Raw genomic sequence first — 109,526 nt, 5'->3', positions numbered from 1 at the left:
TCCAGCACCACTGCCACCCATGAAAACGCACACCCTCCCCCCCCGCGAAATCCCCCACGACGACCACTGGGACGTCATTGTTGTCGGCGGAGGCCCCGCCGGTTGCGCCGCCGCCACCGCTGCCGCCCGCGACGGAGCCCGCACCCTCCTCATCGAAGCCACCGGCACCCTCGGCGGCATGGGCACCAGCGGCCTCGTCCCCTCCTGGTGCCCCTTTACCGACAAAGAAAAATTCATTTATCGCGGACTCGCCCAAAAAATCTTCGAAACCTGCAAAGCCGGCATGCCCCACATCGCGCCCGACCACAACGACTGGGTCCCCATCGACGCCGAACGCCTCAAACGCATTTACGACGACCTCATCACCACCGCCGGCGCCCGCATCCTCTTCCACACCCACCTCTCCGCAGTCGAACCCGACCCCGCCGCCCCCGGCACCATAAAAACCATCATCACCACCAACAAAACCGGCCTCACCGCCCACACCGCCCGCGTCTTTATCGATTGCACTGGCGACGCCGATCTCTGCGCCTGGGCCGGCGCACCCTTCCACAAAGGCGACGCCAACGGACAAAAACTCATGCCCGTTACCCATTGCTTTATCATCTCCAACGTCGACACCGACGCCCTCGCAGCCGGCCCCATCCTCCACGGCTCCAACCCCCACAGCCCCATGTATGCCATCGCCCGCGACACCCAAAAGTATCCACTCATTACCGACACCCACATCTGCCACTCCGTCATCGGCCCCCGCACCGTCGGCTTCAACGCCGGCCACATGTGGGACGTTGACAACACCCGTCCAGAAACCGTGTCTGCCGCCATGATACAAGGCCGCAAAATGGCCGCCCAATTCCTCGCCGCCCTCAAAGAATATTGCCCCTCCGCCTTTGCCGACGCCTACCTCGTCACCACCGCCCCCCTCATGGGCATCCGCGAAACCCGCCGCATCACCGGCGACTACACCCTCACTCTCGACGACTACCTCGCCCGCCGCACCTTTCCCGACGAAATCGCCCGCAACAACTACTATATCGACATCCACTGGGCCAAGGATGACATCCCCCGCGACGGCGACGATATCACCCGCTGGGACAAAGCCTGCCTCCACTACGGCCCCGGCGAATCACACGGCATCCCCTGGCGCTGCCTCATCCCGCAGACCCTCCAAAACACCCTCGTGGCCGGACGCTCCATCTCCTGCGAACAAGCCGTCCAGTCCAGTGTCCGCGTCATGCCCCCCTGCCTTGCCACTGGCGAAGCCGCCGGCATAGCCGCAGCCCGCGCCGCCACCGCGCACGCTGGCAACGTTCGCGCTGTGGACCCTGCCTGGCTCCGCGACCGCATCCGCCACCACGGCGGTTACCTCCCCAACCCCACCCAAGACATCCGGACATCAGCAGCTCCCAAGTGACGCCCGGCCTCCGGGCCTCTCCCATCGACAGAATTTCCCTATGGATCGCCGGCAACATGCCGCCGCTCCGAAGCAATCAGAGCATTTCCGTCAATTGAAATAGTGCACTAGGAAAAAAGTTCTTGAAAAATGATACACTAATGCTCTGTTCGTGATCGCCTCTCACCCGCCACCCAAACGCCAACCCGACAAAACCACCCATGAACATCCCATCCATCCTGCGCCGCCTCATCGCCACCTTCGCTTCCGCCGCCCTGGTCGGCATCGTCTCCGCCATCACCCTCCCCGATCCGGTCGTCCATTACACCTTTGACGAAGGCACCGGCACCACTGCCTCCAATTCCGGAACCGGAACCAATGGCGGCATCACGCTCAATCGCGGCACATCCAATGCCGCCGCATGGAGTGCGGAGGGCAACACTCCCTCCGGCAGCGGCTACGCACTCTCCATCAACGGAAACAACGCTGGCGATGGCAACACTGGCACAAACATCGCCGCCGGCGCGGACGTGGCCCAACTTAACGCAGGTTTTTCCGCATTCACTGTTTCCCTTTGGGTCAACGTCACCTCCCTGGCCAACAGCCCCACCCGTCTCATTGGCGTCAACAATGGCAGCAGCAACGGCTTTTCCTTCCGTTTGGAAAACACCACCCCCAACTCAGTGAAACTCCAACTCTGGGTGAACGGCACAGCCCTCAACACAACCGCACTCGTCAATCTGAGCAACGGCTGGGCATTCCTCGCAGTCAGTTACGATGGCACCGCTACCTCCGCCAACGTGAACTTTTACACGGGTGACACCAGCGCCTCTTCCGCCCTTTCTCTCGTTGACGACAAATCCCTTACGCTGAACAAGGGCACCGTTGCCAGTCTCACCGGTGCGGGCAGGGACTACCGCCTGCGGCTCGGCGCCGGGCAGGACTATTCCGGCGCCAACCGCACCCCCAACGCCCTATTCGACGACGTGCGCATTTACACCAGCGTTCTTGATGCCACCCAACTGGAGGCCGTGCGTCTTTCCAACCTGACCGCCGTTCCCGAACCCGCCGCCACTGCCGCCATTGCGGGGGCGATTCTCATCATCCTTGCCGTCGTAAACCGCCGCTGTCGCGCCCGCCTCTGAACCGCACGCCGGATCCCCTCCGATCTCCGCAGCCTTCAGTCCTTTCCCTGCATGACACCCGCCATCCACCGTTTCCCGCACAACCCCATCCTCACGCCTGCTGACGTGCCCCCCAGCCGCCCCGACATGGCCGTTGAACTCCTCCTCAACCCCGGAGCCTTCCGCTACCAAGGCCGTATCGGACTCCTCCTCCGCGTAGCGGAACGCCCGATACAAGAACCCGGCTGGATCAGCACCCCCCTCCTCGATCCAGCCGCTCCCGGCGGCATGACCATCCTTCGCATCCGCGCCGACGACCCCGAGCTTCGCCTTCCTCCTGGCGAGGCCCGGGGCTTCGACTACAAGGGCCGCGGCTACCTCACCACCCTCTCTCACCTCCGCCTCGCCTGGAGTGACGACGATGGTCAGCACTTCACCCCGGACGCCCACCCCGCCCTCATCGGTCAGGGCTCCTACGAAACCTTCGGCATCGAAGACTGCCGCGTCGAACACATCGACGGCCGCTACCACCTCACCTACAGCACCTCCTCCCCCGCCGGCGTCGTCGCCGGCCTCGCCACCACCACCGACTGGAGAACCTTCGAACGCCACGGCGTCATCTTCCCCCCCCACAACAAAGACGTCGCCCTCTTCCCCGAAAAAACCGGCCCCGCTCACGCCCGAGCCTGGACCGCCTTCCATCGGCCCAGCGGACTCGGCCCCGGCGGCCACTACATCTGGCTCGCCCGCTCCCCCGACATGATTCACTGGGGCCACCACGCCTGCCTGGCCACCACTCGTCCCAATCACTGGGACAGCGAACGCATCGGAGCTGGCGCCGCCCCCATCAAAACCGACCACGGCTGGCTCGCCATCTATCACGGCTCCGACCACCATTGCCGCTACTGCCTCGGCGCCCTCCTCCTCGACCTTGAGGACCCCACAAAAATTCTTGCCCGTAGCGATGCCCCACTCATGTCACCGGATTCCGAATACGAACGCCGCGGCTTTGTCGGGAACGTCGTTTTCACCAACGGTCACATCGTGGATGGCGATCGCCTCACCCTCTACTACGGCGCCGCCGACACCGTCATCTGCGCCGCCACCCTCTCCATCGCCGAAATCCTCCAACACCTCGGCGTCTGACCTCCCCCCCCCCCCCTGCTCCCCATGACACAACATCCCCGTCGCCCCGCCTCTGACCGCACCGCCTTCACGCTCATCGAACTCCTGACCGTCATAGCGATCATCGGAATTCTGGCTGCCCTGACAATAGTCGCCGTCAGCAAAGCCCGCAAAGTAGCGGCCAACGCCCGCTGCGTCGCTAACTTCCGCCAGCTCGGTACAGCGATGCTCCTCTTCGCCAGCGACCACAAAGAATCCCTGCCCGGACACCTTCAGGACGTGCAATCTTGCACCCCTGGCATCAACAGCATTAGCGAATACCGACTCCCGAACAAAGACAGACTCGGCCCCTATCTGGGTGCCGATTACAGGCTCCAATTTCCCCATCCCCTCTTAGCCTGCCCCGCGTGGCTTGCTGCCAGCCCCGCGCAATTTCCTGCCACCGATGCAATGAGGGACATCCCCATGTCCATTGTCCTGAAGTCACTCCCACCGAAAGAAGGAGAAGGCATCGAATATCCATTTGGTCCCCGTGACGGCAATGGCCCGGCACTGGGCAAGAAACTTGCCGAAGTGCAAAACCCATCCCGTGAATGGGCGATGGCGGAAACTGACCAATTGATGAACCTGCCACGCCTCAACAACGAACGTATGAAAAACTCCTCCCACAAACCCAACATCCCTCCCCAGCACGTTCACGGCAACTACTACAACGCCGTTTTCTTCGACGGCAGCGTCGGACGCCTCTCCCCCACCACCTACGAACGGATGTAAAAAACAAGCCCCTCCCCCCCCTCCCGCCACATGAGCCGCTGCCGTCTTCCCTCCCTCATTTGCCAGCTACTGCTGCCAGCCCTCGCGCTCCTCGCCTTGCTCGCGCCCCATGCGCGAGCCGAAACCTCCCCCCCTCCCAGCCCCCTGACGAACAAACCCTCGCTCGCCGCCGGGCAATCATCACCCGCGAACTCGCCGCCCCTCCCGCCAGCAAAACCCCCGAAATCAAAGTCTCCGGCAACCACCTCGTCATAGCCGACCCCACCACCCCGCCTCGTGAGATCCAACTCCAGGGCCTCTGCATCGACAGCATGGAATGGGGCCCTGGCGAACACATGCACTGGGCCCTCCTCCAGGCCATCGACGAATGGAAGGCCAACTGCATCCGCCTCCCCGTGCAACACCGCCTCTGGTTTGGCCTCCCCGCCAAAGGAGGCGCGCCCGCCACTGATGCCGCCGCCTGCGCCACCCCCGCCGCGAAAAAAGCCGCCACCACCTACCGCCGCACCGTTGACGAACTCGTCCGCCTCGCCGCCGCTCGCGGTGCATGGCTCGTGCTCGACCTCCACGCCTTCGGCCCCGTCAACCAGGAACACCTCGTCTTCTGGAAAGACGCCGCCTCCCGTTACAAAAACCACCCCGCTGTCCTCTACGAACTCTTTAACGAACCCGTCGGCGTCTCCTGGAAAATCTGGCGCGATGGCGGCTCCCTCGCCGGCCCTGACAACCGCCACGACGACAACAACCCCGTTGCCATCCCCGTAAAAACCGAATCCGACACCGCCCTCGGCATGCAAGACCTCGTCAATGCCGTCCGCTCCACCGGCGCCCGCAACCTCATCATCGCCGGCGGCATTGACTGGGGCTACGACCTCACCGGCATTCTCTCCGGTCACGCCCTCGCCGACACCTCCGACGCCAACGGCATCATGTATTCCAGCCACGTGTATCCATGGCTCAATGACTGGCAAAAACACTTCCTCGATGCCGCCGCAAAACACCCCCTTTTCATCGGCGAAGTCGGCTGCCCCCCCGACTACGAACGCTTCCCGTTCATCCCGCAACACCAACGCTACCCCCTCGGGAGCTGGGCCGAAGACATGATCGCCATCATCCAGCAAAAACGCCTTAACTGGACAGGCTTCAGCTTTCACCCCCGCTGCGGTCCCATGGCCGTTTCCGACTGGGACTACACCCCCACCCCCTACTGGGGCGCGCACGTCAAAGCCGCCCTCTCCGGCAAACAATACCAACTCAAAAACCTCCGCTAATCCCTCCCATTTTTTCCATCCCCTCGCCGAACTCCGCCACATGAACCACCTCCTCCCCCGTCGCAACTGGACGGTTCACCTCATTCACCACACGCACACCGACGTCGGCTTCACCGACTCGCAGCAAAAAATCGCGCGCTGCCACGCCGACTACCTCGACCAAGCCATCGCCCTCGCGCACCGCGCCACCGCGCCCGACGGCAACCCCGACGCCGACCCCGCCCTCCGCGGCTTCATCTGGACCAACGAATGTCACTGGTCCATAGAACAATGGCTCGCCCGCACCCCCCCCCACCGCCACCGCGAACTCATCGACGCCATTCGCACCGGCGCCATCGCCCTCTCCGGCACCTACCTCCACTTCACCGAACTCCCCGACGCCTCCCTCCACCACGCCGCCCTCGCCCGCGCCCGCGCCTTTGCCCAAAAGCACACTCTCCCCCTCGACACCGCCCTCTCCGCCGACGTCAACGGCTTCGGCTGGCACTATGCCGCCGCCCTTCTTGACACCGGTATCCAAAACCTCGTTACCTGCGTCCACGCCCACCACGGCCTCGCCCCCATCGGACGCCGCCAGCTCCCCTTCTACTGGCAAACCCACGACAACCGCGAACTCCTCGTCTGGAACGGCGAACACTACAACCTCGGCAACGCCCTCGGCCTCGCCCCCGGCGCCGTTCTCACCTATGATTTCACCGACGAACTCCGCCCCGCCACCCGCACCGACGACACCCTTCCCATTGCCCTCACTCGCCTCCCCCGCTACCTCCGCCAACTCGAAGACGACAACTACCCCTACGACTTCGTCCCCCTTCACCTCTCCGGGGCCATGACCGACAACTCCCCCCCCACCGAAGCCATCATCCGCTTCGTTCACCGCTGGAACATCGCCACCACCCCCGCCGACTCCCGAGCCCCCCGCATCATCCTCCGCATGAGTTCCCCCGCCGAACTCTGCCGCCAGGTCCGCGCCGCCGAAAAAAACATCCCCATCCCCCGCTACCGGGGCGACTGGCCCGACTGGTGGTCCGACGGCCCCGCCTCCATCCCCGCTGAAGTCCGCCTCCACCGAGCCGCCTCCCGCACCCGCCGCTGGCTGGCCAACCTCCCCCCCCCCCCCCCAACCCGCGACGACATCGCCATCAACACCACCACCGACCAAAACTCCCTCGAACAACACCTCCTCCTCTTCGCCGAACACACCTTCAACCACTCCGACTCCATCTCCGCCCCCTGGGACATCAACGTCAAAGCCATAGGAGGAGGCAAACGCGCCCTTGCCTGCGCCGCCTGGGCCGCCGCCATCGAACTCCGTGATGCCGCCCTCGCCATCCACCACGGAGCCCTCCCCCCCCTCGCTCCCCGCGAAGCCGGCCCCCGCTTCTTTTACAAAGCCCTCAACCCCCACACCCACTCCCACACCGATACCGCCCGCCTCCACCTCGAATCCAAAGACTTCGATCTCCTCCCTCTCAACCCCCAGGTCATCGACACCCGCACCGGCCAAAAACTTCCCTGCCGCGTCAGCCCCGCCCCCCGCGGCATCACCTGTGACGTCACCCTCACCCTCCCCCCCGGCGACACCGCCCGCCTCGAACTCTGCACCGGCACCGGCGCCCTCCGCTCCCTCGCCCGCAACGTCACCGAACGCGGCCTCCCCGACGACATCGCCAACGGCCGCACCCATGCTGGCTCCGCCCCCGGCCACCACCGTGTCGAGACCCCCCACCTCTGCATCGAATTTTCGGATACCGAAGGCATCACCACCTGGCACGACAAAACCACCCGCACCGAACTCCTGATACCTGCCCGCCCCCACGCTCCCTTCTCCCCCCTTTACGAAGTCACCCCGATTGCAGGATCCGAAGGTGCCGACATGACCTGGGCCCGCTCGCGCCTCGGGCGCAACCGAAAAGGTTCCGGCGTCCGCACCACCCCGGGCACCCTCATTGGCATCGAATTTCCACCCGCCACCGAAAACTGGATACCCGTCACACTCCGCTATTCCGTTGAAGGTTGCCACTGGTGGCGCGTCACCCTCGACATCTGGAAAAACCTCCCCCGTGTCGATGCTACACTCCGCCTCCACAAAACCTCCGTCTGGGAACCCGAAAACCTCCACCTCGCACTCCCCTTCGCCATCCCCGGCGGACAACTCTGGCTCGACAAACCCGGCGCCCCCATCCGTCCCTGGCACGACCAACTCCCCGACACCAACACCGACTGGTATAGCATACAAGAAGGCCTCGCCTCCTGCCACGAAAACACCGGCCTCGTCATAGCCACACCCGACGCCCCCCTCCTGCATATCGGCCCCCTTGCGCACGGCCCCCGCCGCCTCATGGGCAACCCAGCCCTCGGCAACGACTCCCCCCTCCCCTATTCATGGCTTATGACAAATTTCTGGGAGACCAACTTCGACGCCAGCCTCGCCGGATTCCACGAATATCGCTACCGTGTTGAAAGCGGCCCCCACCTTGCCACCCCCGTTGCGGCCATGGCCCACCTCCACGCCCTCGCTCTCGACGGTTTCCCCACCTTCCGCGTATCCGAATAACCGTTACCATGCACAAACGACAACACCTCCTCCGCCTCCCCATCACCTGCGCCTTGTTTCTCGCCGCAACCCTTGCCACCCTCGCCGCCGCGATCGACCTCATCCCCAACGGCAACATCGAAACCGCCGACCCCACCGACCCTGCCGGCTGGCCCGACAAATGGCCCCGCCCCGAAACCGGCGTCACCTGGGAAAAAGACCCCGAAACCGGCAACCGCTTCCTTCGCCTCGCCTCCCAAAAACCCGGCGAGATGATCATGATCTACACCCGCCACTATTTCCCGAAAAACACCCCCAAACCCCAAGCCCTCGAACTCGCCTGGCGCGAACGCCTCGCCAACTTCAAACGTGGCGCCGCCCAGTGGCACGACGCTCGCATCATGATCGAATTCCTCGACGCCACCGACCGCAAAATCACCGACGGCCCCGCCGCCAAGCCCAAGCACCCCTTCACCAACCGCGACACCAAAGGATGGGTTCAGCGCAAAACCAGTTTCCTGGTCCCCGACAACGCCGCCGCCGTCGTCCTCATGTATTCCCTCTTTGAAGTGCAAAGCGGCACCCTCGACCTCGACGACCTCCACCTCACCCCCGCCGACCCTGCCCAACTCGAAGCCGCCGCCGCCAAACGCGCCGCCGAGGAAAAAGCTCGTTACGTCCCAGACGAAGCCCCCGACAAATCCAAATGGCCCCCCGAACTCCACGTCTCCGGCAACAAAATTCTCACCCCCGACGGACGCGAAATCCTCCTGCGCGGCCTCAGCACCAGCGGCATGGAAACCCTCTACCAAGACCAGCAAGGCCCCAAAACCCTCCTCGTTGCCGTCGAACAATGGAAAGCCAACATCCTCCGACTTCCCATCCGCGATGACCACTGGTTTGGCCAGACTCCCGGCCAAAAAGACGGCGGCGAAGCCTACCGCAGGCAGGTGGACAAAATCCTCACCCTCGCCGCCAACCGCGGCGCATATCTGCTCATTGATCTCCACCGTTTCCGAGCCCCCCGCCCCGAGCACGCCGCCTTCTGGACCGACGTCGCCACTCGCTATAAAAACCACCCCGCCGCCCTCTTCGACATCTTTAACGAACCCCACGGCATGAGCTGGGAGGTCTGGCGTGATGGCGGCCAGCTCAACACCGCCAACGACAAGGAAAATCTCGACGAAGACTCCTTCCTCACCCCTGAGGAACGCGCCAAGAAAACCGCAGCCAACCACACCATTGGCATGCAAGCTCTCGTCAAAGCCGTGCGCGACACCGGTGCCAAGAACCTCGTCCTGGCCTCCGGCCTGAGTTGGTCCTACGACCTCACCGGCATTTCCAACGGATACGCTCTCGATGACCTTGGCGGCAACGGCATCGTGTATTCATGGCACGCTTACAACTGGCATCGAAACTGGATTTCCAAGCTTGCTGGCGTCCCGCAAAAACACCCCATCCTCGTCGCCGAATTCGGAGCCGACGTCAAAAAAATGGATTTCATCCCCCTCAAGGACCAGGAAGACCCTTATACGTGGGCGCCCGACATGCTCGGTTTTATCCAAAAGAACAATTTCCACTACACTGCCTGGTGTTTTCATCCGGCTGCGACGCCCGTGCTCATCAGCGACTGGAACTACACCCCTACGCCCTTCTGGGGAGCCTTCGCCAAACGCGCCCTCGCCGGAGAAAAGTTCGAGATGAAACGCGAACGCTGAATTCGCACACGAGCGATTGCGGGAGTAATCGGAAGGCAAGCGTGCAACTTGGAGATGCGATGGTCCACGCCGACAGATTCGTCAGGCGGCGAGAGACAGGAAACGCTATGTATCGTAAACTACACGCTTGGATAAATGCAGGTGCTGGATGTTGGGAATGGCGTCCTGGCCACACAGCGCCCGGCGACACTGAAACCGGCGTGAGCTCTGCGGGATTAGGGACTGTCTTCAAAGTAAAGATCCCCGGAGCAAGCTCCGGGGATCTTTACTTTGTTTTCCGTCATGTTCGCGCAACGACGCATCATGCGGGGGCCTGTGAAAAACAATTGAGTTCTCGGTATGCGCGGCTGATGCGTGCCACGTCCCCGGTGGTCGCGCACGCATAGGGCCAGCGCAGACGTGGTGTGAGACCGGGGAGCCAGCTGCCTGCCACGGCGGTGGCTTTATCGGCGGCCATGTTGGGAAGTTTTTTCTCCGTGATCAGCGGAACGACGTTCGCATCCCAAAATGCCCGGAGCTTGGCTTCGAGCGCGAGACCGGCAGGGATGTCGCGGATACAGAGTTCATACCAGCGTTGGGCGGCGGCGGGGTTGAGGCAGGCAACGTTCGAGTAGGCGCCATGCGCTCCGTGCGAGATGCCGCTGGCCAGCGTATGTCCGGGAATGAAAACCGACAGTTTCTCAAAAACGGGTTGCATTGCGCGATACCAAGCGTCGTCACCACCGGGCACTTTCATGCCGGCCACGCCGGGAAATCTTCGGGCGATTTGCAACCATTCGTCCGGGGTGAGGTGACGTTTCGCGTGCGGAGGATTGTAAATGACCAGCGGAATGGGCGCCGCCTCCTCTTGCATACGCTCAAGAAATGCAAGTATCTCCGGCCACGCGGGGACAAACCAGTCGGGCAAAATAATCTGAAACGCGGACGGACACAACGCCTTGGCACGGCGCAAGCGTTCGAGCGAGAGTTGCGGGCTCATGTGGCTGGCGCCGATTTGGAAGGGCATCCGCGCCTTCTCGCATTTTTCGGCGAGGAGCTGATTGATGTCGTCAAACTCGGTTTCGGTCTGCGTGTAGAATTCGCCCGCGCTGCCGTTGGAGTAAATGCCGTTCACGCGGGCGGCGATGTAGTGGTCGATTTCGTCGGCGAGCAAGTGGTGGTCAATCGAGTCGTCGGCGTTGATCGGGAGAAGCAGCGTGGCCCAGTTGCCACGGATTTCAGAGGAGGTTTGCGGTTTCATGTTCCGGTGTGTGTGCGGGGGGGGGGGGAGCTAGCGCGTCATGGGTTTTTCATGACAGTGTTGCGGAGAGGTTCGCCTGCTTTGAACTTTTTTAGGTTTTCGATGGCGAGGTCGGCGAGGCGTTCGTGTTCGCGCACGGAGCGTCCGCTGGCGTGGGGCGTGATGAGGCAGTTGGGCGCGGTCCAGAGGGGGCTGTCGGGGTTGAGCGGTTCTTCGGTGAAAACGTCGAGTCCGGCGAAACCGACTTGTCCGGATTTGAGGGCGGCCACGAGGTCGTCGATGACGTAGTGAGCGCCGCGGGCGAGGGCGTAGAGACCGGCTCCGGGGCGCATGGCGTCGAAGATTTTTTTATTGAATATGCCGGTGGTTTGCGGGGTGAGGGGGAGGACGATGAAAATGTGGTCGGCCTTGGCAACGGCGGCAGCGAGTTGGTCGAGCGGGAAAATTTCTTTTGCAATCGGGTGCGTTTTGATGATGTCAACGCCGATGACGTTCATGCCGAGGCCGTGGCAAAGGCGGGCGACTTGCGAGCCGATGTTGCCGAGGCCGCAGACGCAGGCGGTGGTCTCAAACACTTCGCGATAGGGCGGACGGCGTTCGAAGTGTTTTTTGGTTTGGTCAACGGCGTGTTCGCCGATGTGGCGCGTGCCGGCGAGCATGAGCGCGACGCCGTGTTCAGCGACGGGAATGGACATGGTGCCGGCGGAGTTGCACATGGTGAAACGCGGTTTGGTTTCAAGTCCTTTGCCGACGTATTTTTCAAAGCCGGTGGAGCCGCATTGGAACCAGGCGATGTTGGATGCGAGCACCCAGTCCGGTTCGGGCCAGCCGAGGACGATGTCGCTTTGGTTGATGAGCGCGCGGGCTTCGGTTTCGGGTGTGTTTTGCGGGCGCCAGGTGAGTTCGACGTCGAGTTCGGCGCAGGCTTTTTCAAAGCGGGAGCGTGGTTTGGCGTCGGCGTAAAAGGCGTCGTGGCTGCAATAGAGTTTTAGTTTTTTGGACATGATGAACCAAGTGTGCGGGGGGAGGGGGGGGGGGGGGCGGGCTGCAGGGTGTAGTGATATTTTCGTTACTTCTTCTTTTTGAGCGTTTGCAGGTTTTTTTTCGGGTAGCCGACGGTGCTGTAGAAGGAGCCAGGGCGGTAGGGGTAGCGTTTTTCGACGTCTTCGGGGAGTTTGACGCCGAGGCCGGGGGCGGTGGGCGCGGCGATGCCGCCGTTGACGAGGGTGAGGGGTTGGACGAGGAATTCTTCGCGGAGCGGGAAGGGGTTGTTGGGCAGCTCGAGGAGCGTGCAGTTGGGTGAGGCGAAGGCGGCGTGGTAGTTGCCCATGATGCCGACGCCACCGGCCCAGGTGTGCACGGCGAGTTTGATGAATTTGCGCTCGCACATCTGCGCGACGCGGCGGAAGGCGCTGATGCCGCCGATGATCGCGGCGTCGGGTTGGAAGAGGTCGAGCGCTCCGGCTTCGAGGTAGTTTTCCGCCTCAACAAGGCTCGATACGGTTTCGCCGCCGGCGATGACGCAGTCGGTCTCGGCGCGGATTTTCGCGAAGCCTTTGTAGTCGGTGACCTCGCACGGTTCCTCAACGAAAAGGAGCTTGTAGGGTTCGAGCGAGCGGACGATGCCGATGGCTTCTTTGTAGTTCCAGGCCTTGGGATTCACGCCTTGGCAGGCATCAACGCCGAGGCCGGTTTTGTCGCCGAGAACTTCGCGGGAGTAGGCGACTTTCTCGATGATTTCGTGCGGCTCAAGGTAGTTGATGCGGATTTTGACGGCGCCGAAACCGAGTTTTTTGTAGCCGAGTAATTCCTTCTTGAGTTCGGGGAAGGGCTTGTTGTTTCCGCCGCTGGCGTAGGCGGGGATATGGTCGTGGACTTTGCCGCCGAGGAGTTGGTGGACGGGGACCCCGAGCGCCTTGCCCTTGAGATCCCAGAGCGCCATTTCGATGCCGCCAGCGATGCTGGCGGACATGCCGAAACGGCCCCAGTAGTAAGTCGCAAGTTTGAGGATGTTGGCGATGCCGGCTGTATCCATCGGATCACGACCGACGAGATCAACTTCAAGTTGCCTCACGATGGCTTGTGTTGCTTCAGGCGCGAAAACGCCGATGTAGGTTTCGCCGAGGCCGTGGATGCCTTCGTCGGTTTCAACCTTGATGACGGAAATCGTGCGGTGCCCGTCGGCGAAACAAAATTCGCGTTCGAGATCGCCCGGAATCGCATAGGGACAGGAGAGCAGAATGCATTTAACTGCGGTGATTTTCATGGTGCTGGCGGTTGCCAAAATCGGTGTGTGCGTGCGGGGTGGAGGATTACTGGTCGGAATTACTGGTTTACCAAAACAGGAATGTCTTCGGCGTCGGAGGTGTTGGTGGCGGTTTCAAACGGGGAAACAGAGTCGGACGGGGACGCGCCCGGCAAAGGCTCCGGCCTGCCATCCCGTTTTTTACCGTTGGGCGAAGGTTGTGATTTTGGCTGTAGTGGATCATTCACTACGGCACCTTCGGCGATGAGTTTTTCCTGGAGCCGGGTGATGTCCACATCGGCAAACGACACGCCGCTCTTCAGGGACATCGCGGCGGCGATGCCGGCGGCATGTCCCATGGCGTAGCAGGGGCCTTGTTCGCGCAGGGGGCCGAGCACGTCGCGCTCCACGCTGATGGCGCGGCCGGGGCAGATGAGGTTCTTTATCGGGCGGGGAACGAGGCAGCGATAGGGGATCGGCGTCACGAGGCGGCGCAGTTCAGTTTTTCCCCCATGCATGGGTTGATGGCTCGGCCGCTTGGGATCAGGCAGGTCCCAGCCATAGGCCGACCAGGCGATGGTGTCGGGGAAATCGGTGGCGTTGAGAATGTCCTGCACACGGTAAACAAAGTCCGAGCGGATCCGGCGTGTCTCGCGGACGCCGAGGCTGGAGGCGACCATTTTGATCCGAGCGTCTTTGAATCCGGGGAAATATTTTCGCATCAGTGCGAAAAGCTCAATCATCTCGGAGCGTCCGCGTATCATGCCCTTGGATACCGATGCGCCATCTGTTCCATCCACGTCGCAATGACGAGTGGTATTGATCATCAAAGTGCCCTTTTCGTGCAACTGCACGCTGATGAAAATCTCATACGGGAAAGTCCATTCGCCGCTTTCGCGCAAGCGCTGGATCAGTTCGCGAAAACGATACGAATTGGTGCGATAAATTTCCGAGGCCAGCGCGTCCTGATCCACGTTGTTCACATGGAATATCAGCGATGCGGGCGCCATCAATTCGTCCCCCTCACGGCCTTTCACGTAGTCGCAACCGGCGCGCCAAGCCACGTCGGCGTCGCCCGTGGCGTCCACCACGACGCGGGTGCCGTAGGCGAGCAGTCCGCTTTTGTTGGATACAATGATTTTTTGGATACGTGAGTCCGTGATCTCGACGTCCACAAACTGGGTGAAGAAGAGCACATCGACCCCGGCCTCCAGCATCTTGCGGTCGAGCAGGGCGGACATGGCAACCGGATCAAAGGGCACGCCGTAGGTGAGGGTCGAAATCGCACCGGTCCAGCCGTGGGGCGAGTATTTTTCCGGCTTGATCGTCTCGGGATGGATGGCACCGCCGATGGCGGCCAGGTCCTCGGTGACTTCCTTGAGCAGGCCCGCCACGGCCCAGCAGGAGTTGTCCACGGCGCGACATCCGAGCAGATGGGAAACGCCCGCGGACACGCCGGCGCCGCCGAGTTGACCGGAGCTTTCGATGAGGAGGACTTTCAACCCGTTTCGCGCCGCAGCCAGGGCAGCAGGAACGCCGGAGGGTCCGCCGCCGCAGACGATGAGATCGTAGTGCCCAGCCACCGACAGGTTGCGTTGAAAGGAGTGGGTTTCGGTTTTGATGTTCATAGGATGTTCGGAGAATGGAGGATGACCGGGGGTCGGAGGACAGGTGCGGGGGCGTGTGGGCGATATTTATTTCGTGAAGGGATTTGCGGAAATCCAGTCGAGCGGGAAGCGGACGAAGACGATTTCCTTCCAGCCGTGATGGAGCGTCTCGCCCCACATGGCGGTGTCGTAGGCGCAATAAACATTGCCATTGGAATCGCTGGCCAAATCAGAGTAACCAAAACGACCGCCGTCGATCAGACGCCATTCGGACCAGGTTTTGCCATCGTCGCGCGAGAGCTTGATCACGCCGTTGGAGCGAGAACGGAAATGCAGTGCGTCCTTGTCTTCGAGATCGTGGCGGCTGTCGGGATTGCAGAAGAGTAACACCTTTTTGCCGGTTTCCGGATCAGTCGCAGAAAGGAAACTGGCCATGCAAATGGGATCGTAAAGAGCTTCGTCAAAAACGGGTTTTGTCCAGCCAGTCGTTCCGTCGGCGCTGATGGAAACGAGTCGGCGATAGCCTTTGGATTCGCTGCGAATGTTGATCATCACGCGACCGTCGGACAGTTCCGCCACGGTGCATTCGCTGGGGTTGCGGATGATGTCGGTGGTGTTGGCAATGATGTCGCCGCGTTTCCAAGTGAGACCGCCGTCGTCACTGGCGATGGTGGAAACGCAAGAGGGCCGGTGATCGCCTCCCACCAAAGCAGGCCCAGCAGGATCACAAAGCCAGACAGGCACCAGTAGGCGTCCGTTCTTCAATTCGATGGCGTGGCCGGGGCCGGGCGCGATGACCTCCCAGTCGTATTCGGCTTTGTAGTGGTCGAACACTGACGTGATGTCGCGCGGTTCGCTCCAAGTGAGGCCGTCGTCCGTGGACCGGTAATAATAGACGTCCTTGTAATTTTTCTGGCATATGAAGTGCACCGTGCCGTCCTTGCCTGCGATGGGCGTGGAATTGGACGCGGGACCACCTTCGCCGTCTAGGATGATGCGGGCGTCACTCCATGTTTCTCCGCCATCGGTGCTGTGGCGGTAAATGATGTTAATATCGGCCCAGTCGCTCTTGTCGTCACGTCCCTCGCAAAAGGCGAGCAGGACGCCGTTTTTCGTGCAGACCAGCGCCGGGATTCGCGTGAGAGCATACCCCAATGCGGGTGCAGAAAAGAGCGTGGTTTTCCAGATGTGGTTGGTGTTCGTTGTATTCATCGTGCGTTAGCGCAGGGAAATGAGGAGGGGGGAGGGGAGGGGGAATCAGACCAAGGTGTTGGCACCTGACATGCCTGTTTGTTGCCGACGCCATGCCGCCGGGGTGAGACCGTGTTGTTGGCGAAAACGTTTTATGAAATACGCGCTCAGACTGAATCCGCACGCGGCGGCCACTTCCTTGATCGAGAGCCGACTGTCTGCCAGCAATCGCTCTGCCAAACGAAAGCGTTCGGCGCGGACAAACTCTACAAAGCCGCAATGCGCATGAGTGCGAAACAAGCGCGTCAAATGATCCTCACTGACACGGAAAATAGAGGCAACAGAGTGGCGCTCCAAATCGTGTTGCAGGCGCTCGGTGATCCACGCGCAGATCTCGTCAAAAGTTCGCCTGCTCGGTGAGACTGTTCCTGAAAACCTGGCTGATTCCGCCAACTGCGCATCCGCGTGCAACTCCTGCAAACACCACGCAAGCAAAGCCTCTCCGGTCGTGTGAAGCAGTTCCTGCCGCTCCGAATCAGTCCCCAGTTTGCCAAGGCTGGCATCCAAAGTCGTTGCCTCATCGATCAAGCCGATCGCATACCGCAAGGCCACGCTGACCGGCACATGCGTATGATACCAAAGCTCCGTGTGAAACGCATTGTCCGTATCCAAACATACATTACTATTTTCCGGCTCGCGTTTGTGATGATACCAGAGAAATCGCGTGTGGTCCGGCGTGAAGCTCACGGCGAAAACCACACGCGGCGCATCGTTGCGAACGAGATTCCAGTCATTGGGCCGTATCCAATAAAGCTCTCCCGTCCGCACAACGCGGTCCGCCGACCGATCATTGATGTCATGAATAACCCGATACTCCCCCTCTAAAACGAATATGAAGCGCGGAAACATCGTGCAGGAAACACTGGTGCCATGCCGTTCCCTGCGAGCCTCCCATTCCGATAAACGCATCGGAAGCTTCTGATGGGCGGAGAGAGTCATTGATGCCCCACCCTCCCGCCATTGTTGGAGAACCGTTCCTGTAAGTCGCACAAGTGCGCCATAAGGGTCGCCACCGGCAATGGCTTGTTCCAGTGCGCGGATGCCGGAAATGTCATAATTTTTATCACTCATTGCCGTAGGAGGACCCTTGTTGTCGGCACACTTAAAACCGTGTTCCTGCCCGGCAATACAATGTCGGCAATGTCATATCCTTGTTGGAAATGTCGCATCCCGACAAACTACTCCAGCAAGGCAGCGGAATGCTCAACTGGCCTTCCTCATTCTGTATCCATTATGTCACTTGGATCGCTCGGCGAAAGCGACCAGGCGCCTCTCCCAAACGCTGACGAAACAGACGCGAAAAATAATACACATCGTCAAATCCCGCCGCCGCGGCGACCGATGCCAGCGGCTCCGAACTGGTGCGCAACAACTCGCACGCACTGCGAATTCGCAATTCCAGTTGATAGTCAATCGGGGCGCGTCCGAAACGATCCTTGAACCTCCGCGAAAAATGCGCGGGCGACAACCCGACCTCTTTTGCCAAAGCCGTAAGACAGATCTTTTCGCGATAGCGGGCGCGGATGATATCACGCGCCCGGTCGATCTTGTCCGGCGGCGGACCACCATGCTGAAACACCGTGCGAAAAAGCATGGTTAAAATCTCCGCTGCCAACCCGCCCAATTCCAAATCATCGGGTCGTGGCACGGCCTGTCCGCGATTGACCAAAGCCGCGATCCCACCGCCCAACATGCGGGCCTGAGCAGGCAACAGTTGATGACGAACAACCGGATTACACCGCCGTTTGGTCCATGTCGAAAGCATCTCCGCGAAGGCCAGGTCCAAGGCTTGCCCATCGGCCCGGACAAATTCGAAAGTCAACTCCGTGTAACGCGTCGTATCGCGACCAACATTGGTAAACTGATGCGGCTGGCCGGGCGACGTGAAAAAAACCGCGCCGGGCTTCGTCGGCAAAAGTTCGCCCGATATGTCAAACACACCCGCACCACCCGTAACGAGGACGATATGATAGTGCATGTGGTGGTAGGGCGATGGACGCCGCGGACGAGGCGGAGCCTGATAGTCAATCTTCGCCCGAATCACCCGACCAAAGTAAAGTCCATCGGGACGCGGTATCGTGAGAATGCCAGGCAACCCATCAGTGACGCTGTTCAGATTTACGAAGAACCGGTCCATGCAGCAGCAAAATCGTCCATTTAATTGCGCGTTCCGTCAATTGGCTTTTGTCCCTCCCGCTGGCATACTCAACCGCGCCATGACTACCCAGACTCCCTCCTCTCTCCGCCTGCAAACGCGCTGGAACGACGCGACGAAAATCACCGCCCCGGATGGCGACGAGCGTGCGCTCGTTTACCGCCATCATCCCTCGCTTAATCAACCGGGTTTCCATCCCTTGGTCACGCCTCGCGGTCATGTGCTGACCGGATGGCAAATGTCGGATCACGTCTGGCATCGCGGCCTGTGGTTCTCGATCCGATACGTCAACGAGGACAATTTCTGGGGCGGCACTCCGCCATTCGGAATGTTGACCACCAGCTCCGGCCCCTGCGTGGAGGCATTGGCCAACGACACCGCGCGCATGAGCCACCAACTCAATTGGGATTCCCCCACCGAAGGCACCCTGCTGCAAGAATCGCGGGAAATCACCACGCGCCTGACGCCCGACGGCATCACGATGCTGGACTGGGCCAGCGTCCTGCGGGCCGTGAAAGACGTCACGCTCGACCGCTCACCCTACACCGGCACAATGGGCGGCTACGGAGGCCTCGGCTTCCGCGCCTCTCGCGAATTGCACGAAGCGGAATTCCTCCTGCCCGACGGACGCATCCTCCCCGAAGTTGGCGGAGAAGCCTATCAACAAGCCTGCGATCCGAAAGTGAAAATCGGCCACGCCGCCGTCCAAGTCGGCGGAGAACCGCTCCCTTGGCTCGTGTTGCAAGGACGCATGGACGGAGGCGCCGACGAACGCGTTTCCATCGGCATCATCGACCACCCGGACAACCCCGGTTCTCCCGTTCCCTGGTATGCGAAACTGCACCCCGGACGCGGCTTCTCCTACCTCAACGCGGCCTTCCTCTTTCACGGTCCCAAAAGCCTGAAGGCTGGCGAGTATTTGAAATTCAACTACCGCGTGTTCTATCGCGACGGACGCTGGACCGCCGACGAATTCGCCAAACTCGCCAACGAATTCCGTCAAAGCCCCCGTGCGGAGATCCACCCATGAGCGCAGCCATCTCCCCCCTCCCCCCCCCCGTCCCTGCGGATCATCCCTACGCACCCGCCGGCGTCCTGCCCGGAAAAGTTGTGCAGGGCCGTGACTTCGTTTACGCCGCAGCGCACCTCGACCACAACCACATCAACGGACAGTGCAACGGACTCAACGACGCCGGAGCCGTCCTCAAATACGTTTACGAACCGGACGCCGCCAAACGAAACGCCTTCCTCGAAAAATACCGCACCACCGGCGTCCAGCCCGTGGACCGCCTTGAAACCATTCTCGACGACCCGGAAATCCGCCTCGTAGCCTCTGCCGCCATCCCCTCCGCTCGCGGTCCCCTCGGCTGCCGCGTGCTGCAATCCGGCAAAGACTACTTCACGGACAAAAGCCCCTTCACCACCCTCGAACAACTCGCTCAAGCCCGCCGCACGACTCAACAAACCGGCAAAAAATACATGGTTTACTACGGCGAACGGCTCAACTCCGAAGCCGCCTTGCACGCTGGTGAACTACTCGCGCAAGGAGCCATTGGCCAAGTCGTCCAAGTCATCAACCTCGCTCCCCACCGTCTCAACAAAGCAAACCGCCCTGCTTGGTTTTTTGAAAAACAAAGCTACGGCGGCATCTTGACGGACATCGGCTCACACCAATTCGAACAATTCCTCGCCTACACAGGTGCGCGGGACGCCCGGATCAACTCCGCGCACGTTGCCAATTTCAACAACCCTGACACCCCCGGTTTGGAAGACTTCGGGGAAGCCTCACTCACTGCCGACAACGGCGCCTCCTATTACTGCCGCGTTGACTGGCTCACGCCCGACGGTCTTCGCGCTTGGGGCGACGGACGTACTTTTATTTTGGGTACCGAAGGTTTTCTGGAAGTGCGAAGGCTTCTGGATATCGCCCGCGACACCGGCGGCGGACTCATCTTCATGGCCGACAAACGCGGCGAGTACATGATCAACTGCAAAGGCAAAGTCGGTTTCCCCTTCTTCGGCAGACTCATTCTTGACTGCCTCAATCGTACCGAAAATTCCATGACACAGGAGCACGCCTTCAAGGCCGCCGAACTCTCCATGCTCGCCCAACAAAAAGCCGACGAAGCCCGTGCCGCCACCCTCTGACCTGACGCCCAATTCCATGCCACCTCCAAAGCTCAAAGAAGTGCGCCTCGGCATCATCGGTGTCGGCAATATCGGCAACTCCCACACTCATAAACTCCTCAGCGGCAAAGTCCCCGGCTGTCGCCTCACCGCCCACTGCGACATAAACCCTGCCCGTCTCCCTGACATCCAAGGCATCAAGCACTACACAGGCCACCGCGCCCTCCTCCAATCCGCCGTCCTTATTGCCACGCCCCACTATTCCCACACCACCATCGGCATCGATGCCCTCAACGCCGGGCTCCACGTCCTCGTTGAAAAACCCATCTCCGTTCACAAAGCCGACTGCCAGCGCCTCATCGCCGCGCACAAAAACAAACGGCAAGTCTTCTCCGCCATGTTCAACCAGCGCACGGACCCCTATTATCAAAAAGTCCGGGAACTGGTTCGCGGCGGCGAACTCGGCACCATTCGCCGCATCAACTGGATTATCACCGGCTGGTTTCGCAGCCACGCCTACTACGCCTCCGGCGGCTGGCGCGCCACCTGGGCAGGCGAAGGCGGCGGCGTTCTCCTCAACCAATGCCCGCACAACCTCGACCTCTACCAGTGGATATTCGGCATGCCCGCCCAAGTTCGCGGCTTCTGCCAATTGGGTCGCTACCATGACATTGAGGTCGAGGACGACGTCACCGCCTACTTTCAATACCCCGACGGAGCCACCGGCGTTTTTATCACATCCACAGGCGAAGCTCCCGGCACCAACCGACTCGAAGTCACCGGCGAACAAGGCAAACTCGTCCTTGAAAACAACCGCCTCATCTACACCCGCAACGAAGTTCCCATGTCCCAGTTCAGCGCCACCACGAGCGAGAGCTTTGGCAAACCCGCCGTTTTGGACGTGCAAATTCCCTCGCCCGCCAATCACGGAGAACAGCACATCGGCATCCTCAAAAACTTTACCAACGCCATTCTTCACGGCGAGGAACTCATCGCACCCGCCGCCGAAGGCATTCACTCCGTCGAACTCGGCAACGCCATCCTCCAGTCCTCGCTGGAAGACAAAACAATAAAAATCCCCCTCTCCGCTCCGAAGTTTGAAGTCCGCTTGAAAAAGCTCATCGCCACCTCCCGCCCCTCCCACTCCACCCGCCGGTCTTCCTCTCCCCCCCCCCCCCCCCCTGCCACGGATTTCTCAAAATCTTTTTAAGCAAAAAACAAACTCTCCGACCAAACGCACCAATCACTCCGTATCCAAAAAACATTACATGAACACCACCACACCCGCTCCCCTGCTCAAAGCCCTGCAAGTTGGCGTCACCAATCACGCCCGCTGGGTGCTTGCCCATGCCAACGCCTCCACCGGCTTTGTCTTGCACGCCCTCTGCGACGTGAACCCCGCCGCCCTCGCCGCGGCACGAGAAACCACAGGCCTGCCCGAAAGCGCCTGCTACACCTCCCTCGATGAAGCGCTCGCAAAATCGAGCGCTGATTGCGTGATTATTTGCACCCCGACGCAATTCCACGTCGATATGGTTATCAGCGCCGTCAACGCCGGCCTGCCCGTGCAAGTCGCCAAAGGAATGGCTCCCGACTGGGCCTCCGCGCAACGACTGGCCGCCTACGTTCAAGAGCGCAAAGCCACCGCCATCGTGGCCCAACTCATGCGCTACCAATCCACCGAGCAAACCATCCGCCGCGCCCTGAACGACCCGTCATTCGAAGCCTACCTCGGCCCTGTTCACCAGATATCTTACAGCGAACAACGCGTCCGCCCCCTCCCCCGCACGCTCACCTATCCGTTCGCCTCGGTTTGGGACATGTCGTGTCACCACTTTGACAACCTGCTCTACTGGCTCGGTCCCATTCAGGAAATGACCGCGCATTCCTGGCGCGCCGGATGGTCGGCGTATCCGCACGACGCGAACACCTCGGCCCACATCGTTTTTGCCAACGGCACGCGCGTCCACTACCTCCACACGCACGACGCGGCTCGCGGCACTCGCGACATCGAACTGCATGGCGAACGCGGTGCGCTCTTTCTCAGCGCTGGCGTCCTGACATTCAGTGCTCGTCCCACCGAGCAATTTGGAGCCCGCCCGAAAGTCGTCATCGATCAAGGCCCCGACCAGTCGCACGACAACTTGTTGCGCGCTTTCCACGCCTACGCGACCACCGGAGTCGAACCCGGCATCAGTGTGAGAAACAATCTGGAAACCATGGCCGCCTGCGAACTCATGGTGCGTTCCATCACCGAAAACCGCACCGTGACCCGTGCCGAATTAGACAAAACTCCCGCCACTGTCTAAACGGTAGGGAGGCCTCTCCGAGGCCTCCGCAACCACGCTCCATCCACCTACGAATTTCGTTTTCTCAAACCACGCTCACGGAGGTCTCGGAGAGGCCTCCCTACCACTTAAACTCCCGCCACCTTCCGCCCTCCTCCCGCCTCCTCCCGCCGCCTCCCGCTGTCCTCCCGCTGTCCTCCCGCCTCCCATCTTATGAAATCACGCACCATCAAAAGCATTGAAGTTTTCCCTGTTCAGCTCCCGGTAAAACGCACCTTCAACTTTGCCTCAGGAAGCGCAGGAGCGCAGGGCAGCCTCGCCAAACTCGTCTTTGTCAAAGTGACAGACTCCGAAGGCTGTCACGGCTGGGGCGAAGGACGCGCCCACCCGCAATGGTCCTACGAAACCCCGGAGTCGCTCGTATCCACGCTGCGCAAGCACCTCGCGCCCGCCGTGATTGGACTCGATATTTGGGACCGACGCAACTTACACGCCCGGATGCACGCCGCCGTTGGCCGTGGACCCAGCACCGGAATGCCCGTTGCAAAAGCCGCCCTGGACATCGCCGTGCACGACCTCTGCGCCCGCGCATCGGGACTTCCCTTGCGCGCATTTCTCGGAGGCTCATCGGAAAAAACCGAAGTCGCCTTGAGCTGGACCGTGGCGGTGAAAAGCCCCGCCGAAGTTGGTGACGATGTTGCTGCCGGACGCAGCGAAGGCTTTGCGCATTTCAACTTCAAAGTCGGCGTCAGTCTCAAGCAGGACGAAGAACTCGTGCGGGCTGCGCGCACGCATGTCCCCGCGGACAGTTTTCTTTGGATGGACGCGAATCAAGGCGTGGAATTCACTCGCGCTGTGCGCCTCGCCCGCGTGCTCGAAGAACACGCCGTCAACGTGCTCGAGCAACCCTTGGCCGCCGACCAAATGCACCAGATGCGCCACCTGCGTTCGCAAACCGCGATACCGCTTGCGGTGGACGAAAGCAGTGTGAGCCCCGGCGATTATTTTGCTCACGCTGCGGAGGGATTGGTGGATTATTTCGTGCTCAAACTGACACGAACCGGAGGCATTTGGCCGACGCTTCTGCAACTGGGCACCGCCACCTCTGCCGGGCACGGCCTGCTGGTCAGCGGACTCTCCGACAGCATGGTCACCAAGCTCGCCGCCTGCCAAGTTGCCGCGGCCTTCGGGTTCACCGGACCGGCAGCGTTGAACGGTTCGCAATTCCTGGACGATTCCGTTTTATTTCCCACCAAAAGCGCAGTCGAACGACGCGGTATCGTGCATCTCGATACAAGCCCCGGCCTCGGAATCGAACCCGACGAAAACGCCCTCCGCGCCCACGCTTGGAAAACGGACTGCGTCTAAAATCAGTTCTGATTTTATCGCATCTGCATCGTGGCGCGGGCGTCTCGCCCGCGCCACTTTTTCTGCCGATCATCCGACAGCTTGTTGCCGACGCCATGTGGCGGGTGTGAGACCGTGTTGTTGACGGAAACGTTTTATGAAATACGCGCTCAAGCTAAAGCCGCACGCGCTCGCGACCTCCTTCACCGAAAGCCGATTGTCGGTCAGTAAACGCTCCGCCAAACGAAAACGCTCGGCACGGACAAACTCCACAAAACCGCAACGCGCATGAGTGCGGAACAAACGCGTCAAGTGATCCTCGCTGATACGAAAAATTGAGGCAACGGACCTGCGCTCCAAATCGTGCTGCAAACGCTCGGTGATCCACGCGCAAATTTCCTCAAACATTCGCCTTCCCGGTGAGACAGTTCCAGCAAACCGTGCTGATTTCGCCAAGCTCTCATCCCTGCGCAACTCTTGCAAACACCACGCGAGCAAAGTCTGTCCCGTCGTGTGCAACAGCTCCTGCCGCGCCTCCCCCCCTCCCGCCCCCTCCGCCGCTCCCGCGCTGACATCCAGTGCAGTCACTTCGTCGATCAAGCCGATCGTGTGTCGCAAGGCCACGCTGGCCGGTGCGTGCGTATGATACCAAAGTTCCGTGTGAAACGCCTGATCCGTATCCAAGAACACATTACTATTTTCCGTTTCTCGTTTGTGGTGATACCAAATATATCGCGTGTGATCCGGCTTGAAAATCACGGCAAAAATTGTGCGCGGCGTGTCATTGCGAATGAGATTCCAGTCATTGGGACGCACCCAGTAGAGCTCGCCCGGACGCACAACACGATCCAAGGACCGATCCTTGATGTCATGAACCAGCCGATACTCCCCGCCCAAAACGAACATGAAACGAGGAAACGGCGAACAGGAAAAACTGGTGCCATGCCGTTCCCCGCGCTCCTTCCATTCAGGCAGGCGTTCCAAGCGATTTTGATGAACGGCGATGGTCATTGCCGAACCTCCGTCCTTCCAACGCTGGAGAATTTTTTCCATCAAACGCATATGCGCTCCGTAAGCGTCGCCATCGGCAAGCGCTTGTTTTAGTGCGCGGATGCCGAAAACGGCATAATTTTTATCACTCATGGCGACACGGTGTCATTGTTGCTATCCGCCTTGATGCCGCATTGTGCGCGACTGCACAATGTCGGAAATGTCGCATCCTTGCTGGAAATGTCGCATTCTTGCGAGTTGGCAGCCTGCGCTGACCAAACACAAACTTTGGCTGTTACCTTTCTTTATGAGAACCCAGACCCATCCAGAAACCCTCATCACCGAGTCAACGGATGCCCCCTCCCCCTCTGTCAGGCAGGGCGGTTTTACACTGGTCGAATTGCTGACGGTCATCGTGATCATTGGCATCCTCGCGGCCATTTTACTCCCAGTGGTTTCAACGGCCCGACAGGTCGCGTGGTCAGCGCGCTGCACAAGCAATTTACGGCAGCTCTACACCTTGGTCACGCAATGGGCTCTGGAGAACGATGGCAAGGTGCCTCAAGCTCGCTGGTATAGGCAGAGCAGCAGCTCAGGCACCGGTGCCGATACGAAGACTTACACGACTCCCTTCACCGGACTTGTTGGCACCAAGTTATCCATGGCCTATTGCCCGCTCGAACCGTGCATCGATTTCACCGCCAACGCCAATCCCTCTTACGGTATCAACGGGCAACTCGCGAACGAAGCCACACCCGGCAAGTATAAGCTGTTTGAACTGAATCCACGTGTAATTTTCTTCACAGACACGGATATTACCAAGGTAAACGGCTATGTATCCGGTTTTTCAACCACGGCCTACCGTCACCGTGACAAGGCCAACGTGCTTTATGCGAACGGCATGGTGCGTGGGGAAACCAAGCAAACTCTCGGCACCGACAGCACCCGTTGGGCGCAATATCTTCCCACTCCGTAAACGCCCTCCCCCCCCCCCCCTCCCCTCCGCCTCCCCCGGGCGCGCACTCTCTCTCTTCTGAATTTTCCCTCAGTTCCTAATCATGACCTATCCTCACCGCTTCATCAAAAAACGTTCCCTGCTCGCGTCCTGCTTTTTAGCTTCGCTCAGTTTTCTCCATGCCTCCCCCCCCCCCCCCCCCCCTGCGGGCACTGGCTGGGAAAACCTGCCGACTGTAAATTACGAGCAACGCAACATTGACGGACAGACCTGGACCGAAGGCCTCTCCAAACTCGCCATCGGACGCTTCGCGGTAAATGCCGTCAACGGCCTCATGAACGAAACCGTCGCCGACTACTCGTTCTACAAAAGCCAATACGACATGTTTTCCTACAGCGGATTCCCGCGGGATTACTTCGATATCCACATTCCCGATACAAACGGCGTTCCCACAAAAGACAGCATGGCCGGTGACTGGAGTCACCAAATACGCACTCGCGACTACAAGGGCGGACGTAGTGTGAAATTCATTACAGGAAGCGCCGCTCCCGGGTTTTTGGTCGAAACCAACGCCTCCAACTTCACGCTCACCAAACGCGAAGGCGACAAGGACCGCGTGGACTGGCGCGGCACCATCCCCGAACACGAACGACGCGGCGTATTTCCCCTCCTCGTTCTCGTTCCCCGCGAAGGCAACAAAGTGGAACTCGTCACCCGCGAACGCGGCGACTGGAACTCGCCCATGTCGCTTGGCAAACCCGCGCAACCGTGGATCGTCGCAGTTTACCCACCCGTCTCGCGTCAATTCCTCTGGAACTTCAAACCGGGCCCCGGAAGTTTTGTCCAAAAAGGCGAACTGTGGGAATTCCCCAACTACATCGGTGACGACGCCGTGGCCGTCCTGATGACCTTCCGCGATGGACTGGAATTGCAGACGCAGTTCGGTGAATTGACTCTCGTCTCCACCGACCAAAAAGAAATCGGCACCGTCGGCCTGAGCACCGCCTTCGACGGATTGCTCAAAGACGTTCGCGCCGGCCTCAAGGAAATCAACCCGCACCCCGGCGACAGCTTCACGATTGCCGAAAGCATGGAGGTGAAGTGGCAGAGCGACAAATGGAACGTCACCCCCGTTGCCCAACGCGCCGCGGCTCTGGCAAAACTTCTCCACACCTATCCACTTTCCACACGCGAATGGTTCCGCGTCGAAGCGCAAAAAGCGGAGGTGAAAATCCGCAACGAATTCACCTATCACCGTTGGGGAAATCCTGAATGGCAGAGCGCCGACTACGCGCCCATCCCGGCGGCATTTGCCCTCTCGCACAAGGAACTCGGCTGGCCGATCCTCGCCGGTGTCACCGATCCACGGATACGCGGACGCCTCGGCCCCTTCCTCTACTTCGCGAACCAAAACGCCTGCGAATGGAACATCCCCTTGGGTCAACCCGAATACGCGCTCCAACCCGCAATGTCCGGTCAGGAAAAAGACGTGGCCCCGCGCATCGTGGCCGAATACGTCGCCGATGAAACCTTCCGCAATGTCACCAGCCCGACCATCCTCAAAGGCGAGCAAATGGTGCCCGGCACCCAGGCATATTACGACACTTGGAAGCTCCGCCTCCAGAGCCGTTACCTCGCCGGATTGATGCCCTGGGGCAGCTTCCGAATGTCCATGTTCGCGCCTTGGTCCGTCTTGGACGATGCCAGGCGCGAGGCTCTGGTGCAGCGCCTCAAAACCGTGCTTCGCTTCTCCTTTCACCACGAATCCTACTTCCGCAAAAGCGAACCTATCACCGGCCATCCCTACGCCAACAGCGCCGGAAGTATTGAAAAACCCAACTACATGGCGGGCGACGTGCCCAGTTACATGGCCCCCATTTATTACGGCTACCTTTACGCCAAGTTCAGCGGCGACTGGGAGTGGATTTCCCAATACTACCGCGAATCGTGGGACATCACTCGTTTCGCAGAAATTTACGCCGACTGGGCTTGGCCCGGCGTCTCTTTGCGCGAGCACATTTTTGTCACCCACTTTGATCCCATGATTTGCGGCGCCCTCACCTTCATGGGACTTGAGCGCATGAGCGATGTGCTCGGCACGCGTGCGGAACACGAACGCGCCCAGTATTTGTTGAGCCGCACTTCGGCCTCGCTCGTTACCCAATCGCTGTTGCCGCGCTGGGTGGACCCGGAAACCAAAAACCCCGCGCTCACTTGCGATGGTGCCAGCGAACACGGTCCCATGCTTCTCGACTTCGAACTCGTGCAAGGCCGCACTCGCATGCAGCGCTCCATGTTCGCCTATGCGTGGCTTGGAAATCAGTCCGAATTGTTCCGCTACCGCGAGCAACTGACGGGACCGACTTACTGGAAAAATTATCAACAAAACTTCGTCGGCAGCAAAAAATGGGACTGGAAACAAGACTTCGCCATCCACACCCAATACGCCATGCGCGCCTGGTTGCGCGACTGGCCGCACGCCGAACTGGTTGACTACTCCGACGACGCCACCAAGGGCCTGTCCAGCACGCTCAAGGGAGGAAAGGTCGATGTGACAGTCGGCACCAAAAGCAGAACCCAATACGCTCCCACCAACATGCTCGATGTCCACGTGCTGCTCTTGTCGCGCAAATACAATGTGCCTGCCTTCCTCGTGAATTGGGAACCCGGCAAAATCGCCGCTTTCTCGTGGGATGAATCCACTGGGCAACTTTCGCTGAAAATCGAAATGCCCAAAGCCGGCCAGATTGTCCTGCGCAGTTGGAACACCTTGCCTGCCTCCACGCTCGTCAACGGCGCATCAGTCGTTCCCGCCGCTCCCGTCATTCTACCCGAAAGCATTCCTGCCGGTCGCAAGGAAGCTCCCGGCGAGATGGGCCCGCTCTTCGCCGTGCCGCTCCCGTCCGGCACCAGCGAAGTTGTCATGAAATGGACACTACAAAAATGAGTAGAACCACCCGGACCCTCACCATTCTCATCACACTCCTGTGCGCAGGCACGGCTACTGCCACCCTGCGCGCCTCCGATCTGGACGTGCCCCTGTGGCACGGAGCCGTCTTCAACATCAGCGGAAAACCCGGATGGAAGACCGCCCCCGTGCCCGGTGTTGAAGAAGAGGTCATCGCAAAAATGGCCGACATCAAACGTCAGGGCTACCAGATGGCCCTTGCCTGGTTCCAAGTGCCCGGCCACCCGCTCGCGACGCCTGTTTTCGATTGGGCCGACGCCAATGGCCTGCCCCTGATGGTCATACTCCACTACGGCTGGGAACCCAAAATGATCTTCGACCGCTACGCCGAAAACCCGGCGCTTTGGCTTGAAACCAACGTGCAACGCGCCCGCAAGTGGGCCGAAAAAATACAAGGCCACCCAAGCGTTCGCGGCGTCATCCTTGGCAACGAAACAAGCCCACACATTGGCACCTCGCTCTTCCTCTCCCGATGGCCCGATCCCAAGTCGGAAACCGCCAAAAAAACCATCGGCGAAGACACCCATCTGATGGCGGAAGAAATCAACAGCGCCAAAGCCCACGCCGCGAAAACAAGCGTCATTCCTGCCGCAGAAACGCCCTCCGTATTCTGGAAAAAAATCATCTGCAAAGAACTCGCCACCCAGTACGGCAACGACATCGCCGCCCTCAACCGCAACTGGAAAACCCGCTTTGCCAACTTTGAGACCCTTGACATTCCAGCTCCCGATTCCGGCGGCTGGTTCGACATACGTCACATCGCCCGCAAGCACTTCGCCATCATCTTCGACACGCTCATTCGCGACGGCTTCAAACCCGTCCTCGGTGACAAAGTGTATTACAATTCCAAGCACAGCCGCCCTGATCCCTTCACCTGGCGCGAATGCAAGCAAATCACCACGGCGGGCTGGGACGACGTCGAAGCCCTCTTCCCGCTCTGGGCCATCAAAGCCGCCGCCGACACCACACCGCTCCCCATTTTCAACTCCGAACTCCACCTCTACCACGACACCTACAAGCTCCGCGGTTCGCCTGAAATCTCCCGTTACCGCTACCTCGCCAGCGCCCTCCTCGGCGAATACTGGACCGCCAGTTTCCAATACGACCGCTGGAAAACCAAACCCGACGTCCTTGCCAACCACGCGCAAACCCCCGGCGTCCTTCGCGACCTCGAAAAAACGCAGCAGTATTTCCGCGCCCTCGCCCGCGCCTACCAAAACGCCGATCTCAAGGTCCTCTTGACCGAGGAAAACTGGTTCTCCAGCCAGGAACTCGGGGACCTTTACGGTGCTGGCACCGACGAAAATTTCGACACCGCCAAACTCAATCTCAACGACGTGCGCGACATCATGCGTCGCAAAATGGGTTTTCACTCCGACGGCAACCCGCTCGCCGAAGTTTACGCCCGCATGTCCATGACCGGAAACCCCTGGCGTTACTACATCGAGAACGACCTTTCCGCGCTCAAAAAGGGAACCCTTGTAGTGTGTAGTCCACTACTCAAACCCGCCACTGCCCGCGCCCTGACCGCGTTGCCCGCTGACGTCCGGCTGATTTTTGTCGATGCTGTTCCGACCCTCGATTCTTACCGCCTCCCGCTCCCGTCTGACATCGTAAAGGCCATGACTGCGCGCGGCAAAATCGTCAAACTGGGCCGCTTGGAGACCGCCTTCAAGGCCTCGCCCATCATGCGTCCCGAGTATCAAAAACTCGGACAAGTCGCCCATTCGAAATACAAGCATCCTGCGAGCAGAGCGCTCTATGATGTCCCTTATGCCCGCTTGGAAGTGCGTTCGGCTGAAACGCCCGAAGGCCATTTGGTGGCCATTGTGAACAACAGCGCGAAAGCCACATCCGCGCCCATGCCTTGGAGCAACAGTAACTACCGCGCCACCGATTTGATTAGCGGCGAGGAATTGTCCGCAAGCGATGCTCGCAACCCACAAAATTTCACCCCGTTTGCCGTGCGTTTGTTCCGACTGACGGGCCCGCAACAAGCAACACCCACCAAATAAACCAAAAACCATAATCACGTCTAAACACTACAACATCATGAAAACCAAAATAACAACAACCTGCACCCGGTTCCTTACTATAATCGCCGCCGCAAGCCTGCTTGTATCCTCAGCCGTCCACGCCGATGTATTAGCATTCTATGATTTTGACCTCCCCAACAACGATTCAGCTATTACATTTTCGCCGACCTCCAAAGCCACAAATATTGCCAATGGAGTTGCCAGTTGGTCCGGAGTAACAGGCACTTATGGCTTTGGCGGCAGTGCAAACACTGCATTCATCCGAGGTGACAATTCTGGACCATCTTTCAATGATGCCAAATACATGACCTTTACCATCGAAGCCGCCTCTGGTTACATGCTCAACCTCACATCGCTTTCGCTCTATGTCGGTGGCAGTAATCAAAGTACAACAACTGACCGGTCTACTTCTACACAAGTCCGCACAAACGTTGGTGACGCTGCCTTTAATACGAGCTTGGCCTTAACTGGAGGAAATCCTGAAACATCTGAAAGCATCGCCACAGTAGCTGTTCTGAAGGCAAGCTCCGGCACAACATATGCGTATGAGACATACACCGTTGATCTTTCGGCTCCCAAATATCAGAGCCTGACAGCGATTACCTTTCGCATTTATGGATATGGTTCAGGCGGTGTGAATAACGCATTCTGGCGCCTCGATAATATGACACTAAATGGGACAGTCACCGAAATCCCGACCCCCAATGTGCCGGAGCCTGCGACTACGGCGCTCTTGATTGGCGGCAGCTTGCTGGCTTTCATGCTCTGGCTGCGTCGCAGCAATATCCGTCGCAAATAACACCGCTTCATTTTACTCACACAGAGATATATGACGCGGATAAATTTTTCCGTGCCGCTGTATGATAATGGCATAATATAATAGAGCATTCCAAAAGAACATAGCCATTCCTATCTGGTAGGGAGGCCTCTCCGAGGCCTCCGAAACCACGCCTCCAAACACCTTTGGGGTTCATATCCTCTCTCATGCTACGCACGGCGGAGGCCTCGGAGAGGCCTCCCTACCAGATAAGGCAACGACTACATCTCAACTAAAAATGCTCTAATTGCCCTCCCCCCCCCCCCCCCGCTGTAGGGGCGTCGCTTGCGACGCCCACGTCTGCCAAGCGAAGCACAATTATAAATTCGCGGGCTTCGCAAGCGAAGCCCCTACGATGGCGCAATGAGTATTGCATTCTTATACCATGCACAGCGGAGGCCTCCCTACCGTTAAATACACTGATTTCACTGAATACTGACCACCTAACACCAACGATCAACCACTGACTATTAACTACCAGCTACTGAGCGCTGGCTCTATATCATGCATCTTCTCGACTGGATTCTACTTATTGTTCCGATACTTTTTGTTCTTGGCATTGGCATTTATGCGCACCGCTTCATGAAAAGCGTGGCCGATTTTATGTCGGGCGGACGACTTGCGGGACGTTACCTGCTTGCTGTTGCCAAGGGGGAAATGCAGGCGGGGGCAGTGGTGTTTGTTGCGGCATTTGAAATCATTTCGCGCGCAGGCTTCACATGGACTTGGTGGAGCAAAGTAGTGACCCCGGTGGGCATCATCGTGGCCTTGAGCGGATTCGTCACCTACCGCTTCCGGCAAACCCGCGCCATGACGCTGGCGCAGTTTTTCGAACTCCGTTACAGCCGCAAATTTCGCCTGTTCGCAGGCATGCTCGGCTTTTTCGCCGGCATCATGAACTTCGGCATCATCCCGGCGGTGGGCACACGCTTCTTTGTTCACTTTCTCCATTTGCCTGAAACCGTTTCCGTAGTCGGTTTTCAGATACCAACCTTCATGCTCCTGATGGGTGGATTTTTGTCCATCAGCCTCGCGCTTACGCTCCTCGGCGGACTGATCACAATGATGATCACCGATTGCGTGGAGGGGATCATCTCGCAGTTGTTTTATCTGATCATCGTGCTCGCGCTCATATCCATGTTTAGCTGGGGAGAAATCGAAACGGTGCTGGGAAATCGCACTCCGGGCTTCTCGATGCTCAATCCGTTCGACGCGATGAAAATCCAGGATTTCAACCTCTGGTATGCGCTGATGGGGGCCTTCGTGGCGGTTTACGGAACGATGGCGTGGCAAAACACGAGCGCCTACAATTCCGCGTCACTGACGCCGCACGAATCTCGCATGGGAAGCATTTTGGGAAAGTGGCGGGAATTGGGCAAAGGCTCTGTTGTCACACTGCTGGCCATTTGCGCACTGACCTTTCTTGCGCATCCCAACTTTGCATCCGTCTCCGCGCCTGCGCACGAGGCGATTGAACAAATCAATGACCCGCAGATTCGCGGGCAAATGCGCGTGCCCGTCGCGCTTTCCTATCTGTTGCCCATCGGCATCAAGGGCATGTTTTGCGCGGTTCTGTTGCTCGGCGCCTTCGGTGGCGACTCAACGCATTTGCATTCGTGGGGCGGCATTCTGGTGCAGGATGTGATCGTGCCCTTGCGCAAGCGCGCTCCAACTCCGCGCGAGCACATCCGCCTGTTGCGCATGGGCATGGCGGGCGTGGCGGTGTTCGCGTTCCTGTTCGGCTGTTTGTTCCGACAAACGGAATACATTGTCATGTGGTTTCAGGTCACGATGGCGATTTATGTTGGCGGCGCCGGTGCCGTGATCATCGGCGGGCTTTATTGGAAACGCGGGACGACTGCAGGCGCGTGGTCGGCGATGCTGACCGGTTCCTTGCTTTCGGCGGGGGGCATTATGACGCGCCAAATCGTGACCGGTTTTCCGCTCAACGGGATGCAGATTTCGTTTTTCTCAACCTTGATCGCGATTGCGGTTTACGTGGTGGTGTCGTGGTTGACGTGTCGCGAGGCCTACAATCTGGACCGCATGTTGCATCGTGGCGCGTATGCGATACCCGAGGGGGGGGGGGACATGCCCGTGCCGGTGCTGGAACCAAAGATCAAACCGAAGCGTTTGCTGCAACGCATTGCTGGCATCGGAGGCGAGTTTACGCGTGGGGATCGTTGGATCGCAGGCGGCTTGTGCACATGGACGCTGGGCTGGTTTGGTGTTTTTATCGCGGGCGTGATTTGGAACGTTGTCGCGCCGTGGCCCGAAGCCGTGTGGTCGAAATTCTGGCATGTGGCAGGAGTTGGAATTCCCATCGTGCTTACCGTTGTTACCGGCATCTGGTTCACTTGGGGCGGGGTGCGTGACATCAAGACTTTGTTCCGCCGCTTGCGCATGGAAAAAACCAACCCACTCGACAACGGCATCGTCGTCGATGGGCGCAACCTCGACGAATCGAAAGAAAGTGAAGCGCAGTCCTCCACGACGAACCGCCTCTAGCACTACTCCGTTAAGTAAAGGCTACGATGTATCGAGGATGATCCCGGAGGCGTGTAAAGCGGGTCTGACAGTGCGGGCAGGTGCAAAGGGCCAGCGCCTCCATGAGCCAGCGGCGGACTTCAGGCAGCGAGGGTCGTTTCTTTTGACGACCGCAGTTTGGTCAGCAAACAGAACGCGGGGAAGCACAGCGTGAGATGATGGCGCAGCCCCCGCCAGGAACAGCCCTCGAAGTGGTCGACCCCGGGTTCTTCCTTTGATTGTTGATAGCCCTGTTCGATGGCCCAGCGCTGGTGCGCTAGCCGCTTCGGTTTCTGGAGAAAGTTTGTCCCGCCACCCAATCATGCAGAGCGGATGCATTACCGGATCCCGCACGATGGCCTGTTGCCGCGGCCGACCACGCCGTGCCGGATTGAGGGTGACCGCCGCTTAGGCCGGCCACGCGGCGATATTGCCAGGGACTTGAGCCACGTAGGGCTCCTGCCGTTTCGGCAGCTTGAAAGTGGCAAATTGATGATTTTCGAGCGTCACCTCTGAGCCGCCGTTCTTTTATTGGCCACATGGCCTGATGTGGTCACGGAAAATGAGTTAACCAGATTAAGAAAAAAGGGATAACACTTTTTTATCACATAAAACAGAGTAATTTTTTAACATAAAACATAGTTGATTATCGGCGTAAAACATAGTTGATTCCGAGGCCATGCCTGAACCTCAACAAGTGCTTGCTGCCGCTCTGCAACGGGTGCGAGAACTGGCGACAGGAGAAGTCGTCCGAGGCCCGGACATCCTGCCGCGGGATCGCTTGCTGCTGACCAAGCGTGGGGTTCTCGTCGAGATTATCAAGGGCTGGTATGCCTTGACGACACCTCAGATCCAGCCGGGCGACACCACCTTCTGGCACGCGCATTTCTGGGGTTTTGTCAGCGCCTATCTGCGCCACCGGTTTGGCACAGGCTACAGTCTGTCCGCCGAACATTCGCTCGATCTTTGGACGGGCAATACCCCAACGCCTGCCCAACTGATCGTCATCGCGAGCAAGGGTGGCGCCTCGACCCTGCAACTACCGAATCGCACCTCGTTGCTGATTTACGCTGACAAAAAAAGGCTCCCGTCCACAACTGCGTCGCGACAGGGCGTGCAGGTTATGCCGCTTGCCACGGCCTTGGTGCGGGTAAGTCCGGCGTTTTTTCGTCATGCTCCCACCAGCGCCGAAATCGCGCTGCGTCTGGTCCGTCCCGATGACCTGAGCCGGGTTCTGCTGAGCGAATCCGGTTCGCTCGCGGCCGCCGGCCGGCTCGTCGGCGCGTTCCGACACTGCGGTCTTGCGGACCAGGCCGACCGGCTCGCCGCTGATTTGACTGCCGCCGGTCTGGAGTTCGAGGCCGACGATCCGTTTGTGGCACCGCCACGATTGCCTCCGGGGTTGCTTTTTGCCTCGCCCCACGTCGGCCGCCTAAAGGCACTCTGGCAGCAAATGCGTCCGGTCGCACATGAACTTTTTCCCTCCGCACCCGGCAGGCCGGAGGCGAACGCCTATCTCGACCGCGTTGCCGAAATCTACATCCATGATGCCTACCATTCGCTTTCCATCGAAGGGTATCAGGTGACCCCGGAGTTGATCGCGCTCATCGCGAGTGGCGAATGGAATCTTGCGACCGACAGCGCGGCCCAGGAGCAGGTGAACGCGATGGCGGCAAAAGGCTACCACGAGGCGTTCAAGACGGTCATGACAAGCGTGCGGGAAATTCTGGCGGAACGCCCCGCGCCTGCCGTTGTGAGCCGGGATCTGCCGAACTGGTATCGCGCCTTGTTCAGCCCTTCGGTGCAGGCGGGATTGCTCCCGGCCTATTCCCTCGCGGGCTATCGCAACCGTCCGGTTTTCATCCGCGGCTCCGAACACGTGCCGCCACCCCACGAGGCCGTGCCTGAACTTTTGGATACGTTGTTCGACATGCTCGCCGCAGAGCCGGCTCCGGGAGTGCAGGCCGTGCTCGGCCATTTTCTTTTCGTTTACATCCATCCTTATTCCGATGGCAACGGCCGCATCGGACGGTTCATCCTGAACACGATGCTTGCCGCTGGCGGTTATCCTTGGACGGTGATTCGCGTGGAGCGGCGCCGCGCCTACATGAGTGCCTTGGAAAATGCCTCCGTGCGGCACGACATCAGCGATTTCGCACGCTTTGTGACCGAGGAAATGGCTGCTTCGGCTGAATTGAAGGGACCGAAGCGTTGACGTGCGGCATCGGGGGCTTCCCTTGTTCCGCGAATGTGGCGTGCGTCGCACCTCCGATATGAAGGCCCAAGCTGGTCCGTAAAGTCCGTCTCAATTGCGCGTGCGGTTCACTGGCTTTCGCATAGTGTTGCGTATCCAAGTGCCATCTCCCAAATGCATTAAGCGGTTATGGCAGACATCGACTTTACACGAATTATCGCGCACGAGGGTGCACAAACGAATGGTTTCGAAGAACTGTAATGTCAGCTCGCACGGCGCGAAGTGCCAGGCGCAACCAAGTTCGAACGCTTTCGCGGTGCCGGAGGGGATGGCGGCGTCGAATGTCTGGCGCACAACAGTGACGGAACGGTGACCGGCTGGCAGTCAAAATACGTCTACGATTTCGACGACCTCATCAAGCAACTCACAAAGTCGTTCGATACCGCACTAGCCGTCCACAAAACGCTCACGAAATACGTTGTTTGCTTTCCCTTCGATCTCAGCGGAAAGACCGGTCGGAAAGGGACCAATCAAAGTGATAAATTTGCTAGTTGGGTTGAAGACCATCGAGACCTTGAATGGGAGAAACTTTTTGGCGGCTGGCTTCCTGGAGGAGGAAAGTGGCTTCACACGTTTGCGTGCGAATATCCTTGGGGCAGGCTCTTCTGGACGATGCTCGGCAAAAAAGATCTCCTTGGTGGAAGTAGCGATGATCGTTCACCAGAGAATATTTTCTCCCAAGTTGCCTATCTGAATGCGGATGGAACTATCACTTCGCGCCCCTGCGCTTTTTTTGATGATGAGAGAAAAGATCGAGTGGTGGCCCCTCACACATGAAAATCGCGATTTACATTACGTCCGCATTAGGGGTCGCTGCCCTAACGATCCCGGCCGGTAATCCATGCCCAGCGATTACGTCGCGGGTGTGTCGGGTTTCGCAGGCACTTCCAATCCGCGTACCTTCGTTTGGATTTCGACCATCGGTGCGGCAGGCCGCGGAATCCGCTTGAGCAGGGCGGCGCGGATTTTTTCCCACGTCCGCGGCTTCATCGCCTCCAACTGCTCGCGAATCTCCTCCAACTCGATCGGCTTCGGCGCGGCCGCGCCGCCGATCACCGTCGGCAGCTTGCCGACGAGCATCCGGCGAAACTCTTCCCGGCCCGGCTGGAAATAGTGCTTCATCACGATCTCGGTGGTACGATGGTCGATGGCTGCCGATGTCCAGGAGGTCACCGGCCAGAAGGTAGAAGTGTCCTATGTCGACCAAGGATACACCGGCGAAAATGCCGAACAGTCTGCTCAGGCCCACAACATCAAACTGCACGTGGTAAAACCGCCCCAGACCAAGCGCGGCGTTGTCCTATTGCCTCGTCGATGGGTCCTCGAACGCTCATTTGGATTGGCTGCTCGTTTCCGCAGTCTGGCTCGTGATTACAAATGACTTGCTCAATCCTTCGCCGCCTTCCACTGACTCGCCTTCGCCTCCATCATGCTCGCTCAATCCTTCTCTCCCAGTTCATGGCAGCTTCTGGATCACCAAGTTTATCATTCTGAATCTGTCGCAAGAGATGCGGAAGAACCAGTCGGTAGCGCACGGCGCGTGTTTTACCTGAAGTGGTGATGAGTTTCGCGGAGCGGAGCCGTTCAAGTTTTCGGGTGACAGATATGCGTATTATCCCCAGCGCCATCTGAAAATCCTTGGGCGCGGCAGTGCCGATATTCGAGAGGTAATGCAGAATCCGCTTTTCAGATTCATCGGAGACAAGACCGACAAAATCGAACATCCCGGCTCCGTCTTGATGAGGGGAACCTGCGAACTGCGGATGATCCGCAAATTCCTCCGGATGGAGGTGGCGATACCGAATAACGGCGATGGCGATCAACTCGCCGATGCGACGGGTGCGTTCGGCTTCTGTGAGGTTTCGGTTTCGTTCAAAGGGTCGCATGGGATTCAGCCTCGGGAAGATCAGACCGCCATTCGCATCGTCGGTGGCATTTGGACGGGAGCCTCCGAAGTGTCCATCCGCACCACGGCGGCCGGCGTTTCGGACTCGTCGTTGGATTCGGTGGCGGCCGGCGTTTCGGCGGCCTCGGCCTCGGCGGACAAACCGGCGGCCTGGTTTTTGGTGATGTCGAGGGCATCGACGAGTTCGGCCTGGCGGGCGGTTAGTTCCTGCAACCGCTCCTCGTGCCCGAACGGTTTGCCGACGAGCGCGGAGAGGCCGGTGAAGTTTTTTTGAGTCTGCTCAAAATCGCTCCGGCGTGCCGCCAGCCGTTCGTCGATGGAACGGATGGCGTGCTCGACCGACGCGATGATGCCCACTGGGGACGGCGATACCTTGGCCGTGTAGCTCATCGCTCCCCGGATCGTCAGCGTATCCGGCAGCGTGTGGCGGAACTCCACGTTGAAGCCGGCGATCTGCATGATGATTTCCGAGGCCCGTTTGTCGAGGAGACGGTCCACGGTTTTGATCAACGCGGCGCCGGCTTCCGGCCGTTCCGTGAAATGATGCCGGTCCACGATCACGGAAAACTTATCGCCGCGCGTATCCGCCCGGACCGACAAGTCCTTTTCCATGCCGGCAATTTGCTTCTCCATGAGCGCCACGTCCTCGGTCATGCGGCGGATGCGGCCGCGAGCAGTGTATTGCGCCTCGGCGTGCTCGGTGCGGAGGCGCGAAAGACGCATCACCTCGGTATCGACGCGCGCCTTTTCGATCACGAGCGGGTTGCCCGACGCGATGGCCTTCACTTCGGCATAGGTGAGTGCTGGCGCATCCAGATCCTCGATACGACGAGCGGTTGTTTCGCCCTGCATGACCTGGGAGATGAATTTCGCCTTCGTTTCGAGGGTCTGCCACATGTAGGCGTCGAAACTGCCCTCGGTCACGTAACGGAAAATCTTCACAACCGGGTTCGTATTTCCCTGACGGAGGATGCGACCCTCGCGCTGTTCGATATCCGCCGGGCGCCAAGGCGCGTCGAGATGATGTTCGGCCACGAGCAGGCTTTGCACGTTGGTGCCAGCACCCATCTTTTGGGTGGAGCCGAGCAGCACGCGGACCTTGCCGGCCCGCACATCCTTGAAGAGCGAAACTTTTTCCGCGTCGGTATCGTAATCCTGGATGAATGCGACTTCGTCGGAAGGCACGCCAAGGCGCACCAGCTTTGCCTTCACGTCGTCATACACGGAGAACCCGCGCCCGTCGGCCTTCGGAGTCGAGAGGTCGCAGAAGACAAGCTGGGTGAGCCGCTGTGCGCGGGTCTCGTCCCAGATGTCAAAAATCCGGCTTACGGCCTGGTTGACCTTGCTGTCGGGATGATCCTCCGCGATGTTCATCACGAGTCGCAGGTCGAGCGCGGCCTTTCGGCCCTCACCGGTAATTTTGAGCATGTTATCCTCGGATGGATCGACATTGCCGGTTTTCAGCCGCTCCGCGCGCTTCACCAGCGTTTCCACGAACGCCTTCAGCGCAGGCGTTGACGGCGCGCGCACTACCTGCGCCTTGCCGCCTTCAAGTGCCGGCACCGGCAGTTTCAGCATTTCGGTGGTCTGCACGTCCGCCGTCTGCCGGAAAAGCTGCATCAGCTCCGGCACGTTCACGAAGCGGGCAAACCGGGTATTGAGCCGGTAGCCCGCACCATCCGGGGCCAGTTCCATCGCCGTGACGGTTTCGCCGAAGGTCGCGGCCCACGAATCGAAATGAGCCAGCCGCTGGCTCCGCAAAACGGCCATTTGCAGGAACCGTTTCAGGGTGAACATTTCCGCCATCGTGTTGGTAACCGGCGTGCCCGTGGCGAAGACGACACCGCCGCCGCTGTTCTGTTTTTGCACATGCTGCACCTTCAGAAACATATCAAACGCCCGTTCCGACGCGGACTGCGGCAGACCGGCGACGCGCGTCATCTTGGTCACGTAAAACAGGTTTTTGAACGTGTGGGCCTCGTCCACGAACAGCCTGTCCACACCGAGTTCCTCGAAAGTCAACATCGTGTCCTTGCGATCCTCGGCGGCGAGATTCTTGAGCCGGGCATCGAGCCGCTTTTTGGCGCGCTCCAGTTCTTTCACGATCCGGCTGCCGGGATTATCCCCCTTCTGCTCGCGGATGCAGGTTTCCAACTCTTCCACCTGTTCCTCGATGAACTGTTTCTGCGCGTCCTTGGAAATCGCCAGTCGCTCGAAACCGGAGTGCGTGACGATGACCGCATCCCAGTTGCCGGTGGCAACGCGCGCCATCAGTTGATGGCGGCGAGATTTTTCAAAGTCCGCCTTTCCCGCGGCAAGAATGTTGGCGTTTGGATACAAGGTCAGCAACTCGGACGAGAACTGGCCGAGCATGTGATTCGGAACGACGAACATCGGCTTTTGGGCGAGACCGATCCGCTTCGATTCCATCGCTGCCGCAACCATCGTCCAGGTTTTGCCGGCCCCTACGACATGGGCGAGCAGGGTGTTGGGGGTTTGCAGGATTCGCCACACCGCCGCCTTCTGGTGCGGGCGGAGCGTGATCGTGTGGCTGGCTCCGGGAAGCGTCAGGTGGGAGCCGTCAAAGGTCCGCAACCGATGCGAATTGAATGTGCGGTTGTAGATCCCGACGAGCCGCTCGCGCCGGGTATCGTCTTCCCAAATCCAGGTCGCAAATTTTGCCCGAATCTTGCCCTGTTTTTCTCGGGCGGCCTCCGTGGCAGTGATGTTGAGGATACGGTTTTTGTTCGCGTCCGTGTCGTAAACGGTCGGCGTGCGCAGGTTGAGCGCGTCCTCGATCAACTCGTGCGCCGGCACACGTTCGGTTCCCCACTCGGAGAGGTTGCCGACGCTGGTCCGGGCGTAATAGCCGAGCTTCACCGACCACAGGCCGAGTTGCGGAGCGTGGTGAACCGACGCCGCCGAGTTCGGATCGGTGCGGGAAACGTTGAGGAGCGCATGGACAAAATCCTCGACGTAGCGCGGCGGAATCCAGACGGCGCCGAGGCGCGCGTCGATTTCCGACGCTTTCAGATCGGCGGGCTGGACCGATCGCAACGCCTCGACGTTCGAACGGTAATCGGCATTCACTTCGGCCACACCTTCGGCGATGAAGAGTTTGTCGCGAACATTGCCGGAGAGGTATTCGTCAGCCGTTTCCCAGCGCTCGGTTTGAGGGTTGCGATAAATCATGCCGGCGAGTTCTGGCAAAAATTCGTCCGCCGGTTTGCCGAGCAGGCGACTCATGGCGTCCAGATCGACACGCCCGCGCTCGTTCAGGGTGACAAGCAACGCCTCTTTCGCTGTCTCCACCCGCTCCACGGGTTGGCGGGCCTGAATCGTGCGTTCGCGGAAGATGGCGGTCTTCGTGGCGAGGCCGGTATCCTCGTTGTAATTTTCCAGCGAGAGGAGCAACGGCAGATCGGGATCATCGATAAACGCACGCATGTTCGACGACTGAGACACCGGCCCGAACTGCCCGACAAAATGGTCGTAATCCTGATTCAGCCGGAGGCGGGCGGCGGCGATGTCGTCATCGGAGCGGTTTTCCACCTGGAGTTGCAGACAGGCGCGCACGGCGTCGCGCACGCGAATCAGTCCGCGCAACCGGCGTGACATGTTTGTGGACAGGCCGGTCAGCACGACGAGGTCGTCGCCTTCGCGGCGGGCAATCGCACCCTCTTCAGTCAGGACGTAGGAATACGGTTTGATGTTGTCAGCGACCGGCAGCGTTTGCCGCACCGTCATGGCCTGCGTCTCGGTTAAAGGCTGGTAGAGCCCAGACGGCAGTCGCGCGACGGCCGAGGCCAGCACCTCCGCGAGATTACGTCCGTCGCTGACCAGACCGACTTCTGAACGGCCATACATGCCATGCTCTTCGCGCTGCATCCGGCCTAGCAGCATGTGCGGATTGGCGTGGTAATACTCGTTGATGAGGATCGCGTCCGCTTCCGTATCCGGTGAGGCCGAGCCTTCCAGTGGACGGGTTTCCATCCATGCCGGACCGGTTGCCGCCGCCTCGCCGGGCGCGCGTTTGCGCAGGAAGACAATGTCAGTCGTTACCTCGGTGTTGGCGTTTTGTTTGAACGCATCGTTGGGGAGTCGGATCGCCCCGACGAGGTCGGCACCTTCGGCCAAAAGCTCGCGCAGGCCGGACTGGCGTTTGTCCATCGTGCCGCGCGAGGTGATGAACACAACAAACCCGCCGGGCCGAACCCGTTCCAGAGCGGCAATGAAAAAGTAGTCGTGGATTCGATACTTGCCCTTGTTCAGTTTCGGATCGAACGGAGCATAGTCGCCGAACGGCACGTTGGAGATCGCCACGTCGAAAGAATTTGTTCGCAAGGACGCTTCCTCGAACGCGGTGGCGCGAATGTCCGCCCGCGGATAAAGCTGGCTGGCGAGCCGGGCGGTCAGCGGATCGATTTCGATGCCGGTCAGTTCGGAGCGGGAGCGCATCGTTTCCGGCATCAGTCCAAAAAAATGGCCGAGACCACAGGCCGGTTCGAGCACGCGACCCCGCTCGAAGCCAAGCCGTTCGAGAGCCGCATACATGGCGCGGATCACGGTTGGCGAGGTGTAGTGAGCGTTCAAAACCGTGGCGCGGGCGGAACGGTATTCGTCCGGCAGGAGCAGGTCCTTCAAGAGCTTTTGTTCGTTGCGCCACTGCGGTGCCTCGCTCCCCTCCGCAAACACCTGCGGTAGTCCGCCCCAGCCGACGTACTTGACCAGCACGGATCGTTCGTCGTCGGAGGCGGAACGGCGTTCGTTTTCGACCCGGCGCAGCAGTTCGATGGCCGCGACGTTTTGCCGGAATTTTTGCTTGGGTGAACCTTCGCCGATCTTGTCGGCATCCGTAATGGTCCAGTTCGACGCGGTTACTCCGCTTGCAGTGGGAGAACGATGTAGTTTTCGCGCACCAGTTCCCATGCCTGGTCGCGCGCCTGCTGCGCCGTCAGGCCCTGTTTGAGCCCCTGCCGGATCAGACGTTCCATTTCGTCGATGGTCCGGTCCTGTGCTTCCTGCAACGCTGCCTAGAGTTTCCCGGCCGCTTCCAGTTCCTGCACGATCCGTGGATAATGCTGGCGCCAGTGGGCTTCCGCCATCTGTCGGTAAGCTTGGTGAGTGTTCATGATTGTCGTCGGTGGGAGTGGATGTGATGGACGCCGCTCTCGATAGCGTCTCGAACAGATCAAGCTGGAACGGATCGTTGGGCGCTTTTCTGGCCATGACCTGTCATGCCGCAACCGCGAAACGGATTTCGGAAACCGTGGTTTCGTTTTCCGCCGTCTCGCAGTCACCTGCGGCTGGTTTTATTTTCACTTCCAGCAAACGACCTGCGTTCAGCGCATCGCGGACCACTGTGAGCTTTCGGCCGAGGACCGTCACCGTTTCCTTGCCGGCAGCAATCACGAGTGAGTCGGGATTTCCTGGAGAAAACTCCCATCGTGACAATGCGGACACCGGAAACGACACCGTGTGTCCGCCGGTCGCAGTCACAAAACAGACGGCGCGAGAGAGGTCTCCGTCTTTGGCCACCCGGCCCCAGGCCGGTGTTGGCAATTTCACTACAGGTTCTTTTCCGGGAAGCGGCTTGATGCTCATGGCTGGAATGCAAATGTTCAATTTCGGCCAACGTGATGGCCGGAGCCGGTTTTTCCCGATGGCTCGAAGAATGTCTTCAGGAGGGAGCAGGCACTGGCCCGGATGCCCCGGTGCATGCCGGAAAGCAGCCCCGTATCATCCTTGTCGGGCGCAGGAGAGCGCGCACCTGCCGGCTTGCGGGCGTCCGGCGGCACGAGTTCGGAGGCAAGCAGACGGTCACCAAACCGGCCCATCGCCTCGCGGGCGGCGTCGATGTCGGTGGTGTAGATCATCTGGGTTTCCTGAAACCGGGAGTTGCTCACGTAAGCTTGTTTCAGGTTGGCGGTGGCGATGCTTTCGTCGGCCATGACGAGAATGCCCCGGTTGACGGTTTTGCCCTGCGAACCGTGCGAGGTGGATGCATAACCGTGCGTGAACTGACGAAATGATGACGGAATCAGCCGCCCGTCTTTCAGGACGATGGAACCCTCGTCATCGAAACCGGCGACCTCGACGCGGTCGCCGTTTTTCAGGCCGGCGGATTTTTCGTTGGCCTCGACCAGCAGGCTATCGCCCGCCGCCACCGAAAGTTCGCCGGCAACCTGCACATCAAATCCGCCGGTCTGCCGGGGATCGATCCATGTCCGGTTGCCGTCGTGGCGAGTCACCACGAGGCAACGGTCCTCGATACGAGAAACCGTGGCGTATTCGCCGGAGCCAAAATCACCCTCGTCACGGTGAAACCGGAGCAGATCGCCCGGCTTGTAGTTTTCGATCTGGCGGCGCCATTCGCGGGTCCAGTCCAGCGACCAGGCAACCGTGACCACACGGTCGGGACCGGACAGCAGTCCGTTGCACCGCAACTGCCGTCGCACTTCTGTTGTAAATGCGTGGATCTCGGACCAGACCGGGGAAATCACCAGACAGGTTTTCCCCGAGCGCACGGTGCTGATGTAGTCTTTGGCGGCGGCGCTGTAGAGTTGCCGGTCGTAAGGAATCTCCTTCACCGCTTCCAGTTTCCGGAAACGCGCGACCGCGCTCACAACGTTGCCGTCCGCCAAGTCGGCCACAGCCTCGCGGAACTCCGGGTCTTTCTGGCGGCGGATCTGCGTCAGCCGCGCCACCGGCACGTTCGCGAACTTTTGCAGACACCGCAAGGCATCACCGGCCTCGACCGAACCGTGTTGCTTGGTGTCGCCGACCAGCAGCAGGCGGTAGTCGTTGGCGTCAGCCAGCCGACACAAGTCGCGCATCTGTCTGACCGACATCAGTCCGGCCTCGTCCACGATGATGACACGCCCGCGCATCGCCGCTTGCAACTCCGGGTTGGCAAGAAGCTGCTGGAGAGTGTTGGCGTCGGGTGTCAGTTCCTTGCGCAACACATCCGTGGCCCCGGTGGAAGGCGCGCATCCGAAAATGCGGCCGCCGCGCCGTTCGATGGCCGCAACCACTGTTTTTAGCGAATGGGTTTTCCCGGTGCCGGCGTCGCCCTGAAAAACCGTCACCCGCGAACGCGACGCGAGGACGGTGGAGACCGCAGCCGCCTGGTCCTTGCCCAGCGACGCCTCGCGCAGACCGACAGCGTAACCGATCACACCGCAGTCCTCACGATGAGCTTCGGCCCAGGTGACAAACTCGTCCTCTGCTTCAAGACCGGAACGCGAGGCGAGGTCGCCGCCCTTTTTGATGAGTTCGCCGGAGGCAACCCGTTCGCCGATGGCGGCGCGCAGATCGTCGGGCGTGACGTGACCCCGGCCAATAATCAGGGCCTCGCGCAACAGCAGCCGTTCGTCCACCACGGACCGCCGCTCGAACACATGCTCCTCCGCCGACACCAGCGCGTCGAAGGGGCGCACTTCGGGAGCGGGCTTCGGCGTGCCGTCCGCCTGCGCGATCACCGCGCGGACGAGGTCGAGAGCCGGGCCGGCCTGCGCGATCCAGCCGGCCTGCAATTCCACGGCGGTCGCGCTGACCTTGTCCGCACGCGTCCGCACCGTCACGGCCTGCAAGCCATCCTGCGAAGTGATTCCCGAGGCTGCGGCGGCTTCCAGAATCGCCAGGCGGCGCTTACTGAAAGTCTCCCGCAATTTTTCTGGGAATCCTTTTATCGTGAAGCCGATTCCGCGCACCCGCTCCAGTTCGTAGCCCGCCGAGCGAAGCCGCACGGCCAGACGGTTGTAACAGACCTCACGAAAAAACCCCTGGTGCCGGTAAAAGGCGGAGGGTTGCACACTCTTCCAGCGGTTTTCCTCGTGATCCCGGGTCAGGTTCATGATGCAGACGTGGGTGTGAAGCTGCGGATCAAGCGCCCGGTTGGCTTCGTGCGTGACCACGGCGGCCACCATGTTTCCCGTTGTCCGGTCATGGTTCTGCCCCTCGCACCGCACGCGCGTGGCGGTGACGGCCTCGATCTCTTGCAGGGTTTCCCGAACAGCTTCGGTCCACCAGACAGCAATGCGGCTGTCTCCTCCGACGAGGCAGGCAATAGAAACGTCCTTCGGCGGCGAAATCTGCCCGAAAAAACCGACCCGCCGCCTGCTTCCCTTGTCACTGGCCAGAAGGCTTTCTCCTGTTGCCGGATGCCGACCCGAGCACAGCGTCTCGAAGTCGTTTACCCGGCACGGACCGGCCAGACTGAGCAAAGCGGCTCCCTGACCGACCCAAGTCATTTCCGACTGGTCGCCCTGTTTCAGGTAGTCAGCAAGCCGCATGTGCTCGTGGAAATACTCCACGGCACCGGCGACGCTGACACAGGGCTTGTCGAACCTGATCACTACAATCATCGAATCATTGAAACATACGAAAGTCAACCAAAAACAGGATTCCTGTAAAATCGAGTTCCTTCAGATAATCCCGAAAATCACCGATTCCAGACACCCAAAAAATCAGGTGTCCGAAAATCCCGTTAACCTGAAAAGCATCCTGCTATTCCGACATTTCACCGATTTCCGAGACAGGAAAACAGGCAGCAAAAACTCCCTGAAACCGGACAGTAAGAGCCTGCCAGAGGAAACAAGGTGCATATCGAAAATTCGCCCGAAAACATTCGATCGAGACAGAAAATTACCCATAAAAATCCACTGAAAACAGAAAGGCCCTCCCATTCCGAGGGCCTGACATGAACGACAAGTATCAACCTTAGTTTAAGGCAGCCGCTTTGACCTTCAAAACTATTACGATCAGGACGTGTCACCCCGCAGCGCTTCGCCTGCTCCGCGCCTGCGAAATCTGCGCCACCGCCCGCCGCGCCGCCATCACCGACGGCTCACGCATGATTCGTTCCACCGCCATGGCATGTCCTGTGCTCTCTTCGCTCGTCATACAAACGTGACCTACCCTGATCAGGGTTTTATTCTAAGCCAAATCCAAGACTAACCAGAAAACAGAGACCAACATGAAACTCAGCGCCCGCAACATCCTTCCCGGCAAGGTCGTATCCATCAAAAAAGGCCCCATCAGCAGCCTCGTCGTCATTGAGATCGCACCCGGCGTGCAACTCACCGCCAGCGTCACCGCCGACGCCGTCGCCGACCTCAAACTCAAAAAAGGCTCCCCAGCCTCCGCCATCATCAAAGCCTCCTCCGTCATGATCGGCGCCGACTGACCGACTGTTCTGTTCCGGCAGAAAAACACCTCCGCTTCGCCACATTTTCACGGCTTTCGCAAGCGTCCACCACACACGACGGCATCCCTCAAACGGATGCCGTCTTTTGTATCCAAAACTCAATGCACCCCTTCTCCACCTCTTCGCCTTGTATACAAACAACCCCGGCTAATCATCCGGAATAGTCCAGGTTTTACCTGCTGCCCCGCTCGTTGCTCCCTGCCTTCTGAGTCCCGGCTGGCGCACCCTGTGCTGACCGCGTGATGCCCGCTCTCTGGCCCTGTTCTTGCTAATGCAATCGTAATCACACCTGCCACACACGCACGACTCACATCGACCACCTGTCATGAAACGCATCCACACACTCACGCTCACCGCTATATTCGCGCTCGCCCTCACCGGCCTGGCGACCACCGCCGCCCGCGCCGCCGACCTCACCGTCTTCGCCGCCGCCAGCCTCTCCGACGCCTTCAAGGAAATCGCCCCCATCTACGCCCAGGCCACCGGAGACCGGCTCCGCTTCAACTTCGGAGCCTCCGGCGCGCTCACCCGCCAGATCCGCGAAGGCGCCCCCGCCGACGTGATCTTCTCCGCCGACGAACTCCGCGTCGACCAGCTCGAAAACGGCGGCCTCCTCCTCGCCGGCACCCGCCGCACCCTGCTCGCCAATACCATCGTCCTCGTCACCGCGACCGACAACACCGTCATTGCCACCCTAGCCGACCTCCCCAAGCCCGCCGTGCGCCGCGTCGTCTTCGGCGACCCCGCGACCGTCCCTGTCGGCACCTACTCGAAAGAGCACCTCGGCAAGCTCGGTCTCTGGGAGCCTATCCAGTCGAAGACCGTCTTCGTCGACAACGTCCGCGCCGTGCTCGCCGCCGTGGAAGCCGGCAACGCCGACGCCGGCATCGTCTACAAGACCGACGCCCTCATCTCCAAAAAAGTGAAGATCGCCTACGAAGTCCCCCTCGCCGAAGGCCCCTCGATCACCTACCCCGCCGCCGTCATCAAGGCCACCAAGTCCCCCGACGCCGCCAAAAAACTCGTCGAGTGGTTGGCCGGCCCCGAGTCCCAGGCCGTCTTCGCCAAATACGGCTTCCTCCCGCCGCAGTAATCCGCCCATAGGCCCTATGGGCTCCGTCCCATAGGACCTATCCTCCGCCTCTCCCCTTGCCCGAGACCCTCCACGTCACCCTCTTCACCCTCGGCGTCGCCGCGCTCAGCACCTTGCTGATCCTCCCGCCCGGCGTCGCCCTCGCCTGGCTCCTCGCCCGCCGCGCCTGGCCCGGCAAGACCCTCGTCGAAACCGTCGTCGCCCTCCCCCTCGTCATCCCCCCCGTCGCCACCGGCCTCATCCTTTTAAAACTCTTCGGACGCCGCGGCCCCCTCGGCCACTTCCTCGAAAACACCCTCGGCGTCGAGATCGTCTTCACCTGGAAAGCCGTGGTGATCGCCACCGCCGTCATGTCCTTCCCCCTCTTCGTGCGCACCGCCCGTGTCGCCTTCGAGGAGATCGATACCCGCCTCGAGCACGCCGCGCGCACCCTCGGCGCCGGCCCTTGGGACGCCTTCTTCACCGTCACGCTCCCCCTGGCCCTGCGCGGCCTCGTCGCCGGCGGCGTGCTCTCCTTTGCCCGCGCCCTCGGCGAGTTCGGCGCCACCATCATGATCGCCGGCATGATCCCCGGCGAGACCATCACCCTCGCCCTCGGCATCTACCACCACGTCCAGCTCGGCCGCGACACCGAGGCCACCGGCCTGCTCGCCATCTCCGTCGCCCTCGCCTTCGCCGCCCTCTGGCTCAGCGAACGCCTCGTCAGGAGGAGCGCCACCTGATGAGTTCAGATTCCATCCACGCCCGCCTCCGCCGCACCTACCCCGGCTTCACGCTCGACGTCGACCTCATACTGCCCGGCCGCGGCGTCACCGCCCTCTTCGGCCACTCCGGCTCGGGCAAGACCACCTGCCTGCGCCTCATCGCCGGCCTCGAACGCGCCCCCGGCATCCGCCTCGAAGTCAACGGCGAAACCTGGCAGGACGACGACCGCGGCCTCTTCGTCCCCGTGCACCGCCGCGCCCTCGGCTACGTCTTCCAGGACGCCGCCCTCTTCCCCCACCTCTCCGTGTCGCAGAACCTCGAATACGGCAAAAAGCGCCGCGCCCCCGCCCGCGCCGCCCCCGACGACCGGCACCTGATCGAGCTCCTCGGCATCGGCCACCTCCTCGACCGCCGTCCCCAGACCCTCTCCGGCGGCGAACGCCAGCGCGTCGCCATCGCCCGCGCCCTCCTCGCCGACCCGCGCCTCCTCCTCATGGACGAGCCCCTCGCCGCCCTCGACCTCGCCCGCAAACGCGAAATCCTCCCCTACCTCGAACGCCTCCACGACACCCTCGACATCCCCGTCCTCTACGTCAGCCACTCGCCCGACGAAGTCGCCCGCCTCGCCGACCACCTCGTCCTCCTCGAAGCCGGCCACGTCGTCGCCAGCGGCCCCCTCGCCGACACCCTCGCCCGCCTCGACCTGCCCGCCACCTTCACCGACGCCGTCGGCACCGTGATCGAAGGCACCGTCCGCGACTACGATCCCGCCTACCGCCTGATCACCCTCGCCTTTGCAGGCGGCATCCTCCGCGTCGTCCACGACCCCGTCCCGGCCGGCGACCGCCTGCGCGTGCAGATCAAGGCCCGCGACATCAGCCTCACCCTCCACCCGCCGGCCGACACCAGCATCCTCAACCTCCTCCCCGCCACCGTCACCGCCGAGGCCCCGGCCGACGATCCCGGTCACGTCCTCGTCGGCCTCGACTCTGGAGGAGTCGCCCTCACCGCCCGCATCACCCGCCTCTCCCGCGACCAACTCTCCCTCCGCCCCGGCCTCCCCGTCCACGCCCAGATCAAGGCCGTCGCCGTCCTCGCCTGACCCCCGCCCCCGATGCACAACTGTGTTCCGGCCGGAACACAGTTGTGCATTCACTGATTCCCTGATCCGGCCCTGTCTCTTTATATGCATAACACCCGACAAGCCTGGTGCCGCCGCTTCTGATTTACTCACTGGCCGGTCGTCCCCCTCATCCAGGACGGCCACCGCTGGCGCGCTCCCTGCTCTCCCTTCCGATACCTTGTCATGCCAGCGCCCACCCTCCACGACCGCGCCCTCCGCTCCTGATTACCCCTTCCCCCCCATAAGCCTCATCCATCCCATAGGCTCCCTCGCTCGCAGGGTATCCACTTTTAGAATACCTCTCCATCCCCCTCTCCGCATTCCTACATTTTCGTAGGATCGACCCCCTCCCTCCGACATCCGCGTAGCCTCCGGCCCCCCTGCATTCCATGAACAAGTTGAGTCAAAATTTTTAACCAGCTTATCACCATCACCTAAAGCCCCCTATCATCTGCCCCTTTCAGACCCTTGGCATACGCGACGCTAAAGAGACCGCGTCCACGAAATAGAAAAACTGAAAAACCAACCACGCACGCACATGAGAAAAGTAGCCATTTACGGGAAAGGTGGCATCGGCAAGTCCACCACCACCCAGAACACCGTCGCCGGCCTTGTCGAGATGGGCAAGAAAGTCATGGTCGTCGGCTGCGACCCCAAGGCTGACTCCACCCGCCTCCTCCTCGGCGGCCTCGCCCAGCGCTCCGTCCTCGACACCCTCCGCGAAGAAGGTGAGGACGTTGAACTCTCCGACATCCGCTCTCCCGGATTCTGCAACAGCCTCTGCGTCGAGTCCGGCGGACCCGAGCCCGGAGTCGGCTGCGCCGGCCGCGGCATCATCACCTCGATCAACATGCTCGAACAACTCGGCGCCTACGACGAGAGCGAGCAGCTCGATTACGTTTTTTACGACGTCCTCGGCGACGTCGTCTGCGGTGGATTCGCCATGCCGATCCGCGAAGGCAAGGCCGAGGAAATCTACATCGTGTGCTCCGGCGAGATGATGGCCATGTACGCCGCCAACAACATTTCCAAGGGCATCCTCAAGTTCGCCAAAACCGGCACCGTCCGCCTCGGCGGCCTCATCTGCAACAGCCGCAAGGTCGATAACGAACGCGAGATGATTGAGAAGTTCGCCGAGAAACTCGGTACCAAGATGATCCATTTCGTCCCCCGCCACAACGACGTGCAGCGCGCCGAGATCAACCGCAAGACCGTGATCGAGTGGAACAAGGACTGCGAGCAGGCGACCGAGTACCGCACCCTGGCCAACGCCATCGCGAACAACACCAACTTCGTTGTTCCCAATCCCCTGACCATCCAGGAGCTCGAAGACCTCCTCATGCAATACGGCCTCCTGAACTGAGCCGCTGCCGACCGCGCAACGGAGCGGCGGCGTCCCTGTCGTCGGACGCGCGCCAGCGCGCCATCAGCGCAAACTTAGGGACAGCCGTCCCGGCCGGCGGCGAGGACACCGCCGCTCCTCCAGACCGCCCGCTCCCGCACACATACCATCGACCGACCACCCGCCATCCCACCATTCACGTCTGACCACTCACCACCACCAACGATGAGCACCATCTCCGACCCACTCTCCGACGGCGCCGCTTCCGCCTCCCCTCCCGAGCCACCCTCCCCGCCCGGCTCCTCCGCCGCGTTCGCCGACACCATCGATCCCGCCGTCGCCCGCGACGAAATGCTGAAAATCTACCCCGACAAAACCAAGAAGAAGCGCGCGAAACAATTTCTCCTCAACGACCCGGAGAACCCGCCGCAGATCGCTGCCAACACCCGCACCATCCCCGGCATCATCACCCAGCGCGGCTGCACCTATGCCGGCTGCCGCGGCGTCGTCATCGGTCCGATGCACGACGTCCTCCACATCACGCACGGGCCCATCGGCTGCAGCTTCTACTCGTGGCAGACCCGCCGCAACCTCGCCCGTCCGCATCCCGGCCAGATCAACTACCTCCAGTATTCGATGACCACCGACATGATGGAGGACGAGATCATCTTCGGCGGGGAAAAGAAACTCGCCGCCGCCATCCGCGAAGCCTACGCCATCTTCAAGCCCAAGGCCATCGCCGTCTACGCCACCTGCCCTGTCGGCCTCATCGGCGACGACATCCACACCGTCTGCCGCCTCGCCAAGGAAGAACTCGGCATCAACATCTTCGGCTTCTCCTGCGAAGGCTACAAGGGCGTCTCACAGTCCGCCGGCCACCACATCGCCAACAACGGCGTGTTCAAGCACATGGTCGGCCTCGACGACACGCCCGACGACGCCGAGTTCCGTATCAACATGCTCGGCGAATACAACATCGGTGGCGACGCGTGGGAGATCGACACCCTCCTGCGCAAGTGCGGTATCCACATCACCGCTACGCTCTCCGGTGACATCTCCTACGAGCAGGTCACCCGCTGCCACACCGTCGATCTCAACGTCGTCCAGTGCCACCGTTCCATCAACTACATGGCCGAGATGATGGAGAAAAAATTCGGCATCCCTTGGTTCAAGGTCAACTTCATCGGTGCCGAATCCACCGCCAAGTCGCTGCGCAAGATCGCCAAGTACTTCGACTCGAAAAAGCTCACCGACCGCGTCGAGGAGGTCATCGCCCAGGAAATGGCCGTCCTCCGCCCGATCCGCGACGACGTCCGCTCGCGTTGCCAAGGCAAGACCGCCGCCCTCTTCGTCGGCGGCTCCCGCGCCCACCACTACCAGGACCTCTTCCGCGACATGGGCATGAAGGTCATCGCCGCCGGCTACGAATTCGCCCACCGCGACGACTACGAAGGCCGCGCCGTCCTCCCCACGATCAAGATCGATGCCGACTCCCGCAACATCGAGGAGATCAGCGTCGAAGCCGACGCCAAACGCTACCGCCCGCGCAAGACGGCGGAGCAGGACGCCGCCCTCGAGGCCGGCGGTTTCACCTACCGCGACTACGAAGGCATGATGAAGGAGATGGCCAAGCACACCTTGGTCATCGACGACATCTCGCACCACGAAATCGAAAAACTCATCGAGATCTACAAACCCGACGTCATCGGCTCGGGCATCAAGGAAAAGTTCATCATCGAGAAACTCGGCGTCCCCTGCAAACAGCTCCACAGCTATGATTACGGAGGACCCTATGCCGCCTTCACCGGCGCGGCCAATTTCTACAAGGAAATCGACCGCATGGTGAACACCAAGGTCTGGAAACTCGTCACCGCGCCGTGGAAGACCAATCCAGCCGTCCCCGCGCGCCCCGTGTATAAACCGAAAGACAAATCCGCCGCCATCGAAGACGAACCCAAGACATGGAAAGCCGCCGCCGGTGCCGGGGACGAAGGCTAAGCGCCAGAGCTCCTCACGGGAGGGGCGGCGCTGACGTCGCCCCTCCTCCTTCCCAATCGAAAATCCAAAATCAAAATCGAAAACCCACCACTGCCATGCTCAACGGAACCACCACCGAGATCCTCGACCGCAAAGCCCTTCGCATCAACGCCGCCAAGACCTGCCAGCCCATCGGGGCCATGTATGCCTCGCTCGGCATCCACGGCTGCATGCCGCACAGCCACGGCTCGCAGGGCTGCTGCTCCTATCACCGCTCGCACCTCACCCGCCACTTCAAGGAACCCGTCGTCGCCACGACCAGTTCCTTCACCGAAGGCGCCTCCGTCTTCGGCGGACTCGCCAACCTCACCCAGGCGCTCAAGAATATCTTCACGATCTACAATCCCGACATCGTCGCCGTCCACACCACGTGCCTCTCCGAGGTCATCGGCGACGACATTCCCACGATCGTGAAACGTGCTCGCGAGGAAGGCTCCGTCCCCGAAGGCAAGATCGTCATCCACACCAACACCCCCAGCTTCGTCGGCTCGCACATCACCGGCTTCGCCAACATGGTGTCATCGATTATCAAATACCTGGCCGAGCGCACCGGTGAGACGAAAAACCAGATCAACCTCATCCCCGGCTTCGTCGAACCCGCCGACATGCGCGAGTTCCGCCGCCTCACCACGCTCATGGGCGTGCCCGCCGTCATCCTGCCCGACACCTCCGGCGTCCTCGACGGCGGACTCGACGGCGAATACCAGATGTTCCCGAAAGGCGGCACCACCATTCCCGAAATCAAGTCCATGGGCGACAGCATCGCCACGCTCGCCCTCGGCCACTTCACCAGCAACCCGGCCGCCGTCACGCTGGAGAACAAGCACAACGTTCCCAGCCAGCTCCTCGAGCTCCCCATCGGCGTAGGCGGCACCGACGCCTTCATCCAGGCCCTGCGCGCCTTCTCGGCCGACGGCGCGGTCCACCCCGACATCGCCACCGAACGCGGCCGCCTCATCGACATGATGAGCGACATGCAGCAGTACTTCCACCAGAAGCGCGTCGCCATCGCCGGTGATCCCGACCACGTCATCGCCATGACCAGGTTCGCCCTCGAACTCGGCCTGCTGCCCGTTTACGTCATCACCGGCAGCCAGGGCAACCACTTCGAGAAGCGCATCCACGAGCTCCTCGACCCCGTCGTGCCCGACGCGAGGATCAAGCAGCAGGCCGACTTCTTCGAGCTGCACCAGTGGATCAAGAACGCGCCCGTAGACCTGATTCTTTCCAACACCTACGGCAAGTACATCGCCCGCGTGGAGGACATTCCGCTCGTCCGCTTCGGCTTTCCGATCCTCGACCGCGTCGGTCACCGGTTTTTCACTACGATGGGTTACGCCGGCGCCATCCGCCTCATCGACCAGATCACGAGCGCCCTCTTCGACAAGAAGGACCGCGCCTGCCCGGAGGAATGGTTCGAGCTTGTCATGTAAAAAACAGTGGAGCGGCGGCGTCCCCGCCGCCGGACGCGCGCCAGCGCGCCCCGATTGTGCGAGTCCGTTCGTTTTGGCGAACCTGTCGGTCCGTCGGGCGGCGGGGACGCCGCCCTTCCTACAACACCGCCATGGCGCGCTCGCTCTCCCACAACACAAACTCACCCGCCTGCAATCCGGCCTTTTTCGGATTGCTCCGGATATATCGCACGCATCGTTCAAAATGAGTTCCATTTCGCACCAGCCGGTCAAAGTAGTCTTTTTTCCATGACGGCCATTTTTCTCTCAATCGGATGGCAAGCTCGTGTGACACATAGCTCTTCCATCTTCCAATCATCGCGTCGATCTCCGCTCCGCTCAACAACCCAAACAATGCATGGACATGATTGGGCATCACCACGAAAGAAAACATCTCACACCACCTTCCTTCATAAAATCGCAACGCCTCCGCCATCACCCTGCCTGCCTCCCCTTGGCGCAGCGCGCACGAACCGCGCCCCGCATCGAGCCATTGCTCCATCACGAGGGAAAACTTCCGATGATACTCCGTCTCCTGTTCCGGCGTATGCGGCGGTGGATTTTGTTTCAGCCAAGCCTGCCGGTCCGCCGCCCATATTCTCAACAATTCATCCGGCAGCGAATCCCCCAACCGGAACGTCACGAAATAAATACCCCCTGCCTGCTGCCAATGGGGCAACCGGTTCGTCATCCTTTTTACGTCATCAATCGGATTAAAAAAATGAGGTTCAGGCATGATTCAAATTGACCAGAAGTACGCCGGAACGCGCAACCCCGGAGCGGCGGCGTCCCCGCCGTCGGACGCGCATCAGCGCGCCCCGAAACCGCTGCCGCCACCTGTTGGTTCCGCCTCTCAAACCAGCGGGGCTGCCGCCCCGTCCGGCGGCGGGGACGCCGCCGCTCCGGCCCCCGCCTGCGCCTGCGGTCACACGACCACGGCCTGCGCCCCCACCGCCTGCGCCGCCGCGGGCGCCTCCGGATGCAATTGCAACCCGGCCCTGATGGCGCGGCTATCCGCCAGGTCCGATCCGAACCGCCCTCCGCTCCAGATTCGTCCCGCCGTGCCCACGGACGTCGCGCTCCTCCATCGCATGGTTTGCGAACTGGCCTCCTAGAGCGTGTAGTCACGAGATAAGATTGACTGAGTTTTTTTGTGATGGAGAATGTCAGCATGGCGAAAGATCAACACCGTCACGACATTTCGGACCGAGTTTGGAGCGTTCTGGAGCCGCTGCTACCTGGAAGGAAAGGAGCGTGGGGAGGGGTGGCGGAGGACAACCGCAAGTTCCTCAACGCGGTTCTGTGGATTTTACGCACTGGTGCGCCTTGGAGGGATCTTCCAGAGGATTACGGAGGGTGGAGCAACACGCACAGGCGTTTTTGTCGCTGGAGAGACAAGGGGCATTGGGAGCGCCTGTTGTCGGAACTGATGAACGAGCCCGATTTTGAGTGGCTGATGATTGATGCCAGTCATGTCAAAATCCATCCGCATGCGGCGGGAGCCAGAGGTGGAAACGAGGCGATCGGTCTGACAAAAGGGGGCGAAACACCAAACTACATTTGGCCGTGGATGCGCATGGTATGCCGGTGCGAGTCATTGTTACAGCGGGTTCCACGGCTGATTGCACACAGGCTGGCAGGTTGATTGAAGGCATTGCCGCAGACCATCTGATCGCCGACAAGGGATATGACACCAACGCCATCATCGAAATGGCGCAGGCCGCAGGCATCTGCCCGCAGATTCCTCCAAAGACCAATCGCATAGAACAACGCGAATATGACCCTTATCTTTATCGGATCAGGCATCTGGTAGAAAATGCATTCCTACGACTCAAGCAATGGCGCGGCATCGCAACCCGATACGCAAAACGAGCCTCCTCTTTCCTCGCTGCCGTCCAATTCAGGTGTGCCATCCTCTGGGCTTCAATCTCGTGACTACACGCCCTACGAAAGCCTCTCGCACGAGATCGAGTCCTCCCCCGCCCTTTTCGCGCGGCACCTCTTCGGCATGCAGCGCCGCGCCAACGCCCTCCTGGCATTTTACCACGGCATCCCCGCCGGCTTCGCCATCTGGTATCCCACCTACTCCACCTTCGCCGGGACCCCCGGCGCATTTCTGGAGGACCTCTACGTCCGGCCCGGCCTTCGGCGCCAGGGCATTGGCCGCGCCCTCTTCACCGCCTCGGCCAACGCCGCGGCGGAAGACGGTTGCGCGCGCCTCGAATGGCGCGCCCTCAAGTGGAACACCCCCGCGCTCGACTTCTACAAATCCATCGGCGCCACCCCGCTCGCCGAATGGATCACCCTGCGCCGCGAACTGGCCTGAGCTCGCGTGAAAGAATTACTGAACAAACCTTGTAAGGTTCGTACGCCAGCGACAGTTCATCCTCCATCCAGCACGGCGTTTCATCTTTATCACCAAAAATCGGATACCCCAGCACCGTTTCGCAAGCGCTCCAGCCAGGCATCAGCCTTACCATGGCCACGCCACGACGCCCCAGCGTTTCATGCAGGCGCAACAACCACCGCCCATCGGCCAACGGCTCGGCCCAGGCCGGCACCAGTGAAGGTGCGCCATCCACACCCAATAGCCCTGTGCCTTTCGGACTGCCCGCATAAGCAACGCACGGAGTGAACAACGTATCGGCCAACACAGCAGGTTGCGATTCCGCTGGAAGATCGGAGGCGAAACGTCCTACCGCCAGGCGGATCGATTGCCGTTCAAGGTCGGAGTAGCGCGGACGATTCGGCTCATCCCGCAGCGCCGGATGCAGGTCAGCCTCCGTAACCAATGCGCTGCGCAACAAGCTCACACCAACCGCTCCATCTCGCACGGTGAATCCATATTTTGCCTCGGTCACCAATGCGAAACCCTCACTCTGCGAATCATCGGAGAGAATCAACCAACGGCTTCCCGGAACCTCCCACTGGGCTTCCTCGCGATTATAGCCCGGCCATTGCCCGCGGCAGACACTGCCATAGGGAGCGCCAAACCGGGCCATTTGCCCGAGGTAGCGTGTGTTGAAAATCGCCTTGAGGCACATGGCCGGATCACGCCAGTCGACATCGTATTCGATACGCAATACAGGCTCGTCGGCGACCACGCGATATCGCACCGTAATCCGGCTTTCTTTCGCGATGCGCATCGGAAATGCCACCGAAGCCGTCACCCCGTTCCCTTCGATCACGGGGGCTCCGTCCGGCGTGGCATCCACGCCGACAACGAGCGAGTTGCGATCAATGTCCCATGCGTCAAACGCCGCCGGCTGGTCGCGATAAGCCCGCAGCACATGTCCTCCTCCGCCGGCCAAGGCCACTTCATAGCCATCCACGAGAAGCCGCGAAAGCCCGCCGGAAAGGGAAAACTCGGCTTGAACACGTGTTCCCGCCAACGATGACGCCGTGGCAACAGGAGGCGGCGCGTCAACGGTCGCAAGCGAGGCGACAGGCCCTCCCGACAGCGGAGGCAGTCTCAGGCATCGTTCGCCATCCGTCCATGAGCGCGCCACCGGCAACGGATTAAACCATCCCCGCTCGGAACCATTTTTCTGATACGCCCCTGTTTTTGCTTCAGCATCCGATCCTTCGCAAACGACTTCGCCATTCGCCACAATCAATGCCTCACGCGCCCGGGCCTTCCGCATACTTGCTTTCTGGGAGGCTCCATGATCCTGGCGGCTCAAGACAGCCTTGGTTTCCGACAACGCCTTCTCCGCCAGGCGCTCCAGTTCGACAATGCCCTCGGAGTAAACCTCCCATATGGAGCTGCCCGGGATGTAGTCGTGAAATTGGGAAAAAACCAGGCGTCGCCAGGCCTGCGCATCCACCGGACCTTCCCCGACCGCCGCATGGGCGGCCTCCTGAATCTGCAACGCCCGTTCGAGCCCTCTGAACGCAGCCTTCAGCCTGCCGTGCGTCGTGAAAACACCACGGTGCATTTCCAGCATCAGCTCGCCGGTCACGGCCGGCAGTTGCTCCCGCACACGGCTCAGACGCTCAAAGAAACCCTCGATGCTCCCCCACTCCGTGCGAGGCACTCCAGCCAGGTCCGACATGCGCCGGGCTCGCTCGCACATCTCTTCGGTCGTGCCGCCGCCTCCGTCGCCATAGCCAGCCGGAACCAAAAACTCCGGATGCACGGCGGCTTGCTGATGATGCAGCGCACTCTCGCGAAGGCGCTTCGCATCGAGCGTCTCGTTGTATCCGTTAATCAATTCAATTTGCGCGACCACCTCCGCGCCACCATCCGGTCCGCGCCAGCGGAAACTCGAATGCGGGAACCTGTTCACCACACTCCATGCCAGTTTCGTGGTAAAAAAACCCCGCACCCCCAAACCGGAGAGCAATTGAGGCAGACAGCCACTGTAACCAAAAACATCGGGCAACCAAAACACCGACGCCGGCGTTCCCCTCAGCCTGATGAAAGCCTCCTGCCCCAGGCGCAGGCTGCGGAGCAACGCTTCGCCGCAAGGCATCTGCGTGTCGCTCTCCACATAGCTCGCCCCGGTCGCCTCCCAACGTCCCGCGGCGATCAATTCCTTCACCCGCGCGTGCAACACGGGCGCGCGACGTTCCACGGCCTCGTAACTTGCCGGCTGGGAATAGCCGAAACGAAATTCCGGATACGCCTCCAGCAGCCGGGCCTGCGTCGCCCACGTGTGCACGGCCTTGAATTCGCCCACCCGCTCCGGCCACAGCCACACGAGATCAATATGGGCGTGGCCGGTCAGCACCGCCCTGAGCGATTCCCGCTCCGCCGGGTGAGCCGCGTAGAGCGCGCGCAATTCCGTTGCGAACGCCTCCAGTCCGTGCTGGTCAAACACATCGATTGCCTCATCGAGACGGGCGCACCAACGCCGGAAGAGCGGTGACGCGCGAAATGCCGGAGGCGTGAACCGCACCGGATCGGTCATGGCCTTCGGAGTGGGGCCGGGCTGCGGCGGTTGCCAGTCACGATGTTCCGCGTCGAGCACATCGAGCAGCACTTTGAGATCGTGGTACACACCCCACGCCACATCGTCGCGTGTCCACAACCTGGGCGGCGAATAGCGACTTCCCTCCTCGTCGAGCGCCGGTCCCGAATCCGGAATCCAAATACCCGTCCGCACGCAGGCGCACTCCACCAGCACCTCGGCGATTCCAGCGGGCAGCGGGCAACGCCGATGCGCCACATCCAGACCGCTGTAAGGAACGCCCTCCACATACACGGTCGCCTCGGCTTGATCCTCCCACGACAGGTACCACGTCCTGTCGCCCGCCATCGACTCCGGCAGTCGCAGCTTGAACCAGCGTTGCGCATATTTCGGCCCCCAGTGAAACGACTCCGACGGCACGGGAGAGAAGTCTGCGGCAGACAACTCCGATGCCCGGCGATGTTTGCGGAAGCTTTGTGTCTGAGTGACAGAGATCGTAACGGATACCGGCTGCCAGATTTGGTTCTGCACCCGGCGAAGGGCTTCAGCAATGCGAGCCGGGAGCAAATGCGTCAGGAACGTTTTCGTTAACATAAGGTTATGAATTAATAAAAATCGAAACTACTGATCTAGGACCTAAAATTGGGAAAATCAGGATTGACAACCTCCATGCTCCTTAACTTCTTTGAAGAAGTAAAGCGCACTTGTCTTAGAAAAATTTTCCTCAAGCCTCCCCGGCATGGAAACACTCGCCACCAACGTCACTCCTCCCATTGAGCGCCTCCGCTCCATCGTTCTGGACCCTTCCCGGGACCTCTCTCTGCACGCGCAACTGCGCAATGCCCTCCAGCGCATGATTACCGAGGACTTCGAAGATCGCGCCCGCTTTTATTCCGAAACCCAGCTCATCGACGCCCTCGGCATTTCCCAAGGCACCGTTCGCCGCGCCCTCACCGATCTTGCCAACACCGGCCTCATCCTCCGCAAACGTGCCCAGGCCACTTTCGTCCAGAAAAAGCCGCAGCTCAGCTTCCCCCGCAAACTCGCCGTCTTTGTTGTCGATTACCGCTCCGCCAACATCGCCCGTTCCCTCTCCACGCTGCACGCCGCCTGCGTGGATCAAGGCATCGAAATGCTGCCCCTCTACACCTATCAGGGACAGCACCTCAACAAGGCCTACAAACAACTCAACTTCCCTCCCACCGAAGGCGCGGTCGTCATCCTCGGCCATCCCACCGCCACCACCTACGAACTCGAACAAGCCCTTTCCGAGCGCCACTACCAGTTCGTCACCATCGACACTCTGCTCCCCAACCAGCGCGGTCACTTCGTCGGCCCCGACAACGACACCGGTGTCCGCCTCGCCATCGAACACCTCACCCAACTCGGCCACCGTCGTATCGCCCTTCTCGTTTGCGAACCCGACAACGCCAACACCCGCGCCCGCATTGCCGCCTTCACCCGTTACACCCAGGCCCTCGGCACCACTCATTCCCTCATTCACGACTGCAAAATGGTCCCGTGGGACCGCGCCTACGATGCCGGACGCAAAGCCATCGCCGAAATCTGGGCGCTTCCCTCCGCCACCCGCCCCACCGCCCTCTTTGCCGTATCCGACATGGGTGCGCTCGGCGCCATGAAATGGCTCCTCGAACAAGGCGTCCGCATCCCCGGCGACATTTCCATTATCGGCTTCGACGGCATCGACACCGGCGCCGTCTGCCATCCCGCCCTCACCTCCATCCTCCAACCCTATGAGCAAATCATAACCGAAACCATCCGCCTCGCCAAAGTCCCCGTCACCCACCCTGAACAGGTCATCATCAAACCCACCCTTCTCCAACGCGAAAGCACCGGTCCCGCCTCCGCACCCTGACGCCCCGCGTCGAGGCGCGCGTGCCGCCCCTTGTTTTTACCCCATCCCCCCTCCTCAAATGCCACCCAAAAAACCATATCCCGCGCCCCCTGCCTCCCGCCGCCTGTCTTCCGGTGCGGCGTTCACCCTCGTCGAATTGCTCGTGGTCATTGCCATCATCGGTATCCTCGCTGGCATCACCATTCCCACGGTCTCGCGGGTGCGAAAGTCCGCCCATCGCGCCACCTGCACCTCCAACCTCCGCCAGATTGGCGTCGCCTTGCTCGTTTACGCCAACGAGAACAAAAGCGAATTTCCCTCCGGCGGAAACTGGGATACCCAAATCGCCCCCCATGTAGGCATTGCCGAAAATCAGCAGAATCGATTCTGGCCGCTCTTTTTTTGCCCGATGGACAACCGCGACCGCGCTGGCGGACGTCCCCGCTCCTATTTCGCTTCCGCCCGCCCGGAGATCACATCCGGTTTGGGCGTTTTCTCAAAATGGGCGAATGGCGCTCCCACGGGACCTTCCACTCGCCTCGAACAACTCACCCGTCCCTCGCACACCATTCTTGTCTCCGAATACTTCACCGACACGTGGGGGCTCGCCAACACGCAGTTCAGCAAGGCCAATGCTTATTTGGACGCCCCGCCCTGGCTTGCCAAACCAGAGAAGCAACCCCGTCTCGCCGACGGTTCCTATTATCACGGTTCCGGCCACAATTACCTTTTCGGCGACGGTCACGTCGCCTGCCTGCCGTTCGAAAAACTGCAGCCTTCCCCAGGCATCAATCCGTGGCGCGCATTCGATTAACCTCGCCCGCACACCGCCCGTTTCCCCGTGCCTGTCTTCGCCACCACCCCGCAACGCCTACACACCGCCATGAACAAAGAATACCGTCCCCGCCGGGCGCACCGCGCCCTCGCCGCCCTGCTTGCGCTCGCGCTTCCACCCGTCTCCAGCATCACGCTCCACGCCCAGGCCACCCTCACATGGGATGCGGGCGGCGCGAACGACAACTGGTCGACCAACAACAACTGGAACCCTAACGACCCGGTCTCCGGCAACCACGCGGAGTTCGGCAACACGGGCAAAGGCGATTCCACGACGACCGGAAACTACATCGACCAGAGCGTGACGATCGAGTCGCTGTCCTATATCCAGACAGTGACCAACACGGTTACCGCGCCCTCGTTTTCCGATTACTCGAACAACTGGCAGGTCACACACATCAACCCGGGCGTGACGCTCACCATCAGCCCGACGGGCACGCCGCCCGCGAACGCGCTTTCGGTCGGGCGTGATGGGACTGCGGCGATTATCACCAACACGAAAATCCAGGGAGAAGGTGCCCTCGTGGTCAACGCAGCCTCCTCCAAAATATGGGTTAACAACCCGACGAACAGCACGTCGATCAGCGGCTATGCGATTCTCGATCTTGCGGGGCTAAGCAGCTTCACGGCTACCGTGGACACCATTGAGGTGGGAACACGATCCTCCACGGCAGATCGGGCGAGATCACTCGGGCTTTTGACCCTCGCGGCGGACAACACCATCACCACCAACAAAATCATCGTGGGGAGCACAGAAGGCATCGGCAACGGCACCGGTGTGGCTGGCGTTTCGAAGCTCCAGCTCGGCAGGACGAATGAGATTTTCGCCGACGAAATCTACATCGGAGCCGCGTCTTCCGCCGTCCAGAACCGCTCTTCCGGCGAGTTGTCCTTCCAGACATTCGAGTCCGGCCCAACCCCGGAGGCAATCATCCGCGCAAAGGATGGCGTGGGACGGGCAAATCTGACCGTCGGCAAAACCGGCGCTTCCTCCGGAACCGCCATCACGGGAACAGCCGACTTTACTGGCGGCAAGGTTGACGCGCTCCTCAACGAACTCGTCATCGGCAGCTCGATCACCGCCGCCGTCACCGGAACACTGCGCATGGCTGAAGGGACCATCGATGCGACCATCGTCCGCGTGGGATATTCGGGAGCCATGGGAAGCACCGGCCAGATCACAGGAACGCTTGACGTGGCGGGCGGTGATTTCATCGCCGACTCGATCATCCTGACGTCCACCCAGGGAACGAACAACCAGCCGGTCACGGGCAACCTGAACATTTCGGGAACGGGCAACGTCACGGTCAACAGCAACCTGACGTTGGGTTCGCGCGATAGCTCCAGTTACGCCGGCGCGCTGGTCGCCAATGTTGCCATCACCGGAGGTTCCCTCACCGTCAACGGAAACATCGCCGAAGGGACCAATCCCAACAACCTCACCTCCACGATCACCCTCGCCGGCGGCACGCTCGACCTGAGGAACGGGGCGATCATCAATCTCACGAACTTCCACCTCCAAAGCGGCACTTTGAAAAACCTCGCCGAGTTCAACGGCGGAGCAGCCCTGGTCAAAACCACCGACGGCACGCTCGAGATCGAAGGCGACAACGCCTACACTGGCGGCACCCAAATCGAAGCCGGGGCCCTCCATCTCGTTGGTATCCTCACCTCCGCCACCAATCACGTCTCCATTGCCAGCGGAGCCGCCATCGTCACAGGCGGGGGTTCCATTGCCGGAAATCTCACACTGGATGACGGAGCAACCCTTGCCGCCAGCCTTGGCGATGCCATCACTGTCACCGGCAACGTTGTCTTCGGGGGCGACGCCAACCTCGCCCTTGCGCTCGCCGCCTCCTTCACCGCCACACTTGGCGACACCTTTTCCCTTCTCATTAACGAGAATACGGACGCCGTCACCGGCGCCTTCGCCACCATCAACGGCCAGACTCTTGTCGGTGACACCTTCAGCATTGTGCATGAAGCCCTCACCTATGAGTTCCAACTTTCCTATACCGGCGACGGTCAGTCGCTCACCGGCGGCAACGACATCGTCGTGCAAGTCGCCGCCATCACCGCCGTCCCCGAACCCTCCACCGTCGCCCTTTTCCTCGGTTTCTGTGCCTCGGGATTCATTATGCTGAGCCGCCGCCATCGATGATTTCTCCGCTAAAACTCATCCGGGCCATACCTCTCACCGGGATACTGATTCTCAACGCAATTCCGGCACCTCCCCTCATGCCTTCCCTTTACATTGTCGGCGACAGCATCTCCGTCCACTACGCGCCCTTTCTCGAAAAACACCTGCACGGCCTCTTCACCTGTATCCACCGCGAAGGTGCGGAGGAAGCCCTGCGCAATCTCGACCTCCCCGCCGGAGCCAACGCCGGCGACTCCTCCCGCGTTCTCCAGTTTCTCCGTTGGAAACAGGAACACGGCGGCATCGACGCCGACTACCTCCTGCTCAACTGCGGACTCCACGACCTCCGAACCGATCCCGTCAGCGGTCGCAAAAAGACACCGCTTGAAACCTACACCGCCAATCTCCGGGCCATCGTCGCCACCGCCGCCACCCTGCGCCCGCGCCTCATCTGGGTGCGCATCACACCCTGCCACGATGCGATCCACAACCGCCCCGGACTCGACTTCCATCGCCACGCCGCCGACGTCGACGCCTACAACGCCGCGGCTGACTCCGTCATGCGTGAGCACAACATCCCCTCAATCGACCTGCACACCTTCACGCTTAACCAATCTACCGTCCCGGACGGCTCCGACCTGTATTGCGACCACATCCATTTCACGCCTGCCATCCGCGAAAAACAAGCCGCCTTCATCGCCGGCTGGCTGACCGGATACGTTGCCCTCTCCCATTGACACCCTTTCCCAGCATGGAAGATCCCCCCCCCCCTGTTGTCCTCACCCAAAACCGTCCGTGCACGCCCGCGACGTTTCGCCCTCTTCGATGGAGCCTTCCCGGTTTTGTTGCCGCCGGCATTCTGTTCCTTGGGGGACATCTCCCTGCGCTCGCGCAGGAGAGTCTTTCCGTCAAAAACCTCCCGGCCTCATTTTACGATCGGCCCGGGCTGGAGAACATGCCGAGAATCAACTACGAAGACATGCGCGTGGTGAGCGTCCGGGACCACGGCGCCCTCGGCGATGGAATCACCGATGACAAAGCCGCTTTCGACCGCGCCATCAGCACTCTGCAGCCGGAAGGCGGCATCGTGTTCGTGCCCGCCGGACGTTACTACTTCGCCTCCGCCCCCCTCCCGCAACGCCATGGATGGACGCCGCGCGTCGGCCTGAAACCTCTGGCGAATATCCATTTTGTCGGCGAAGGCGATCCCTCCGAGATCCTGTTCCGTCATCCCGCATCGGATACGGACACCGTTTTTTACGGCTGGCACCTTGATGGTGCGACCCGCCTCAGTCTCCGCGACCTGCGTTTCGTGGTGGAGCCCCTCCTGCAAATGCGCTGGGCGCCAGGCACCGGCATCACCTCCGTCAATCTCGGGGGCAAGGCCGGTGACATCCAGATCGTTCGTGTATCCTTCGAACAAGGACGCATGGGCGTCGTCTCATGGAACGAGGGAGAACGCCTCTGGATCGTTGACTGCGACGTCCGCAACACCTCCGCCGATTCGATCCATGTTCGCAACGGCAACGACGTCACCGTCGCCTGGTGTCGCATCGAGAACAGCGGCGACGACGGGGTCGCCCTGTGGATGGCCACCAACGACAACCAGCGGGTCGATTATTCCCTCTGGGGGAGAAATTACCGCGCTCTTCACAACACCGTGATCGGCACCCGCTGGGGTCGCGGCATCGGCGTCAGCGGAAAAAACATTGAGGTTCGCGACAACTGGGTCGAAGGCACCGTTTTCCCCGGCATCCTCGTAATGGACCACGACAAAGGCGAGGGATTGCCTCCTTCGGAGGATGTTCTGGTCGGGAACAACACCGTGATCCGCGCCGGCCTCGTTGTCCGACCCGACAACAACCTTGTCGGTTACAACACCAGCGCCGGCATCCTCGTCGCCGAGGACACCGGAACCACGCGCCTCGTTGGCAACCGGATCCTCTCCGGTCAGGGCGAGGGCGTCGGCCTGGGCTACCCCTTTCCACTGAGAAACCGCCGGATAGAAATCGCCGGCAATGAGATTGCCGGTAATTTGGGAGAGGCAATCCGGGCCACTCCGACCAGGGATTCACGTATCGAATCACTGGATATCCACGATAACCGCTTGTCGGGGAACGCCGGGGGAGCCATCCGCGTCGGCATGGACAAGATTGCCGCCATGTCTCCGCCCAATCCGGGGGCGATCCACCAGGACAATGAGCCGGTTCCGGAGGATGTTTTCGCCCGTCCGCGCCGTGCGCCGGACGAAACCCGCTGGGCTCTCCCCGCCGCCGTCAACACCGGCGGTCTGCCTCAGATCAACGTCCGCGACCACGGCGCCCGGGGTGACGGCCTTCACAACGATCTTCCCGCCTTCCTCGACGCCATTGCCGCCGCTCCCGCAGACGGCGCGGTCATCCATGTTCCCGCCGGGACCTGGCGCCTCGTCCCTCAATCCGGAGCGGAGGATGCCCCCGGCACCGCCATCCGCCAGCACCTCCTCATCCGACGCTCCTCCGGCCCTCTCCATTTCGTCGGCGACGGTAACGACACCCGCATCGTATTCTCCAGCCGCTCCCGCCAAGGAATCCGATTCCTGGATACAGACGGCGGTTCCATCCAGAACATGACGCTTCGCTATGAAGGTGAAGTTTCCGGACCGCGCAACCGGGCTGCGCTGGATGTCAGCGCCTCGCGCGACATCGTCCTCCAAAACCTGACGATTACGCATTCCAGCGGCCCCGGTATCCTCCTCGATTCCTCCGACCGGGTCGCCGTGCGCGACAGCCGCATCTCCGCCTGCGCCACGGAAGGCATCCGCCTCCTCGCCTCCCGTCAGGTGGAGATCACCCGGTGCGATATTCGGGACACGACCCGCACCGGCATTTTGGTTTTCTGGCTGGGCGGCATCGCCCGCGAGCCGCAGTATCTGAAAATACATGATAATAAAATCGCCGCCTCCGAATACGGCGCCGGCATCGGCCTGGCCGGCGGCACGGAGATTGAAGTAAGCGGGAACACGATCAGCGACTGCGGACTCACCGGCATTGCGATTTATGAACAAGCCCGCGCCTTCAACGCCCGCAAGGTTCGCATCCTCGACAACACGATTTCCACCGGCGCGCCCAACCCGTGGACCTACGCCAGAGGCGCGGTCAGCATTTACACGATATTCGGCGGGAAAACGCTCGCCACTGACTACATGCTCCGGGGCAATCAACTGACCAATCCGCACGGCCCCGCCATCTGGGTTTCCTCCTGCAAACCGTCGAGACAACAAAACCCCCATGCGATCAAATCGCTGCGTATCACCGGCAACCATTTCACCGCCCCCGTCGGCGTGGAGATCGCCGACTCCCTGATCGAATCCCTTGTCGTCACCGGCAACGCCTTCACCAGCGGTGCAGGTAACTTTGTAAAAATGACAACCGCTCAGCGCGCTGGCATCCTGAACGCGAAACTCCAATGACACCAATCCACACACGTCATCACCAACCATGAAAACACACGAACCCCGACGCAGTCGCCCCCTTTGGTTCCTTGCGGCAGCGATGCTGCCATTGCTCCTGACGGCGACACCAGTTCCCGAAGTATTCACACAAACCTTTGAAGACGCATCATCGGATGACACCTGGCAAAACGTCTCCCAACGAGGCAAGCCGGGTATCAGGATACTCGACGACGGCAAACCGGCCTTGCGGATCAACAACCATGTCATTGGCCATGCGTTGCCCAAAACCTTGAAAAAATCGTTCTCCATTGAAGTGGAGACCTTGCATTCGGAGGCCGGCGCATTGCTTTGGTTTGGCCTGTTCGACAGCACGCTGGGAAAAGGCTACATCGTCAGATGGAGCCTTCCGCCTGCGAACAATGCAGCGGGATCTTTCTCGATCAGAATGGTCAACAATGTCGCCGCTGGCGAAAAGCCCGAAATTTTACTGAGAAATCAAGACCGCACCCCCCAGTCCAAAGTGCTGGGGGCGGATCGTGTGCCGTCCCCCCGTCCCGCTCTCCAGACTCCCCCGGCCAGGCTGAAGCTGACATGGGAAAAAGCCACCGGCCAGTTGATGCTGGAATGCGACGGACAAGTGCTGGCGAAGACCGAGGACTCCGAACTGGACTCCTTTGAAAACGTCCTGCTTTCGGGCAATCGTTTTTCGATCTATCGCAGTGTCAGAATCACGGGAGAATAGGTTTACACCGTCTCCTCTTCTCCCGGAAAAGGCATGGCACCGCTCCCGCTATAGGAGACGGCAGCCAATGGTTCAGATCGCCGACAATTTGCCACCTGCCACATCGACGCCGCCCGTCGCCACGCCTTCGTCGATCGTCACTCCCTCCGCCGTCGCGCAGTCCATCGCCATCCTTCCCGCCCGCGCCGCGTCGATCACCGATTTTTCACTACGATTGGCTACGCCGGCGCCATCCGCCTCATCGACCAGATCACCAGCGCCCTTTTCAACAAGAAGGACCGCGCCTGCCCGGAGGAATGGTTCGAGCTTGTCATGTAATGCCATACCACACGAAGCGGCGGCGAAAAACGCCTCCGGACGCGCGCCAGCGCGCTCCGAAACCGCTGCTGCCACCTGTTGGTTCCGCCCCTCAAACCAGCGGGGCTGCCGCCCCGTCCGGCGGCGGAGACGCCGCCGTTCCGGCCGCTCCCTGCGCCTGCGGCCACACGCCGACGCCCGGCGCGCCCACCGCTTGTTCGCTTTCCCGGCTGCCGCGCGGAATGACTTTGATGTTTCCACACTGGTAACCTGAAGTTACAAGCCACCCTGAATGGAACTCAGGCACCTGCGTTATTTTCTGGCTGTCGCGGAGGAATTGAATTTTCGCCGCGCGGCAGACCGGCTGCGGATCAGCCATCCTGCGCTCAGCAAACAGATCAGGGATCTCGAGCAAGAATTGGGCGTCAGGCTGCTTGAGCGGACCACGGTCAGCGTCTGGCTGACGAAGGCCGGGCAACAGTTCAGGAAAGACTCCCTGAAAATCCTCTCGTCCGTAGACCTTGCGGTGGCCGCCCTGCTCGACGAAGCGGAAGAACCGCGTCAGCTCATGGTGGGAACAGCCGGCCCCTTCTGGGAAAGCGTGCTGCCGGACGTCCTGAAGCGATTTCGCAAGAACCATTCGCAGGTGAAATTTCACATACTGGACAAGCATCCGCGGGACCAGATCGACGCCCTGCAACGGGGCGAAATCCAGATCGCCTTCGTCAGCAAGCGGGAGGCGATTCCCCGCGCCAACTTCGACCAGACTCTGATGCTGCGTTCTCCCTTCGGGGTGGTCCTGGGTCGTGACCACCCGCTGGCGCGCCAGCGCAAGGTGCGCTGGGACGACATCCGCCAGGAAACATTTTTGTTCCTCGGATCCGGCCGGGGATCGCCCCATTTGCAGGACATCCGCAAGCTGCTGCCGCGAAAGGGTCTTTCCCGGCAGCAACTCAAAAACGTCGACAGCATCAATGCTCTCGTGCCTCTGATCGCTTCAGGGCAAGGCATCAGCCTCCTCCCCAAGGCGCTTGTGACCGCCCGGCAACGACAAGTCTGCTACCGTCCATTGGACGATGCACGGACGCAGCTCCAGTTCCAGCTCTGGGCGGTATGGCGAACCGGCGACCGGTCAAAACTGCTGAAGGATTTTATCGGCGAACTCAGATCGCGGGGCTCCTGACAGGGTTTCCGTCACCGCCCCTCCCGGCCACAAAAATCCCACATTTTTGTAGGATCACCCTCCCGGAGCCGACCCTTCGGTAGCTTTTCCCCCGCCACTGACTGGCCGGTTTACATGCCCGTCAAAAAAACTCCATTTTTATCCCTCTAAAAACCAGCAAGTAACACCATCACATCCTCCCTCCCCAAAGGCATGGCACCGCTCCCGCTATAGGAGACGGCAGCCAATGGTTCAGATCGCCGACAATTTGCCACCTGCCACATCGACGCCTCCCGCCGCCACGCCTTCGTCTGTCGTCGCTCCCTCCGCCGTCGCGCAGTCCATCGCCATCCTTCCCGCCCGCGCCGCGTCGATCACGATCGCCGGGGCCGCCGCCTCCGCTCCCGCGCCGCTCGCCTGCGACCGCAACAGTCTCGCCGGTTCCGTCACCCAGCGCGCGTGCGCCTTCTGCGGCTCGCGCGTCATTCTTTATCCCATCGCCGATGCCCTGCATCTCGTGCACGGCCCCATCGGCTGCGCGGCCTACACCTGGGACATCCGCGGCGCGCAGAGCAGCGGCTCCCAGCTCTTCCGCAACAGCTTCTCCACCGACCTCCAGGAAATGGACGTCATCTACGGCGGTGAGAAAAAACTCGGAGCCGCCCTCCGCGAACTCATCGCCCGTCATTCGCCCAAGGCCGCCTTCGTTTACTCCACCTGTATCGTCGGCGTCATCGGCGACGACGTGGAGGCCATCTGCAAGAGCGTCGCCCGCGACACCGGCATCCCCGTCATTCCCGTCGCCTCCGAAGGCTTCAAAGGCACCAAAAAAACCGGATACCGCGCCGCCTGCGATGCGGTGTATCGCCTCGTCGGCACCGGCGACATTTCCGACATTCCTCCCGTCAGCATCAATCTCCTCGGGGACTTCAACATCGCCGGCGAGACCTGGGTCATTCGCGACTACTTCCGGCGCATGGGCGTGAATGTCGTCTCCACGCTCACCGGCGACGGCCGCGTCGATGACATCCGCCGCTGCCACGGCGCGAAGCTCAATCTCGTGCAGTGCTCCGGCTCCATGACCTCGCTCGCGAAGATGCTGGAGAAAGACCACGGCATCCCCTTCAAGCGCGTCTCCTTCTTCGGCATCGAGGACATGTCGTCCGCGCTCTACGAAGTGGCCGGCCACTTCTCCGCGCAAGACCCCGGACTGACCGGGCGCACCCAGGCCGTCGTTCGCGAGGAAATCGAAAAGATCATGCCCGAGCTGCGCCGCCACCGGGAAAAGCTCACCGGCAAAAAGGCGGCCATCTATGTCGGCGGCGCGTTCAAGGCCTTCTCGCTTGTCCGCGCCCTGCGCACCCTCGGCATGACCACCGCCCTCGTCGGCACCCAGACCGGCGACAAGGACGACTACGAGATGCTCCGCCAGATGTGCGACCCCGGCACCGTCATCGTGGACGATTCCAACCCGCTCGAACTCGCCAAATTCTGCCTCGAAAAAGACGTCGATCTTTTCATCGGCGGCGTGAAGGAGCGCCCCATCGCGTACAAACTCGGCATCGGTTTCTGCGACCACAACCACGAGCGCAAGGAGGCGCTCGCCGGCTACGTCGGCATGCTCAATTTCGCCCGCGAGGTATACGCCAGCGTCATGTCTCCAGTCTGGAAATACACACCGCGCCGTGCCGCGCGTCCTCACCACGGAGCGGCGGCGCCCCCGCCGCCGGACGCGCGTCAGCGCGCCCAATTCTGCGGGACTGTCGTCCCGTCCGACGGCGGGGACGCCGCCGCTCCACTCCCGTCATGATCGCCCCCACCGAATCCTTTGCCCGCGTCAACGGCATCGGTGCCGAGCCTTATCCCAACGCCACGACCAATGCCTGCAAGCTCTGCACACCGCTCGGTGCCTGCCTCGCCTTCCGCGGCGTGCGGGGCGCGGTTCCGTTTCTCCACGGCTCGCAGGGCTGCGCCACCTACATCCGGCGGTACGTCATCAGCCATTTCCGGGAGCCGATGGACATCGCCGCGTCCAACTTTTCCGAAAGCAGCGCCGTCTTCGGCGGCGGCCTGAATGTCCGCATCGGGCTCGAAAACGTCATCCGCCAGTACAAACCCGAACTCGTCGGGCTCGCCACCACCTGCCTCAGCGAAACCATCGGCGAAGACCTGGCCAGCCACCTCCGCGATTTCCACAAAGCGCATTCCGATGGGATCAACGGCGCGCCTCTTCCGCCCATCGTTCCCGTCTCCTGCGCCAGCTACCGCGGCACCCATGCCAACGGCTTCCACGACACCGTGCGCGCCCTTGTCGAAACCCTCTGCCCCGGAGCGGCGGCGTCCCCGCCGCCGGACGGGACGACAGTCCCGCAGGATTGGGCGCGCGGGCGCGCGTCCGGCGGCGGGGACGCCGCCGCTCCATCGGACTCCGTCGCGCTTTTTCCCGGCATGCTCTCGCCGGCCGATCTTCGCGAGCTCAAGCGCATCGCCGCCGCCTTCGCCCTGCCGGTCACGATCCTGCCCGACTACAGCGACACGCTCGACGGCCCGTCGTGGGACGACTACGAAAAACTTCCCGCCGGCGGCACGTCCGTTGACGCCATCCACACGCTCGCCCGCGCTCGCGTATCCATCGAATTCGGACGCGTCCTCGCCCACGCCTCGGCCACCGCGGCGACCGTGCTCGCGCGCCGCCACGGAATCCTTCCCTATCGCCTCGGACTTCCGATCGGATTGCGCGAGACCGACCGTTTCATCGAACACCTCACCGCCCTCGCCGACCAAAAAATCCCCGACGAACTCACGCTTGAGCGCGGCCGGCTCATCGACAGCTGGGTGGACGGTCACAAATACGTCTTTGAAAAACGCGCCCTCGTTTACGGCGAGGAGGATCTCGTCGTCGGGCTCGCCTCCCTGCTCACCGAGTTTGGCGTGGTTCCCGTGCTCTGCGCCTCCGGCGGACGCAGCGGCCACCTTGCCAAGGCCCTCCATGCCGCCGTGCCCGAGCTCGACGAACGCACCCACATCCGCGAAGGCGCCGACTTCGCCGACATCGCCGCCCAGGCCGCCGAACTCCAGCCCGATTTTCTCATCGGTTCCAGCAAGGGATACAGCCTCGCCCGCCAGCTCAACGTCCCCCTCATCCGCTGCGGCTTCCCCGTCCACGACCGCATCGGCGGCCAGCGCATCCTCCACGCCGGTTACGCCGGCGCGCAGTCTCTCTACGACCGCATCGTCAACGCCCTCCTCGACCGAAAACAGGAGGATTCACCCATCGGCTACAGCTATCTGTAATCAAAACCATGATACACGAAATCACCGAGTCCGCCTCCTCTTCCGCACTTTCGCCCGCCGCCGTCGCGCTGGATTTCAGCAAGCATCCCTGCTTCAATAAATCCTCGCACCACACCCACGGCCGCATCCACCTGCCCGTCGCTCCACGCTGCAACCTCCAGTGCAACTTCTGCAACCGCAAGTTCGACTGCATGAACGAGAGCCGGCCCGGCGTCACCAGCGCCGTCCTCACCCCTTCCCAGGCCGCCGACTACCTCGACGACACCCTCAAGCGCGTTCCCAACCTCGCCGTCACCGGCATCGCCGGCCCCGGCGATCCCTTCGCCAACGCCGTCGAGACCATGGCCACCCTCACCGCCGTGCGCCGCAGGCACAAGGACATGATCCTCTGCCTCGCCACCAACGGCCTCGGCCTCGCTCCCCACATTGACAACCTCGCCGCCCTCCAGGTCTCTCACGTCACTCTCACCGTCAACGCCGTCGATCCTGAAATCGGCGCTCGTATCTACGCATGGATACGCGACGGACACCGCCCCATGCGCGGTCTCGCCGCCGCCCAGCTCCTCCTCGACCGTCAGATCGACGCCATCCAGCGCCTCAAGCAGCACGGCATCGTCGTCAAGATCAACACCATCATCATGCCCGGCATCAACGACCAGCACATCGAGGACGTCGCCGTCAAAATGGCCGCGCTCGACGTCGACATCATGAACTGCATGGCCTTCCTCCCCGTCGCCGGCGCCGAGTTCGAAAACATCCCCCCGCCCGATGGCGCCCTTGTAGCGGGAACGCGACTACGCGCCGGACGCCACGTCGCGCAAATGACCCACTGCGCACGCTGCCGCGCCGACGCCGTCGGCCTCATCAACCAGCCCATGACCGCCCAGGATCACGCCGCCCTCGTCGCCTTCTCCCGCCCCGACCTCTCCAAACGCCCCTACATCGCCGTCGCCTCGCAGGAGGGTATGCTCGTCAACCAACACCTCGGCGAGGCCGCCCGCGTCCTCGTTTTCAAGCAAGACGAAAGCACCCCGTCCGGCTGCAAGTTCGTCGAAGTCCGCCGCGCCCCGCAACCCGGCTCTGGCCCCGCCCGCTGGAGCGAGTTCGCCGACCTCCTCCACGATTGCCGCGCCCTCCTCGTCTCCGCCGCCGGCCCGCAGCCGCGCCGTGCGCTCGAAGAACGCGGCGTCCGCATCGTCGAGATGGAAGGCATGATCGAGGAAGGTCTCACCGCCATCTTCAAAGACCAGCCCATCCCCGCCTCCCTCACCCGCCGCTTCACCAGTTGCGGTGGCTCCGGCTGCAAAGGTGCCGGCACCGGCTGCGGCTGAGGCAACGCCCCGCGCCGCCATCTTGAATTTCATCTCTCAAATTTTCCATTATGTCACCGATTCTCGCCACCGCCTTCAACCAGCAAGCCAACCGCGAGCACTACACCTCGCTCATGTTTCTCGCCCTCAAATACTGGGCGGAGACGGAGCAGCATGCGGGCTTCGCCAAATTCTTCGCCCTTCAGGCCGAGGAAGAGGAGTCTCACGCCAAGAAGTTTTATCAGCATCTCACCGACCGCGGCGCCACGCCTGTGATCGGCCCCGTCGCCTCGCCCCCCGCCACCTATCCTGACCTCCTCACCGTCGCCCAGGCGCTCTACGACCACGAACGCGAAAACACCAGGTGCATCCACGCCGTGTATGAAGCCGCCCTCGCCGAGAAGGACTACGCCGCGCAGGTGTTTCTCCACGAATTCATCACCGAGCAGGTCGAGGAGGAGGCCTGGACCGACCGCCTCCTCGAACGCACCCGCCGCGCCACCTGCTGTGGCGGCCTCTTCAACCTCGACCATCACCTCGTCAAGGACCTCCTCGGCGACAAGGCCGCCTGAAACGATCCTCCTTTGTAACCAAAGATCAACTACAACCTCAGCCGCTCTTCCACCCGCTCCCATGTCCAAGCCAACTCATCACCTGTTCGTGTGCGGCAGCTTCCGCGCCAACGGCGAACGCCAGGGCGTTTGCCACAAAAAAGACTCCATGAGTCTCCTCTCCTACCTGCAAAGCGAGGTGCAGGATCGCATGCTCGACGGCGTCGAGATCGCCGTGACCGGCTGCATGAATTTCTGCGTCAAAGGCCCCGTCATGGTCGACTACCCGGCGGGCAACTTTTATCGCGTCCCCGACAACGCCGCTATCGACGCCATCCTCGACGCCATCGAGGAAGACGCGGTGGCCGAGGACTACCTCATCCCCGAATAACCACCCGGAGCGCCTAGGCACGACAACGCTGCTCCCACATCCTCTGCATCCCATCCGCCGCCATGTCCTACGAAATCACCGCCGAAAAATGCGTCGCCTGCGGTGCCTGCGAAAGCGACTGCCCCGCCAGCGCGATAAATCCCGGCACCCCCTACCGCATCGACCCCGAAAAATGCATGGACTGCGGCGCCTGCGCCGACGCCTGCCCCGAAGGTGCCCCCCACCCCGGCTGACCTCTAAGGAGCGGCGACGTCCCCGTCGCCGCTCCTGCCGCCAATCGAACCCGCTATCATTCTCCCGTCCACCCATGCCACCCGCCCGCCTCCACCTCATCGACACCACGCTGCGCGACGGTGAGCAGGCACCCGGCGTGGTCTTCAGCCGCCAGGACAAAGTCGCCATCGCCTTGGCCCTGATCGAGACCCGCGTGCCCGAGTTCGAAGTCGGCATCCCCGCCACCGGCGACGAAGTGATCGACGACATCAACGCCGTCGCCGACACCCTCGCGGGCTGCGCCCGCGACCTCTCATCCACAAAGTCCTCTCCCTCCATGGTTCCTATCGGACCCATTCGTCCCATCCGTCCTATTCCCTTCCCGCCGCATGAGCTTTAAATCCTACGCCATCACCACACTCGACGACGACTCGATCGAGCTTGCCGATCCGCAGCCCCTCGTCTTCTCCGGCCACCACGGCCTCATCGCTCGCTTCGTCCGCGCCGAACCCAAGCGAGCTATCGACCCCTGGAAACTCTGCCCCGGAGAACTCCACGCCCTGGCCTTCCCCGAAGGCTTCACCGGCGAACGCGCCATCGTCTTCGAGGAAACCACCGAGACCACCCTCGAAATCCAATGGCTGCAAAGCATCCACGGCCAGTCCGCCGCCCGCACCGAGATGCTCTTCAGCTTCACCCCGCTCCGGATCGAATCCGCCCGCCTCCCCCTGCGCGTGCGCCCGCCCACCGTCAGCCGCACCTACGCCGAGGAACTCGTGCTCGAAGGCGGCGTGCTCTCCCCCCAAGGCACCTGGCGCTGGTGCAAGCCCCACCTCAACCTCGGCGGCGTCGTCCTCCAACGCCAGCCCACGCTCGCCGGCCGCCCCCTCTGACCCATTTCCACCATGCCACCACACTCGCCGAAACCAAATCTGCCGCCACCACGCCCACGCTCGAAGCGCTCCGCCAGTTGCTCTTCCCCAGCGTCGGCCTCGGCACTCTGGCCAGCGGCGCGCGCCGCATCACCGATGGCATGCTGCTCGCCGCAGCGGAACCCTCGCCTCGCTCGTCACCGAAGATGACCTGTCCCTTGGCCGCGTCTATCCGTCGCTCGCGCGCATCCGTGCAGTCTCGCTCAAGATCCCCGACCAGCCACTAGAAACTTTTCGCCCGTCGCCGGATGCCGCCCCGAGCAAAGCTTCTCGAAGTCGTCGATCCGGCATGGACCGGTCAGATGGAACAAAGCGGCTCCCTGACCGGCCCAAGTCATCTCCGACCGGTCGCCCTGTTTCAGGTAGTCAGCAAGCCGCATGTGCTCGTGGAAATACTCCACGGCACCGGCGACGCTGACACAGGGTTTGTCGAACCTGATCACTACAATCATCGAATCATTGAAACATAGGAAAGTCAATCAAAAACAGGATTCCTGTAAAATCGGGTTCCTTCAGATAATCCCGAAGATCACCGATTCTAGACCCCCGAAAAATCAGGTATCCGAAAATCCGATTAACCTGAAAAGCATCCTGCTATTCCGACATTTCACCGATTTCCGAGACAGGAAAATAGGCAGCAAAAACTCCCTGAAACCGGACAGTAAGAGCCTGCCAGATGAAACAAGGTGCATATCGAAAATCCTCTCTGAAACATCCAAATGAGACAGGAAATTACCTATGGAAATTCAAAAAAACAAAAAAACTCCATATTCCGAAAACCTGACATGAGCGACAAGTATCGACCCTGATCAAAGGCAACCGTCTTGAGGTTCAAAACTATTACCGAACGGACACGCCACCCCTGGCGTTTGCCAGGAAACATCTCCGGCTTCGAATCGGTATTCTTTCGGGGACTTGCATGACAAAAACTGGTTCAATTAAGCCTATTCTGAACTTACTATCATCACTTTTTACTTGATTATTCCATAAAATTTTGCCATGCAAATCGGTATGAACAAAGACGCCGCCCGCCGGATTCTTGCGGCCGCCCGCCGCCTCCCTTCTGTCCCACCCGGCCTCAGCAAACTCCATCCTGTCCATGACGCCGTTGTCATGCTTCGCGCCAGACATGTCAGTTACGAAAAGATAGCGATATTTCTCAAAAAACAGGGCATTGTCGTGACCGCTTCCACTATCGGCTATTTTGTGCGCACGCATTGTTCGCATGCGGAAATCGTCCGGGCTCGTCGCAGCACGGCCCGGACCGGAGCCATCCCGATGCCTCGCTTCCCCGCAGTGCCGGTGGATCACAAAATTGCTCGCGATGAGCTCTAGCCAGGAGTCCGCACCAACGCTTCCTCCGGGGCCGACCGCAATCAGCCCGACTTCCAGCTCCGACCTCCTGTCGTTTCCCCAGCGTCCTGCAAAACGGCTGATTATCTGCCCGCAGGACAAAGGCGGCATCGGCAAGAGTTTTGCCGCAACCCTTCTTTATGACTACCTGGTCGATCACGATGCGAGCGTCCGGGCTTTCGATCTCGATTACGCCAACGCCACCTTCTGCCGCTTTGTGGAAGAGGCCGAGTGCATCGATATCGATGTCGATGCGAACAGGCTCGGCGTGCCCGACCGGTTGACCGGAGCCTTCGACGAGGCCGATGTCGTTCTGGCCGACAACCAGAGTTGCAGCGGTTCCAGGCTCCGCCGGTTTTTTGAGGAGACCCGGCTGCCCGAACTTCAGGACGAGCTTGGCCTGAGCATCATTTTTCTGGTCATCGCGGTGGAGGACAAGGATGCGATTTCACAGATCGCCGACCTGATCGACGTTTTCCAAAACCGCGTTCGCTGGCTGGTCGCCCGCAATCTCCGCGACGGCGACAACCTCGGGCTTTATATGAACAGCCGGACGCGCAAGAAGCTGGCCGGGTATGGTGCCGTGGAGATCGACATTCCCTGTCTTGCGGAGATCACGCGCGAGAAGTTGCAACGCGCCAACCTCACGGTGGGACGCGGCCGATCGTCAGACGACCTGTATGTAATCGACCGTTCCCGTTGCGTCCGGTTTCACGACCGAATGGAAGCCGAATTCGCCAGGGCCGGCGCCCTGCTTTTGCCATGAAGCCGCCGGACCTGCTCGACCCCGAAACCTTGCCCGACGATCTCCGCTGGATCGCGGCGGACTTCCGACTGCATCCGCGTGATCCGGTATTTCAGCTCATCGTGTGGCACTGGCAGCGGATCGAGAACGGAGAGGACCGGCTGCGCGCCGCCAGCCTGGAGCTACAAGCCGCCATCGACTCGCGTCTGGAGCAGGCTGGCAAGGCGGCGGAGTCCGCCGATGTTCTGACCGGACATCTCGTCGCACTCAGGACCCTGCTTGATGCCCGGCCCGCGCTGGTCTCCGAACAACTCGGCGAGGAATTGCGTGCTCCGCTCGCCGCCTTCCGGGCGCAGGAGCAGGCGATGGCCGCAGTCGTCGTCCGAGCCGAAGCCACCCTTGGCCGATTCCGGCGCCGAGAGACGGTGGCGACGCTCGTTGTCGGACTGGGGCTCGGCTTTGTTGCCGCGCTGATCCTTGGCCTGGCCGGACCGGGATACTGACCATGAGCACACCCTGGCGTGTCTCCGGTGTGATCATGGTTTGGGCTTGTATTGCCGGTGCCATGACCGTCCGCCTTGCCCTCCCGCCGCCGGCGGGTTTCTGGTTACCGGTTGTCGCCGTTGGCCTCGCTGCCTGGATTGCCACCGGACTTCTGAATGCACCACCGCCACGCGATGGTGTGGTTCTCCGTTTGTGGGGACTCGAATGGAAGCGCGATGAAGCCTGCTGCCATTTTTTCATCACCGGCAGCACCGGCACCGGCAAGACCGCGCGCGCTGTTGTCCCCATCGTTCACGGCCTGCGCGCCTCGCTTCCATCCACCGGCATCCTTGCCGTGGATTCCAAGGGCGCCCTCTGGAAACCGCTTTCCGAAATCGCCCACGCTCTCGGGCAGGAAGATGCCCTGCGCCTGATCCGGGTCCGGCCTCCGCACATCCCGCCCGACAGGTGGAGTGCACCCCTGAAAATGAACGTGCTATCCGACCGCTCTGTTCCGTGGGGCACGTATGCCAAGATCATTGTCGATACCGCCTCCGCTGCCGGCCAGAGGGGCGGACAGACGTTTTTCAAGGAATCGGCCCGCGATGTCATCACCCATGCCATGCAGGCGCTCGACGCCGCAGGTCTGCTGGTGACGCTGGATAACGTTCACAACGCTATCTGCAACTCCGCCGATACCGCCGAACTCATCGCCGCTCTCGACAAGGCGACGGGGGACGCCGCCGCGGCCGAACGGCAGTTTTTCAAAGACTTCTCGGCCCAGCCGCCCGAGCAGCGCAGTGGCACCGTTTACACCGTCGCCAACTACCTGCGCCCCTATACCCCACCCGACATCGCCGAGGTGTTCTGTTCGTCTGCACCGAATTTTTCCCTGGACGAGATCGACGCGGGCCGACTCATCTGCCTTTCCGTTCCGCAGACGTATCAGGTCGAACGCAAATACCTCAACCTGCTCTGCAAGCAGCTTATGTTTTTGCACGGCTTCCGGCGCTTCGATCTCGACGCCGCCGAACTGCGTCGGCGCAACATGATTGTCCTCATCCTCGATGAAGGGCAAAAAACCACGCTGGTGTCCGAAGACGGTTTTTCCGATCACGCCACCGTGGACGAACTCCGCGAGGCCGGCATGTGCATTATCTCCGCCACACAGACCCCGCTTTCGTTGTATGCCGCGTTCGAGACCGAGAAAAAGGCCGATGTCTTCATGGCTAATCTGCGCACGCAGATCCATTTTCAAGCCGCCGACGAGAAGGGTGCCGCGATCCTCTCCGCCAAAATGGGAGATCGCGAAATCCGCAAATACAGCGGCGGCACCAGCGGCGGCAAAACCTCGCGCAACTGGCAGTTGGCCGACGAGCCTTGGTTCAAACCGACGCGGTTCCTGTCACTCCCAGTCGGCCATGCCGTCATCAAGCATCCGCGGCGGACCGGCCGCCCGATCCTCAAAAAGCTCCCGTTCACCTCCTTCACCCGCGACAACGAGGGTTCACGGGATGAGTAAATCGGCGGCTTTATCCGAACTGAATCGTTGTCCCGATAAATGTCAGAGGACGGAACATTTACGCAGGTTCACGAAGAAGAGATTGCCTGAATTTCATTATTCCTTTTGAGGAATAATCCATTGTCGGTATATTCATGGTCATGCAACTCGTGAAGATCTACGAATGCCTCTGCGACCGGACCCGGCTTCGCATCCTCCATCTTCTGCTCGAAGGACCGCTGTGCGTGTGCCATTTCCAAGAGGTGTTGCGCGAACCGCAGGTGAAGATTTCCAAGCACCTCGGTTATTTGAAACGCAACGGCATGGTGGAGGCCGAGCGTTGCGCCAACATGATGATCTACCGGCTGCCCGGAAAACGCTCCGCGCAACTGGATGCCAATCTCGCCTGTTTGCAGGATTGCGTAAGCGAAGAACGCATCTTTCGCGAGGACGCCAGGCGGTTGACAAAACTCCGCTCCGGATTCGGCCCGGATTGCCCGACGTGCGTGCGCGAACCGGGTGTATGAGCCAAGCACCGTTTCATCTCATGTCCGATTCCGTTGCCAGAAACATGTCCTTCCTCGACCGTTACCTGACGGTCTGGATTTTCGCTGCGATGGCGCTGGGCGTTGCGCTCGGCCATTTTTTGATCGCCGATCCTAGAGCGTGTAGTCACGAGATAAGATTGACTGAGTTTTTTTGTGATGGAGAATGTCAGCATGGCGAAAGATCAACACCGTCACGACATTTCGGACCGAGTTTGGAGCGTTCTGGAGCCGCTGCTACCTGGAAGGAAAGGAGCGTGGGGAGGGGTGGCGGAGGACAACCGCAAGTTCCTCAACGCGGTTCTGTGGATTTTACGCACTGGTGCGCCTTGGAGGGATCTTCCAGAGGATTACGGAGGGTGGAGCAACACGCACAGGCGTTTTTGTCGCTGGAGAGACAAGGGGCATTGGGAGCGCCTGTTGTCGGAACTGATGAACGAGCCCGATTTTGAGTGGCTGATGATTGATGCCAGTCATGTCAAAATCCATCCGCATGCGGCGGGAGCCAGAGGTGGAAACGAGGCGATCGGTCTGACAAAAGGGGGCGAAACACCAAACTACATTTGGCCGTGGATGCGCATGGTATGCCGGTGCGAGTCATTGTTACAGCGGGTTCCACGGCTGATTGCACACAGGCTGGCAGGTTGATTGAAGGCATTGCCGCAGACCATCTGATCGCCGACAAGGGATATGACACCAACGCCATCATCGAAATGGCGCAGGCCGCAGGCATCTGCCCGCAGATTCCTCCAAAGACCAATCGCATAGAACAACGCGAATATGACCCTTATCTTTATCGGATCAGGCATCTGGTAGAAAATGCATTCCTACGACTCAAGCAATGGCGCGGCATCGCAACCCGATACGCAAAACGAGCCTCCTCTTTCCTCGCTGCCGTCCAATTCAGGTGTGCCATCCTCTGGGCTTCAATCTCGTGACTACACGCTCTAGGGCGTTTTTCGCGCCCATGACCGTGGGCACGACCAACCTGCCCATCGCGGCCGGACTGATCCTCATGATGTATCCGCCGCTGGCGAAGGTGAAATATTCCCGCCTTCCCGAGGTGTTCGCCAACACCCGTATTCTCGGGCTCTCGCTGCTGCAAAACTGGCTGGTTGGCCCCGTGCTCATGTTCCTGCTCGCGGTGTTTCTCCTGCGCGACCATCCCGATTACATGGTTGGCCTCATCCTCGTGGGCATCGCCCGGTGCATCGCGATGGTGCTCGTATGGAACGACCTCGCCAGAGGCAGCAGCGAATACGCCGCCGGACTGGTGGCACTCAACAGCATCGCGCAGATTCTGTTCTACAGTTTTTTTGCGTGGGTTTTCATCACCGTGCTGCCGCCCTGGTTCGGGCTGGAGGGGCAGATCGTCAGGATTGCGATGGGCGACGTATTCACGAGTGTGATGATTTACCTGGGCATTCCGTTCGCCGCCGGTGTAGTGAGCCGCGTGATACTCGTTCCGCTCAAGGGCGAGGAATGGTATGAAAAGAAATTTATCCCCCGCATCTCTCCCATTACGCTGGCGGCGCTGCTTTTCACCATCGTGATGATGTTCACCTTTAAGGGAGATGCCATCGTGCAACTCCCGCTCGATGTCGTGCGCATCGCCATCCCGCTGGTCATCTATTTTGCGGTGATGTTCCTCGTGAGCTTCTTCATGGCGAAGCGGCTCGGCGCGGACTACCCGCGCTCCGCATCGCTGGCGTTCACCTCGGCGGGCAACAATTTTGAACTGGCGATCGCAGTGGCCATTGCGGTGTTCGGGCTCGACTCGGGAGTGGCCTTCGCCGCCGTGGTCGGCCCGCTCATCGAAGTGCCGGTCCTGATCGGGCTCGTCCATGTTGCGTTGCGATTGCGACGCCGGTTTCCGCCTGATCCCTCATCCCGGACGTCCTCCTCGCACACATTCTGATCACTCCCCGTTTTTGTCATGAAACCCAACATCCTTGTTCTCTGCACAGGCAATTCGTGCCGCAGCCAGATGGCGGAAGGCTTCTTGAGGGCCGCCGCCGGTGACCTCGTTGAGGGCCGCAGCGCAGGCTCAAAGCCGGCAGGGCAGATCCATCCGCTGGCCATCCAGGTCATGCAGGAGGCGGGCATCGACCTGTCTTCGCATCGCTCAAAGTCCATGAGAGAATTCCTCGGAGAAAAGATCACCACGGTCATCACAGTGTGCGGCATGGCTGACCAAGCCTGCCCGATTTTCCCCGGTCAGGTAAACCGCCACCACTGGCGCTTTGCCGATCCTGCCCAGGCGATCGGCAGTGATGAGGAAATCCTCGCGGAGTTCAGGCGCGTGCGAGACCAGATTCGGCTTGTTTTCAACGCCTATGCCGCGGGGTTGAGGGAGGGCCGGACTGCGGGGTGAAGGGCGACCCAATCAATCCATCCGCGTTTGTATGCCTTGTATGCCGCCGCTCAAAAATCTGGCCGAAATCACCGGAGCATTCTTCAAGCTCGGCTGCATCTCTTTCGGCGGGCCGGTGGCCCACCTTGGTTATCTCCGGGACGAATTTGTCGCGCGGAGACACTGGCTGGATGACGAAGCCTATGCCGACCTGGTCGCGCTCTGCCAGTTTTTGCCCGGCCCCGCGAGCAGTCAGGTTGTATTCGCACTCGGGATGCAGCGGGCGGGTCTGGCAGGTGCGATTCTGGCGTCGGTCTGTTTTACGCTGCCGTCTGCCGTGTTGATGATTTTGTTCGGGTACGGCGTGACTGTCGCGGGAGACTTCCAGAACGCGGGCTGGTTGCACGGGCTGAAACTGGCGGCGGTCGCCGTCGTTGCGCAGGCGGTTTGGGGAATGGGGAAAAAACTGTGCCCTGATCGGGCGCGCCTCACCCTTGCGCTGCTGGCGGCGGCAACGGTTTTGGCAATACCCGGCGCGTTGGGGCAGATCGGCGCGATTATGATGGGTGCCATTGCCGGCTGGTGTCTGTATCGCGGTAATGGGGTCGCCAACGAAAAGGGAACGACGACAACCAGAGCATTTGTGCGAGGTCATTTATGGGCGTTGGGGGCTCTGGTCGTGTTTGCCGTATTGCTCGTGGCCCTGCCGGTTGTGGCAATGGTCGGCGGCCAGAAAAGCCTGATGGTCTTCGACAGTTTTTATCGGGCAGGCTCTCTCGTTTTTGGCGGCGGCCATGTGGTGCTGCCGCTGCTGCGCGCCGAGGTCGTGCCTGTTGGCTGGATCGACAATGGCGCGTTCGTCGCCGGTTATGGCGCGGCCCAGGCTATGCCCGGCCCTCTCTTCACGTTCGCGGCATATCTGGGGACGGTTATTCACGGCGGACCGCAGGCGTGGACCGGCGGACTGTGGTGCCTGCTCGGAATTTTTCTTCCTGCGTGGCTGCTGGTAGGCGGTGTTTTGCCATTCTGGCATCTGCTGCGAAAAAAAGCGTACGCCCGGGCCGCGCTGGCCGGAGCCAATGCCGCGGTTGTCGGTGTGTTGCTCGCTGCTCTTTGGGACCCGGTCTGGAAGGAGGGCGTAACGGGAGCCCTCGATGTTATGGCGGTTCTTGGTGCGTTTGCGTTGCTCGAAATCTGGCGTGTCGCGCCTTGGTGTGTGGTGCTGTTGATGGCCGCAGCCGCACAGTTTTTTTTGTAGTGTCTCCGCTCCCTCCGGTTAACGGAGCCATGTCATTTCCGACTACGGGCTGACCCACTTCAAACAACCGCGCTCGCATATCCTGCTGGACGATGCGGTCAAAATCTACCTTGAAGCCCGCCGGGGTGAGAAAAAAAATCATCTGCGAGCAAAATGCGACTGGCCAAGCTATGTGAAAGACTCTCAACAGCCATGCTGCCCGCTAGAGCCAATCCGGGCGTCCACAAAATTCCCCTCATACACTGCTGACGGTCGCCCGGCATCCGACCATTCGGGAAGGAAAAATCACTATAGTGAAACGCTCTTATCATATGAGATGATTGCGTAGACAGGCTACAAATATCTGTTTTCCGCAGATTGACATTCCTGGATCTTATCACAATCTAGTTTTGTGATATTAAAAGATACACTTTTGGATGTTCTGACATCTGCCGAATTCCCTCGCATCCCTACTCCACTCGTAACGCGACGGATTAACATCCCTCCGTTCTCGGACAGGGCTCTTGTTCTCAAGGGAGTAAGACGAAGTGGTAAGAGTACAATCCAGAGGCAACTTATGGATCAACGGGGGCGTTCCCTCTACTGCAACTTCGAGGACACCCGGCTTTACGGCATGACGCCGGAGGATTTTCCCTCACTGCTCGCCGCCATGGACGAGACTAAAACCAGCACCTCCACGGTGTATCTTGACGAAGTCCAAGAAGTGCCCGGATGGGAACGCCTAGTGCGCGCCCTGCTGGATCGTGGCTGGCACGTTTGCGTCACCGGATCAAACGCCTCGCTTCTTGCTTCCGACGTCGGTTCCAAGCTCACGGGACGCCATCTTTCGATGGAAGTCTTTCCCTTCGATTATGCGGAGTATCTCGCATTCACGGGGCAGATGCTCGGGGCGGCTTCGTTGCAGGCCTATCTGGATGACGGAGGTTTTCCGTCCTGGTTGTGCGACCACAATGCGCAGACCCTACGCGAATTGCTCCGCGACATCATCCAGCGCGACATCGCCGCACGCCAGGGGCTACGCGAGACGCGTCATCTCATGAACCTCTGTCTCTTCCTTCTGGCCAACACCGGTCAGCCTTTTTCGATGCAGACGCTCACCAAGTCACTCGCCATCCCCTCCGTGTCACAAACCTCGCGCTACCTTGAGGCACTGCAAGACGCCTACCTCATCCTTCCCCTTCCAAAATTCAGCACCTCGTTTAAAAAACGCGTCGTGGCTCCCGCCAAATACTACGCCATCGACAACGGTCTGCGCCGTGCCAATGCGCCGCAATCCGCGCCGGACACCGGACGCCGTCTGGAAAACCTCGTTTATCTCGCACTTCGCTCACGAGACGGTGGTGCGGAAAATTTTTGTTACGCTGGCGAAAAGGACGCTTGGGAATGCGACTTCATCGTGCCGGACGCAGCCATCCAAGTGTGCTCCGTGCTCACTCCGGAGAACATGGGCCGCGAGTTGCGTGGTCTTGATGCGGCCGCCTGTTTGCCAACCAAAGGCGTCACCCCGCGCCGCCTCCTCATTTTGACCACGGACCAAAAAGAAACGCTTCGCACACCGGGACAACGCACTGTCGAAGTCATCCCCGTTTGGGAATGGCTGGAGTAAGAGTCGGAATTTCAGCGCGTATTCCAGCCAGAACTAACGTTTATCCTCACGCATACCACTCCGGGATTTTTCCATCCGCACCTCGCGCATCACGTCCCCCCTGTTGTAATCGCCCCTCTCATCCCCGCCACCGCCCTCCGATGAGCGCCTTCGACAACCCCGCTCCTGACCCCGCCTCTACTTCCGGGTCCGCCGACCGGCGCGTCACCACCATCGATCTCGTCCGCGCCGCCGAAGGTCAGCAAAATGACCGTCCCCCGTGCCTTGCGCGGCGAGCGTGGCATCTCGCAAGCCACCCGCCAGTGCATCCGGCTCCACTCCGGTTATTCGAACCACAGCGCGAGCGGTTATCACGGTCTGGCAACCGTTCGTTGACCGCCTGGCGATCGCTCGTTTGCGGGTAGATTGCCGATGAATAGCCGCTGGTTCGCTGATAGCCGGTTAAGTTTTTATTTTAGTCTTGCCGTAAGATCGTATGTAAATACCATTCGAAGACATGAAACCAAACCTCACAGACGAAATTCCTCCGGTCAGGACCACGTTTTCCCTTTACACGGAAGACCTCGATGCGCTCCGCGAACTGCGGCGCGAGTTGCGCGGGCTCGGACTGCGCATCGACACCGCCAAAGCGGTGCGCGGCATCCTCCACATCACCTCGGAGTCGGAACTGCTGGCGCGCTCCATCATCCAGTTCAAAGCCGACGAGGCCAAAGGCGGGCCGCGCGAAAGCGAGATGGTCGATGCCCGGTTCAGCGTGATCATCCCCGGCGACGACAGCCGTAAGCTTGACGATGTCATGGATGAACTCGACATGAAACGGATCAAAATGAGCCGCAGCTACATCCTGCGCGCACTCATCCGCTCGCTTCCGCCGGTGGAGACCCTGTTCAAGCCGCTGGCAAAATTTACCAAGGAGAAAAGCGACGCCGTCCGCGAGCAGTCGATCAAGGCTAGGGCGGCGACTCGCGCCGCGCGGGCGAAAAAACGCCGCTGACGGATGGTTGCAGTGGCGGAATGCAGCCGCGGGGAGAGGATTTCTCATGTTTTCCCTCTCCCCGTTTTTTGCGCCCAAAGTGTCCGGGACTCCAGGCAAGACACGGATTACCGATTATCCGGCAGACTCAGTGCGCCACCACTTTGTTGTGACCGGGCGACAGCACGACGCGTTCGATGCGTCCGTTGGCGCGCACGAGCCGGTAGTCGATTTCGCCGGTTCGGTGGAGCAGCACGAGGATTTCTTCCAGCGTTTCCTTCTCGAAGCGGCCGGTGAGGGTTTCGTTGCCCAGCTTCGGATCGCTCAATTCGACGGTCACGCCGAAGCGAGCTTCCAGTTTGCGGACGGCGGAGGCGATCGGTTCGCGGTCGAAAAAAAGCACGTCGTCTTGCATCCAGCGTGTCACCGTCTCGGGGCGCACCGCCTGCACCTCACCGGTTCCGGTTTCCGGAACGAAGGAATATTGCTGGCCAGGAGTGAGGACGACCGGGGTGGTTTCACCCGCCGCGGTCACTCCGGTCACCTGCACTTTTCCGTGGACGATGGAAACCTCCGGTTTGCTGCCGTCGGCAAAGGCACGGACGTTGAACCGCGTACCCAAAACCGTGATACGCAGCGTGGATGTCTCGACGATGAAGGGTTTGGCGGCGTCGGGACTCACATCAAAATAAGCCTCGCCGGTCAGGCGCACGATGCGGGTGTAGGGACCGAAGGCTGGCGGATAGACAAGTGAACTGCCCGAGTTGAGTGTAACCCGGGTTCCGTCCGGCAAGGTCAGCAGCGAACGCTCGCGGGCGTTGGTCGTGCGTTTCTCCCATGTCGCCTCGTTGGTTCCGTCCGTAGGCAGGGAATGCCCGGACTTCGTCGCCGCAACTACCGCCGGCTTCTCCGAAAAAAGTCCCGACCGGAGGATAACGAAAAGAGCTCCGGCAACGACAACCAGTGAAGCAGCCAGCAAAACGGGGATGCCATGCCGTGAGAGCCACCAGGCTCTGTCGCATTCCGCCCTGGCCTCCACAAAAACGGGCTCCCTGGATCGTTCCGCCCCGGCCGCTGCCCCCTCGACCATTTCCGTCTTTGCCACAGCTTCCATTTCATCCTCTTCCACGGTCTCCCCGGCTCCAGCCGTTGATTCGATTTCTCCGGTTCTCCGAAGACCGGGTGTTTCCCCTGCTGCGATTCTTGCAGCCAATCGTTTTGACGCAGCCGCCACATCAAACTCCGGAGCTTCGGCAACACGGGTGAGATCCCATGCGAGTTGCATGTCTTCAAAGAGGTCTTTCCACCTGGGGTCGTCGAGCAGTGCGACAAACTGTTCGCGTTCTGCGCTGGTGGATTCACCATTGAGGTAGCGGGTCGCCAGGCATTCAAATGCCAGCTTTTCGTCACCTTGGTTTTCGAGGTTCATGTGATGGGCCTTTAATAATAGAGACAGGAAATTTCTGTAAAATCTGCCAGATTGTGTCGTCACGAGATTGGATTGACAAGGAAGCGATAGGAGAGCACAGCATGGCCGATGAAGCAGGAACACCATCGGCATGACATATCGGATCGAGTCTGGGAATTGCTGGAGCCGCTGCTGCCGGGCAGAGCGGGGAGTTGGGGAGGAGTGGCGGAGGATAACAGGCGATTCCTTAACGCGGTGCTCTGGGTATTGCGGACAGGGGCGCCGTGGAGGGATTTTTACCGGAGGACTACGGGGACTGGAAGAACACGCACCGGCGGTTCTGCCGATGGAGGGACAAGGGGCAGTGGGAAGGATTGCTCAACGAGCTTATCCAAGAGCCCGACTTTGAGTGGCTGATGATAGATGCCAGTCACGTCAAGGCACATGCCCATGCGGCTGGAGCGGCGGGAGGGAACGAGGCGATCGGTCTGACAAAAGGGGGCCAAACACCAAGATACATCTGGCCGTGGATGCGCATGGTATGCCGGTCCGAATCATTGTTACGGCAGGTTCCGTGGCGGATTGTACTCAGGCTGGAACACTGATCGAGGGCCTGCCGGCCCAATGCCTGCTCGCAGACAAGGGCTACGATACCAATGCGATTGCCGAAGCCGCTCAGGCTGCTGGCATGCAGGTCGTGATCCCCCCAAAGAGCAATCGCAAGCAACCCCGCCAATACGACACTTACCTCTACAAATTGCGACACCTCGTCGAGAACGCTTTCCTGCGACTCAAGCAGTGGCGTGGCATCGCCACCCGTTACGCCAAGCGCGCCTCCTCATTTCCTTGCCGCCGTTCAGTTCCGCTGCGCCCTCCTCTGGGCTGCTATCTCATGACGACACACTCTAGGGAGGCCGGAAACGAAACCGTCCATTCGACAATGACTGGCGGGCACAGTCTCAATAAGCGCGTCAAAAAAAGCAGTGAGACATAAGTTCGAAACCGGTCCCGAGTGTAAAGCACTCCATGAATAAAACGCTGCTTTACACCCAAAGACCGGTCATTCAAGAAGCCAGATACGAACCTCGCCTCAGGGTGCTTTACACCCTGACTTCTGTTTCTCGCTTAAAAACAAAAACTTCCGCAAAGTGTAAAGTACCCCCGGCGGAAGTTCGTATTTTGTTGAAGAGTGGCTGCCCGATAAGGACTCGAACCTTAACAAGCAGAGTCAGAATCTGCTGTGCTACCATTACACCATCGGGCAGTGAAAACCGAAAAAGGGGAACAGGGCGGAGGGGGAGGAGCGTGAGCACCTTGGTTTTGGTTTGGAGAAAAAATGGAGCCGGCGATGGGATTCGAACCCGCAACCGCCTGTTTACAAAACAGGTGCTCTACCATTGAGCTACGCCGGCAGGAAATGAATCCCGGCACATCACGAAAAAATTGAAGAAAGAACGAAAAACAAACCACTCAGCCTGAAAAATTGGTGGCTCCCCGGGGACTCGAACCCCGAACCAATTGATTAAGAGTCAACTGCTCTACCATTGAGCTAGGAAGCCAAATAAAATGAGGGGCGAATAACCCGAAATCGACTGCACCTTGTCAACGATGATTTCGATTTTCTTCGGATTTCAATTTTCACTCGGAACCCCGCGTCCCGCCACCCCGTCTCCGTTACCGATTACTCAAAATCCCGCTCGCCGATTCCCACCACCGGCGTCTTTGTGGTCCGCACCTCAGATTTCAGGATGAACACCGATCCGCACACGGCCAACGCACTCTCATTCACGCTCACACTTGCGCTCGTGCTCATGTTCTTCGTGACCCCTGCCATTGCCGCCCTTCCCTCCCCCCCCCCCCCCCCCGAGACAGAATCCACCGCGCCCGCAATTCCGCCGCTGCCAGCCCCCAACGTCTGGGAAGCTGCGCTGCCGACTGACTCCACCTTTGTCACACCCGGCCCCCAGTCCGGCTATGACGCCGCCGTCGAAGCCCTGTTTGCCGCCTGCGAACGCACCACCGGCCGCAAGCTCCAGCCCGGCGAGAAACGCAAGGCGGGCATCAAAATCTACACCGACGCCGGGCCCGGCCTCGCCACGCCCAAACCCCTTGTCCGCGCCGTGATCACGGCCCTGCAACGCCGCGGTTTCGCCGCAGGTGACATCTTTCTGGTGGGACTCAATCCCCTCCGCCTCCGCATGGCCGGATACCTGCCCTCCAGCGCCGCCGAGTCCGTGCCGTTTGAGGGACACCCGGTGTTCGTCCTCGAATCGGGGCGGTTTTACGACCCCGTGTGGTTTTACGACAGCCCGATTCCCTACCGCTTCGACCCCATTTTGTCCGGACGCAATTTTGATCTTAAACCCGTCAATCGCATGCCAGGCACCGATCTGTTCCGCAGCGGCAGCGGCGGCGGCGGAGACAGTGATTTTTTGCAGGAGGACGACCGCAAAAGCTTCCTCGCCACCCCGCTCTTCCTCGACACCGACTTCTGGATCAACCTGCCCGTTTACAGCGACCACGACACCCTCGGCGTCAACGGCGCGCTCGCCAACGCCACCCTTTGGAACGCTTCCAACACCACGCGTTTCTTCCGCTCCGCCGCCACCGCGCCCGCCGCCGTGGCCGAGATGGCCGCGATCCCCGAACTACGCCTCACATGGGCGCTCACCCTCACCAGTCTGGAACGCTGGCAATTCATCGGCGGACCGCATTTCAATTCGCTCTACACCGTGTCCGAACCACGCCTCCTGCTCAGCGCCGATCCCGTGGCGATCGACAGCGTGATGCTGGGCAAGATCAACCGCGCCCGCCAAGCCGCCGGCTTCAAGCCCGTGCCCGACGACGTGCGCACCCTGGAGTTTGCCGAGACCCTCGGCGTTGGCACGCGCCATCCGCCGCCGATCATCAACGTGACGCCCTAACTTGCCGGCCTCGTCAACGCCACGTCGCTCCACTCGCCCATCTCTCGATGCTCCACCCGCCAGCCGCCCGTGGCGGATGCGAACGCCCGGCGCACCTGCTCATTTTCGTGCGCGAGGATGCCGCTCAACACCAGCAACCCGCCCGGCGCAACCGCCCCCGTGAGTTGTTGAACGAAGCGCATCAACACATCCGCCTGGATGTTTGCCAGCACCACATCGGCGGACCTGCCCGCCAGCCCACTCACCAAATCCCCCTCGTAAAAACGCAACACCTGCCCCCCCCCCCCCCCCCCAATCAACCCATTGAGCGTCGCGTTTTCGATGCTCACGCGCACCGCTTCGGGATCGTTGTCAAACGCGTCCACCTCCGCGAATCCCAGACGCGCCGCCGAAAGCGCCAGGATGCCCGAACCGCAACCGGCGTCGATGACCCGCCTGCCCGCCACACCGTGCGCCTCGGCCCACGGCACCAGACGCTCCACGCAAAGGCGCGTCGTCTCGTGATTGCCCGTGCCAAACGCCAGCCCCGGATCGAGCCAGATCGCGCCATCGCCCGCCGGCAACGCGTACGACGCGCGCTCCCAAACCGGCACCCAATGGAGCCGGCCAAATTGCCACGCCTTGAAATGCGCCTTGTAACTATCGCGCCAGTCCTGATCCGCCAGCGCGCGAATCTCCGGCACCGCCCCCTCCCCCCCCCCCGTCGTTACCGGCTCCAGCAACGCCCCGCCCACCAGCGGAGCCAGTTCCAGCCAACGCGAGCGCGCCTCGCCCTCGCTCTCAAAAATGCCCACGATCCAGGCCCGGTTGACGATGACATCCTGCAACAGACTCCAGCCTTCCACGCCCAGTTCGAGCAGGATGTCGTCCGTGGCGTCGGCGGTTTCGGGTCGGATCTCGGTTTTGATTTCGTAAAGACTCATGAGGTGTTGGACGTTGGATGTTGGACGTTGGATGTCAGCCTTTTCTCTTTCAGTCTTTCAGCCCGTCAGTCCATCCGCCTTTTTTTTTCCAAACCAAATGCTGCGCGCCTTTCAATGGGATCTTGCCCGCCAGGTCGAACGCCTCGACCACCTCCTCTCGCTCCTGCCTCGCTACGCGGCATGGGGATATCACGAACTGTATCTGCACCTTGAGGACGCCGTCGATTATCCCTCGCTGCCGGGCGTCGCCCGCGCCGACGCCTACACCTGGAGCGATTTCGAAAAACTCGTCCGCGCCGCCACCCGCGCCGGCATCAAAGTTGTCCCCATCGTCAACCTCCTCGGCCACACCCAGTATCTCATAAAAACCCCCGAATGGCGCGACCTCAACGAACTGCGCGCCCCCGACGGCTCCCCCCTCCCCGCCGGACAAATCTGCCCGCTCCATCCCCGTATCCAGGAAGTCGCTACGAAACTCCTGCGCGACGTCGCCCCGCTCTGCACCGCGGGCAAAGTCCACGTCGGCCTCGACGAATCGTTTTCCCTCGGACGCCATCCACTCTCCCGCGCCGAGATCGCCCGCATCGGCCTCGCCGCCCACTTCGCCGCCCACGTCACCCGCCTGCACACCCTCGCCGCCCGCCACTCGCTCACCCTCGGCATCTGGGCCGACATGCTTGCCCTCCTCCCCGACGCCATCCCCCTGCTCCCCGCCCACGCCGGACTCGCCGCCTACGACTGGTATTATTACCCCTTCCCGCGCACACCCCGCCTCGAACTGCGCAATTTTGCCGACTACGACCTCGCCCCCGCCCTCGCCGCCCGCGGCATCGACTACTGGGCCTGCCCCATGAACGGAGCCTTCCGCTACGAACCCGCGCCCATTTACGCCGAACGCCTCGCCAACATCACCTCCTGGTGGCACCGCGCCCGCCGCACCCCCGCCGCCGGCTTCCTCGTCACCTCATGGGAAGCCTACCGCCTCGCGCTGGAAACCACCACGCTCGTCGATGCCGCCGCCGCCGGACTCTGGCTCGACAACGACACCAACAACGCCCCCGCCGACCCGCAAACCCTCCTCGCCGGCGGCTGCCGCCGCCTCCACGGACTGCCCCCCGCCGCCGCCGCCTCCACCGCGCGCGCCCTGCTCGCCGGTGATGCGTATTCCTTCGCCGGATACGCCCGATGGGAGATCAACCAGCGCTGGGACGTGATTGCCCGCCGCGAAAGCCCCCGTCCCCACGAACGCGCCGCCCGCCACTTTCACCGCCTCGCCACCCACGCCGGACACCCGCCGTCCCCCCTCCCCCCCCCCCTGCGCCCCACCGCCGCCTTTCAAGCCTACATCGCCGAGCGCGACGCCTTCGTCCGCCGCTCCGGGCTCGACGTATTTCAAGCCCGCCGCCTGCACGCCCGCGCCACTCCCGCCGCCGCCCGCCGCCTCGCCGCCCTCCTGTCCAAGCTCCTTTCCGCCTGCGACGTATTCTCCCGCCAACTACGCGCCGCCCGCGCCGCCGCCCGCGCCATGTGGGACGCCACCCGCGATCCGCAACGCTGCGCACAAAGCCAGAACCTCACCCTCCTCGATCAGGACGCCCGCCGCCTCTCCGCCTGGCGTCGCTGGCTTCGCTCCAGCCTCCGTGACCCCGCGCGCGTGCGCACCGCCTGCCCCATGTGCGGCGCGTGGCAGTTGCAATTCACCGTGCACAACTTCGCACCCGCGCTCCAAAAAATCATCGTCGAACAACAACAACCCGACGGTGCGTGGATTGAATTGCACAGCCGTTTCACGATCGAATTTCGCGCCGCCGCCGCGCGTCCCCGCGCAAAGATCGCCCGCGAATTCGCCACGCCCGTCCCCCCCCCCCCCCCCCCCTCCTCACACGGAGACGCCGCCCCCACCCTCCCCCTCCGCATCGCCCTGCGCGGACTCGGCCAAGTCCGCCTCGGCAACATCCACCTCACCGACGGCGTCACCACGCACCGCGCCACGCCCAGCCGTTTCCGACCACTGCTCGGTCAGCCCGCGCCCGCCGAAGGCTGGCCCGTGCTCGACTGGCAGCACAACGCCGACACCCTGCCGCTCACGTTCTGATCCATGCCAGCACAAACCCGACCCTTTTAAGACAAACCCGACTCTCCCGCCCCTTCGCCCTTGTTCACCGCACGCCTCTCAACAACCTCCCACCTCTCTTACCTTACACAACCACACATCCATGAAAATCGACAACACACTCACCCCTGCCAAACTCGCCAAAAAGACCGACCGCGTCTTTGAACTCGCCGGCCAGAAAATCGATCTGGTCAACAAGTCGTGGGACCCCGCCAACGGCACACCCGTCTTCACCGTCAAAGGCAATTACACCTCGCGCGGCTGGACCGAATGGACGCAAGGCTTCCAGTTCGGCATGGCATTTCTCCAATACGACGCCACCGGCGACGAACGCTATCTCGCCCTTGGCCGCGAGAAGACGCTCAAATACATGGCCTCGCACGTCTCCCACGTCGGCGTGCATGACCACGGCTTCAACAACGTCTCCACCTACGGCAACCTCCGCCGCCTGATGCTCGAAGGCCAGATCCCCTTCAACCAGGACGAACTCAACTACGCCGAACTCGCCCTCAAAGTCTCCGGCGCCGTGCAAGCCGCCCGCCACGCCACCACCAACCAGACCGCGCCCTGGTCCCCCGTCGCCGCGCGCGCCAAAGGCATCGGCGTAGTGCCATCCGGATACATCTACTCCTTCAACGGCCCGCAGTCCCTCTTTGCCGACACGATCCGCTCCATGCGCGCCCTGGTCGTCGCGCACCAACTCGGCCACGTCCTCATGGGCGAAGGCGACAAGCCCATCAACCTCCTCCACCGCGCCATCGAACACGCCGCCACCACCGCGCGCTTCAACGTGTTCTATGGTCAGGGCCGCGACTCCTACGACGTGCGCGGACGCGTCGCCCACGAATCCATCTTCAACCGCAACGACGGCCAGTTCCGCTGCTCCTCCACGCAGCAAGGATACTCCGCCTTCACCACCTGGACCCGCGGCGCCGCCTGGATCATCTGCGGCTATCCCGAGCAACTCGAATTTTTGGATACACTCAAAGCCTCCGAACTCGACGCCGTGGGCGGACGCCGCGCCGTGACCGACCTCTTTGTCGAGACCGCCCGCGCCACCGCCGACTACTACATCGACGGCTATTCCGCCAAGGACGGCATCCCCTACTGGGACAGTTGCGCGCTCAACACGCACAAACTCGGCGACTTCACCGCCAAGGACGCCGATCCCTTCAACCCCTGGGAACCCGTTGACAGCTCCGCCGCCGCGATCTCCGCGCAAGGCTTTATCCGCCTCGGCCTCTGGCTCCAGTCCAAGGGCGACAAAGCCGCCGGCAAACGCTACCTGCAAGCCGGCCTCACCGTTGCGGACACGCTCTTCAGCGACGCCTATCTTTCCACCGCACCCAAACACCAGGGCCTGCTCCTGCACAGCGTTTATCACCGCCCCAATGGCTGGGATTACGTGCCGAAGGGCCGGAAAGTCCCCTGCGGCGAATCCTCGATGTGGGGCGACTACCACGCCATGGAACTGGCGCTCCTCATCAAGCGCCTCGCCGAAGGCAGCTACCTGACGTTCTTCTAGAGCATTTAACGTTGAGTTTGTCGCAAGGTTTAAGAGATCACGCAGAGACGCAGAGGCGCAGAGAAAAACAGAAAGACTCCGCCTCTGGCGTTTGCTCTCTGAGTTCTGTTTTTCTCTGCGCTCTGCGTCTCTCTGCGTGAGACAAAATAAACCGACAATGCTCTAAAAAACGGGGAACCACGAGAGGCCCAGAAGACAGGGCATCCTTGATTTGCATTCCTATGCGACCCGGCCCTCCGTTGCCTCCGTGGTTAATTCTCTATGGAGGGCGGGTCTCCCGACCCGCCGACGGTGCGAAGCACCGCCCTTCCGTTTTTTTTCGGATGGGCGCGGCTTGCGCCGCGTCTGGCGGGGATTGGCGATTGGCAATAAAACCCGCCCTCCGTTACTAACGGATGTTACGCGGCTGCCTTGACAGGAGCGGCGGTCTCCAGGCCGCCGGACGACGCGAAGCGTCGCCCGTTTGAATGATGAACTGCATGAGGCGAGGCGCATTGCGCCTCATCCGGCGGCCTGGAGACCGCCGCTCCTTGCTTCGGCTGCGTAACATCAGTTACTAATTCACCGGCGGCGACGCAGGTAGGCGTAGGCGAGGATCGTCAAGCCTGCGAGTGCGGCATACGTGCTCGGCTCCGGCACGGCGGACGCGCTCAGAGTGAGGCTCGAATACGAATCCACCAACCCGGTAACGGGAGTGCCCAAGGAGTCAGTGGCGGTAGAGCCGCCCGTGGTGCCGTGCGACACACCGGCTGCCACCGCAGCGTTCCAGATGCCTTCAATCGTGCTCAGATCGGCCGCAAGAATCAGATCGAAATCTTGCTGTGTGTGCGGCTGCCCGTCTGTGAAATACTGCCACACACGGATCTCCGTATAGAGCGATCCGTTGTCCGGCGTATTGAAGAAGGTGGTGGTGCCTTGGCCCGGTTCGTATATGCCCGGTTCCACTGACTCGTAGATGTAATATCCTGCATAATCGGACATCTCATATCTCAGGTCGGCGAAGGTGTCCACGCCCGCGCAGATCAGGCCGTTGATGGTATCCTGCACCCAGAAACTAACAACGTAGCCTTGCGCGGATGCCGCCAGTGCTCCCGTGCTGGTGTATACAGGATTATCATACGCGACATTGTCCCAGATGAGGTTGTTGATACCGGCATGGCCGGTGACACTGCCTGCCAGAAGACAGGCGGCCATTAGTGATTTTTTCATAATGATATATCGATTCTGTTATTGTACAATTTCCCCTCCCGTCTTGTCCGGGAGGGAAAGTTCTTGATCCTGATTACCCGGTGGAGATTACCAGGTGATCTCCATGCTGTCGGTGCTCAGGGTGAGCGTCTTGTTCCATGCTGCTGCGGCGGCGTGCCGGAACAGGAAACCTTCGCCGATGCCGGGAACCGGAGCGCCTGTGCTCCCCCAGTTGCCGGTCAGCGAATTGACGGTATAGGTCAGCGCCGAACCATCAGGCATCAGGCGGATGACCGTGTCACCCCGCGTCCTGACGATGCCGAAGTCCTCGGTCGAGGCCGACACCGGGAACGGGCTGGCCGTGCAGGTGTTGATCCCGGCAATGGAGGTGCTGGTGCGGGTGCCCGTCGCCACCACGCCGGTGAAGCTCAGAGTGACCGGCGTCGTGGCAAAGTTGCTGACCAGAACCGCTGTTCCCGTGTCCACAACCAGCGATCCGTTGGCTCCCCATGAACCGGTCAACGTGTTTTTGGTAACGGTGATCATGCCGCCGGTAGAGGCATTCTGGATGGCTACGCTCGACCCGCGGGCCAGCGTGTCGAAGAGGGCCGCCACGGTGTTGGTGGTCTGCACGAACTGATTGGCGACATACGCCTTCCCCTTCGCAGCCACCGTCACGTCATAGACTCCGTCCACGTCGTAGGAGAACTTCGAGTCGTCGTTGATCGTCACGCCGTCGAGCGGGCTTGCGCTGGTGACTACACGGTAGAACTCGGCGGGGGCCGCGCTCCTGGTGAAAGTCAACGTTGCCAGTCCGCTACTGTCGAACTGACCGGCGGTGTCGGACACAAAACCCCATGAGGCGGCATTGCCGAGGAGGTTTTGCGAGGCATACAGGGCATAATAGTTGCCCGCCGTGCCGATCACATTGATCGTGATCGTGCTGCCGTTGATCTCCGGCTCGGACAGCGTCGCGGGCGCTGCTTCCGGCTCAGGCACGGCCGTCAGGTAGGCAACGCGGATACCGAAGGCGCTGCTTACCTCCGCCGAGTCATGGATGTCGCGGCGATACACGGTGGAGAGGTTGAGTAGGTTATTGAAGAACGAGCCCCCCATCACCGCACGGTTACCACCGGAAAAGATAGTATCGTTCCACTCCCACAGATTCCCCCCCTGGTCATACGTTCCAAAATACGATGTCGCTTTTGTGTAACTACCTACATCCGTCACGTTGCCGCTGTTGTTAAAGTTCGCCCCGTTGACGGCATTCGTATCGTTGACCGGATTCGCTCCTCCCGCCCACGGATAATTCGTGTACCCGCCTGCACCGCCATTCAGCGTCGGATTGTAGTACGCCGCCTTGTACCACTCGTCCTCGGTCGGTATCACCCAGCCGGTGCTCGTCGCGTGGTCCGGCAGCAGGCTGAGCGTCGTCGCGCCGCTGAACACATACAGCCCGCTCTCCGTCGTCGTGGCGTCTTGCGCGCCCGTCTTCTGCCCGTTCGTCAGCCAGTTCGTGAACCGCGCCGCAGAGTAAAACGACACAAAGTTCACCGGCTTGTTTCCCCACCCGCCTTTCACCGTGTACGTGTAGCTGCCGGGCGTACCCGCACGGGTAATCCCTCCGTAAATCGTGGCGTCCATATTCGCATGGTAGAGCCCATACGTGTCCGTCGCCGCCACCGCGTTCAAAAACGCCACATACTGCGCGTTCGTCACCTCGTACTTGCCGATCTGATACTCGTAGGCCACGGCTCCGTAGCCGTTGCGATTGACGTTTGAGTCAGGGTCGCCCGCGTTGCCCGCATAGCCGACCGTCACCGTGTCGATCGTTATCGGCTGCCCGGTGGCCGTCGCGGCCCCCAGCGCAGTCAGTGTCGCCAGCAAGGCGGCGGTTATTCTTTTCCTGTATGGATTCATTTTATTTTTGTTGGTTAGTTCTGTTCGTGGTCATGAGGTCAAAGGGGAGGTTGGAGGAGTGGCGTGGGCGGGACGCCCGCATGCTGACGTAGCGCAGGCATCTTGCCTGCCATCTTGTCTATTGCGCGAAGCGCGGTGACTTTTATGGAGTGCGGCGCTTCGCGCAGCAGGCTGGATTGCAGGCGGGACGCCTGCGCTACATCGGAATGCGGGCGTCGCAAGCGACGCCCCTACAGCGGGCGTTTGGCAGAAAAAGCCCGCGCCACTCGGAATATCATTTGGCTTTTGGTTTCTCATAGTGCGGGAGAAAGGGAGAAATCAGCCGGTGCCTTCGGAGTGCTCGGCGAGGTAGGCTTTGGCGGCTACGTCTATAATGTCGCCGGGGATGCCCACGTGGTTGCCTTTGGCGTATCCAAACACCTGCACGCGCCACATCTGCGGTGTGTCGGTGGGGAGGGGGGTGGGGTCTTTGAAGGGGCTTTCGTGCACCACGTGCTCGGCGTCGAACTCGCCCGTGCCGTGGTCGATCTTCACCATGAAATATTGGTAGCCGGCTTTGGTGAGTTTGATGGTGAGTTGGTTGTGGTCGATGTAGGCTTCGTATTGGGGTTTGGTTCCGGTGACCGCTCCGGGGAGGTGTTTGGGCAGGGGATTGAGGCGCAAGAGGTCTTTTATTGCCTGATCGAGTTTGCCGCTCCGGTTGCTGAGGATGTCGTCGCATAGGGCGATGGCCAGGGGGTAGGCTCCGGCTTCGGCGCTTTGGGTGGCTTGGGGGCCGGTGTCGGTGGTGGTGGGGCGCACGTAAACGTGTTGGCCGATGGGGTTCCAGGCGGCTTCGTTTTTGTTGGCGGTGCGTTCTTCGGCCAGACTGCGGGTGGCTTGCTGGTAGCGGTGGGTGTCGGTGAGTAGTTGCGCGGCTTGCACCAAGGGGGTGACTTTTTGACCGATGCCGAGCAGGTTGGCTACGGAGGGCAGTTGTTGCGCAAGGTTGGTCAGCCATAGGTAGGCTTCCGTCTCGGTCGTCGGCAAGTAATTGCGATTAGTGTATTTAGTGGGCATTTTATGCTTTCGTTTTTGGTTTTCGGGTAGGCTGAATGGACGTTTCTCCCGTCGCGGGAGAGCATTCTCCCGTCATGGGAGAGCGTTCTCCCGTCACGGGAGAGCGTTCTCCCGTCACGGGAGAGTATTCTCCCGTCATGGGAGAGCGTTCTCCCGTCACGGGAGAGCGTTCTCCCGTCACGGGAGAGTATTCTCCCGTCATGGGAGAGTGTTCTCCCGTCATGGGAGAGTGTTCTCCCGTCACGGGAGAGTGTTCTCCCGTCGTGGGAGAGCGTTCTCCCGTCACGGGAGAGTATTCTCCCGTCGTGGGAGAGTGTTCTCCCGTCACGGGAGAGTGTTCTCCCGTCACGGGAGAGTGTTCTCCCGTCATGGGAGAGTTGTCTCCCGTCGCGGGAGAGTTGTCAGAAATGACGGGAGAAGGGACGCAATTGCCTGAAGCGTATTGTCTCGTTCCTTCCCGTTTCCGCGTCGTCCCGTCCAGACATGGTACCCCCTTGTTTGGGTGTTCTATGCTGGCACAGCTTAAGCTAAGCTTGGGAGCTTGGGAGCTTGGGAGCTTGGGAGCTTGGGAGCTTGGGAGCTTGGGAGCTTGGGAGCTTGGGAGCTTGGGAGCTTGGGAGCTTGGGAGCTTGGGAGCTTTGTGTAGTCCCGTATGTCGCGTTTAAGCTCATTTTCAAGCAGTTAGCGGGTTTGACCCAAGTGGTTTCGGTTGTTCGTTGATCCGGTGTGCGCGTCCCTGACGCAAATGTGCGGCAGAAAAAGACGGGCTCAGATCAGCGCGTCAAGTCGTTTTATCGGCCCGACGCAAATATTTCGGCAGTTTCATTGAAGGGAACCTCTAAATATTCCCAAGAACCGGACAAGAGCATGAGTTCCATCTTCCATCTGGGAAGCAGAGTTTCACGCCACGGCGCAACGGTCGCCACGCTGAGAGGCAAGAGCAGGCTGATGGCGTTGCGTTCGTCGCGCCGTGGCGTGAAATTTTGATCCCGATCCCCGATCCCCGATCCCGCTTGCGGCGCAGCCCATCTGTCCTCTGTGACTAAAATCACTGATGTTACGCGGACGTTTGCCAAGGAGCGGCGGATCGGATGAGGCCGCCGGACGAGGCGCAACGCGCCTCGCCTCATGCAGTTCATCATTCAAACGGGCGACGCTTCGCTGCCGATCCATCCGGCGGCCTGGAGACCGCCGCTCCTTGCTTCGGCTGCGTAACATCAGTTATAATAAATGAATTACAGAGACATTCATTCGCGAGGAAAATGTCCTTCCACCGGACAGGCCTCCCCAAACTCTGTGCCTCCTCTGTGTCCTCTGTGTAATTTTTAGAAGTTCCCTCAATTTTTAGATCCTCCCTTAACAAGGAGAGCGGCGGTTTCCGACCGCCGCTCTTTCGGTCAGAAAGTGACCTGAAGTTTCATCCACAGGGTGCGGCCGGGTTCGTTGACGCGGACGTTGGTGGCGTAGGCGGGGTCTCCATCACCCGCGCGGTTGACGTGCTCGGCGTAGGTTTTGTCGAAAAGGTTGTCGATGCCCGCCGTGAGCAGGGCGTGAGAATTGATGCGCCAGCCGCCGTTGATCGAGAACACGGCGAAACCGCCCGTGGCGCCGATGTCCTGCCCGGCCACGCTCCCCTGGTTGACCGCGTAGCGGTCCTGCCGGTCAACGAGACGGGCGAGAGCGCCGAGCGACCACACGGGGGTTGTATAGCTGATTCCGATACGGCCTTCGAGCGGCGGCTGTTGCGCGAGCGGAAGGTCGTCGGTGCGGTTTTCTCCGCGCACATAGGCGATGCTCGCATCGAGCTGCCAGCCGCCGCCAAAGGTGTATCCAAAACCGGCTTCACCGCCGAGGGAACGGGCGTCGATGTTGCGGGCAATGGTCTTCGCCATCATGCCCGATCCGGTTTTTTCGATGAGGATGTAGTCGGAAACATCGTTGGCGAAACCGGAGACAAACGCAGTCAGCGGTCCCTTCTTCCATGTCGCGCCGATGTCGAGTTGAGTGGTCTTTTCCGGGTCGGTGTCAAAAGCGCTCGTGCTGCCGGCGCTTTGGTAGCTGAACATTTCCCAGTAATCAGGGGCGCGCTGGGTGTATCCGATTCCTACATACACCGTGACAGGGATGGCGGACAGGTCCTGCTCGTAACGGAGGAACCCGGCGGGCAGGGTCTCGTTGCGGTCGTCGCCGCCGGTGGGGGAGGCGGTGGCGGTGCGTTTGTCCTCGGCGCGCCAGGTGTCGAGCCGCAGGCCGGCGATCAGGCGGTGGCGGGTGGCAAGGGTTTGCGTAGCCTCGGCGAAGAATCCGTAGTTGTCGATCTGCGCGTCATCGACGGACTCCTTGCTGTGCCCGCCGAGCCGGAAGTCGCCGCCGACGTCGAGCCGGGTGTTCTCCGCGGGTGCGAGCGTGGCGAGGGCGCGTCCGCCCCAGAGCGTGTATTCAGGATTCGATGACATCGGCATGGGCATCATCATCGTGGGTGTGAAGGTGCGCAGGCTGTAGTTGTCCATCACATGGTCGATGTGGTTGTAGTAGAAGCTGGCTTCGAGGGATTCGACGAGGGGGGTGAGTTCTCGCTTTTCAAAGCGCAGTCCGACGTTCTGCCGGTCGAGCCGGGCGGCGTCCATCATGCTGTGGGCGTAGGCGGCCTCGCCTTGGCTGAGCGCGCCGTGGAGTTCGATCACGGTGTTTTTGTCGGGCGTCCAGCCCAGGGCGACACGCTCGGTGGAGCGCTCGTAGTGCGAGTGGACCTTGTCGCCGTTGCCGTCCTCGTAGTCGTGGGACTCGGAGCGAACGGCTTCGACCCTGACGTAAAAATCGGGCGTTCCGGCAAGGACGCTGGCGAGTTGGTCGTTGCGGTCGAAGCTGCCAAAGACAAGCGAGGCATCGAGGCTGGCCGTGGGCTGGTCGAGGTGGACCGGGCCGGCCTCGAAGAGAACCACGCCGGCGGAGTTGCCGGGGCCGTAGAGCACGGTCTGCGGTCCCTTGAGCACGGTGACGCTGTCGTAGGCGCCAGGGAAAATATAGGCCGTGGGCGGGTCCATGCGATTGGGGCAGCCGCCGAGGATGCTTTCGTGATCGACGAGGATATCGAGACGCGATCCGGCGGAGCCGCGCAGGATGACTTCGCCGCCAGTGCCGCCTTTGCGACTGACGGAGATGCCGGGCACAGTTTTGAGGATGTCGGCGCCGTCTTGCGCAGGGATGGGCTGGGCAGGGGTTTGCGGATCGATGCGAACCTCAAGCGGCCGGTCCCCCGCTGGCGTGGCCGTGATGACGAGCGGTTCGAGTTGCGTGGCGGGTGCGTCCGCGAAGGTCGCGGCCGGCAGCATGAGGAGAAGCGCGAGGCGCTTGTGGATGAGAGGTGAAAAATGAGAATTCATAGGGAATGAGTTGAAGGTTGTTGTTCCGGCATGTGGCGCACGGCGCGCAAGCGGCGTGTATGCAACATGCGCGAACGGGGCGCGGCGCATGGAGGGCGCAGGCAGGTGCATGACGAACCGGTTTGGTTCCGGCGAAGCCGCGATCCTTGGCGCCTCTGCGTAACACCAGTTATTAACAGGCTGCCACTTCAGGCTCGCGGCGGCGGAACAGGGACGGGGTAGGCGGGAGAAAGCGGTTCGAGCACATCGGCGGCGAACCAAGTGGTCTGCGTTGACACGGCGGGCGTGCCCAACGGGGCCGGGGAAAGGGAGAGAAGGAGTTTGCCGACGGCATCCTTGCCGGCAACCGGAGAGCCGGGCGTGGAGGATGAGGCGGGATCACCATTGGAGGCTTTTTTGCCTTCGGTCACCGTTTCGCAAATACGGCAGCGGGCGTCGCCGCTGAAGGTGTAGCGCACGGCTTCGGCCAGCGACATGTCCAGTTCGGTGGTGTAAGTGACGATCATCCGTCCCCAGCCGACGACCTGCAAAAAATCCCAATGCACGCCCGTCGCCAGTATCCAGGCGGACAATACCGCAATCAGCGCAAACCGCCGGCCATGCCCGGAGGAGCAGGCGTTGCCGGACTGATGGCGGCGGTGGCGGCGAAGCATCATGCGATGAGATTTACGTTTTCGTGGGAAACGGAGGCGGGCAAGTCCGGTGTGGGCGTTGCCCTGAAATGACATCGGTTGTCGTCTGCTCCAGATTCCACCATGGCATCAATCCATATAATTATCCGAACACGATGACGGCTACACTCGCCCCTCCCCCCCCCCTGCTCTCTCTCGCCAGCCAAAATCCTGACCGGTCGCTTTACGCCATCGCCGCAATCAATCAAATCGAACTTGCCTTCACTGCGCTTGAAACACGCATATCGACCCCTATCATTTTCAATTTTCGACGATGACGAAACCCAAGCTCACTCCCATGCAGCAGCAGTATTTTGACGTAAAGCGCGGTCTCGCGCCTGACGTTCTGCTGCTCTTCCGGCTTGGGGATTTTTATGAGATGTTCTACAACGACGCCGTCGAAGCCGCGCGCCTCCTCGGTCTCACCCTTGCCCAGCGCAACGGTTACCCCATGGCCGGCGTCCCCTACCACGCCGCAGACACCTACATCAACAAGCTCCTCGCCGCCGGTCGCAAAGTCGCCATCTGCGACCAGGATGGCCCCGTCAAACCCGGGAAACTCGTCCGCCGTCAGCTCACCCGCATCCTCTCTCCCGGCACCACCATCGAGACCAATCAACTCGACGCCGCCCGCAACCGCTACGTCTGCGCCCTCAATCTCGACAAAGGCGGCCTCGCCGCCGCCTGGCTCGACCTTTCCACCGGTGAATTCAAAATCGCCCATGACCCCGACCCCGCAAAACTCCTCCCCGTCCTCACCGCCATCGCCCCCGCCGAGGTTGTAATCCCCGAACGCGACCTCGAACACTGGCAACACGCCCCGCACGACCAAACCACCACCCACGCCCTCCACGCCTTCGCCACCGAACGCACCGTCACCGAACGCCCGGCCTACCTCTTCGAAACCCTCTCCGGCGCCCGGGCCGTCATGGAAGGCCTCGGCGTTCTCAACCTGCAAGGCTTCGGACTCTCCAACGACCACCCTGCCCTCGGCGCCGCCGGCGCGCTCATCCAATACGCGACCGACAGCCTCTGCGCCCGCCCCGAAAACCTCCGCACCCTCCAGGAATACCGCCCCACCGGCTCCCTCCTCATCGACCCCGCCACCCTGCGCAACCTGGAAATATTCCAGTCCACCCGCGGCACCCGCGAAGGCTCGCTCATCACCGCCATAGACCGCACCACCACCGCCCCTGGCGCCCGCCTCCTCGAACGCTGGCTTGCCTCCCCCACCCTCTCCATCGACGAAATCCGCCGCCGCTCCACCCTCGTTGGTGAACTCATCGCCGCCCCCACCGTTCTTACCGAACTGCGCGGACAACTCGGTGGCATCCGCGACATCCCCCGCATCCTCGGCCGCCTCCAGAACCGCCTCCGCAACCCCCGCGAACTCGGCGGCATCCGCGACACCCTCGCCCAACTCCCCGCCATCGCCGACCTCCTTAAGCGCCTCACCTCCGGCAACGGTCACCAAAAATCCACTACCAACAAAGATGCACCCGCCGCCCGCTCCACCCCGCGCGCGGCCTCCGCCGGTCGCAACCCCGCCCTCATCGCGCATTATCAGGCCCAGATACAAGACCTCCCCGCCCTGCGCCAGCTCCTTGCCAGCGCCCTCGCCGACGAACTCCCCTCCGACATTGCCGACGGCGGCTTCATCCGCTCCGGACACGACGCCGAACTGGACCGCCTCCACTCCCTTACCACCGACAACCGCACCTGGCTCTCCGAACTCGAACGCGCCGAGCAGGAACGCACCGGCATCAAGAGCCTCAAAGTCAGGTTCACCAACAATTTTGGCTACTACATCGAAGTCACCAAAGCCAATCTCCGCCTCGTCCCCGACAACTACATCCGCCGCCAGACCACCGTGAACGGCGAACGTTACATCACCGACGAACTCCGCGAAAAAGAAAAAGAAATCCTCCACGCCGAAGAAAGCGCCCGCGAACGCGAACGCGAACTCCTCACCTCCCTCGTCACGGCCATCCTAGATGAATCCCTCGCCCTGACCCGCACCGCTGAAGCCCTCGCCGAACTCGACGTTCTTGCCGGCTGGGCCATCCTCGCCCGCGAATGGGGCTACTCCCAGCCCGAAATCGACAACGGCGACGTCATCGAAATCATCGAAGGCCGCCACCCCGTCGTGGAGCAAATGATCAAATCCCCCGCGACCAACAACAGCGGCCTCAGCTCCACCACCTTCGTCCCCAACGACACCACACTCAGTTCCACCGACTCCCAACTCGCCCTCCTTACCGGCCCCAACATGGCCGGCAAGTCCACCTACATCCGCCAGGTCGCCCTCATCACGCTCCTCGCGCAAATCGGCTGCTGGGTCCCCGCCAAAACCTGCCGCATCGGTCTCGTCGACCGCATCTTCTCCCGCGTCGGCGCCAGTGACGACCTCGCCCGCGGCAACTCCACCTTCATGGTCGAGATGAACGAGACGGCCAACATCCTCAACAACGCCACCGACCGCTCCCTCATCATCCTCGACGAAATCGGACGCGGCACCTCCACCTACGACGGACTCAGCATCGCCTGGGCCGTCGTCGAGCACCTCCACGCCGATCCCGAACGCGGCCCCCGCACCCTCTTCGCCACGCACTACCAAGAACTCACCCAACTCGAAAAACACCTCACCCGCCTGCGCAACTACTCCGTGGCCGTGAAGGAGTGGAACGACGAAATCGTCTTTGTCCGCCGCGTCGTCCCCGGAGCCGCCGACCGCAGTTACGGCATTCAGGTCGCCCGCCTCGCCGGCCTCCCCGCCTCGGTCATCGAACGCGCCAAGACCATCCTCGCCAAACTCGAAGGCGACGACAACCAAACCGACACTCCGGCCACTCAAGTCACCCTCCCCCCGGTCGCTCAACCCAACGCCCGCCCGCGAAAAAAAATCACCGTCAAGGAAGGCGTCCCCGACCCGCAACTCGCGTTTTTCTGACGTCCCCCCTCCGGGTGTAACTCAAACCGATGTCAGCGGCATTTCGGCGAGAGGGAGCGGCGGCATCCTGCCGCCGGTTTGACGTAGCGCAGGCGTCCCGCCTGCAATCCAGCCTGCTGCGCGAAGCGCCGCACTCCCTGAAAAAAGACACCGCGCTTCGCGCAATAAACAAGATGGCAGGCGAGACGCCTGCGCTACGTCGGAAGGCAGGCAAGAAGCCTGCGCTACGCGTGGCGCGGGCGTCCCGCCCGCATCGGAACAGAATGCGGGCGAGAAGCCCGCGCCACTTTTGATGCCGACCCGACCCAGCGCCGCGACCGACACGCCATAACGCCTCGCAATCGCGCTGAGCGTTTCCCCCCTTCTCACCAGATGCACCCGTTCCGCCGCCGCGAGCAGGGTGGACGGCGTCAGCGCCAGCCCGAGAAGCGCCAGGCCTGCCGCCTGCAAAAATCTGCGCCGGGTCGTCATATCCCGAACACCTTAACATCCCCGTCAACGCACCACGCCCGCCCGCCCGCCACGCCTCACGGCGTCACCGCCAGCACGCCCTTCATGCCCAATTCATAATGCGCGGGGAAGCTGCACACATACGGGTAACTCCCCAACTCGGCGGGCGCGGTGATCTCCACGCGGTCAAATTCCCCCGGCCCCAGCATCTTCGTTGCCGCCAGCACCTGTGAACCCAATTCCGGCGGCAGATACTCGGTGTCCTTCGCCTTGACCGCCGCCTGACAATACGCGCGCCCGTCCACCCCCTTTTTGAGCAACACCCAATTGTGTCCCATCGCCTCCTTCGGCTGGCGGCCAATGTTTTTCAGAATCACCACAAACGTCTCCCCCGGCGACACCTCCAACCGCGTCAGGCCAAACTTCATATTATCGTCCCCCGTCACCACAAACACCCGCCGCCCCGCCGCCTTGTCGGCATTGGCCGCCGCCTGAACCGCCGCATCGAACGCAGCC

General features: G+C 61.0%; 89 protein-coding genes, 3 tRNA genes and 2 pseudogenes. 64 read left to right on the top strand and 30 right to left on the bottom strand.

The features are described 5' to 3' along the window. From OBACDRAFT_RS00475 to OBACDRAFT_RS30435, 7 genes are all read left to right on the top strand, one after another. Positions 1–1,414: FAD-dependent oxidoreductase (locus tag OBACDRAFT_RS00475; RefSeq protein ID WP_332835098.1), on the top strand; the 1,414-nt coding region annotated here is incomplete at its 5' end. A 200-nt stretch (positions 1,415–1,614) separates the two neighbouring features. Further along, positions 1,615–2,538, top strand: coding sequence for a LamG-like jellyroll fold domain-containing protein (locus OBACDRAFT_RS00470; protein WP_043581940.1), 924 nt, complete (start codon positions 1,615–1,617; stop codon positions 2,536–2,538). A gap of 51 nt (positions 2,539–2,589) precedes the next feature. Further along, entirely contained in the window at positions 2,590–3,663 is a 1,074-nt protein-coding gene (locus OBACDRAFT_RS00465) for a glycoside hydrolase family 130 protein (protein ID WP_043581939.1), read from the top strand. A gap of 24 nt (positions 3,664–3,687) precedes the next feature. Further along, positions 3,688–4,416: a type II secretion system protein gene (locus OBACDRAFT_RS24740; protein ID WP_052360779.1), complete on the top strand. Its 729-nt coding sequence runs from the start codon at positions 3,688–3,690 to the stop codon at positions 4,414–4,416. Positions 4,417–4,475: 59 nt separating this feature from the next. Further along, positions 4,476–5,687, top strand: a complete 1,212-nt coding sequence (locus tag OBACDRAFT_RS00455; RefSeq protein WP_052360778.1) for a glycoside hydrolase family 5 protein — start codon at positions 4,476–4,478, stop codon at positions 5,685–5,687. Between the two features lie 40 nt (positions 5,688–5,727). Then, positions 5,728–8,244, top strand: coding sequence for a glycoside hydrolase family 38 N-terminal domain-containing protein (locus OBACDRAFT_RS00450; protein ID WP_043581937.1), 2,517 nt, complete (start codon positions 5,728–5,730; stop codon positions 8,242–8,244). 8 nt (positions 8,245–8,252) lie between these two features. Further along, on the top strand, positions 8,253–9,941 hold the full coding sequence (locus tag OBACDRAFT_RS30435) for a glycoside hydrolase family 5 protein (RefSeq protein WP_043581935.1): 1,689 nt from the start codon (positions 8,253–8,255) through the stop codon (positions 9,939–9,941). 301 nt (positions 9,942–10,242) lie between these two features. Here the strand turns inward: OBACDRAFT_RS30435 and OBACDRAFT_RS00440 are convergent, their stop codons facing one another. The 7 genes from OBACDRAFT_RS00440 to OBACDRAFT_RS27710 all read right to left on the bottom strand — a co-directional run bounded on the left by OBACDRAFT_RS00440 (position 10,243) and on the right by OBACDRAFT_RS27710 (position 18,421). Beyond that, positions 10,243–11,181 carry a dihydrodipicolinate synthase family protein gene (locus OBACDRAFT_RS00440; RefSeq protein ID WP_043581934.1) on the bottom strand — a complete coding sequence of 313 codons (939 nt, stop codon included), beginning with the start codon at positions 11,179–11,181 and terminating at the stop codon, positions 10,243–10,245. A gap of 38 nt (positions 11,182–11,219) precedes the next feature. Continuing rightward, positions 11,220–12,185 (bottom strand): D-2-hydroxyacid dehydrogenase, encoded by a 966-nt coding sequence (locus OBACDRAFT_RS00435; RefSeq protein WP_043581933.1) that lies wholly within the window; start codon positions 12,183–12,185, stop codon positions 11,220–11,222. Positions 12,186–12,250: 65 nt separating this feature from the next. Beyond that, complete coding sequence (locus OBACDRAFT_RS00430) at positions 12,251–13,447, bottom strand: mandelate racemase/muconate lactonizing enzyme family protein (RefSeq protein ID WP_052360777.1); 1,197 nt, start codon at positions 13,445–13,447, stop codon at positions 12,251–12,253. A gap of 59 nt (positions 13,448–13,506) precedes the next feature. Then, positions 13,507–15,054, bottom strand: a complete 1,548-nt coding sequence (locus OBACDRAFT_RS00425) for an FAD-dependent oxidoreductase (protein ID WP_043581932.1) — start codon at positions 15,052–15,054, stop codon at positions 13,507–13,509. Positions 15,055–15,120: 66 nt separating this feature from the next. Then, a complete protein-coding gene (locus OBACDRAFT_RS00420; RefSeq protein WP_052360776.1) occupies positions 15,121–16,245 on the bottom strand; it encodes a sialidase family protein in 1,125 nt (374 codons plus the stop codon). A gap of 45 nt (positions 16,246–16,290) precedes the next feature. After that, a complete protein-coding gene (locus OBACDRAFT_RS00415) occupies positions 16,291–17,355 on the bottom strand; it encodes a helix-turn-helix domain-containing protein (protein ID WP_043581930.1) in 1,065 nt (354 codons plus the stop codon). 160 nt (positions 17,356–17,515) lie between these two features. After that, complete coding sequence (locus OBACDRAFT_RS27710; protein ID WP_052360775.1) at positions 17,516–18,421, bottom strand: AraC family transcriptional regulator; 906 nt, start codon at positions 18,419–18,421, stop codon at positions 17,516–17,518. A gap of 79 nt (positions 18,422–18,500) precedes the next feature. Between OBACDRAFT_RS27710 and OBACDRAFT_RS00405 the strand changes: the two genes are divergently transcribed. The 5 genes from OBACDRAFT_RS00405 (at position 18,501) to OBACDRAFT_RS00385 (ending at position 24,222) form a co-directional block, all read left to right on the top strand. Further along, positions 18,501–19,469: a DUF6807 family protein gene (locus tag OBACDRAFT_RS00405; RefSeq protein ID WP_157836846.1), complete on the top strand. Its 969-nt coding sequence runs from the start codon at positions 18,501–18,503 to the stop codon at positions 19,467–19,469. After that, the gene (locus tag OBACDRAFT_RS00400; RefSeq protein WP_052360774.1) at positions 19,466–20,587 is read left to right on the top strand and encodes a Gfo/Idh/MocA family protein; all 1,122 of its coding nucleotides are present in this window, start codon (positions 19,466–19,468) and stop codon (positions 20,585–20,587) included. Before OBACDRAFT_RS00405 ends, OBACDRAFT_RS00400 begins: the two co-directional genes overlap by 4 nt. A gap of 16 nt (positions 20,588–20,603) precedes the next feature. Next, a complete protein-coding gene (locus OBACDRAFT_RS00395; RefSeq protein WP_043581928.1) occupies positions 20,604–21,776 on the top strand; it encodes a Gfo/Idh/MocA family protein in 1,173 nt (390 codons plus the stop codon). Between the two features lie 58 nt (positions 21,777–21,834). Further along, positions 21,835–22,875: a Gfo/Idh/MocA family protein gene (locus OBACDRAFT_RS00390; RefSeq protein ID WP_043581927.1), complete on the top strand. Its 1,041-nt coding sequence runs from the start codon at positions 21,835–21,837 to the stop codon at positions 22,873–22,875. 192 nt (positions 22,876–23,067) lie between these two features. After that, positions 23,068–24,222, top strand: a complete 1,155-nt coding sequence (locus tag OBACDRAFT_RS00385) for a mandelate racemase/muconate lactonizing enzyme family protein (protein WP_043581925.1) — start codon at positions 23,068–23,070, stop codon at positions 24,220–24,222. Between the two features lie 69 nt (positions 24,223–24,291). Here OBACDRAFT_RS00385 and OBACDRAFT_RS00380 read toward each other — a convergent pair whose 3' ends face one another. Next, the gene (locus OBACDRAFT_RS00380) at positions 24,292–25,344 is read right to left on the bottom strand and encodes a helix-turn-helix domain-containing protein (protein WP_043581924.1); all 1,053 of its coding nucleotides are present in this window, start codon (positions 25,342–25,344) and stop codon (positions 24,292–24,294) included. A gap of 154 nt (positions 25,345–25,498) precedes the next feature. Between OBACDRAFT_RS00380 and OBACDRAFT_RS24730 the strand changes: the two genes are divergently transcribed. From OBACDRAFT_RS24730 to OBACDRAFT_RS00350, 7 genes are all read left to right on the top strand, one after another. Then, positions 25,499–26,167 carry a type II secretion system protein gene (locus tag OBACDRAFT_RS24730; RefSeq protein ID WP_052360773.1) on the top strand — a complete coding sequence of 223 codons (669 nt, stop codon included), beginning with the start codon at positions 25,499–25,501 and terminating at the stop codon, positions 26,165–26,167. A gap of 82 nt (positions 26,168–26,249) precedes the next feature. Next, on the top strand, positions 26,250–29,093 hold the full coding sequence (locus OBACDRAFT_RS00370) for a hypothetical protein (RefSeq protein ID WP_043581923.1): 2,844 nt from the start codon (positions 26,250–26,252) through the stop codon (positions 29,091–29,093). Further along, entirely contained in the window at positions 29,090–31,129 is a 2,040-nt protein-coding gene (locus tag OBACDRAFT_RS00365) for a hypothetical protein (RefSeq protein ID WP_043581922.1), read from the top strand. Before OBACDRAFT_RS00370 ends, OBACDRAFT_RS00365 begins: the two co-directional genes overlap by 4 nt. 37 nt (positions 31,130–31,166) lie before the next feature. Next, on the top strand, positions 31,167–31,949 hold the full coding sequence (locus OBACDRAFT_RS27370; RefSeq protein WP_112787748.1) for a PEP-CTERM sorting domain-containing protein: 783 nt from the start codon (positions 31,167–31,169) through the stop codon (positions 31,947–31,949). Between the two features lie 522 nt (positions 31,950–32,471). Continuing rightward, a complete protein-coding gene (locus OBACDRAFT_RS00360) occupies positions 32,472–34,475 on the top strand; it encodes a sodium:solute symporter family protein (protein ID WP_112787747.1) in 2,004 nt (667 codons plus the stop codon). Between the two features lie 697 nt (positions 34,476–35,172). After that, a complete protein-coding gene (locus tag OBACDRAFT_RS00355; protein WP_043581921.1) occupies positions 35,173–36,708 on the top strand; it encodes a Fic family protein in 1,536 nt (511 codons plus the stop codon). A gap of 261 nt (positions 36,709–36,969) precedes the next feature. Next, on the top strand, positions 36,970–37,524 hold the full coding sequence (locus tag OBACDRAFT_RS00350; protein ID WP_043581920.1) for a hypothetical protein: 555 nt from the start codon (positions 36,970–36,972) through the stop codon (positions 37,522–37,524). Positions 37,525–37,599: 75 nt separating this feature from the next. Here OBACDRAFT_RS00350 and OBACDRAFT_RS00345 read toward each other — a convergent pair whose 3' ends face one another. After that, complete coding sequence (locus OBACDRAFT_RS00345; RefSeq protein WP_043581918.1) at positions 37,600–37,869, bottom strand: hypothetical protein; 270 nt, start codon at positions 37,867–37,869, stop codon at positions 37,600–37,602. A gap of 25 nt (positions 37,870–37,894) precedes the next feature. Here OBACDRAFT_RS00345 and OBACDRAFT_RS00340 point away from each other — a divergent pair. Beyond that, positions 37,895–38,125 (top strand): annotated as a pseudogene (locus OBACDRAFT_RS00340) (transposase); the annotation flags it as partial. Positions 38,126–38,174: 49 nt separating this feature from the next. Here OBACDRAFT_RS00340 and OBACDRAFT_RS24725 read toward each other — a convergent pair. The 4 genes from OBACDRAFT_RS24725 to mobF form a co-directional block, all read right to left on the bottom strand. Then, on the bottom strand, positions 38,175–38,633 hold the full coding sequence (locus OBACDRAFT_RS24725) for a hypothetical protein (protein ID WP_052360770.1): 459 nt from the start codon (positions 38,631–38,633) through the stop codon (positions 38,175–38,177). Between the two features lie 20 nt (positions 38,634–38,653). After that, positions 38,654–43,582, bottom strand: a complete 4,929-nt coding sequence (locus OBACDRAFT_RS00335) for a DEAD/DEAH box helicase family protein (protein ID WP_052360769.1) — start codon at positions 43,580–43,582, stop codon at positions 38,654–38,656. 306 nt (positions 43,583–43,888) lie between these two features. After that, positions 43,889–44,257, bottom strand: coding sequence for a hypothetical protein (locus OBACDRAFT_RS00330; RefSeq protein ID WP_043581915.1), 369 nt, complete (start codon positions 44,255–44,257; stop codon positions 43,889–43,891). Between the two features lie 17 nt (positions 44,258–44,274). Then, complete coding sequence (gene mobF, locus OBACDRAFT_RS00325) at positions 44,275–47,019, bottom strand: MobF family relaxase (protein ID WP_232766451.1); 2,745 nt, start codon at positions 47,017–47,019, stop codon at positions 44,275–44,277. Between the two features lie 374 nt (positions 47,020–47,393). Between mobF and OBACDRAFT_RS27705 the strand changes: the two genes are divergently transcribed. The 8 genes from OBACDRAFT_RS27705 (at position 47,394) to nifK (ending at position 55,594) form a co-directional block, all read left to right on the top strand. Beyond that, complete coding sequence (locus OBACDRAFT_RS27705; protein ID WP_157836845.1) at positions 47,394–47,567, top strand: hypothetical protein; 174 nt, start codon at positions 47,394–47,396, stop codon at positions 47,565–47,567. Positions 47,568–47,630: 63 nt separating this feature from the next. Further along, entirely contained in the window at positions 47,631–47,840 is a 210-nt protein-coding gene (locus OBACDRAFT_RS00320) for a TOBE domain-containing protein (protein ID WP_043581914.1), read from the top strand. Between the two features lie 346 nt (positions 47,841–48,186). Continuing rightward, positions 48,187–48,954: a molybdate ABC transporter substrate-binding protein gene (gene modA, locus OBACDRAFT_RS00315; RefSeq protein ID WP_043581913.1), complete on the top strand. Its 768-nt coding sequence runs from the start codon at positions 48,187–48,189 to the stop codon at positions 48,952–48,954. Positions 48,955–49,010: 56 nt separating this feature from the next. Further along, entirely contained in the window at positions 49,011–49,676 is a 666-nt protein-coding gene (gene modB / locus OBACDRAFT_RS00310) for a molybdate ABC transporter permease subunit (RefSeq protein WP_043581910.1), read from the top strand. After that, positions 49,676–50,761 (top strand): molybdenum ABC transporter ATP-binding protein, encoded by a 1,086-nt coding sequence (gene modC, locus OBACDRAFT_RS00305; protein WP_088179260.1) that lies wholly within the window; start codon positions 49,676–49,678, stop codon positions 50,759–50,761. Before modB ends, modC begins: the two co-directional genes overlap by 1 nt. Before the next feature lie 559 nt (positions 50,762–51,320). Continuing rightward, positions 51,321–52,145, top strand: a complete 825-nt coding sequence (gene nifH / locus OBACDRAFT_RS00300) for a nitrogenase iron protein (protein WP_043581909.1) — start codon at positions 51,321–51,323, stop codon at positions 52,143–52,145. A 204-nt stretch (positions 52,146–52,349) separates the two neighbouring features. Continuing rightward, positions 52,350–54,122: a nitrogenase molybdenum-iron protein alpha chain gene (nifD, locus tag OBACDRAFT_RS00295; RefSeq protein ID WP_081721723.1), complete on the top strand. Its 1,773-nt coding sequence runs from the start codon at positions 52,350–52,352 to the stop codon at positions 54,120–54,122. A 95-nt stretch (positions 54,123–54,217) separates the two neighbouring features. After that, complete coding sequence (gene nifK / locus OBACDRAFT_RS00290; RefSeq protein WP_043581908.1) at positions 54,218–55,594, top strand: nitrogenase molybdenum-iron protein subunit beta; 1,377 nt, start codon at positions 54,218–54,220, stop codon at positions 55,592–55,594. A gap of 118 nt (positions 55,595–55,712) precedes the next feature. On the opposite strand, the gene OBACDRAFT_RS00285 is transcribed toward nifK, so the two are convergent. Then, positions 55,713–56,348 carry a transposase gene (locus OBACDRAFT_RS00285; RefSeq protein WP_043581906.1) on the bottom strand — a complete coding sequence of 212 codons (636 nt, stop codon included), beginning with the start codon at positions 56,346–56,348 and terminating at the stop codon, positions 55,713–55,715. On the opposite strand from OBACDRAFT_RS00285, the gene OBACDRAFT_RS27700 reads away from it, so the two are divergent. The 3 genes from OBACDRAFT_RS27700 to OBACDRAFT_RS00270 all read left to right on the top strand — a co-directional run bounded on the left by OBACDRAFT_RS27700 (position 56,347) and on the right by OBACDRAFT_RS00270 (position 57,938). Further along, complete coding sequence (locus OBACDRAFT_RS27700; RefSeq protein WP_043581904.1) at positions 56,347–56,727, top strand: hypothetical protein; 381 nt, start codon at positions 56,347–56,349, stop codon at positions 56,725–56,727. The two genes, OBACDRAFT_RS00285 and OBACDRAFT_RS27700, sit on opposite strands and share 2 nt — an antisense overlap. A 56-nt stretch (positions 56,728–56,783) precedes the next feature. After that, positions 56,784–57,547, top strand: a protein-coding gene (locus OBACDRAFT_RS26065; protein WP_088179262.1) for an IS5 family transposase whose coding sequence is annotated in 2 segments (ribosomal slippage) — positions 56,784–57,156 and positions 57,156–57,547 — 765 coding nt in all. Because the reading frame shifts where the segments join, the coding sequence is not laid out codon by codon here. Continuing rightward, positions 57,519–57,938: a GNAT family N-acetyltransferase gene (locus OBACDRAFT_RS00270; RefSeq protein ID WP_081721722.1), complete on the top strand. Its 420-nt coding sequence runs from the start codon at positions 57,519–57,521 to the stop codon at positions 57,936–57,938. The genes OBACDRAFT_RS26065 and OBACDRAFT_RS00270 overlap by 29 nt, the downstream gene beginning before the upstream one ends. On the opposite strand, the gene OBACDRAFT_RS00265 is transcribed toward OBACDRAFT_RS00270, so the two are convergent. Beyond that, complete coding sequence (locus OBACDRAFT_RS00265) at positions 57,913–61,119, bottom strand: alpha-mannosidase (protein WP_052360768.1); 3,207 nt, start codon at positions 61,117–61,119, stop codon at positions 57,913–57,915. The two genes, OBACDRAFT_RS00270 and OBACDRAFT_RS00265, sit on opposite strands and share 26 nt — an antisense overlap. 145 nt (positions 61,120–61,264) lie before the next feature. Here OBACDRAFT_RS00265 and OBACDRAFT_RS24720 point away from each other — a divergent pair, with 145 nt between their 5' ends. From OBACDRAFT_RS24720 to OBACDRAFT_RS00235, 6 genes are all read left to right on the top strand, one after another. Further along, on the top strand, positions 61,265–62,401 hold the full coding sequence (locus OBACDRAFT_RS24720; RefSeq protein WP_052360767.1) for a substrate-binding domain-containing protein: 1,137 nt from the start codon (positions 61,265–61,267) through the stop codon (positions 62,399–62,401). A gap of 58 nt (positions 62,402–62,459) precedes the next feature. Continuing rightward, on the top strand, positions 62,460–63,194 hold the full coding sequence (locus tag OBACDRAFT_RS24715) for a prepilin-type N-terminal cleavage/methylation domain-containing protein (protein WP_052360766.1): 735 nt from the start codon (positions 62,460–62,462) through the stop codon (positions 63,192–63,194). Between the two features lie 69 nt (positions 63,195–63,263). After that, complete coding sequence (locus tag OBACDRAFT_RS00250; protein ID WP_157836847.1) at positions 63,264–65,375, top strand: beta strand repeat-containing protein; 2,112 nt, start codon at positions 63,264–63,266, stop codon at positions 65,373–65,375. Positions 65,376–65,452: 77 nt separating this feature from the next. Then, a complete protein-coding gene (locus tag OBACDRAFT_RS00245) occupies positions 65,453–66,091 on the top strand; it encodes an SGNH/GDSL hydrolase family protein (protein ID WP_043581955.1) in 639 nt (212 codons plus the stop codon). Continuing rightward, positions 66,088–68,805, top strand: coding sequence for a right-handed parallel beta-helix repeat-containing protein (locus tag OBACDRAFT_RS00240; protein ID WP_157836844.1), 2,718 nt, complete (start codon positions 66,088–66,090; stop codon positions 68,803–68,805). Before OBACDRAFT_RS00245 ends, OBACDRAFT_RS00240 begins: the two co-directional genes overlap by 4 nt. Positions 68,806–68,833: 28 nt before the next feature. Continuing rightward, positions 68,834–69,529, top strand: coding sequence for a hypothetical protein (locus OBACDRAFT_RS00235; RefSeq protein WP_043581900.1), 696 nt, complete (start codon positions 68,834–68,836; stop codon positions 69,527–69,529). Between the two features lie 72 nt (positions 69,530–69,601). Here OBACDRAFT_RS00235 and OBACDRAFT_RS00230 read toward each other — a convergent pair whose 3' ends face one another. Further along, positions 69,602–69,853: a hypothetical protein gene (locus OBACDRAFT_RS00230; protein WP_043581897.1), complete on the bottom strand. Its 252-nt coding sequence runs from the start codon at positions 69,851–69,853 to the stop codon at positions 69,602–69,604. A 265-nt stretch (positions 69,854–70,118) separates the two neighbouring features. Here OBACDRAFT_RS00230 and OBACDRAFT_RS00225 point away from each other — a divergent pair, with 265 nt between their 5' ends. The 9 genes from OBACDRAFT_RS00225 (at position 70,119) to OBACDRAFT_RS00185 (ending at position 77,640) form a co-directional block, all read left to right on the top strand. After that, positions 70,119–71,009: a LysR family transcriptional regulator gene (locus OBACDRAFT_RS00225; RefSeq protein ID WP_052360764.1), complete on the top strand. Its 891-nt coding sequence runs from the start codon at positions 70,119–70,121 to the stop codon at positions 71,007–71,009. A gap of 328 nt (positions 71,010–71,337) precedes the next feature. Continuing rightward, on the top strand, positions 71,338–72,798 hold the full coding sequence (gene nifE, locus OBACDRAFT_RS00220; RefSeq protein WP_425601731.1) for a nitrogenase iron-molybdenum cofactor biosynthesis protein NifE: 1,461 nt from the start codon (positions 71,338–71,340) through the stop codon (positions 72,796–72,798). Further along, positions 72,795–74,282: a nitrogenase component 1 gene (locus OBACDRAFT_RS00215; RefSeq protein ID WP_052360782.1), complete on the top strand. Its 1,488-nt coding sequence runs from the start codon at positions 72,795–72,797 to the stop codon at positions 74,280–74,282. The genes nifE and OBACDRAFT_RS00215 overlap by 4 nt, the downstream gene beginning before the upstream one ends. Positions 74,283–74,290: 8 nt before the next feature. Then, positions 74,291–75,613, top strand: a complete 1,323-nt coding sequence (locus OBACDRAFT_RS00210; RefSeq protein WP_043581896.1) for a radical SAM protein — start codon at positions 74,291–74,293, stop codon at positions 75,611–75,613. A 50-nt stretch (positions 75,614–75,663) separates the two neighbouring features. Then, on the top strand, positions 75,664–76,164 hold the full coding sequence (locus OBACDRAFT_RS00205) for a ferritin (protein ID WP_043581895.1): 501 nt from the start codon (positions 75,664–75,666) through the stop codon (positions 76,162–76,164). Positions 76,165–76,225: 61 nt separating this feature from the next. Beyond that, positions 76,226–76,534: a (2Fe-2S) ferredoxin domain-containing protein gene (locus OBACDRAFT_RS00200; RefSeq protein ID WP_043581893.1), complete on the top strand. Its 309-nt coding sequence runs from the start codon at positions 76,226–76,228 to the stop codon at positions 76,532–76,534. Positions 76,535–76,596: 62 nt separating this feature from the next. After that, complete coding sequence (locus OBACDRAFT_RS00195; protein ID WP_043581892.1) at positions 76,597–76,767, top strand: ferredoxin family protein; 171 nt, start codon at positions 76,597–76,599, stop codon at positions 76,765–76,767. Positions 76,768–76,841: 74 nt separating this feature from the next. Beyond that, positions 76,842–77,147 (top strand): beta/alpha barrel domain-containing protein, encoded by a 306-nt coding sequence (locus OBACDRAFT_RS29110; protein ID WP_043581891.1) that lies wholly within the window; start codon positions 76,842–76,844, stop codon positions 77,145–77,147. After that, positions 77,137–77,640, top strand: coding sequence for a hypothetical protein (locus OBACDRAFT_RS00185; RefSeq protein ID WP_043581890.1), 504 nt, complete (start codon positions 77,137–77,139; stop codon positions 77,638–77,640). The genes OBACDRAFT_RS29110 and OBACDRAFT_RS00185 overlap by 11 nt, the downstream gene beginning before the upstream one ends. A gap of 242 nt (positions 77,641–77,882) precedes the next feature. Here the strand turns inward: OBACDRAFT_RS00185 and OBACDRAFT_RS31145 are convergent, their stop codons facing one another. Next, entirely contained in the window at positions 77,883–78,059 is a 177-nt protein-coding gene (locus OBACDRAFT_RS31145; protein WP_425601730.1) for a relaxase domain-containing protein, read from the bottom strand. Positions 78,060–78,690: 631 nt separating this feature from the next. Here OBACDRAFT_RS31145 and OBACDRAFT_RS00175 point away from each other — a divergent pair. The 12 genes from OBACDRAFT_RS00175 (at position 78,691) to OBACDRAFT_RS00120 (ending at position 88,517) form a co-directional block, all read left to right on the top strand. After that, positions 78,691–79,014 (top strand): hypothetical protein, encoded by a 324-nt coding sequence (locus OBACDRAFT_RS00175; RefSeq protein ID WP_064501726.1) that lies wholly within the window; start codon positions 78,691–78,693, stop codon positions 79,012–79,014. Then, complete coding sequence (locus OBACDRAFT_RS00170; protein ID WP_043581888.1) at positions 79,004–79,798, top strand: P-loop NTPase family protein; 795 nt, start codon at positions 79,004–79,006, stop codon at positions 79,796–79,798. Before OBACDRAFT_RS00175 ends, OBACDRAFT_RS00170 begins: the two co-directional genes overlap by 11 nt. Next, positions 79,795–80,280, top strand: a complete 486-nt coding sequence (locus OBACDRAFT_RS00165) for a hypothetical protein (RefSeq protein WP_043581886.1) — start codon at positions 79,795–79,797, stop codon at positions 80,278–80,280. Before OBACDRAFT_RS00170 ends, OBACDRAFT_RS00165 begins: the two co-directional genes overlap by 4 nt. 2 nt (positions 80,281–80,282) lie before the next feature. Further along, a complete protein-coding gene (locus tag OBACDRAFT_RS00160) occupies positions 80,283–81,782 on the top strand; it encodes a type IV secretory system conjugative DNA transfer family protein (protein ID WP_043581885.1) in 1,500 nt (499 codons plus the stop codon). A gap of 134 nt (positions 81,783–81,916) precedes the next feature. Continuing rightward, a complete protein-coding gene (locus OBACDRAFT_RS00155) occupies positions 81,917–82,288 on the top strand; it encodes an ArsR/SmtB family transcription factor (protein ID WP_232766447.1) in 372 nt (123 codons plus the stop codon). Between the two features lie 192 nt (positions 82,289–82,480). Continuing rightward, a protein-coding gene (locus OBACDRAFT_RS26055; RefSeq protein WP_088179262.1) for an IS5 family transposase occupies positions 82,481–83,244 on the top strand; the annotation gives its coding sequence in 2 pieces (ribosomal slippage) (positions 82,481–82,853 and positions 82,853–83,244; 765 coding nt in all). A 29-nt stretch (positions 83,245–83,273) separates the two neighbouring features. Continuing rightward, on the top strand, positions 83,274–84,224 hold the full coding sequence (arsB, locus tag OBACDRAFT_RS00140; RefSeq protein ID WP_345777631.1) for an ACR3 family arsenite efflux transporter: 951 nt from the start codon (positions 83,274–83,276) through the stop codon (positions 84,222–84,224). Positions 84,225–84,242: 18 nt separating this feature from the next. Next, a complete protein-coding gene (locus tag OBACDRAFT_RS00135; protein WP_043581883.1) occupies positions 84,243–84,680 on the top strand; it encodes an arsenate reductase ArsC in 438 nt (145 codons plus the stop codon). Positions 84,681–84,720: 40 nt separating this feature from the next. Continuing rightward, the gene (gene chrA / locus OBACDRAFT_RS00130) at positions 84,721–85,917 is read left to right on the top strand and encodes a chromate efflux transporter (RefSeq protein WP_232766446.1); all 1,197 of its coding nucleotides are present in this window, start codon (positions 84,721–84,723) and stop codon (positions 85,915–85,917) included. A 391-nt stretch (positions 85,918–86,308) separates the two neighbouring features. Then, positions 86,309–87,523: an ATP-binding protein gene (locus tag OBACDRAFT_RS00125; protein ID WP_081721720.1), complete on the top strand. Its 1,215-nt coding sequence runs from the start codon at positions 86,309–86,311 to the stop codon at positions 87,521–87,523. 246 nt (positions 87,524–87,769) lie between these two features. Then, the gene (locus tag OBACDRAFT_RS29100; RefSeq protein WP_232766445.1) at positions 87,770–87,898 is read left to right on the top strand and encodes a hypothetical protein; all 129 of its coding nucleotides are present in this window, start codon (positions 87,770–87,772) and stop codon (positions 87,896–87,898) included. A 121-nt stretch (positions 87,899–88,019) separates the two neighbouring features. Continuing rightward, positions 88,020–88,517: a hypothetical protein gene (locus tag OBACDRAFT_RS00120; protein ID WP_043581881.1), complete on the top strand. Its 498-nt coding sequence runs from the start codon at positions 88,020–88,022 to the stop codon at positions 88,515–88,517. Positions 88,518–88,644: 127 nt separating this feature from the next. On the opposite strand, the gene OBACDRAFT_RS00115 is transcribed toward OBACDRAFT_RS00120, so the two are convergent. Further along, on the bottom strand, positions 88,645–89,925 hold the full coding sequence (locus OBACDRAFT_RS00115; RefSeq protein WP_043581880.1) for a FecR family protein: 1,281 nt from the start codon (positions 89,923–89,925) through the stop codon (positions 88,645–88,647). Between the two features lie 108 nt (positions 89,926–90,033). Between OBACDRAFT_RS00115 and OBACDRAFT_RS26050 the strand changes: the two are divergent. Next, positions 90,034–90,800: pseudogene (locus tag OBACDRAFT_RS26050) on the top strand (IS5 family transposase). Positions 90,801–91,094: 294 nt separating this feature from the next. Here OBACDRAFT_RS26050 and OBACDRAFT_RS00100 read toward each other — a convergent pair. The 3 genes from OBACDRAFT_RS00100 to OBACDRAFT_RS00090 all read right to left on the bottom strand — a co-directional run bounded on the left by OBACDRAFT_RS00100 (position 91,095) and on the right by OBACDRAFT_RS00090 (position 91,463). Beyond that, positions 91,095–91,168: transfer RNA gene (locus OBACDRAFT_RS00100), tRNA-Gln, on the bottom strand. Between the two features lie 73 nt (positions 91,169–91,241). Further along, a tRNA-Thr gene (locus OBACDRAFT_RS00095) sits at positions 91,242–91,316 on the bottom strand. Positions 91,317–91,388: 72 nt separating this feature from the next. After that, a tRNA-Lys gene (locus OBACDRAFT_RS00090) sits at positions 91,389–91,463 on the bottom strand. 189 nt (positions 91,464–91,652) lie between these two features. Between OBACDRAFT_RS00090 and OBACDRAFT_RS00085 the strand changes: the two genes are divergently transcribed. Then, the gene (locus OBACDRAFT_RS00085) at positions 91,653–92,828 is read left to right on the top strand and encodes a DUF362 domain-containing protein (protein WP_081721719.1); all 1,176 of its coding nucleotides are present in this window, start codon (positions 91,653–91,655) and stop codon (positions 92,826–92,828) included. On the opposite strand, the gene OBACDRAFT_RS00080 is transcribed toward OBACDRAFT_RS00085, so the two are convergent. Continuing rightward, complete coding sequence (locus tag OBACDRAFT_RS00080; RefSeq protein WP_043581879.1) at positions 92,825–93,751, bottom strand: 50S ribosomal protein L11 methyltransferase; 927 nt, start codon at positions 93,749–93,751, stop codon at positions 92,825–92,827. The genes OBACDRAFT_RS00085 and OBACDRAFT_RS00080 overlap by 4 nt on opposite strands. A 97-nt stretch (positions 93,752–93,848) precedes the next feature. Here OBACDRAFT_RS00080 and OBACDRAFT_RS00075 point away from each other — a divergent pair, with 97 nt between their 5' ends. Both OBACDRAFT_RS00075 and OBACDRAFT_RS00070 read left to right on the top strand, forming a co-directional pair. Next, on the top strand, positions 93,849–95,846 hold the full coding sequence (locus tag OBACDRAFT_RS00075; RefSeq protein ID WP_043581943.1) for a family 20 glycosylhydrolase: 1,998 nt from the start codon (positions 93,849–93,851) through the stop codon (positions 95,844–95,846). 121 nt (positions 95,847–95,967) lie between these two features. Then, positions 95,968–97,389 (top strand): glycoside hydrolase family 88 protein, encoded by a 1,422-nt coding sequence (locus OBACDRAFT_RS00070; protein ID WP_043581878.1) that lies wholly within the window; start codon positions 95,968–95,970, stop codon positions 97,387–97,389. A 561-nt stretch (positions 97,390–97,950) separates the two neighbouring features. On the opposite strand, the gene OBACDRAFT_RS00065 is transcribed toward OBACDRAFT_RS00070, so the two are convergent. The 6 genes from OBACDRAFT_RS00065 to OBACDRAFT_RS00045 form a co-directional block, all read right to left on the bottom strand. Continuing rightward, on the bottom strand, positions 97,951–98,598 hold the full coding sequence (locus OBACDRAFT_RS00065; protein WP_081721718.1) for a putative globular PEP-CTERM protein: 648 nt from the start codon (positions 98,596–98,598) through the stop codon (positions 97,951–97,953). 87 nt (positions 98,599–98,685) lie between these two features. Next, the gene (locus tag OBACDRAFT_RS24710) at positions 98,686–100,497 is read right to left on the bottom strand and encodes an SUMF1/EgtB/PvdO family nonheme iron enzyme (protein ID WP_081721717.1); all 1,812 of its coding nucleotides are present in this window, start codon (positions 100,495–100,497) and stop codon (positions 98,686–98,688) included. A gap of 38 nt (positions 100,498–100,535) precedes the next feature. After that, the gene (locus OBACDRAFT_RS27695; protein ID WP_157836843.1) at positions 100,536–100,718 is read right to left on the bottom strand and encodes a hypothetical protein; all 183 of its coding nucleotides are present in this window, start codon (positions 100,716–100,718) and stop codon (positions 100,536–100,538) included. 97 nt (positions 100,719–100,815) lie between these two features. Continuing rightward, positions 100,816–101,556, bottom strand: coding sequence for a hypothetical protein (locus tag OBACDRAFT_RS00055; protein WP_157836842.1), 741 nt, complete (start codon positions 101,554–101,556; stop codon positions 100,816–100,818). Positions 101,557–102,953: 1,397 nt separating this feature from the next. Further along, on the bottom strand, positions 102,954–104,939 hold the full coding sequence (locus OBACDRAFT_RS00050; protein WP_043581875.1) for a TonB-dependent copper receptor: 1,986 nt from the start codon (positions 104,937–104,939) through the stop codon (positions 102,954–102,956). Between the two features lie 188 nt (positions 104,940–105,127). After that, the gene (locus tag OBACDRAFT_RS00045) at positions 105,128–105,595 is read right to left on the bottom strand and encodes a hypothetical protein (protein WP_052360781.1); all 468 of its coding nucleotides are present in this window, start codon (positions 105,593–105,595) and stop codon (positions 105,128–105,130) included. Between the two features lie 131 nt (positions 105,596–105,726). Between OBACDRAFT_RS00045 and OBACDRAFT_RS27690 the strand changes: the two genes are divergently transcribed. Together OBACDRAFT_RS27690 and mutS are read left to right on the top strand one after the other, a co-directional pair. After that, positions 105,727–105,888: a hypothetical protein gene (locus OBACDRAFT_RS27690; RefSeq protein ID WP_157836841.1), complete on the top strand. Its 162-nt coding sequence runs from the start codon at positions 105,727–105,729 to the stop codon at positions 105,886–105,888. Then, the gene (gene mutS / locus OBACDRAFT_RS00040; protein WP_043581874.1) at positions 105,885–108,560 is read left to right on the top strand and encodes a DNA mismatch repair protein MutS; all 2,676 of its coding nucleotides are present in this window, start codon (positions 105,885–105,887) and stop codon (positions 108,558–108,560) included. Before OBACDRAFT_RS27690 ends, mutS begins: the two co-directional genes overlap by 4 nt. A gap of 21 nt (positions 108,561–108,581) precedes the next feature. On the opposite strand, the gene OBACDRAFT_RS27355 is transcribed toward mutS, so the two are convergent. Both OBACDRAFT_RS27355 and OBACDRAFT_RS00035 read right to left on the bottom strand, forming a co-directional pair. Further along, positions 108,582–109,031: a LysM peptidoglycan-binding domain-containing protein gene (locus OBACDRAFT_RS27355; RefSeq protein WP_112787746.1), complete on the bottom strand. Its 450-nt coding sequence runs from the start codon at positions 109,029–109,031 to the stop codon at positions 108,582–108,584. Positions 109,032–109,087: 56 nt separating this feature from the next. Beyond that, positions 109,088–109,526 (bottom strand): plastocyanin/azurin family copper-binding protein (locus tag OBACDRAFT_RS00035; protein WP_043581873.1); only part of this gene is annotated, 439 nt, incomplete at its 5' end.

It is taken from the genome of Geminisphaera colitermitum TAV2 (assembly GCF_000171235.2).
GTDB lineage: Bacteria > Verrucomicrobiota > Verrucomicrobiia > Opitutales > Opitutaceae > Geminisphaera > Geminisphaera colitermitum.
Note: the sequence above shows the minus strand (reverse complement) of the source record. Positions and strands in the feature narration are given on the sequence as shown.

Coding starts and splice junctions, on each gene's coding strand:
- OBACDRAFT_RS00415 (WP_043581930.1), bottom strand. CDS start 17,355: ATGAGTGATAAAAATTATGACATTTCCGGCATCCGCGCACTGGAACAA.
- OBACDRAFT_RS00205 (WP_043581895.1), top strand. CDS start 75,664: ATGTCACCGATTCTCGCCACCGCCTTCAACCAGCAAGCCAACCGCGAG.
- OBACDRAFT_RS24740 (WP_052360779.1), top strand. CDS start 3,688: ATGACACAACATCCCCGTCGCCCCGCCTCTGACCGCACCGCCTTCACG.
- OBACDRAFT_RS00165 (WP_043581886.1), top strand. CDS start 79,795: ATGAAGCCGCCGGACCTGCTCGACCCCGAAACCTTGCCCGACGATCTC.
- OBACDRAFT_RS24715 (WP_052360766.1), top strand. CDS start 62,460: ATGCCACCCAAAAAACCATATCCCGCGCCCCCTGCCTCCCGCCGCCTG.
- OBACDRAFT_RS00360 (WP_112787747.1), top strand. CDS start 32,472: ATGCATCTTCTCGACTGGATTCTACTTATTGTTCCGATACTTTTTGTT.
- mobF (WP_232766451.1), bottom strand. CDS start 47,019: ATGATTGTAGTGATCAGGTTCGACAAGCCCTGTGTCAGCGTCGCCGGT.
- modC (WP_088179260.1), top strand. CDS start 49,676: ATGAGTTCAGATTCCATCCACGCCCGCCTCCGCCGCACCTACCCCGGC.
- OBACDRAFT_RS00355 (WP_043581921.1), top strand. CDS start 35,173: ATGCCTGAACCTCAACAAGTGCTTGCTGCCGCTCTGCAACGGGTGCGA.
- OBACDRAFT_RS27370 (WP_112787748.1), top strand. CDS start 31,167: ATGAAAACCAAAATAACAACAACCTGCACCCGGTTCCTTACTATAATC.
- OBACDRAFT_RS00420 (WP_052360776.1), bottom strand. CDS start 16,245: ATGAATACAACGAACACCAACCACATCTGGAAAACCACGCTCTTTTCT.
- OBACDRAFT_RS00115 (WP_043581880.1), bottom strand. CDS start 89,925: ATGAACCTCGAAAACCAAGGTGACGAAAAGCTGGCATTTGAATGCCTG.
- OBACDRAFT_RS00185 (WP_043581890.1), top strand. CDS start 77,137: ATGAGCTTTAAATCCTACGCCATCACCACACTCGACGACGACTCGATC.
- OBACDRAFT_RS00195 (WP_043581892.1), top strand. CDS start 76,597: ATGTCCTACGAAATCACCGCCGAAAAATGCGTCGCCTGCGGTGCCTGC.
- OBACDRAFT_RS00215 (WP_052360782.1), top strand. CDS start 72,795: ATGATCGCCCCCACCGAATCCTTTGCCCGCGTCAACGGCATCGGTGCC.
- modA (WP_043581913.1), top strand. CDS start 48,187: ATGAAACGCATCCACACACTCACGCTCACCGCTATATTCGCGCTCGCC.
- OBACDRAFT_RS00335 (WP_052360769.1), bottom strand. CDS start 43,582: ATGGGAACTGGTGCGCGAAAACTACATCGTTCTCCCACTGCAAGCGGA.
- OBACDRAFT_RS29100 (WP_232766445.1), top strand. CDS start 87,770: ATGACCGTCCCCCGTGCCTTGCGCGGCGAGCGTGGCATCTCGCAAGCC.
- OBACDRAFT_RS00065 (WP_081721718.1), bottom strand. CDS start 98,598: ATGAAAAAATCACTAATGGCCGCCTGTCTTCTGGCAGGCAGTGTCACC.
- OBACDRAFT_RS00235 (WP_043581900.1), top strand. CDS start 68,834: ATGAAAACACACGAACCCCGACGCAGTCGCCCCCTTTGGTTCCTTGCG.
- OBACDRAFT_RS00120 (WP_043581881.1), top strand. CDS start 88,020: ATGAAACCAAACCTCACAGACGAAATTCCTCCGGTCAGGACCACGTTT.
- OBACDRAFT_RS00430 (WP_052360777.1), bottom strand. CDS start 13,447: ATGAAAATCACCGCAGTTAAATGCATTCTGCTCTCCTGTCCCTATGCG.
- OBACDRAFT_RS00155 (WP_232766447.1), top strand. CDS start 81,917: ATGGTCATGCAACTCGTGAAGATCTACGAATGCCTCTGCGACCGGACC.
- nifD (WP_081721723.1), top strand. CDS start 52,350: ATGAGCACCATCTCCGACCCACTCTCCGACGGCGCCGCTTCCGCCTCC.
- OBACDRAFT_RS00440 (WP_043581934.1), bottom strand. CDS start 11,181: ATGAAACCGCAAACCTCCTCTGAAATCCGTGGCAACTGGGCCACGCTG.
- arsB (WP_345777631.1), top strand. CDS start 83,274: ATGACCGTGGGCACGACCAACCTGCCCATCGCGGCCGGACTGATCCTC.
- OBACDRAFT_RS00135 (WP_043581883.1), top strand. CDS start 84,243: ATGAAACCCAACATCCTTGTTCTCTGCACAGGCAATTCGTGCCGCAGC.
- OBACDRAFT_RS30435 (WP_043581935.1), top strand. CDS start 8,253: ATGCACAAACGACAACACCTCCTCCGCCTCCCCATCACCTGCGCCTTG.
- OBACDRAFT_RS00285 (WP_043581906.1), bottom strand. CDS start 56,348: ATGCCTGAACCTCATTTTTTTAATCCGATTGATGACGTAAAAAGGATG.
- OBACDRAFT_RS00320 (WP_043581914.1), top strand. CDS start 47,631: ATGAAACTCAGCGCCCGCAACATCCTTCCCGGCAAGGTCGTATCCATC.
- OBACDRAFT_RS24730 (WP_052360773.1), top strand. CDS start 25,499: ATGAGAACCCAGACCCATCCAGAAACCCTCATCACCGAGTCAACGGAT.
- OBACDRAFT_RS00250 (WP_157836847.1), top strand. CDS start 63,264: ATGAACAAAGAATACCGTCCCCGCCGGGCGCACCGCGCCCTCGCCGCC.
- OBACDRAFT_RS00405 (WP_157836846.1), top strand. CDS start 18,501: ATGACTACCCAGACTCCCTCCTCTCTCCGCCTGCAAACGCGCTGGAAC.
- OBACDRAFT_RS00265 (WP_052360768.1), bottom strand. CDS start 61,119: ATGTTAACGAAAACGTTCCTGACGCATTTGCTCCCGGCTCGCATTGCT.
- chrA (WP_232766446.1), top strand. CDS start 84,721: ATGCCGCCGCTCAAAAATCTGGCCGAAATCACCGGAGCATTCTTCAAG.
- OBACDRAFT_RS00160 (WP_043581885.1), top strand. CDS start 80,283: ATGAGCACACCCTGGCGTGTCTCCGGTGTGATCATGGTTTGGGCTTGT.
- OBACDRAFT_RS00370 (WP_043581923.1), top strand. CDS start 26,250: ATGACCTATCCTCACCGCTTCATCAAAAAACGTTCCCTGCTCGCGTCC.
- OBACDRAFT_RS00170 (WP_043581888.1), top strand. CDS start 79,004: ATGAGCTCTAGCCAGGAGTCCGCACCAACGCTTCCTCCGGGGCCGACC.
- OBACDRAFT_RS31145 (WP_425601730.1), bottom strand. CDS start 78,059: ATGCGGCTTGCTGACTACCTGAAACAGGGCGACCGGTCGGAGATGACT.
- OBACDRAFT_RS00200 (WP_043581893.1), top strand. CDS start 76,226: ATGTCCAAGCCAACTCATCACCTGTTCGTGTGCGGCAGCTTCCGCGCC.
- OBACDRAFT_RS00245 (WP_043581955.1), top strand. CDS start 65,453: ATGCCTTCCCTTTACATTGTCGGCGACAGCATCTCCGTCCACTACGCG.
- nifK (WP_043581908.1), top strand. CDS start 54,218: ATGCTCAACGGAACCACCACCGAGATCCTCGACCGCAAAGCCCTTCGC.
- OBACDRAFT_RS00055 (WP_157836842.1), bottom strand. CDS start 101,556: ATGCCCACTAAATACACTAATCGCAATTACTTGCCGACGACCGAGACG.
- mutS (WP_043581874.1), top strand. CDS start 105,885: ATGACGAAACCCAAGCTCACTCCCATGCAGCAGCAGTATTTTGACGTA.
- OBACDRAFT_RS00345 (WP_043581918.1), bottom strand. CDS start 37,869: ATGAAGCACTATTTCCAGCCGGGCCGGGAAGAGTTTCGCCGGATGCTC.
- OBACDRAFT_RS00210 (WP_043581896.1), top strand. CDS start 74,291: ATGATACACGAAATCACCGAGTCCGCCTCCTCTTCCGCACTTTCGCCC.
- OBACDRAFT_RS00450 (WP_043581937.1), top strand. CDS start 5,728: ATGAACCACCTCCTCCCCCGTCGCAACTGGACGGTTCACCTCATTCAC.
- OBACDRAFT_RS00380 (WP_043581924.1), bottom strand. CDS start 25,344: ATGAGTGATAAAAATTATGCCGTTTTCGGCATCCGCGCACTAAAACAA.
- OBACDRAFT_RS00330 (WP_043581915.1), bottom strand. CDS start 44,257: ATGAGCATCAAGCCGCTTCCCGGAAAAGAACCTGTAGTGAAATTGCCA.
- OBACDRAFT_RS00075 (WP_043581943.1), top strand. CDS start 93,849: ATGCTGCGCGCCTTTCAATGGGATCTTGCCCGCCAGGTCGAACGCCTC.
- OBACDRAFT_RS00385 (WP_043581925.1), top strand. CDS start 23,068: ATGAAATCACGCACCATCAAAAGCATTGAAGTTTTCCCTGTTCAGCTC.
- OBACDRAFT_RS00225 (WP_052360764.1), top strand. CDS start 70,119: ATGGAACTCAGGCACCTGCGTTATTTTCTGGCTGTCGCGGAGGAATTG.
- OBACDRAFT_RS24725 (WP_052360770.1), bottom strand. CDS start 38,633: ATGCGACCCTTTGAACGAAACCGAAACCTCACAGAAGCCGAACGCACC.
- OBACDRAFT_RS00230 (WP_043581897.1), bottom strand. CDS start 69,853: ATGGCATTACATGACAAGCTCGAACCATTCCTCCGGGCAGGCGCGGTC.
- OBACDRAFT_RS00390 (WP_043581927.1), top strand. CDS start 21,835: ATGAACACCACCACACCCGCTCCCCTGCTCAAAGCCCTGCAAGTTGGC.
- OBACDRAFT_RS27700 (WP_043581904.1), top strand. CDS start 56,347: ATGATTCAAATTGACCAGAAGTACGCCGGAACGCGCAACCCCGGAGCG.
- OBACDRAFT_RS27690 (WP_157836841.1), top strand. CDS start 105,727: ATGACGGCTACACTCGCCCCTCCCCCCCCCCTGCTCTCTCTCGCCAGC.
- OBACDRAFT_RS27710 (WP_052360775.1), bottom strand. CDS start 18,421: ATGGACCGGTTCTTCGTAAATCTGAACAGCGTCACTGATGGGTTGCCT.
- OBACDRAFT_RS00470 (WP_043581940.1), top strand. CDS start 1,615: ATGAACATCCCATCCATCCTGCGCCGCCTCATCGCCACCTTCGCTTCC.
- OBACDRAFT_RS00050 (WP_043581875.1), bottom strand. CDS start 104,939: ATGAATTCTCATTTTTCACCTCTCATCCACAAGCGCCTCGCGCTTCTC.
- OBACDRAFT_RS27355 (WP_112787746.1), bottom strand. CDS start 109,031: ATGACGACCCGGCGCAGATTTTTGCAGGCGGCAGGCCTGGCGCTTCTC.
- OBACDRAFT_RS00395 (WP_043581928.1), top strand. CDS start 20,604: ATGCCACCTCCAAAGCTCAAAGAAGTGCGCCTCGGCATCATCGGTGTC.
- OBACDRAFT_RS00400 (WP_052360774.1), top strand. CDS start 19,466: ATGAGCGCAGCCATCTCCCCCCTCCCCCCCCCCGTCCCTGCGGATCAT.
- OBACDRAFT_RS00080 (WP_043581879.1), bottom strand. CDS start 93,751: ATGAGTCTTTACGAAATCAAAACCGAGATCCGACCCGAAACCGCCGAC.
- OBACDRAFT_RS00045 (WP_052360781.1), bottom strand. CDS start 105,595: ATGATGCTTCGCCGCCACCGCCGCCATCAGTCCGGCAACGCCTGCTCC.
- nifH (WP_043581909.1), top strand. CDS start 51,321: ATGAGAAAAGTAGCCATTTACGGGAAAGGTGGCATCGGCAAGTCCACC.
- OBACDRAFT_RS29110 (WP_043581891.1), top strand. CDS start 76,842: ATGCCACCCGCCCGCCTCCACCTCATCGACACCACGCTGCGCGACGGT.
- OBACDRAFT_RS00085 (WP_081721719.1), top strand. CDS start 91,653: ATGAACACCGATCCGCACACGGCCAACGCACTCTCATTCACGCTCACA.
- OBACDRAFT_RS00070 (WP_043581878.1), top strand. CDS start 95,968: ATGAAAATCGACAACACACTCACCCCTGCCAAACTCGCCAAAAAGACC.
- OBACDRAFT_RS00465 (WP_043581939.1), top strand. CDS start 2,590: ATGACACCCGCCATCCACCGTTTCCCGCACAACCCCATCCTCACGCCT.
- OBACDRAFT_RS00425 (WP_043581932.1), bottom strand. CDS start 15,054: ATGAACATCAAAACCGAAACCCACTCCTTTCAACGCAACCTGTCGGTG.
- OBACDRAFT_RS00365 (WP_043581922.1), top strand. CDS start 29,090: ATGAGTAGAACCACCCGGACCCTCACCATTCTCATCACACTCCTGTGC.
- OBACDRAFT_RS24720 (WP_052360767.1), top strand. CDS start 61,265: ATGGAAACACTCGCCACCAACGTCACTCCTCCCATTGAGCGCCTCCGC.
- OBACDRAFT_RS24710 (WP_081721717.1), bottom strand. CDS start 100,497: ATGAATCCATACAGGAAAAGAATAACCGCCGCCTTGCTGGCGACACTG.
- OBACDRAFT_RS00175 (WP_064501726.1), top strand. CDS start 78,691: ATGAACAAAGACGCCGCCCGCCGGATTCTTGCGGCCGCCCGCCGCCTC.
- OBACDRAFT_RS00435 (WP_043581933.1), bottom strand. CDS start 12,185: ATGTCCAAAAAACTAAAACTCTATTGCAGCCACGACGCCTTTTACGCC.